Below are 112,256 nucleotides of genomic sequence, written 5' to 3' on the forward strand. Positions count from 1 at the left end.
TCATGGAGGTCGACGACCTCATCGCGCTGACGCCCGACGCCGCCCGCGCGCTCTGGCGCACCATCGGCAGCTTCTCGACGGTCGTCGGCACGGCGCGCGTGTCGACGTCCGGCCTGGATCCCGCCTGGCTGGTGCTGCCCGACCTGACCTCGACGGTCCACGCCGCTCACCCCTACATGCTGCGGATCCTCGACGTGGCCGGGGCAATGGGCGGCGTGCGGACGCCGCTCGAGGGCGCACGGGTCCCGTTCGCGGTCCGCGGCGCCCGGGACCTCGACGGCGCCTGGACGCTCACGGTGTCCGACGGCGCCACGCATCTCGAGCGCGACTCCGTCCCGATCGAGGACGCCCACCACGAGCGGCCCGTGCTCAGCCCGAACGGGCTGGCCCTGCTGTACGCGGGGGCCCAGTCGGCGGCCAACCTGCGGCTCGCCGGTCGGCTGACCGGCACGGCCGACCACGACGCCGTCCTGAGCGCGCTGTTCCCGAACCGCCAGCTGCACGTCCGCGACTACTTCTGACGCCCCACCCACCCGTTCGTCGTGGGCGCGACCGTTCCGGTTACCAGTCCGGTCCAGGGCCACGGCCACGGCCCATACTGGGCGCGTGGATATCCCAGTTGCCTGGTCCGTCGTCCTCCTCGTCACCGCCGCGTGGAACCTGCTCATCTGGCCGCGGTTCTGGCAGCGCATCGCCGCCGACCCCCGGTCGCGCGACGCCGGCGGGCACGCGACGAAGTTCCTCACCGTGCACAGCGTCCTGATCGCGGTCTCGCTCGCCCTGGCCCTCGCGGTCGGTGTCCTCGGCGCGCTCACGCTGTTCTGAGCCCTACGTACCTGCAGCTCAGGCCACTCGACGGTCACTCGACCGGCCTGAGCTCCTGACCGGTCACCGGTTGTCACCATACCTGGAGGTAGGTATGGTGACGGTCATGAGCACGACCACCGCACGCGACCGCCTCGTCGGCGCCGCACAGGATCTCTTCGCCACCCAGGGCGTCGGAGCGACGAGCCCGCGCGCGGTGCTGGCCGCGTCCGGCGTCGGGCAGGGCAGCCTCTACCACCACTTCCCCACCAAGCACGACCTCGCGGTCGCCGCCGTCGGCGCCACCGTGGACGACGCGCTCGCCCAGGCGATGCGCACGCTGGGCACCGACGCCCCCGCGATCGAGCGCCTGGTCGCCTACCTGGAGCGGCCACGCGACGCACTGGCCGGCTGCAAGGTCGGCCGGCACACCTCCGACCAGACGGTGATGGACGACGAGGGCCTGCGCGACGTGCTGGGCGCCTACTTCGTGCGCCTGCTCGGTGTGCTCACCACGATCTTCCGCGAGACCGGCCTGCCCGACGACGTCGCCCGCGACCGCGCGCACGCCGCCCTCGCGATCATCCAGGGCGGGTACGTCCTGGCCCGCGCCACGCAGGACCCGGGAGCGCTGACCGCAGCGGTGCGCGGCTTCGTCGGCCTGCTGACCACCAGCTGACCAACAAGGAGAACACATGACCTTTCGCGAGCGCCTGCGCGCCCTGCCCACGTTCGCCCGGCCCGGGCTCCCGGTCTTCGACCCGGATGCCGCGCCGTCCACCCCGCACGAGCTGTTCGTCGCCTGGATGGACGACGCGATCGAGGCCGGCCTGCTGGCGGCGCACGCCATGACGCTCTCGACGGCCGAGCCGTCAGGGCGGGTGCATGCCCGGACCGTCGCGCTCAAGGACGTGACGGCGGACGGGTGGTGGTTCGCCTCGCAGTCGACGGGGCCCAAGGGCCGTGACCTGGCGGCCAACCCGCACGCGGCACTGACGTTCTTCTGGCCCGAGCTGGGTCGTCAGGTCAAGGTGACGGGGACGGCGGCGTCGGCGGGCGCGGAGGCGAGCCGCGCGGACTTCCTCGCGCGGCCCGACGCGTCCCGCGCCGCCGGCCTCGTCAACCACCAGAGCGAGCCGCTGGCCTCCCGCGAGGAGTACGTGCGGGCCTTCGGCGATGCCCTGCGTGCGGTCACCGCCGACCCGGAGCTGGCCGCCCCGGACTGGACGGCCTATGTCCTCACGCCCACGGAGGTCGAGTTCTGGCAGGCGCCCGACGACGGCCCCCATCTCCGCCTGCTGTACCGGGCGGAGGCCGACGGCTGGTCCACCGGGCTGCTCTGGCCCTGATCCCGAACCCACCCGCCGGCGTGCCGGACGTTCGAGGTCGCCCGACCCGACCGCCACGTCCGACCGCGGACCCGATGACACGACCGCCTCTGGAGGGCCCACCGTGACCAGCAGCACCAGCACCAGCACCACCGACAGCACCGACCTCGTCCCGCACGCCCTGGCCGACTCGGCGGCAGCGCTGGACGCGCTGCTGTCCGCCGTCGGGCAGCTGACCGACGCCGACCTCGCCGAGCCGTCGCCCCTGGACGGCTGGACGCGCGGTCATGTCCTGTCCCACGTCGCGGGGATCGGCGGCGCGATGCTCGGCCAGACGCAGGCCGCCGAACGTGGCGAGGTGGTCCCCGTCTACGCGAGCCAGGAGGCCCGCACCGCCGGGATCGAGGCCGGCTCGGGTCGGACGGTGACCGAGCACCTCGCGGTCCTGGGCACCCTCCGGGACGACCTGGCGCGGGCGTGGCCGGAGCCCGGCTCGCCGCTCTGGGACGCCTCGAGCGGCTACCGCGGCGGGCCCCTGTCGGGCTGCCTGTTCGCCTGGTGGCGCGAGGTGCGGATCCACTCGGTCGACGCCCTCGCCGGCACCTCCCAGGCGGTCGGGTACGAGACCTGGGACGACACCCTGTGCGCTCATCTGCGCGGGTTCCTGGCCGTCCGGCTGCCCGACGGCGTGTCCGTGGACGACCTTGCCGGCGACCCGCGTGACGTCACCGCGTGGCTGGCCGGACGCGCGCCGACGACGTCGCTGGGGGCCGGTCTCCCCGAGCTGGGGCCGTGGCCGTCCGCCGCCCCGGCCCGCTGAAGAGCGTGAGGGAGGTCACGGATCGCATCGCGTGATTCGCACCACAGCGCTCGTTCCGCTTTTCACAAGCCCGCTATCGTTCTTGACGTGACTTCTTACCTCCAGACAGCCCCGCGTCCCTCCGAAGAGGTCGACGTCGCGCTGATCGGCGGAGGGATCATGAGTGCGACGCTCGGCGCGCTGCTCACGATCCTCGAGCCGACCTGGCGTATCGGAATCTACGAGCGCCTTGACGAGGTCGCGCTCGAGTCGTCGAACCCGTGGAACAACGCGGGTACCGGCCACGCCGCACTCTGCGAGCTGAACTACACGCCCGAGCGCAAGGACGGCTCCGTCGACATCTCGAAGGCGGTGACGATCAACGAGCAGTTCCACACCTCCCGCGAGTTCTGGAACCACCTCCTGACCGCCGGCCTGATGGAGGGCACCGACTTCATCAACGTCACGCCCCACATGACGTTCGTGCGTGGCGCGGACAACGTGGACTTCCTGCGCCGCCGCTACGAGGCGCTCAGCGTGCACCCGCTGTTCAGCGACATGGAGTTCAGCTCGGACCCCGCCGTCATCGGCCGGTGGGCACCGCTGATGACCCTGGACCGCGACAGCGACGAGCCGATCGCGGCGACGCGCGCCGCTGCCGGGACCGACGTCGACTTCGGGTCGCTCACCAAGAAGCTCGTCGAGTTCGCGACCGCGCACAACACGGAGCTGCACCTGAACCACGAGGTGCGGGGCCTCAAGAAGCTGCGGGACGGCCGCTGGCGCCTCAACCTGCACGACCGCACCTGGAACGCCGGCACCCGCCGCCGCACCGTCACCGCGAAGTTCGTCTTCGTCGGCGCCGGTGGTGGCGCGCTGCCGCTGCTGCAGGCCTCGGGTATCAAGGAGTCGCGCGGTTACGGCGGCTTCCCGATCTCGGGCGAGTTCCTCCGCACGGACAACCCGGAGATCGTGGCCCAGCACCAGGCCAAGGTGTACGGCAAGGCCGACGTCGGCGCACCGCCGATGTCCGTACCCCACCTGGACACGCGCATCGTGGACGGCAAGAGCTACCTGATGTTCGGCCCGTACGCCGGGTTCAGCCCCAAGTACCTCAAGAAGGGCAAGTACCTCGGCCTGATCACCTCGCTGCGCGCGCACAACGTGTTCTCGATGCTGGGCGCCGGCGTGAAGAACCTCGACCTCACCGCCTACCTGGTGGGGCAGGTCGCGGCCGCTCCGGAGACCAAGTTCCACGAGCTCCAGCGGTTCATGCCGACCGCGCGGCCCGGCGACTGGGAGCGGATCACCGCCGGCCAGCGCGTCCAGGTCATCAAGTGGGTCAAGGGCAAGGGCGGCGTGCTGGAGTTCGGCACCGAGGTCGTCGCGGCCAAGGACGGCACCATCGCCGGCCTGCTCGGCGCCTCCCCGGGTGCCTCGACCGCGGTCTCGGCCATGACCGGCCTGCTGGAGCGCTGCTTCCCCGACCGGTACGCCGGGTGGCGGCCGCAGCTCACCTCGATGATGCCGAGCCTTGGCGGCGGCGCGGACTACACCGCAGCCGACCTCGCGTCCCAGGACCGAATCCCGGCCGACGCCTGACCCCGACGGCCGGCTTGGTCGAACGTAGGAGTGGTCGCCTCATCAGTCCTGATGAGGCGACCACTCCTACGTTCGGCCCATGAGTGCGCGACCGGGCCTACGTGTGGTCGGTCACGCCGCCATGTGGACCGGCGGGTGGCCGTTGGACCGGGGCACCCGGCCGGGGGCCGCTGCCGGACGGCGGCGGATCGTCACCAGAACGCCGGCCGACGCCGCCGCGAACGCGAGCACCCCGAACCCGGTGGACCAGGCATCGAGGTCGACCGTCAGCGTGAAGGCGACGATCGCGGCCACAGGGACGACCATGCCGATGAGCACCGAGAGCCGCACCAGGCGAAGGGCCCGGGCCGTCCGCGCCACACCCCACCCCACGACCGCCCAGGTGAGGAGCGTGAGCGTGGCGCCGCCGAACGACGCGAACGCCTCGCCGGCGTTGTGGACGCCGGCAGGGGGCCCGAAGTAGAAGAGCTCGGTGGTCGCGACAAGCACCAGGAACCCCACGATCGCGACCGTTCCGGTCACGAGAGAGCGTGTCAACACTCGGCCTCCGCACTGAGGGACTGCACCGGACTCTCCTGGCGCGCCCCTTTATACCAAGTCGTTACCGCGCAATGTCAGCGCGTCACTTTCAATTCACCCACACATGACCACCAGTACGCAAAAAGTACCAGCCCGCGAACCGCATCCGCGCCGTCAGAGCGCCTGCACGATCAGTTCCACCTGGTCCTTCGCGTCGCCGAACAACATGGCGGTGTTCTCACGGAAGAACAGCGGGTTCTGCACGCCGGCGTAGCCGGTCGCCATGGACCGCTTGAAGACCACCACCTCGCGAGCCTGCCACACCTCGAGCACCGGCATGCCCGCGATGGGCGACGCCGGGTCGTCCTGCGCGGCCGGGTTGACCGTGTCGTTGGCGCCGATCACCAGCACGACGTCGGTACCGGGGAAGTCGTCGTTGATCTCGTCCATGCCGAGCACCTGGTCGTACGGCACCTTCGCCTCGGCGAGCAGCACGTTCATGTGGCCGGGCAGTCGGCCCGCCACCGGGTGGATGCCGAACCGCACGGTGGTCCCCCGCGCCGTGAGCCGCGCGACCAGGTCGGCCACCGGGTACTGCGCCTTCGCCACCGCCATGCCGTAGCCGGGCACGACGATCACCGAGCGGGCGGCGGTCAGGCGGTCGGCCACCTCGAGCGCCGTCGTCTCGCGGTAGGAGCCCGGTTCGGCGACGCCGCCCTGGGCGACGGTGCCCGTCCCGGCGCCGAACCCGCCGAGGATCACGCTGACGAACGACCGGTTCATCGCCCGGCACATCAGGTAGCTGAGGATCGCACCCGACGAGCCGACGAGCGCGCCGGTGATGATGAGCAGGTCGTTGCCGAGCATGAACCCCGCAGCGGCGGCCGCCCACCCGGAGTAGGAGTTCAGCATCGAGACGACGACGGGCATGTCGCCCCCGCCGATCGCTGCCACGAGGTGCCAGCCCAGCGCCAGGGCCACGGCCGTCATGAGCAGCAGCGGGAGCAGGCCCGCGCTGCCCGCCACGAGGAACCACCAGAGCAGCCCGCCGCACGCGACGACGGCGGCGAGGTTGAGCCAGTTGCGGCCCGGAAGCATCAGCGGCGACGACCTCAGCCGCGCCGACAGCTTCCCGAACGCCACCACGGAGCCGGTGAACGTCACGGCGCCGATCAGCACGCCGAGGAACACCTCGACCAGGTGCACGGTGCTCCCGGCGCCTCCCGTGTGGGGCTCGGTCAGGTAGGACCCGAAGCCCACGAGGACCGCCGCCGCGCCCACGAACGAGTGCAGCAGCGCGATGAGCTCGGGCATCTGCGTCATCTCGACGGTCCGCGCCCGCCAGGTGCCCACTGCCGCGCCCACCAGGAGCACGAGCAGGATCAGGCCGGCGGTCACGCCGACGGGCCGCTCGGACCGGTCCAGGGCGAGCGCCACGGTCGCCGCGAGGGCGAGCCCCATGCCGGTCATGCCGAGCAGGACGCCGCGCCGCGCGGTCTCCTGCTTCGACAGCCCGGCCAGGGACAGCACGAACAGCACCGCCGCCACGAGGTAGACGGCCTGGACCACTGACTCGACGGTCATCGGTTGCTCCCCTCGGCGGTGTCGCCCCTGCGGAACATCCCGAGCATGCGGTGGGTCACGAGGAATCCACCGAAGATGTTGATGCTCGCGACCGCCGAGGCGAGCACGGCCAGCGTGGTCACCACCGGGTCGGACGAGCCGATCTGCAGCATCCCACCGACGAGGATGATCCCGGAGATGGCGTTGGTCTGGGACATGAGCGGGGTGTGCAGGGCGTGGCTGACGTGCGAGATCACGTAGAACCCGACGACGACGGCGAGCGCCAGCACGGTGAAGTGCGCCGCCTGCTCGGCGGGTGAGGCCGCCACGGCGAGCACGGCGAGCAGCGCGCCGAGCATCAGCAGCCCGTTCCGGACCGCCGGCCGCGCCCGAACCGTGGGTCCAGCTTTTCGAGACCCTGTGGTCTCGGCAAGCCCGGCCCGCGATGACGGGTCGGCCACCGAGGCCGGTCCACCCGGCGCCGTCGGTGCGGACACCGCCACCGGCGGTGGCGGCCACAGCACCTCGCCGCCCGCGGCGACGGTCATCCCGCGCACGACGACGTCCTCCTGGTCGAGCGCGAGGCGGCCGTCCCGGCCCGGGGTGCCGAGCTGGACCAGGTTGGCGACCGCCGTGCCGAGCAGCTCGGAGGTGTGCCGGGGCATCCGGTCGGGCAGGTCGGTCCAGCCGAGGATCACCACGCCGTTGTCGCTGACGACCCGGCGTCCCGGCACCGTCAGCTCGCAGTTGCCGCCACCGGGCGCAGCGAGGTCGACGATCACGCTGCCCGGCCGCATGGTCGCGACCATCTCGGCGGTGATCGTGGTGGGCGCGGTACCGCGCACGAGCGCCGTCGTGATCACGATGTCTGCGGCGGCGGTCTCGACGGCGTAGGCGCGCAGCGCCGCTGCCTCCTGGTCGGTGGTGAGCGCCGAGGCGTAGCCGTCGGCGCTGACCTGCTGCGCGGCATCGTCGGCCCGGACCACCGTCGCGCCCATGGACTCGATCTGCTCGGCGGCCTCCGGCCGCACGTCGAAGGCGCGTACCTGCGCGCCGAGGCTGCCGGCCGCGCCGATGGCCGCGAGCCCGGCCACTCCGGCGCCGATCACGAAGACGTTCGCGGGCGGTGTGGTGCCGGCCGCGGTGACCTGGCCGGAGAACATGCCGCCGAACTCGGCCGCGGCCTCGACGACCGCCCGGTACCCCGCGACGTTCGACAGCGCGCTGAGCACGTCGAGCGACTGCGCCCGGGAGATGCGCGGCACGGCGTCCAGGGCGAGGGCCGTGACGCCGCGGTTGGCGAGCGCGCGCACCAGGTCGGGTCGGGCGGCGGGGGCGATCTGGGCGATCAGCACCGCGCCGATCCGCAGCCCGTCCGGGCCGCGCGCGCCCGGCCGCAGCCCCGCGGGGCCGGGTGTGGCGAGCGCGTCCGGCGCGCGGGTGACCGTCACGACGTCGGCGGCCCACGCCTCGGCGTCGGGCACGACGGCGGCACCTGCCGCCTGGTACGCGGCGTCGGGAAAGCCCGCGCCGGCTCCGGCGCCGGCCGCGACCACCACGTCGTAGCCGAGACCGACCAGCCGGGCGGTGGTCGTCGGGGTGGCGGGCACGAGCGGCCCGCCGTCGTCCGGGATACCGATGCGCATGTGGCCCCTCTCGCTCACGTGCGCAACCTACCGCCCGCACGGCCGGTCCGGGCACACGCCGGCGCTATGCCGAGTCCACGGGCGTCGGGAAGGTGACCGGGAGGCTCACCGGCTGACGGATCCACAGCGACTGGTCCCAGGTGACGTCGGTCGCGGGGATCCGCAGGACGACGTCGAGCCGGCGCAGGATGGTCTCGACGGCGATCCGCGCGATCACGCGCGCCGTCCGGGGCGCCGGGCACGCGTGCGGGCCGGTGCCGAACGACACGTGAGCGCGGCTGCCGACGTGGTCCCACGGGTCGCCGGTGTCCATCCGGGGGTCGGTGTTCGCGGCGTGGATCGCGAGGACGAGCGGGTCGCCGGCGGCGATGAGCTTGCCGTCCAGCACGATGTCCTGCCGGGCGAACCGGGGCAGGGTGTGGATGGTCGGCGTGGAGCGCCACAGGACCTCGTCCATGGCGTTGTCCAGGTCGATGCGGCCGCCGTGCAGCCGGCCCGAGAACCGCGTGTCGGTGAGGGTCAGGAGCAGCGTCTGCGCGACCCAGGCGGTCAGCGTCAGGTTGCCCGAGTAGGCCACGAGCAGCAGGGTGTGCACCACCTCGACGTCCGCGCGCATGTTCGGGTGCGCGACCAGCGAGCTGGCGAGGTCGCGCTGCGGTGACCTGCGGCGGGCCGCCACGAGGCCGCCGAGCATCCCGTCGACCTCGGCCACCGCCTGTGCGGCGTCGGCCCCGCCGCCGGCGACCTGGCGCGTCAGGTCGAACAGGCGCTGCCCGTCCTCCGGGTCGAACCCGATCATGTCGGCGACGACGAGGAAGGGGATGACCGACGCGTACTCGAACATCAGGTCCGCGCGACCGCGGTCCTCGAAGCGGTCGATGAGGAGGTTGCACAGCGAACGGGTCTTCGAGGCGGTGATCCCCTCGGAGAGCTGCTGGAACGCGTCGTCGAGAGGTTCGCGCAGGCGCTGGCGCAGCGCGCCGTCGGTGTGGTTCGCGGCGAACCGCTGCTGCGACGTGAGGATCGGGCGCAGGCCCGACGTCGGGGGCAGGCCACCGCGCGCATGCCCGTTCCACGTCCGGGGGTCGGTCGCGAAGACATGCTCGTTGCGCATGATGTCGTAGACGAGCCGCTGCCCCATGACGAGCCAGGCCCGCACGCCAGGCTCCAGCTCGACGGGGGCCACCTCGCCCCACTCGCTCTCGAGCTCGTCGTAGAACACGCGCGGGTCCGGCATACCCGACGCGCGGACCAGCGGCTTCGGCTTCGCGACCCCGCTGAGCCGCACCGGCCTGGTGCCGGGCCACGGGCTGTCCTGCGTGCCGCGCTTGTCATCGAGCAATGTGGCCGGCCCTCTCGGTGCAGGGATCGGACCCGGGACGACGGGCCGAGGACCTGAGGGTACTTGCCGGATTTGGTCCAATTCAGGTAAATTCATGGATTCGCCGTATCTGTGCAGTCGTCGTTGATCGCCCAGGGGTGAACCCGCCCGTGTTCCCACCATGCATCGTGACCTCGGCCACGCCCGTGGCTACGATGTCCGCGAGGGCACAGACACTGTCGCACCCTCGATCGACCCTGTCGAGACCCATCCGGACAGGACCTGCAGTCGAAACGAACGCCGGCACTCCGCCGACGAGCAAGGGGGGCACATGACACTGGACGCCGACCGGGAACGCCCGGACGACCTGGTGCAGAGTGTGGCCCGCGCCTTCCGCGTCCTGGAGGTCGTGACCCGCTCTCCAGGGCTGCCGGTCAAGGCGATCGCGCGCCGCAGCGGGCTCAATCTCTCCACCACGTATCACCTGGTGCGGACGCTCGCGTACAAGGGCTACGTGACCCGTCTCAAGGACGGCACGTACGACGTCGGCGATCAGGTGAGCCAGCGGTTCTACGAACAGCTCGGCTCGCTCGGCCGCGGCCCGGACACGCGCAAGGTGCTGCGCCACCTCGCGCAGAGCACCGGCTACAGCGCGTACCTCGGCCGCATCAGCGCCGGCCGGGTGGTCGTCGTCGACTATGCCGAGGCCCCCGGCTCCCCGTACCTGGAGGATCTGGAGCGCGGGCTCGACGTCTCCGCCCATGCCACCGCGCTCGGCAAGGCTCTGCTGCTCGGCATCTCCCGCCGAGAGCGCTACGATCTGGTGGTCGACGCCGGGATGCGCAAGTTCACCGCGCGTACCGCCGCCGACATCTCCGCGCTCGACGCACAGCTGGCCCGGCTGCAGCCGGACAGGGTCGTCGAGGAGCACGGCGAGTTCCGCGACGACATCACCTGTGCCGCCCACCTGGTCCCCCGCCGCGCCCACGACGACACCGCCTGGGCGGTCGGGCTCAGCATCCCCGGCGAAGTGGTGCCTCAGCAGGCCCGCCGGGAGCTGAGCATGGTGGCCGGAGACCTCGCGCGGGCCTGACCGGCCATACCGCCAGCCGCACCGACCAGCACGTCGACCAGCACGTCGACCAGGAGCAGGCAGGACCACCGCGACGTCCGTCGGCTGCTCCGGCTCGGCGAGCCCGTGGGTTGCTACGGCTCGGAGACCTCGGCGAGCGCGCCGCCGAGCGGAACCTCGCACCGGTCGCTGAAGCCCTGTGCGCTCAGGCCCATCGTCGCGTTGATGCGGCTGCGGAGGTTCTCCACGGCGACGATCGCGACCAGCTCCGTGAAGGCCTCCTCGCCGAGCGCCGTGACCAGGCGCGCGACGAGCTCGTCGTCGGCCGTGGGCGGGGTGGCCGTCTCGGCCTCCGCGAGCGCCAGCACGTCTCGCTCCAGGTCGGTGAATCGCTCGCTAGACCGCCAGGCGGGGACGTCGTGCAGCTTGCCGGGGTCGATGTGCTCGTGCTCAGCCTCCCAGTAGCCGAAGTCCACGCACCATGTGCAACCGATGGCCACCGACGCGGCCATGATCGCGAGCGACTTCAGGCCGGGGTCCAGAGCCTTCCAGCCGCCGACGCCGAGCTCGGTGAGCGCATACGTCCGTGTCACCTTCCCGTGGTGCCCGACGGCGACCAGCGGGTCCAGCACCGCTCCGTACCGCCGGCGGGAGAACGCCGCCATCACGCGATTGGTCAGGGTGTTCGGTATGCCGCCGGTGATCCTGGTGCTGATGCTGCGGGCGGGCTCGTTCGGTGTGCGGGACGGTGTGCGGGACATGCGTCGGTCTCCGTTCGGTGACTGCTGGCGGACACCCTCCAGACCTCGTGGACCGCCGAAACCTGACACCGGCGCGCGGCAGCTCCGTCACACGGGGACGCAGAGGGTCAGCGACTCGCGGTGGGCCTCGACCGTCAGCGGCAGTGGGCCGGCGTGCTCGCCGTCCGCGTAGGCGACGAGGCCGGTCGGGGCCTCCAGCGTGATCGCCGAGGCGCGCAGCGTGGTCACGTCCGGGCGCCGGACGTGCGTGCCCGCCTTGATGAGGGAGTCGAACGCGAGCACCTTGAACCGGCCGACGGCGTGCACGAGGGTGACGTCCAGGAGCCCGTCCGCGGGGTCGGCGTCCGGGCAGATCGGCACGCCGCCGCCGTAGTACCGGGTCAGGCCGACGGCGAGCATGTAGCCGTCCTGCTGCAGCTGCGACGCGCCCGCGGGCCGCAGCCGGTAGCCGAACGTCCGCAGCCGCAGCCACTCGAGGTAGACGGCGACCTGGTAGCGCGCCGGACCCGTCGGCCATGTCATGCGGTTGGTGCGTTCGTTGGTGAGCGAGTCCAGCCCCGCGCACAGCACCGTGACGAAGTGGCGCACGGTGCCGTCGGCGGCGGTGACGGTGCCTGTGTCGACGCGGCGTCGGGCGCCGTCGAGCGCGAGGTCTGCGGCGGCCGCGGCGTCGGCGAGTGGTATGCCGTGCTCGCGGGCGAGGTCGTTGCCCGTGCCGCCGGGAACCACGGCCAGCGGGACGCCGGACTCCAGGAGGGGCGGCAGCACCGAGGAGATCGTCCCGTCGCCGCCGGCGACGACGAGCACCTCGGGGCGCTCGGCGACGGCCCTGCGGCCGAGCGCCGCCGTCTCGTCCCCGCTGCCGCCCTCGTAGACCCGCACGTCGGCGCCCCGGGCTCGCAGCCGCTCGACCGCGACCTGCCCGCTGTCGCCACCGGCACCACGCCCCGAGACGGGGTTCACGAGCACCGCGATGTGCCCGGTCCTACCGCCCCGCTCGGTCATGGCCGAAACCTACCGGACCGTCGCCGGCCGGTCACCAACCGCCCGCACGCACCGCCGGTCAGCACTGCGCGGCCCGCGGGACGAGAGCACCCGGGTTCATGATCCCGGCGGGGTCGAGCTCCGCCTGCGCCGCCCGGAGCATCCGGATCCCCGCCGAGCCGATCTCCTGCTCCAGCCACGGCGCGTGGTCCGACCCGACGCCGTGGTGGTGACTGATGGTTCCGCCTGCCGCCATGATGGCGTCGTTCACCCGCGACTTCACCCGCTCCCACGGTTCGAGCGGCTCGGCACCGAGGCCGGCGATCACCGTGAAGTACAGCGAGGCACCCGTCGGGTACACGTGCGAGATGTGGCACAGGACGCGGTTCTTCGCGCGCTCCTCGGCGAACCCGCCCGCGAGCGCCGCCGTGACCGCCTTCTTCAGCGCGTGCAGGTTCGACCAGGTGGTGGCCGTCTCCAGCGTCTCGCAGAACACCCCGTGGGCCAGCAGCGCGTCGCGGAGGTAGGGCGCCTTGAACCGGCCGTGGTCCCAGGAGGCGGCCAGCTTCGCGTCGGCGGGTTCACCGCCCGCCTCACGCAGCACGCGTCCGGTCGCCTCGCGGCGGGCGGCCGCGAGCTCGGCGGGCCCCTCGTGCAGGACGACGGCGGAGCAGCCCTGGGTGAGCGCCTTGCCGATGTTGCCGACCTGCGCCAGGGACACCGCTGTCTCGTCCTCGTCGGACAGGCGGATCACCGTGGGGCCCGTGCCGAGCTGCGCGACGCCCCGCAGCGCCTCCGCCCCGGCGGCGAAGCTGCCGAAGGTCCAGGCGTCGAACAGACGGGCCTCGGGGGTCGGGTGGATCCGGAGCCGCACCTGGGTGATCACACCGAACGTGCCCTCGGAGCCGAGGAACCAGCGCAGCAGGTCTGGTCCGGCCGCCGAACCGGGCGCCCGACCGAGGTCGAGCGTGCCCGTGGGGGTGACCACGCGCAGCCCGGTGACCATGGCATCGAACCGCCCGTATCCGGCGGAGTTCTGCCCGGAGGACCGCATGGCGGCGAACCCGCCGAGCGTGGCGAACTCGAAGCTCTGCGGAAAGTGCCCGAGCTCGAAGCCGCGCTCTGCCAGGAACGTCTCGGCGGTGGGCGCCGTGGTGCCGGCCAGGAAGGTCGCCTCGTGGGTGAGCTCGTCGAACGACACCAGCCCGGACAGCCTGCGCAGGTCGAGACTGACCACGCCCCGGTGCGGTCCGGCGTCGGGCTCCAGGCCGCCGGTCACCGCCGTGCCGCCGCCGAACGGCACCACGGCGAGGCCGCGCTCGACCGCGACGGCGAGGACCGCCGCCACCTCGTCCTCCGAGGCGGGCAGCACGACGGCGCCCGGCGCCGCCTGCTCAGCCTGCCGGCGCCGCAGCAGGTCCGGCGTGGACTTGCCGCCGGCGTGCAGCAGGCGCACGTCGTGGCCGGTGTCCACGTGGTCCTCGCCCACGGCCTTGGCCAGTGCCGCCAGGTCGTCGTCGGCCAGTGGTGGGCTGCTGATCGTCACCTCGGCGAGGCGCGGCGCGGGCGGCGCCTTGGGTGTGCGCCCGAGCACCGCGGCGAGCAGCAGCTTCACCCCGCCGGGGAGCCCGTGTGCTCGTGCCGGATCACCCCAGCCGTCCCAGCGCATGTAGGTGTGCTCGTGGTCCGGGCGTTCGTTGTCCGGCAGCGTGCTCACGCTTCCTCCGTGCTGGTTCGGCGGGTCGGTTCGACGGGTCCGGCGGGTCCGGCGGGTGTGGCACCCCATCGTGACCCGCGTTACAGTTTGACACAAGATGACAATCCGTAACGCAGCCCCGCAAGCAAGCGCCGCCGGCCCCGACGCCGGCCACGACCGCACGGAGGAACGCCTCCTGGAGGCCGCCACCGAGATCGTCGCCACGCGCGGCACCCGTGGCCTGTCCATCAGCGAGCTCGCCCGGGCCGCCGGCGTCTCCCGGCCCACGGTCTACCGCCGCTGGGAGTCGGCCGACGACGTGCTCCGTGCCCTCATCGCGCACCGCATGCAGCTCGTGATCACCGCGGTGGGCCCGGGCGCCGACGACCGCGCGGCCATCGTCGACCGGGTGGTCCGGTTCGGCGAGCTGTTCCACGCGGACGCCCTGTTCAGCCGCTTGCTGGGCACCGAGCCGGAGGTGTTCACCCGGTACGCCTTCCAGCGGATCGGCCGGTCGCAGCGCGTCATCCTCGAGTGGCTGGCCGCCAACATCACCACCGCCCAGGAGGGCGGGACGGTCCGGCCCGGTTCCGCGACCGACATGGCGGTCATGGTCCTGCTCCTCTCCCAGTCGGCGGTGTTCTCGCACAAGACGGTCACCACGGTGATCTCCGCCGACGCCCTGCGGGCCGAGCTCGCCCACGCCATCGACGGCTATCTCCGCCCCTGACCCGGGCACCCACACCGGAAGCAGGACCGATGCAGAGCACCGCCCTCACCGCCCGACGCCGCGCGCGCGAGCTCGACGAGCTCACCGCCGGGACCGTCGACCTGCTCGTCGTGGGCGGCGGCGTGACGGGCACCGGGGTCGCGCTCGACGCCGCGGCGCGCGGCCTGTCCGTGGCCCTCGTCGAGGCGCGCGACCTCGCCTGGGGCACCTCCCGGTGGAGCTCCAAGCTGGCGCACGGCGGGCTGCGCTACCTGGCGACCGGCGACGTCGGTGTGGCCCGCGAGAGCGCCCGGGAACGACACGTGCTGATGACCCGCACCGCGCCACACCTGGTCCGGGCGTTGCCGCAGGTGCTGCCCCTCTCCGCCGGCACAGGGCGGCGGCGCGGCCTCACCGTGGGCATCGGGTTCGGCCTCGGTGACCTGCTACGGCGCGACGCCGGGACGCCGTCGCGGGTACTGCCCCGTCCACGCCTCGTCCGGCCCGGCGAGGCCGCCCGGCTCGTGCCCGCCGTCGCGCACGAACGCCTGCACGGCGCGTGGATAGCGCACGACGGACAGCTCGTCGACGACGCCCGGCTGGTCGTCGCACTCGCCCGCACCGCGGCGGGACGGGGGGCGAGGATCCTCACGCGGGTCCGGGCCACCACGCTGCGCGCCGACGGCGCAACCCTCGAGGACACGCTCACCGGCGCGACTCTGACCGTGCGAGCGCGCGTCGTGGTGAACGCGACGGGCGTGTGGGCGGGGACCGTCGACCCGTCGGTGCGGCTCCGGCCGAGCCGTGGCACGCACGTCGTCGTCCCCGCGGCACGGCTCGGCAGCCCGACGGGCGCCCTCATGGTGCCCGTGCCGGGTTCCGCCTCCCGGTACGTGTTCGCGCTGCCCGCCCAGCTCGGACGGGTCGTCGTCGGCCTCACCGACGAGGAGGCGCCCGGACCCGTCCCGGACGTGCCGGTGGCCACGCAGCCCGAGATCGACTTCCTGCTGGAGACGGTGTCCACCGTGCTGGCCCGCCCCCTGCTGCCCGACGACGTCGTGGGCACCTTCGCGGGGCTGCGGCCCCTCGTCGACTCCGCCGGGTCGGGCGACGAGGCGTCCGCCGACATCTCGCGCCGGCACCTCGTGGAGGTGTCGCCGTCGACCGGTGCCGTGAACGTGCTGGGCGGCAAGCTGACGACCTATCGCACGATGGCCGAGGACGCCGTCGACCTCGCGGTCAAGCACGCCGGGCTCACCGCGGGGCCGTGCTGGACGACCGCCCTGCCGCTGGTCGGTGCGCCCTCGTTGGTCCGGCCTATCGGGACCCCGGTTCCGACGGGCCGGACCGCCGGATCGCCTGCCGGGCTGCCGGCGGCGCTCGTCTCCCGGTACGGCACCGAGGCTGCCCAGGTACTGGCCGCAGCCACGCTGCCGGGTTCGGCGTCCGCCGTCGGACGGGGCATCGCCGAGGCGCGGCACCTGGACATCACGCGCGCCGAGATCGAGTGGGCGGTCACCCACGAGGGCGCCCTGGACGCGGACGACGTGCTGGACCGGCGCACACGCATCGGGCTGGTCCCGGCGGACCGCGCGGCGGTACGCGACCTCGTCGAAGAGCTGGTCGGGGACGCCCTGACGCGGCTCTGACCTCGCGGCTAGCCGGCCGCGTGGGCGAAGAGGAGCCCGAGCCAGATCCAGCCGACGATGATCGTCGCACGCTGCACGAGGCCGGTGCGCGGGTGGTCCTCCTCCCACGCCTGACCGAACACCATGAAGCCCGCGCCGGCGGCCACCGCCGTCAGGCCGGAGTACCACGCCCAGCCGGCCTCGGGGAGCGTCAGGGCCGCGACGATCGCGGCGACCGGGATCGCCCCGAAGACGACCATGCCCGCCCAGTCGTGCCACGTGTGCCGCTTCGACACCTCGGTCGGCGTCTCGTTGGGCGTCCCAGGCGGGTAGGCCCGCATCGGGTCCATGGGAAAGACTCCGGAGGCGACCAGCGCGATACCGAACACCGCGACCACCAGCGCGAGCAGCACGCTGTCCAGAGCGCTCGCGAGGCCCACGGCACCCGCGGTGATCGCGAGGCCGCACACGATGAAGTTCGCCGTCTGGATCCAGCCGCGGGAACCGAGGGACAGCGCGCTGACCGGATGCCGCACGGGCCGGTAGCCCGGCCGGGTCCACCCGTCCAGCAGGAAAGTCACGATGAACAGCCACGAGCCGAGGGCGCCCGACCACAGGAGGAACGTCACGGCACCGACCCTAGCCCGCGGGCTCCCGTTCTCGTTCCCGGCGTGGTGCGCGGAGCACGGACAGCGCCACCATGCAGGCGATGAACCCGAGCAGCCAGCCGCCGGGGATGTCGCTCAGCCAGTGGTAGTCCAGCCACGACATGAGGGCGCCCGCGACCGCCACGACCACACCGACCACGGGTATCAGCTTGCGCAGCGTGACGACGTTCGGCCGCAGCCCGCCGTGCGCGAACAGCAGGCAGAGGATGAAGAAGCCGGTGAAGAACGTGTTCGCCGCGTGGCCCGACGGGAACGCCTGGCCGCCGGCGTGCAGCACGTCCATGTTGTGGTGCGGGCCGGTGCGGCCCAGGCCGAACTTGGTGCCGTAGCCGATGGACGCGATGGTCGCGAGGCCGGCCAGCACCGCGAGCACGGGGCGCCGGGTGCTGATCTTCCAGAGCGAGCCGGGGCCGCCCTGCTTCCACGCGACGTAGAGCGCGGTGCCGCCCACCATCGGGATGGTGAACATGCGCTCGCCGGTGACGCTCGCGACGATGTCGAGAAAGACCTTCTCCCAGCCCACCGGGTGGTGCGCGTCCACGTAGTAGTGGAACTGCCAGTCCCACGCGATGAACGGGCCGCGCACGACGACCTGCCAGATGAGGAAGGCGAACACCAGCACCCCGAGGCCTGCCGCGACCGCCGAGCTGCGCCAGGTCGGAAGGGTCGACCGGTCGAGCGGAGCCTCGGTTGACGGTGACTCCACGCGCGTACCACCCCTGCCCTCTGATTGCGCCATCGAGCCGATCCTACGGGTTTCAGGGTGAATGTTCGGTACCAGATATGTGTCGTGCGGGCGCGGTGGGTAAGGATTCTGGCACGTTCACGTCTGCCCGGGGACGACCGTATACCGCTCACCCAGGGCGGCGTCCCAGGCCAGACGCATCGGCCCGACGGTGCCGCTCACCTCGGGGGCGCCGTGCTCTGCCGCACCAGAAGCTCCACCGGGATCACCTCGTGCAGGTCCTCGGTGTCGCCGTCGTCCTCGACCTCCCCGGACCGCACCTGCTGCAGCAGCCTGGCCACGAGCCGCCTGCCGATCTCGTCGAAGTCCTGCGCCACCGTCGTCAGGGGCGGCCAGAGGTACCCCGCCAGCAGGATGTCGTCGAACCCGACCACGGAGACGTCGCCGGGCACCGCGCGCCCTGCCTCGTGCAGGGCACGGAGCACACCGGCCGCCATCTCGTCGTTCGCGCAGAAGACCGCCGTGACCTCGGGGTCGGCGGCGAGCCTGCGTCCGGCGTCGTACCCGGAGGCCGACGTCCAGTCCCCCTCCACGACCTCGGGCACAGGGCTGCCGGCCGCGTCGAGGGTCGTCCGCCAGGCCTCGGTCCGCAGCTGGGCCGGTATGGAGTCGGACGGCCCCGCGACGTGGTGCACCGTGCGGTGCCCCAGGTCCAGAAGGTGCTGCGTGGCGCTGCGGGCGCCGTCGGCCTGGTCCGCGCCGACGGCGGGGTGGTGGCCGACGAACCGCGAGTCCGACACCACCACGGGCAGCCGCGGCGGGAGTGCCAGCGTGTCCGGTGAGGCGGTCTCGGCGCGGATGATCACCAGTCCGTCGATGGCCTGGTGCGAGAGCCGGGTCGCCGCGGCGGAGACCACGTCGGACGACGGGCTCTCGACGTCGATCAGCGTCACCGTGTAGCCCTCCTTGCGCGCCGCCTCGACCACTGCCTCGACCGTGCGGGACTCACCGGTCCGGGCGAGCCGGTGGGCGATCACGCCGATCGTGCGGAAGCTCCCGTACCGCAGCGCTCGCGCCGCCGTGTTGGGCGCATAGCCCAGCTCCGCCATCGCCGCGAGCACCCTGTCCCGCGTCGCCGGCCGCACGTTGTCCAGACCCATCGACACGCGCGACACGGTCTGCGTCGAGACTCCGGCGAGCGCGGCCACGTCGGCCATGGACGGACCTCTGCCCTCCACCGCATCCACCTCCTCGTGATGCACAGTCACACCGGTGCGCGCTTGACACCCCGGTAACTCACGAGCACCCTAGTCGGCGTCACCATGTTTACGTCAACACGACGTCATGCTGGCCCCACTCGTGAAGGAGCGACTTCCCTTGACCACGCTCGCATCGCCTTCGGCCGTGCCCAGGACCACGGGACGGATGCGACGTCGCTCCCGCTGGACCGGATGGGGCTTCGTCGGCCCGTTCATGATCGTGTTCGCCCTGGTGTTCCTGGCGCCGATCGTGTATTCGCTGTACCTCAGCCTGTTCCAGACCCAGCTCGTGGGCGGCACGTCGTTCGTCGGCTTCGCCAACTACGCCCGGGCGTTCGGCGACCCGCAGTTCTGGGACGGCGTCGGCCGCGTCACGCTGTTCCTGCTCGTCCAGGTACCCGTGATGCTCGGGATCTCGCTGCTCGTCGCCCTCGCGATCGACAGCGGCCGCCTCTACGGACGCGACTTCTTCCGCCTGACGATCTTCCTGCCGTACGCGGTGCCCGGCGTCGTCGCCGCGCTGATGTGGGGCTTCATGTACGGCGAGCGGTTCGGGCTGGTCGGCAACATCAACGACCTGCTCGGCACCAGCATCCCGGACCCGCTCGCCTCCGCCCTGGTGCTCCCCGCGATCGGCAACATCGTGACCTGGGAGTTCGTCGGCTACAACATGCTGATCTTCTACTCGGCGCTGCGCGTCGTGCCGGCCTCCCTCTACGAGGCGGCGGAGATCGACGGCGCCGGACCGTGGCAGGTGATCTCCGCGATCAAGATCCCCGCGATCCGCGGCGCCCTCGTGGTGGCGACCATCTTCTCGATCATCGGCTCGTTCCAGCTGTTCAACGAACCGAGCATCCTGCAGGCGCTGTCGCCCAACTACATCTCGACGCACTACACCCCCAACCTGTACGCCTACTCGCTGTCCTTCTCCGGCCAGCAGTACAACTACTCGGCCACGGTGGCGATCATCATGGGCGTGCTCACGATGCTCGTGGCCTACGTGGTGCAGCTGCGCGGCATGCGCAAGGAGGCCTGAGCCATGAGCACCAACACCCTGCTGACCCCGCCCACCGTGAAGGCGCACCGGTCCCGCCCGCGCATCAGGAACCGCCGCAGCTCGCACGCCCGGCCCACGCGCAGCGTCCTGCTCACCGTTCTGACCGCCCTGGTCGGCATCTATGCGCTGATCCCGCTGGTGTGGCTGCTGATCAACGCGACAAAGACCCAGCCCGACCTGTTCAGCTCGTTCGGCCTGTGGTTCAGCGGCGACTTCGCCCTGTGGGACAACCTCACCGGGGTCCTGACCTACAACGACGGCGTGTTCGGCCGCTGGTTCCTCAACACCCTGATGTACGTGGTGCTGGGCGCGGGCGGCGCCACCCTGCTGGCCCTGCTCGGCGGCTACGGCCTGGCGAAGTTCAACTTCCCCGGCAAACGCGCCGTGTTCGCCGTCGTCATCGGCGCGGTAGCCGTGCCGGGCACCGCCCTGGCCGTGCCCACGTTCCTGATGTTCGCGAACCTGGGTCTGACGAACACGCCCTGGTCGGTGATCATCCCGTCGCTGATCTCGCCGTTCGGGCTCTACCTCATGTGGACGTTCGCCGCCGACGCGGTGCCGGACGAGATCATGGAGGCCGCCCGGATCGACGGCGCCAGCGAGGCCCGCACCTTCTTCCAGGTCGCCCTGCCCATGCTGGCCCCCGGCATCGTGACGGTGCTGCTGTTCACCGTCGTCGCGACCTGGAACAACTACTTCCTGCCGCTGATCATGCTGCGCGACCCGGACTGGTACCCCCTGACCCTGGGCCTGAACGCGTGGAACCAGCAGGCGACCACCGCCGGCGGCGAGGCGATCTTCAACCTCGTGATCACCGGCGCGCTCCTCACGATCCTGCCGCTCATCGCGGTCTTCCTGCTCCTGCAGCGCTACTGGCAGTCGGGTCTCGCCGCCGGCAGCGTCAAGGAGTGAGCACTTCCGCACGGTTGTCCCGGCTGTACCGAGACCTGATCCGCCTGACGAAGAAGTGAGAGGAACCACCATGACCATCCGCCACCACCGCGCCGTAGGCGCGCTCGCCGCCGCGAGCGCCCTGGCGCTCGCCCTGACCGCGTGCGGGTCCGGGTCCGACGGCGACGAGGCCGCGGCGGAGGCCGTGTCGCCTTCAGACATCGCCGCCGCGCTCGAGGAGGGCGGCGACCTGCTGGTCTGGGCGTGGGAGCCCACGCTGGACCAGGTCGTCGAGGACTTCGAGGCCGAGTACCCGAACGTGAACGTCGAGATGGCGAACGTCGGCACGGGCAACGACCACTACGTGGCGCTGCAGAACGCGATCAGCGCGGGTTCGGGCGTGCCCGACGTCACGCAGATGGAGTACTACGCGCTGCCGCAGTTCTCCATCGGCGAGTCCCTGGCCGATCTCGCGCCCCTCGGCGCGAGCGAGCTGGAGAACACCTACTCCCCCGGCCCGTGGGGCGCGGTGACCGACGGCGACGCCGTGTTCGGCCTGCCGATGGACTCCGGCCCGATGGCCCTGTTTTACAACGCGAAGACGTTCGAGGAGGCCGGCGTCGAGGTGCCCGCCACCTGGGAGGAGTTCGCCGACGCCGCCAAGAAGATCCACGACCACGACCCGAACACGTACATCACGTCCGACAACGGTGACGCCGGGTTCGCGACGTCGATGATCTGGCAGGCCGGTGGCCACCCGTTCCAGGTCGAGGGCACCGACGTCACCGTGGACCTCGCCGACGAGGGCTCGGCCAAGTGGACCGAGATGTGGCAGCAGCTGATCGACGACGGCCTCCTCGCCGACGTCCCCGGCTGGTCCGACGAGTGGTTCCAGGGCCTGGGCAACGGCGAGATCGCCGCACTGGTGACGGGCGCCTGGATGCCCGCGAACCTCGAGTCCGGCGCCGCTCCGGCGTCGGGTGACTGGCGCGTCGCGCCCATGCCGCAGTGGACCGCCGGTGCCGGCGAGACCGCTGAGAACGGCGGCTCCGCGCTGTCGATCTCGGAGGCGAGCGACAAGAAGGCGCTGGCCTACGGCTTCCTGGAGTACGCGAACGCGGGCGACGGCGTCGCCACGCGTCTCGAGGGTGGCAACTTCCCGGCTACGCTCGCCGACCTCACCGACGAGGAGTTCCTCGCCGAAGAGTCCGAGTACTTCGGCGGTCAGAAGATCAACGAGGTGCTCTCGGAGTCGGCCACGAGCGTCGTGTCCGGCTGGCAGTACCTGCCGTACCAGGTCTACGCGAACAGCGTCTTCCCCGACACGGCCGGCCAGGCGTACACCGGCTCGACGTCCCTGTCGGACGGCCTGGCCGCCTGGCAGGAGTCGATCGTCGGCTACGGCAACGAGCAGGGCTTCACCGTCAGCGAGTAAGCAACCCCGCACGCAACCGGGGACGACGGCGGGGGCTTCCTCCCGCCGTCGTCCCCGTGTCTCCCCCAGTCACGACAGCTCCCGAGGAACCCACACATGCCCACGTTCGACATCGGACCCGACGACTTCCTGCTCGACGGCGAGCGGATGCAGGTCGTCAGTGGCGCTCTGCACTACTTCCGCGTGCACCCCGACCAGTGGGCCGACCGCATCCGCAAGGCCCGGCTGATGGGCCTGAACACCATCGAGACGTACGTCCCGTGGAACTTCCACGCGCCCGAGCCCGGGGTGTTCGACCTCGACGGCCGGCGTGACCTGGGCCGGTTCCTCGACCTGGTGGCCGCGGAGGGCCTGCACGCGATCGTGCGGCCCGGACCCTACATCTGCGCGGAGTGGGACGGCGGCGGGCTCCCCGCCTGGCTGCTGGCCGATCGCACCGTCGGCGTGCGCCGCCACGAGCCGCGTTTCCTCGACGCGATCGGCAAGTACTACGCGAGCCTGCTGCCGCTGGTGGCCGAGCGTCAGGTGACGCGTGGCGGGCCCGTCCTGATGGTGCAGGTCGAGAACGAGTACGGCGCCTACGGCGACGACCCGCTCCCGGAGCGGCAGAAGTACCTGCGCGCGCTCGTGGACCTGGTGCGCGGCCAGGACATCGAGGTGCCGCTGTTCACCTGCGACCAGGCGAACGACGAGATGCTGGAGCGCGGCGGCCTGCCGGAGCTGCACAAGACGGCGACGTTCGGGTCGCGCACCACGGAGCGGTTCGAGGTGCTGCGCAGGCACCAGCCCACCGGGCCGCTGATGTGCATGGAGTTCTGGAACGGCTGGTTCGACTCCTGGGGCCTCGAGCACCACCTGGCGCCCGCCGAGGCGAACGCCGCCGACCTGGACGACCTGCTCGCGGCCGGCGGCTCCGTGAACCTGTACATGTTCCACGGCGGCACCAACTTCGGGCTCACCAGCGGCGCCAACGACAAGGGCATCTACCGGCCCATCGCCACGTCGTACGACTACGACGCGCCGCTCGCCGAGGACGGCACGCCGACCGCCAAGTACTGGGCGATGCGCGACGTGATCGCGCGGCACCTGCCCGTGGCGTCGGCCGACGAGCTGAGCGCGGGTGCGGAGAGTGTGGCCGCCGGGTCCGCTCCCGAGCTCGACGTCGAGCTCACCTCGCACGTGCCCCTCGCCGACGTCCTGCCGGATCTGCTCCGCGAGGAGCTCCACACGTATTCGCACGTGCCGACCACCGACGACCTGGAGCTGTGGTCGGGCTTCGCCGTCTACCGCACCGATCTCCGCGCCGACGACGCGGTCCTGAGCGTCGCCGAGGTGCGCGACCGCGCGGTGGTGCTGGTCGACGGCGAGCAGGTGGGCGTGCTCGACCGCGGCTCGCACACGTTCGCCGTCGCGCTCCCGGCCCGGGCGGGGGAGCTCACCCTGCTCGTCGAGGACCAGGGACGGGTCAACTACGGACGCCGCATCGGCGAGCCCAAGGGGATCATCGGGCCGGTGCGCACCGCGGTGCGGACGCTCGACGAGTGGAGCGCCGGCGCGCTGCGCGTCGAGGACGCGCCGGCGCTGCTGCGGGCGGCGCTTGATGCGGCGGAAGCGGCGGCGTCGGCTGCGTCGGCCACCGCGGCGCAGGGCGGCACCCCGTCCGGCGGCGCGGCCGTGGCGGGCGTGCACCGCTCGACGTTCGACTCCGTGGCCGGAGCCGACCACTTCCTGCGCCTCGACGGCTGGACCAAGGGCTTGGCCTGGGTCAACGGAGAGCTGCTCGGCCGCTACTGGAGCCTCGGGCCCACGCACACCCTGTATGTGCCGGGACCTCTGGTGCGCGCCACGGGCAACGAGCTCGTGCTGCTGGAGCTGCACGGGGCGGCGAGCAGGCGCGCATCGTTCGTGAGCGGACCGGACCTGGGCGTCACCGAGCAGTAGGGGTGTGGGGGTCTCGACAGGCTTGAACAACGGGACGGTGGCCGAGCCTGTCGAGGTCCGGGGCACCGGGAAGGTGAGCGTCAGGCGCGGTTCCCGTCCTTCCAGACCTCTGATACCAGAGGCACCCCCGGGCGGTAGGCGAGGTAGGTGTGACTGGGAGCGTCGAGGACCGTCAGGTCGGCGCGGGCACCGACGCGCAGGTGGCCGACGTCGTCCCGCCGGAGGGCCGCCGCCCCGCCCGCAGTCGCCGACCAGAGCGCCTCCGCGGGGCTCATCCGCATCTCACGCACCGCGAGCGCCACGACGAACGACATCGACGAGCTGTAGCCGGAGCCCGGGTTGCAGTCGGTAGCCAGTGCCACGGGAACACCTGCCGCGAGCAGCCGGCGCGCATCCGGGTAGGGCGACCGGGTGGAGAACTCGACGGCGGGCAGCAGGGTCGCGACGGTGCCGGGGCCGGGGCCGCCGCCGCCCGCCGTCGGCCCGGGGCCCGAACCCCAGGAACCGGCCAGTGCGTCGACGTCGGCGTCGGTCAGGTGGGTGCAGTGGTCGACGCTCGCCGCTCCGACCTCTACCGCGAGCCGGACTCCCGGGCCGGCCGAGAGCTGGTTGCCGTGCACCCGGGCGAGCAGGCCGGCTCGCAGTCCGGCTCGCAGCACGGCGCGGGACTCGTCCTCGTCGAACGCGGTGGGCGCGGCGGGCTCGCAGAACACGTCGACCCAGCGGGCGTGGGGCGCGCAGGCGGCGAGCATCGGCCCGGTCACGAGACGGAGGTACCCGGCACGGTCGTCGGCGTACTCGGCGGGGACCGTGTGGGCCCCGAGGTACGTCGTCTCCGGCGTGAGCTCCCGGGCGATCCGCAGCATGCGGGACTCGGTGACGACGTCCTGGCCGTAGCCGCTCTTGATCTCGACGGTGGTGGTGCCCTGCGCGAGCATCTCCCGCACGAGTGCCTGGCCGCGCGCCCGCAGGGTGTCCTCGCTCGCCGCCCGCGTGGCGGCGACGGTGGTGGCGATGCCGCCGCCTGTGTACGGCTCGCCGGTCATGCGTGCGGCGAACTCCGCGGCTCGGTCGCCCGCGAACACCGTGTGGGAGTGCGAGTCCACGAAGCCCGGGATGACGCACCTCCCGCCGAGGTCCACCGCGGCGTCGGTGGACGGCGCCGACACCGCGGGCCCCGTCCAGGCGATCCGGCCGGCCTGCACGACGACCGCGGCGTCCGGCACGATGCCGAGCCCGTCGCCGTGGGCCGGGTCGTTGGTGACCAGCTCGACGATGTTGGTCAGCAGCATGCTCATGTCCTGGTCTCCTTCGTGATGTCCCGGCCGGCGGCGGCCCAGATCTCGGTGATCGCGTCCACGAGCATCCGTGGGACGTCCCCCACGCGGTGCTCACCGTGGCGGACGACGAGCTCGCCGCCCGCCACGACGTCGGACACGTCGGCGGCACCTGCGGCCAGTGCCACCTGCGCGGGGTCGGTGCCCGCCGTGCGCACCGTGTCCAGGCGGATCGCCACGAGCTCGGCGGGTGCCCCGACGGCGATCCGCCCGGCGGCCGGCCGGCCGATCGCGGCGTGCCCGGCCGATGTCGCGAGGTCGACCAGCGTCGCGGGCGGGAACGCGCCCCGCCGCCCGGCGGCGAGGCGTTCGTGCTCCTCGACGCCGCGCGCCTCGGCGAGCACGTCGGCGCCGACGTGCTGGTCCGTGCCGACCGACAGCGGGCTGCCCGCACGCAGCAACCGGAGACCGGGGGCGATGCCGTCGGCGAGGTCGCGCTCCGTCGTCGGGCAGAGGCAGACGCCCGTGCCGGAGCTGCCGAGCAGCGTCACGTCGTCGTCGGTCAGGTGCACGGCGTGCACGGCGGTGGTGCCGGGGCCGAGCGCTCCGGCGTCGTGCAGGAGCCGCGTCGGGGTGACACCGAAGGCCGCGAGCGCCGCCTCGTTCTCCCCGGGCTGCTCGGACAGGTGGACGTGCAGCGGCGCTCCGGCCTGCCGCGCCCAGCGCGCCAGCTCCGCGAGCTCCGGCGGCGCGACGGCGCGCACCGAGTGGGCGGCCGCGCCGACGAGCACGCGGTCGTCGTCGGCCCAGGCGGAGCGCAGCGCGTCCACGCGCCGTGCCCACGCCTCGACGGTCCCGTCACCGAAGCGCGCCTGCTCGGGTGCGAGCGGCTCGTGACCGCCGGGGCCGAGGCCGCCGTGCAGGTAGCAGGTGTCGAGCAGGGTGAGGTGCACCCCTGCGTCGCGCGCGGCGGAGCGCACGGCCTCGGCCATGGCGTTCGGCCCACCGTCGGACGCCGGGTAGGGCGTCCCGTCGGCGCGGTGGTGCACGTAGTGGAACTCTCCGACGGCCGTCGTGCCGCCCAGGGCCAGCTCCGCGAGGACGGCGCGCGCCAGCCGCTCGTACAGCTCCGGGGTCAGGGCCGTGGCCAGCGCGTACATGTCCTCGCGCCAGGTCCAGAAGGAGCCGCCGTCCGCGTGCGTCCGGCCGCGCAGCGCGCGGTGGAACGCGTGCGAGTGCGCGTTGGCGAGGCCTGGTAGCACGAGGCCGCCCAGCCGTACGTCGCCGTCGGACGCCGGGGCGCCGACCTCGACCGCGACGATCCGGCCGCCGTCGGTCTCGACCCGCACCGACCCGGCGACCCCGCCCGGCAGCCCGTCGTCCCCGGGGAGCCAGGCCCGCTCGCACCAGAAGGTCATCGTCTCTCCTCTCGCTCTCGTACTCCCCTTCGAGGCCTACGTTTCTCCGCTTTCGGACGGCTCAAAGCGGAGAAACCTTGGCCTCAAAGAGGTCGTGGACTGGCCGGTCGATCGGCCTCCGTGCCAGGGGCTTCCGTGCCGGGGGCCTCCGGGAGGGGCGGCTCCGTCAGGAGGCTCGCCAGGACGGCCGTCAGGGCGCGGACACCGGCGTCGCAGTCGGCCTCCTCCGCGAGCTCGGCCGGTGAGTGGGAGATGCCCGTAGGGTTGCGGACGAACAGCATCGCCGTGGGCACGCCGACCGCCGAGAGGATCCCGGCGTCGTGCCCCGCGCCCGTACCGATCACAGGTGCGGGCAGGTCGGAACCCGGCCTCCCGACGACGTCCGCGAGCCGCGCCGCGAGCACCGGGTCGAACACCGTGGCAGGCGTCCAGGACTCCTGAACCAGCCCCCATCCCCCGGTTGACCCGGCTGACCTGGCCGGCCCTGCCGAGCGTCGGCGTGGTCGCTCTCCGGTATCCGAACGTAGGCCTGGTCGCTCTCTGAGGCCCGTTCCGGCGACCGGCCCTACGTTCGGCGCGGCTGCCGGTCCCGACAGGGTGGTCAGGACCGCGCGGACCGTGTTCTCAGTTTCCGCGCGGGCGTCGATCCAGGCGCGGACCCGGGACGGGATCGCGTTGACGCCGTTCGGCTCGACCTGGACCTTGGCCAGCGTGGCGAGCGCCCCCGCGTGCTCGGCGGCCGAGCGGACGTCGGTGATGAGCCGGGAGAGGTCAAGCATCGGGTCGTGACGGTGGGCCAGCGGGGTGGTGCCGGCGTGGTTCGCCTCGCCCGCGAGGTCGACGCGCCAGCGGCCGTGCGGCCAGATCGCGGCGCCGACGGCGACGGGGGCCTCCTCACCGGGCGGGAGATCGGCGAGGTACCGGCCCTGTTCCACGTGGAGCTCGACGAAGACGCCGACGCGGGCGAGGGCCTCGTCGTCGCGCCCGTAGTGCTCGAGCCAGCTGGTCGAGACCCCGCCCTCGCCGGTGGCCGAGCCCGTCGAGACCGGTCCCGGCACGCTCGCCCCACGATGCGCCTCGTTCCCGACCCGCCCCAGCACGTCGGCGAGGCTGTGGCCGGCGCCGTCGCGCAGGGCGAGCAGCCGGTCGGCGGGCACCGTGCCCGTGACGGCCCTCGAGCCCAGGCAGGCGAGCCCGAACCGGGCGCCCTCCTCATCGGAGAAGTTCACGATGCCGAGCGGCCGCTCCGGGCGCACGCCCGCGGCACGCAGGGCGTCGAGCGCCGCGAACGCGCTCGCCACGCCGAGCGGACCGTCGAACGCGCCGCCGCCAGGCACCGAGTCGAGGTGGCTGCCGGTCACGACGCCCGGCCCGTCGGCATCCGGGTCGCCCCACCACGCCCACTGGTTGCCGGCACGGTCGGTCACCACGGCCAGGCCCCGCGCTGCGGCCTCGGCGGCGAACCACTCGCGCAGCGCGAGGTCGTGCGTGGTCCACGCGAACCGCTCGTAGCCGCCCGACGGCGCCCGCCCGACGTCGGCGATCGCCCCGAGCAGGCGCCCCACCCCCGTCGCGCCAGCCGTGGTCGCTGTCACGGCGTCTCCCGCATCGGGACGCGCAGCCCGCCGCGCTCGGCGGCGGCCACCGCGTCGTCGTACCCGGCGTCGACGTGCCGCAGCACTCCGGTCGCGGGGTCGTTGGCAAGCACCCGGGCCAGCTTCTCCGCGGCGAGCGGCGTGCCGTCGGCCACCGAGACCTGGCCGGCGTGCAGCGACCGCCCCATGCCGACGCCGCCGCCGTGGTGGATGGAGACCCACGTCGCGCCGGAGGCGGTGTTCATGAGGGCGTTCAGGAGCGGCCAGTCGGCGATGGCGTCGGACCCGTCCGCCATCGCCTCGGTCTCCCGGTACGGGGACGCGACCGAACCGGAGTCGAGGTGGTCGCGCCCGATCGCGAGCGGTGCGGAGATCTCGCCCGACGCGACCAGCTCGTTGAACCGCACCCCCGCGACGTCGCGCTCGCCGTGCCCGAGCCAGCAGATGCGGGCGGGCAGCCCCTGGAAGGCGACGCGGTCCTGGGCGGCGCGGATCCAGCGGCCGAGGTGGTCGTTGTCGGGGAACAGGTCGAGGACCGCCTTGTCCGTCACGGCGATGTCCTTCGGGTCCCCGGACAGCGCGGCCCAGCGGAACGGGCCCTTGCCCTCCGCGAACAGCGGCCGGATGTAGGCGGGCACAAAACCGGGGAAGTCGAACGCCCGGCCGTATCCGCCCTGGCGGGCCTCGTCGCGGATCGAGTTGCCGTAGTCGAACACCTCGGCGCCCGCGTCCTGGAAGCCGACCATGCCCTCGACGTGCCGCGCCATGGACTCCCGCGCGCGGTCGGTGAACCCCGCCGGGTCCTTCTCGGCCTCGGCGGCCCAGTCCTCCAGCGCGACGCCGGACGGCAGGTAGGACAGCGGGTCGTGCGCGGAGGTCTGGTCCGTGACGATGTCGACCTCGACGCCCCGGCGCAGCAGCTCCGGCACGACGTCCGCCGAGTTGCCGACCACGCCCACCGACAACGCGCGACGCTCCTTCTTGGCCGCGAGCGCCAGCTCGACCCCTTCGTCCAGCGACGAGGCGACGACGTCGAGGTAGCGGGTCTCGACGCGGCGGTGCAGGCGGGCCGGGTCGACGTCGACCACCAGGCAGACGCCGCCGTTGAGTGTCACCGCGAGCGGCTGGGCGCCGCCCATGCCGCCGCAGCCGCCGGTCAGGGTGATGGTGCCCGCCAGCGTTCCATCGAATCTCTTCGCCGCCACCGCAGCGAACGTCTCGTACGTGCCCTGCAGGATCCCCTGCGTCCCGATGTAGATCCAGGACCCGGCGGTCATCTGCCCGTACATCGTCAGCCCGAGCTGCTCGAGGCGACGGTGCTCGGGCCACGTCGCCCAGTCCCCCACGAGGTTGGAGTTCGCGATGAGCACGCGCGGCGCCCACTCGTGCGTCCGCAGCACACCCACGGGGCGGCCGGACTGCACCATCAGCGTCTCGTCGTCGCGCAGGTCGGTGAGCGAGCGGACGATCGCGTGGTAGCTGGGCCAGTCCCGCGCGGCGCGGCCGGTGCCGCCGTAGACGACCAGGTCGTCGGGCCGCTCGGCCACCTCGGGATCGAGGTTGTTCATCAGCATGCGCAGCGGGGCCTCGGTCTGCCAGCTGCGGGCGGTCAGGGTCGTGCCGCGCGGCGCCCGGACGGCGACGGGGGTCCCCCGGTCAAGCTTCTCCATGAGTGTCTCTCCTTGGTCGTGGGGGTCAGTGCAGCGGGCCGACGGCGGCCGTGGCGTCCGTCGTGATGCGCCCGTCCGCGACGAGCTGGACCACGTGCTCGATCTCCGGCGCGAGGTACCGGTCCGGTCCGGGACCGGGCACCACGGCGCGGACGACGTCGTGCACCGCGCCCGTGCCCGCCGCGGGGGCCTCCGTGCGGAAGTCGAGGGCGCGCGTGGCCGTCAGCACCTCGATGGCGAGCACCCGGGTGAGCCCGTCGACGGACCGGCGGAGCTTGCGGGCGCCCGACCAGCCCATGGAGACGTGGTCCTCCTGCATCGCGGAGCTCGGGATGGAGTCCACGCTGGCGGGCGCGGCCAGGCGCTTCATCTCCGAGACGATCCCCGCGGCCGTGTACTGGGCGATCATGTGCCCGGAGTCGACACCGGGGTCGTGCGCGAGGAACGCGGGCAGGCCCTCGGAGCGCGAGACGTCGAGGAACCGGTCGGTGCGCCGTTCGCTCATGCTCGCCAGGTCGGCGGCCGCGATGGCGAGGAAGTCCAGGACGTAGGCGACCGGAGCGCCGTGGAAGTTGCCGTTGGACTCCACCCGTCCGTCGGCGGTGACGACCGGGTTGTCGATCGCGGACGCGAGCTCCCGGCCCGCCACGGTGGCCGCGTGCTCCAGGGTGTCGCGGGCGGCGCCGTGCACCTGGGGTGCGCAGCGCAGCGAGTACGCGTCCTGCACGCGGGTGCACGCGGGGTTTCCGGCGTCGTCCAGCTCGCGGTGGCTCGCCATGAGGGGCGAGCCCGCCAGGATCTGCCGCATGTTCGACGCCGACGCCGCCTGGCCGGGGTGCGGACGCATGCCGACCAGGTCCTCGGCGAACGGGGCATCCGAGCCGAGCAGGGCCTCGACGCTGAGCGACGCGGCGACATCGGCGGTGGTGAGGAGACGCCGCAGGTCGTGGATGGCGAGGCAGAGCATGCCCAGCATGCCGTCCGTGCCGTTGATGAGGGCGAGCCCTTCCTTCTCGGCGAGCACGAGCGGGTCGATCCCGGCCGAGGCAAGCGCCTCCGCGGCATCCACGTCGCTGGTCGAACTCCCACCGCTGGTCGAGCCCGTCGAGGCCCCCGAGCCCAGCACCCGCACCCGCCCCTCCCCCATCGCGGCCAGCGCGACGTGGGCGAGCGGCGCGAGGTCCCCGGAGCATCCCAGTGACCCGTACTCGTGCACCACCGGGGTGATCCCGGCGTTGAGCATCGCGGCATAGGTCTGCGCGGTGACGGGGCGGGCGCCGGTGTGTCCGGTGACCAGCGTCGCGAGGCGCAGCAGCTGCAGCGCACGCACCACCTCGGCCTCGACCTCGGGACCGGACCCGGCCGCGTGCGACCGCACGAGGCTCAGCTGGAGCTGGGCCCGCATCAGGGTGGGGATGTGCCGGCGAGCCAGCGCCCCGAAGCCGGTGGAGACGCCGTAGTGCGGAACGGTGTCGTGCGCCAGGTCGTCGATGACGGCGCGGCTGGTCGCCATCCTGGCCAGAGCGTCCTCGTGGATCTCGACGGCGGCTCGGTAACGGGCGACAGCGACGACCTGCTCGACGGTGAGCGGCGTCCCGTCCAGGACGACGTGCTGTGGCAGGTCCCGGTCGGCCGGGCGGGTGGCCGGCGGCGGGGCCTCGTGGTGCAGGGTGCTCATGCGCTCATAGAACCCCGCGGTACCCCTGCTGGCACGCCCGCCCGGACGGATAGGGTCTGGGATACAAGACGGCACTGAAGTGGCGGGGGGTCGGCCACCCCACCACCCACCACCGCCGGACGCAGGAGGGAGCCATGGCAGGCAGCAGCAGCGTTCCCGCCGCCCGCACGACGGCGCGGCTGCTCAGCTTTCTGGCGGCGCAGCCCGGGCCGGTGCCCGCGGGCGCCATCGCGCACGGCATCGGCGTGCCGCGGTCCAGCGTCTACCACCTGCTGTCGGTGCTCGGCGACGAGGGGTTCGTGCGGCACTTCCCCGACGAGCGGCGCTACGGTCTCGGCGTGGCCGCCCTCGGTCTGGGCAGCGCGTACACCCGGCAGGCGCCGCTCACCCGGCTGGCCGCGCCGGTCGTCGCCCGCCTCGTGGAGGCCGCCGGGGAGAACGGGCACCTCGCCGTCCTGAACGGCCGGGAGGTGCTGTACCTGGTGGAGCAGCGGGCGGCGGGCCGCCCGCCCCTGGTGACGGACGTCGACGTCCACCTCCCGAGCCATCTCACCGCCAGCGGGCGGGCCGTGCTCGCGCTGCTGCCCCCGGCGCAGGTCCGGGCGCTGTACCCGACGCCGGGGTCGTTCACGGATCTCACCGGCGCCGGGCCAGGCACCCTGCGGGAGCTACGAACAGTGCTACGGGAGGCGCGGGCCCGGGGGTTCGCGGTGGAGGACGGCGAGGTGTCCGCCGGGTTCGCCTCCGTGGCCGCCGCCGTGGTCGACCACACGGGACGGCCCGTGGCCGGGCTGGCGGTGACCTTCCGCTCGGAGGCCTACGACGACGCCGGGCGAGCCGGGCTGGCGGAGCAGGCGACCCGTGCGGCGCAGGAGGTCAGCCGGCGGCTGGGAGCGCGGTGAGCATCATCGCGAAACCTGGGAACCCGGTGAGCCGGACTTATCCGCGCGTCTCGGCCCAAAGTCACGCCAAGTGCGAGACCGTACGCGCATGAGCTGGGATGCGGGCTGGGTCAGTGTGGTCATCGCGGTCGTCTTCGGGGTCGCCGCGCTCGCGATGACACGGCGGTACGGGGCCAGGCGCGGACGCCTCGCCATCGAATGGGCTGTCAACCCGTTGGTGAGCAGCACGACGGTGGACCTGGACGTCTCGTTCCAGGGCACGGTCGTCAGTGATCCTCATGTGCTGACCGTGGCCATTCGGAACATCGGCGCGATCGACATCTCGTCCAGGGCGTTCGACGCCGAGCAGCCACTCGCACTCGGGATCGACGGGCTCGAAGGCAGCACCGTGCGAATCGTCGCGGTCGGCTCCGACAACGCGCATGCGGCGATGGTTGGAGCCCAACCCACCGTCCTCCTCCCACCTCAGCTGATCAAGCGTGGCAATCGCCTCACCATCACCGTCGTCACCGACGGCATGGTCGCATCCCTCAAGTACGGCGATGTCCTCGAGAATGTCGACGTAGAGGTTGCTGGCGCGGCGAGTCATGGCACAGCAGACCGGCCCCGCCCGGGTTTCCGGACGGCCGTTATGGCTATCGCCCTCGGCGCATTCATCAACTTCCAGCTGACCTTGCTGCTGGACGCTGCGCTGATTGACTGGACCGTTGCCGCCACGGTCAGTGGAGCTACGTTTGTTGGCTTGCTCGCCGTCGCGATCACCTATGTCACCCGCACCACGACACGGCGATTGCGTCGATGAGGGCCGCGAGCATGATCGGCCGGCCCCCGATGTGCGATGCTGCCCGAGCCGTTCGGCAACCGGCACCATCGCCTGGGCATCGCGAGGGCGAGAGAGCTCTCGGCGGTGATCGCGGGCGGCCACGACAGAGGGAGCAGTGCGCTGACATGAAGTTCTTCGACCTGACGGCAGTCGCCTGATGCGGATCGCCCGGATCGCCACGACGGACGGGCCCACCTACGCGCGGGCCGACGGCGACACGTACCTGGCGTGCGAGGACCCCTTTGTCGCCTTCGCGGCCGGTCGCGAGCCGCGTCCGACGGGCGCGACCCCGGTACCGGCCGCACAGGCCGAGGTGCTCGCCCCGTGCGAGCCACGCGTACTCGTGGGTATCGCCCAGAACGGGCCGGACGCCCCGCTGCCCGTGCAGGCGTGGCTCAAGAGTTCCCGCACCGTCGTGCCGAGCGGCACCGGGGTGCGGCTGCGGCGCGAGGTGGGCCGGGTCATCGCCGAGGGCGAGGTGGCGGTGGTCATCGGCCGGCCGACCGAGGGGCTGGACGTGCACAACGCTCACGAGTACGTCCTCGGCGTGACCGCCGTGAACGACGTGACCAACCCCGACCGGAACGCCGTCGACGTGCGGAACTTCGAGGGCAAGGGCGGCGCGGGCTACACCCCGCTCGGGCCGTTCGTCGAGACCGACGTCGATCTCGACCGGGTGGACCTGCACGTCGCCGTCAACAGTGAGGAGCGTGCCGCGACCGGGAGCCACGAGCTGCCGTCGTCGATCGCCGCATGCCTCGCCTACGTCACCTCGTGGGTCGATCTCGGCCCGGGCGACGTCGTCATGACGGGTGCGCCGCACTCCCACTTCACGGTGGCGCCAGGAGACCTCGTGGAGATCACGGTCGCCGGGGCGCGGCTCGTCACGCCCTGTCTGTGAGCGATCAGCCGGCGGCGTTGATGACGCCGCTGATGATGAGGGCGGTGAGCGTGGTCCAGGCGATGATCGCCGCAGCCTGCCAGATCAGGATGCGGACCTTGCCGACGCCGGAGGCAGCGAGCATCGTGGCCGTGAAGTGGGTGGGCAGCAGCAGCGGGCCGAGCAGGCTCACGCCCGGGACGCCGTAACGTTCGTAGGCACGCTGGAACTTCGCCCGGCGCGCGGCGCTCCGGCTGTCCGGCCTCTCACCGGGCGGTACCTCGAGCGTGGACCCGACGTGCACCGGAGCACCGTCCCGGGCCAGGACCTTTTCGCGGTGCCGGGTCACGACGGCGTTGCGCGCACCCGAGCTGAGCAGCACCAGCGCGGCCACGACCAGGAAGTTGCCGGCCATCGCGGCGATCGCGGCGACGACCGGGTTGATCCCACCGATGATCCCGATCGCCACCCCGCCCTCCCCCTCGACGAACGGGATGGCTCCCGCGACGGCGACGATCAGCGGCTGGACGACCTCGGGCACCTGCCCGACAAGGTCCTGCAGGGTTTCGATGAGGCTCATGGTGTGCTCCTGTCAGAGTAGGACGTGGGGTGGTCCCCGGTACTGACTCCAGTCCACCGCTTGAGAGCGCAGTCCAGAAGTGCCTGCCTGTCACCTCCGTCCGGGCCCTTCCCACGCTCCACCCGTGACATCTGTCATGGCCGTAACCTGGGCGGATGAGCCGCCTGCCCGAGCCCGCCGCCACCGTATCCGCGGCGTCGGAAGCCCGTAGCACCACGTTGCGGCTGACCCGGAGCATCAACGTCACCTGGTGGTACATCGCACTGAGCGTGTTGTTCTTCGAGCTGTCGGTCGTCCTCTTCTCGGTGGTCGCTGCCGCCGAGGCCGACGCCGGCACCGTCGCGATCGTCACCGTGGGAATCGGCGCCCTGCTGTGGTGGCTCTCGACGCTGACGCCGCTGCTCGACTACAGGCGCCGGTCGGTCGACGCGCCGCTGCTGATCTGGCGGCGTCATCTCGCGCCCCTCTTGATCGCTGTGGCCTACGGGCTCACGGTCGGGCTCGTGACCGAGTCCTGGGTGGTGAGCCTCGCACCAGTGCTGCAGGTCGCCATGCTGCTGAACTGGCCGCCGGGAGTGCGGTTCCGGCTGGTGCTGGCCGCGACGGCCCTGCTCGTCGCGCTCGTGGTGATCGACTTCCGCGTCAACCTCCCGGACGACAACAGCACCAGCTGGGTCCAGCTGGCGGTCTTCGCCGTCATCCTTCCGGTCGTCACCGTCTCCTCGCTGTGGTGGTGGGACGTGCTCGTCGCGCTCGACCGGGCTCGCGCCTCGGAGGCCAAGCTCGCGGCGACCCAGGAACGGCTCCGCCTGGCGACCGACGTGCACGACCTGCAGGGGCACCATCTCCAGGTCGTCGCCCTCCAGCTGGAGCTCGCCGAGCGCCTCATGCCCCGCGACCCGGAGGCGGGCATGGAACAGCTGCGCGCGGCACGCGCCAGCGTGGACGACGCCCGCCAGGGCACCCGCGACCTGGCCACCCGCTTCCGCTCCGTCCCGCTGCGGGACGAGCTGGCCAACGCGGTGGACCTGCTGCGTGCCGCCGGCACCAAGGCCGAGGCCACGGTCGACCCCGACGCGTCGCTCGCCCCGGCGTCCGCTCTCGGACCGGTCATCCGGGAGACGACGACCAACGTGCTGCGCCACGGCGGTGGCCGGTGGGCCCGCCTGTCCCTCACCCGCACCGACGGTTCGTGGCGTTACGAGATCGCCAACGACGTCGCCGGCGTCCCCGACGTCCCTGACCTGCCAGGCAGCGCGGGCGGTGCGGGCCTGGACGGGATCGCCCGGCGAGCGGCCGAGGTGGACGGCGACCTCGAGGTGCGGCGCGAGGGCGAGACATTCACCGTTGTCGTCACGGTCCCCGCCGAAGACAGACCTGCCCACGAGGCACCTGCGGAAGAAGAGGTTGCTGGATGATCCGTGTGCTGCTCGCCGACGACGAGGGCATGATCCGGTCCGCGCTGGCCGCGCTGCTCCGCCTGGAACCGGACATCGACGTCGTCGCGGAGTGCGCCGACGGCGCGGAGGCGGTCGCCTATGCCGAACGCCTGAAGCCGGACGTCTGCCTGCTCGACCTGGAGATGCCGCACCTCGACGGCGTGCAGGTCACCGAGAAGCTGAACCGCACGACGGCGACCCGGTGCGTGATCGTCACCCGCCACGCCCGGCCCGGCGTCCTGCGGCGCGCGCTGGCCTCCGGGGCTGCCGGGTTCCTGCCGAAGTCCCGCTCCGCCGACGAGGTCGCGGCAGTCATCCGCCGGGTGGCGGCCGGTGGCCGGTACGTCGACCCGGAGATCGCCGCCGACGCCCTGAGCGACGAACGCTCGCCGCTGACCGACCGCGAGCTCGACGTCCTGCGCGCCGGGCGGCGCGGCGAGACCACCGGCCAGATCGCCCGCACCCTGTCGCTCGCACCCGGCACCGTGCGCAACCACATCTCCGCCGTGCTCGGCAAGCTCGCCGTCGACTCCCGCCAGCAGGCGGTGCACCTCGCGGAGGAACGCGGCTGGATCTGACGTCGCTGCCCGAGTGACCTCGCTGCTCTGAGCCGCGCTGCTGAGAGCAGGGCTGCCCACGGCAGATCCAGCCCCGTAGCGCCCCTCACGAGGTGCACGGTGAGGTCATGACTGATGCACCGAAGGCGCCGATGTTCGGCGACAACTCACGACGCGAGCTCTACGAGCGACGCGTCCTCGTCCTGGACGGACCGTTGGACGACGACAACGGGACGCTCCTGATGACACAGCTGATCGCGCTGGCCACCGAGGACTCGTCGTCCGACATCGAGCTGTGGATCCACTCCCCCGGCGGATCGGTGCCGGCGATGCTGGCGATCCGCGACCTCATGCGAACCATCCCCAACGACGTCTCCACGCTCGTGCTGGGCATCGCCTACAGCGCAGGACAGTTCCTCCTCTCGGCGGGCACCCACGGGAAGCGCCGTGCGCTGCCGAACTCGCGCGTCCTGATGCACCAGGGCTCCGCCGGGATCGCGGGCACCGCCGTCGACATCGAGCTGCAGGCGGACGACCTGCGGCACACCCGCGACACGGTCCTGCGGCTGATCTCGGAGGACACGGGCCAGCCGATCGAGCGGATCTTCGACGACTCGCTGCACGACCACTGGTACACGGCCGACGAGGCTCTCGACTTCGGCTTCATCGACACGATCGTGCGGAGCTTCGAGGGCATCCGGCCGCGCGACCGCCAGCCCACCGGATTCAGCGCCGTCGCCGAGAGGAACGCACGATGAGCAGCTACACCATCCCGAACGTCATCGCGTCGCACCCTCGGGGCGAGCGGATCATGGACGTCTACTCCCAGCTGCTCTCCGAGCGGATCATCTACCTCGGCACCGCGATCGACGCGGGCGTCGCCAACGCCCTGATCGCCCAGCTGATCCACCTGGAGTCGAGCAACCCGGACAGCGACATCCAGCTCTACGTCAACTGCGAGGGCGGGGACCCGAGCGCCGGGATGGCCATCTACGACACCATGCGGTACATCCGGCCCCAGGTGGCGACGACCGTTGTCGGGCAGGCCGTGGCGGTCGGCGCCGTGCTGCTCGCCGCTGGGGCCGAGGGCAAGCGTGCGGCGCTCCCCCACGCACGCGTCATCCTGCACCAGCCCGCCGCCCAGGGGCGCGGCGCGATCCCCGACCTGATCCTGCAGGCGGACGAGGTGGTCCGCATCCGTGCGGACATGGAGGTCGCGCTCTCCCAGCACACGGGTCAGAGCGTCGAGACCCTGCGCGCCGACACCGACCGTGACCGCATCTTCACGGCCACGGCCGCACGCGGCTACGGCCTTCTGGACAACGTGATCGAACAGCGATGAGCCCGAGCGTGACTCCTGGGCCCGGCAGGCCTACCGCCCGGCAGGCCCGGGAGTCACGCCGCGAGCGCGAACGCCGCCCGCACGGTCGGCTGCCGCACGGTGTCACGCACGGTCTCGCGCACGGCGGTCAGCCGGTCCGCGACGCCGGCGACCAGGTCGACCAGCGTGACGTCCAGCGCACCGGTGACCGCCGCGATCATCTCGCTCGACGGCTCCTTGACGCCGCGCTCGATCTCCGACAGGTACTGCGGCGAGATCCCGGCGCGACGGGCGGTCTGGTCGATGGTCTCGCCGCGCACGCGACGCAGGTGCCTCAGGCGTTCACCGACCATGTGCCGCCACAGCGGCTCTCGTTTTTCGGTCATACCTGAGCGTAGGACCGACCGTCCGGCCGACGGCGGCGCTTCTGCTGAGAGCAGCAGCGGTGCGGCGTGCCCGGAACAACTGTTAGAACGGTCTTAGCCGGTTCGCGCCGGTTCGCTGCCCGGTTCCACGATGGCCAGGAGGTCTCATGCCCCGTCCGACCAGTGACGTGCAAGCATTCGAAGCCCACGCACCCGAGGCCGACCTCGACGATCTGCGCGCACGGCTGGCCGCGGCGCGCCTGCCGGAGCCCGAGACGGTCCATCCCGCCGAGCCGGGCCCCCGCCGATGGGAACAGGGTGTTCCCCTTTCCGATCTCGTGGAGGTCGTGAGCTACTGGCGCACCGAGTACGACTGGCGGCCCTTCGAGGAGCGTCTCCACCAGATCGGTCAGTTCCGCACGACCATCGACGGTCTTGGCATCCACTTCCTGCATCGCCGGTCGCCGCGCGCCGATGCCACGCCCTTGCTCCTGACGCACGGCTGGCCGGACAGCGTCGTTCGGTTCATCGACGTCGTCGACGAGCTGACCGATCCGAAGGATGCGAACGCGCCGGCGTTCCACATCGTGGTCCCGTCGCTGCCCGGCTTCGGCTACAGCGACCGTCCGGCCACCACCGGTTGGGGAACCGAGAAGATCGCCGCCGCCTGGGTGGAGCTGATGGGCACGCTCGGCTACGGCAGGTTCCTGGCCCACGGCGGTGACTGGGGAGGCAGCATCACCACGGTTCTCGCCGGCCGGTTCCCGGAGCACGTTCTCGGCATCCACACCACGTTCGCGGAGGCACCGCCCGGACTGACCGTCGACGGGCTGACGGCGGTCGAGCGCGCGTGGGTCGAGGAGACCCGCGACTTCTGGGGCAAGCGGGCGGCGTACGCGAAACAGCAGGCGACCCGGCCGCAGACCATCGGCTACTCGCTCGTCGACTCACCGGTCGGGCTGCTCGCCTGGATCCTCGACAAGTTCGCCGAGTGGTCGGACACCGAGGACAGCCCGTTCGAGACGATCTCCAGGGACCGCGTCCTGGACGACGTCACCCTGTACTGGCTGACGCGGACCGGCGCATCGGCGGCCCGGATCTACTACGAGAGCCACAACTCGCTCGATCCCGAGCTCCGCGTCGACGTCCCGGCAGCACTCACCATGTACCCCCGCGACGTCGAGAAGTGCCCGCGCCCGTGGGCACAGGAGCGGTACCGGCAGATCGTGCGCTGGAGAACGCCGGAGGCCGGGGGACATTTCCCGTCCCTGGAGGTGCCTGAGTACTTCGTCCAGGATCTGCGGGAAGGGCTGACGGCGGTCTTGGCTGCGCGTCGGTGATTTGCGGCTGGGTGCCGGCTGACAGGGGACGGGCTGCCGGTGGACAGCCAGGGCAGCCTGACGCCGGATCGCTGCCGTCGGATGGTCTGCAAGGCCGGAGCGGTTCGGGACATACTCCGGGCAGACGCCGCTGACGCGGCCGTGCCCAAGGAGCCGAGATGCGACGAAGCAGGCTGATGCAGAGCGGGGCGGTCGCCCTGGCGGTGCTGGTCGGTGGGTGCGCCCAACCGGGAACTGCTGGTGGCGCGTCGGGCGAGTACCTCTGCCAGGGCACGCCGGTCCCGGCGTCGGTACTGGCCGACGGCGCAACCGCCGACCAGCTCGGCCCGGAAGCGGCCGCGGCGCTGGAGGGAGCGAGCGTTCCCGACGTCGACCCGGAACAGTGGCGTGTGCTGACGGAGACCAGCACGCAGGTCTACCTGATCCGGGAGCTGCCCGAGCCGCGCGACAGCGACGACGGCGAGCGGCGCACGCACGAGCTCCTGGGCATCGAGTGGACCGACCAGACCGAAGAGGGCGGCGAAGGCTGGCAGCTCTGGCGGCACGGTGACTGCGCGCTGCGCTACGACCTGGGCGATCTCGGGGGCGCGATAGTGGCGCTCGACCCCGACAACTCGCCGGACCCCACGTCCGCAACGGTGCATCTGCTCGTGACGGAGGCCGCGTGCGCGAGCGGCAAGCCCGCCGACGGCCGGGTGACGTTGGAGCGGCTGGTCGAGCGCGAGGATCGGGTCGAGGTCGTGGTCGCCGTCGAGCCCCTGCCGGGCGACGGGCAGAACTGCCCGTCCAACCCGCCGACACCGTTCACGGTCGAGCTGGACGAGTCGCTCGGCGAGCGGACCTTGGTGGACGTCGCGGTGTATCCGGAGCGGGAACTGGTGCTGGCCCCCACGGACCGATGAGGGCCGTCTGGGCCCTCGACGACTGCTCGGGCGCTTCGTCCCCGGGCCGAGGAGGACTTGAGCGTCTCCGCAGGGCTGTGCGGACGGCCGTTACTGCTGGAGGTCCCTCTTCATCAGGCTGAGTACGTCGTGGTACAGGTCGAGCGTCCCGTCACACTTCTCGTGGAGAAGCCTGAGCGTCTTTCCTCGATCCTCACCTGTTAAGTCGCCCAGTCCTGCCGAAAGTCTTCGCACCGAGAACTCGACGTCATAGGCCCAGTCAAAACAGTTGCGCGCGAGGTCTGCGATGGGCGGCGGAGCGACAAGTTCGATCATCTGCAAACCGTCTTGTAGATCGGTCAGGGCTGACGGCAGGTCACCGGGTTTGTCGAGAAGTGCGGGGAACTGCGGCGACGACCCGTTCTCGAGGTCTGCGATCCGCGCGTAATTCACGTCGATGACTCGCATAAGCGTCGTCGCGAACGCCGCGTAGGTGACACGTCGCGTCTCCAGCCATCGGGACGCCTTCTGCTCCTCTCGCTGCGCTTCCCGTTCAACCTTCCGTTCGGCGCGGTCCGCGCGAGCGTTCCACGCAGCGAGCGCGGAGGCTCCGAGCGTGCCTGCGACACCCAGAGCAGCGCCAAGAACGGCAGCAAGACCAGCATCCATAGCCGAACTCTAGGGCTGTGCGAATCGGCATGAGATATATGCCCGATCCGGGCTGCCTCAGCGAGACGCCTACACACGCGTTCCCACGACCACAACCGCGAAGTCCACCGCCCCCTGGATCCTCTACAGTTGACCCGCGCCCACCCCCTGCCGTCTTGGGAGATGTCTTCGTGAGTTCACGCCCGCGCGAGTTCCGTCTGCTCGTCACCGGTGGAGGGACCGGCGGTCACACCTATCCGGCGCTGACCACGCTCCGCGCCCTGCAGGCCAGGCTCGCCGCGGAAGGCACGGCCGTCAGCGTCCTCTGGGCCGGCACCGCGGACGGCCTGGAGGCCAAGGTCACGGCGTCCGAGGGCATCCGGTTCGTGACCGTCGCCACGGGCAAGATCCGCCGGTCGAGCAACCCGCTGGGCATGCTGACCGCGGCCAACATGAAAGACATGGCGCGCGTGCCGCTCGGCGTCGCCCAGGCCAGGTCGATCGTGGCCGAGTTCAAGCCCGACGTGATCCTGTCGACCGGCGGCTACGTCGCCGTCCCGATCGGGCTCGCCGCGGGCCGCCGTCCGCTCGTGGTGCACGAGCAGACCGTGCGGCTGGGACTGGCCAACCGCCTCCTCGCGAAGCGCGCGACGCGCGTCGCGGTTTCCTCCCCGTCGACCCTCGATCTGCTGCCGGAGAACGTGCGCGAGCGGGCCGTCGTGACGGGCAACCCGGTCCGCGCCGAGGTCCTGTCCGGCGAGCCGCTCAAGGCCGTCGACGCGCTGGGCCTGGACTCGTTCGACCCGGACCTGCCGGTCCTGTACGTGACGGGTGGGGCGCAGGGGTCGGTCCAGATCAACACTGTCGTCGCCGAGGCGCTGCCCTGGCTGCTCCAGCACGCGAACGTGATCCACCAGTGCGGGCCGAACAACCTCCAGGACATGTTCGACCGCACCGCCACCCTCCCCGCCGAGCTGGCCGCCCGCTACCGCGTCCTGGGGTTCGTCGGCGCCGAGCTGCCGGACGTGCTCGCCCTCGCCGACGTCGTCATCTCCCGCAGCGGCGCCGGGACCATCGCGGAGCTGACCGCGCTGGGCAAGCCGTCGGTCCTGATGCCGCTCGCGTCGGCGGCCGGGGACGAGCAGTCGCACAACGCCCGCCGGCTCCAGGACCTGGGAGCGGCCGTCACCCTGCAGGGCGACATCCACGAGCGAGACCTTCGGGCGGCGCTCAGGCCGCTGCTGTCGGACGCCGGACGGCGCGAGCGGATGGCTCACGCCGCCCGGGAGCACGGGCGTCCTGATGCTGCTGACCGGCTGGTCGACGTGCTGCTGGAGGTGGCGCGGCCTGCCTAGGGCCGCGCAGTGCTCGCAGTCGACCTCACCACGGCACCACCCCGGCCTCGTCGAAGAACCCACCCCGCGGCCCGTCGTCCGGCAGGGTCGCGAGCCGGATCGCGATGGCGGCACCCTGCTCCGGCGTCCGCGACCCGTTGAAGCCGGTGAAGTCGGTCGCCACATAACCGGGGCAGGCCGCGTTCACCAGGACGTTCGTGTCGGCGAGCCGGCGCGCGTACTGCGCCGTCACGCTGTTGAGCATCGACTTCGACGGCGCGTAGGCGGCCATCGCCGGACCCGTCTGCAGGGTCAGCGAGCCCATGTTGCTCGACATGTTGACGATGCGCGGCGAGCTCGCGCGGCCTAGCAGTGGGAGCAGCGCGTTCGTCACCCGGACCACCCCGAGCACGTTCGTCTCGAGGACGGTGCGGACGACGTCGAGGTCGAGCGTCGTCGGGTCCTGCGCGCCGCCGTCGGTCCGGCCGCCGATGCCCGCGTTGTTGACGAGCACGTCGAGCCGACCCGCCGTCCGCTCGATCGCCTCCGCCGCCGCGATGACGCTGTCGTCGGAGGTGACGTCGAGGGCGACCCCGAACGCGTCGATGCCCTCCGCCCGCAGTCGCTCGACCGCCTCCTCGCGCCGGACGTCGTCACGGGCTCCCACCGCGACCCTGAAACCGATCGCCCCGAGACCCTGTGCGATAGCGAAGCCGATTCCCTTGTTCGCGCCGGTGACCAGCGCGGTCTTCGTGTTGTTCACACCAGCCATGCTCGGCGTCCAGCGTGCCCGGCGTCCAAGACCACCTCAGTACGCTGTGATACTCGCCAGGTATCAAAGAGTAGCCTGCGTACGTGCGCGATCTTGAGACCCGTGAGCTTCGGTATTTCGTGGCCGTCGCCGAGGAGCTGCACTTCGGCCGGGCCGCGGACCGGCTCGGGATCGCGCAGCCGCCCCTCTCCCGCGCGATCCGCCAGCTGGAGCAACGGCTCGGCGTCCGCCTCCTCGACCGGAACCGACGGGGCGTGGCCCTGACCGAGGCCGGCAGCGTGCTGCTCCGCGAGGCGCGCGAAGCCCTCGATGCGGTCACGGCCGCAGCGCACCGGACGCAGCGGGCCGCCGATCCGACACAACACCTGGTGCTCGCGACGAAGGCCGGCGCGTCCCACGAGCTGCTGCAACGGTTGCTGGCCAAGGCCGCGAGCGAACCCGGCGTGCCCCCGGTCGAGGTCCTCCTGTGCGAGGTCGGGCAGCAGGCGGGACTGCTCAGGAGCGGTCGCGCCGATGTGGCGCTCATGCATCGCCCGGTCGACGACCTCTCCGGGTTCGACACGGAAGTCCTCTGCACCGAGGGCCAGGTGGCGATCGTTCCCGCGGGACACCCGCTCGCGTCCCGCGAGCAGCTCACCCTGGCCGACGTCGCCGATGTGCCCGGCCTGCCGATCGCTCGCTGGCCCCGGCTCGACGGGACCTACCCGGACGGGCCCGGACCGGAGGTGCACACCCAGTCGCAGCTGGCTCAGCTCGTGGCGCTCGGCAAGACGCTGCTCGTGATCCCCGCCTCCAGCCGGGCCTGGCAGTGGCCCGAGCACGTCGCGGTGCCCGTGGTCGACGCGCCGGAGATCACCACGGTCCTCGCCTGGCCCGCAAGCAGCCGGTCCCAGGCTGTCGCCGCACTCGTCCGTTCGGCGACCGGCCTCTAGGCCTCAGGCCCCGGCGGGCCGGTGACCACGGCGAGGATCGTGGTCCCCGCTGCGAACCGGCCCTGCGCCACGAGGTCGAAGAGGCCGCACATCATCTTGGCCACGTAGACCCAGTCGAGCCGCACACCGTGGCGCCCCTCGAAGTCGTCGACGAACCGGATCAGCTCAGGCGTCAACTTCGCGTACCCGCCGAAGTGGTAGCCGGTCTCGATCTCCCAGTTGCCGGTCGCCTCACCGAGCGCGGCCCGCTGGAGCGCGGCGACGTCGTCGGACAGGAAGCCCCCGCCCTTGAGCGAGGAGAACCCGAGCGCCCGCTGGTGCGGCGCCAGCCCGGCCGCGAGGCCGGCCAGGGTGCCGCCGGTGCCGACGGCGCAGCAGACGATGTCGAAGTTCTCGGTGATCTCCTCGACCAGCTCGGTGCAGCCGCGCACGGCCAGGGCGTTGCTGCCGCCCTCGGGAATCAGGTAGAAGTCCCCGAGCTGCTCGCGGAGCCGGTCGATCACGGCAGGCTCGGTCTTGCGCCGGTAGGTCTGACGGTCGAGGTACGTCAGGCGCATCCCGCGGTCGACGGCGAACTGCAGCGACGGGTTCAGCGGATCATGCGCCTCACCCCTGATGACGCCGACGGTCTCGAACCCGAACAGCGCTCCCGCGGCAGCGACGGCCCGGATGTGGTTGGAGTACGCGCCGCCGAACGTCAGCAACGTCGTGACACCCGCCGTCCTGACGGCTTCGAGGTTGAACCTGAGCTTGCGCCACTTGTTGCCCGGCAGCTCCGGGTGGATCAGGTCGTCCCGCTTGAGCAGGAGCCGCACGCCGGCCGCGTCCAGGCGCACGTCGTCGAGCACCTCGACGGGCGACGGGAGCAGCAGCGCAGGCCCGGGCATGTCGGCAGTCTGGCACGGGGCGGACGCCGCTCGGCGACGTCGGCTGGCTCTCGGCCCGGTTCCCGAGGACGATTCGACCGCACCACCTGATCTCGCGACCGAAGGAACGGACCCCGTATGACCCTCCCCCGCAGCAACAGCGCCTGGATCGATGGAGCCGCCGACGACGGCGTCGTCACGCTCGGCGACCCACGGCTCAAGGCGCCCACCGCTGCCATCGGCACGGCCGACGCCGGAGTTCTGCTCGCGACGCTGGTCACCCGCCTCCGTGAGCTCAACGGCGCAGGCCTGGCCGCACCGCAGATCGGCGTCTCGGTCCGGGCGGCGATCGTGGAGGTGCGCAAGACGGACGTCTTCCCCGACCGTCCCGAGACAGGGCTGATCCAGCTGCTCGACCCCGTAGTCGTCGAGCGCTCCGACGAGACGACGCTCGACTGGGAGGGCTGCTTCAGCGTGCCGGGCTACCTGGGCCTGACGCCGCGGGCGGAACGCATCACCGTCCGGTACACGACGGACGCCGGGGAAACGATCACCAGGGAGTTCACGGGCTACACCGCCCGCGTCGTCCAGCACGAGATCGACCACCTCGACGGTCTCGTGTACCTCGACCGCATGTCCGACCTGACCAGTCTCACGACCGCCCAGAACTACCTCGACCACCACCGGCCGGAGCCGGCCGCCGGCCGCTAGCGATCACCTTGTGGGCGGATCTGCCCGTCACTAGGGTCGACGCCGTGGCCGAACCCCGTACCTGGCAGTCCGAGACCGCGCGGCTCGGCAACGCTGACCCGACCGACCCGACCGGGTGGTTCGAGCAGCTCTGGGCGTCCGCCAAGGACGGTGACGTCACGATGCCGTGGGACCGGGACGACCCGCACCCGGCGCTCGCCTCGTGGGCAGGTGCCCCTGCTCCGGGCGCGGCGGACGGCACCGCTGTGGTCGTCGGCTGCGGCCTCGGGGCCGATGCCGAGCACCTGTCCCGGCTGGGCTACGAGACAACGGCATTCGACATCTCCCCCACAGCGGTCGCCGCCGCCCGCGACCGCAACCGCGGCTCGGCGGTGACCTACGCCGTCGGTGATCTGCTCGACCCACCGGACGCGTGGATCGGCACCTTCGACCTGGTGGTCGAGATCTACACCGTCCAGGCCGTGAACCGCAGCGTGCGTGACGAGCTCACCGCCGGCGTCCGCTCGCTGGTCGCGCAGGGTGGAACACTGCTGGCGGTCCAGGCGATCGCCGCGCAGGCGGACGACGACGGTCCACCCTGGCCGCTGACCCGGCCGGAGATCGAGGCGTTCGGTAAGGATGGGTTGTCGGCCGTGTCGATCGAGGAGCTCGCGGTCCCCGGCGTCCCCGGCCGCCTCGGGCTCTGGCGCGCGGAGTTCCAGCGGCCCTGAGCCACGGACTCACGTCATGCGTGGATGCAGACGTCGATTCCGTCGAGGTGCTCCGGCTGTTCGGGATACCGCTTTGCTTCGCCCGCGGCCACGCGCCGCGCGCTCCAGCAGGCGACGGCGGCGTCGAGAACGTCGTCCGGCCCTGCCACCAGCCCCGCATTACCGAGATCCGCGGGCAGCACGAAGCCTCCGTCCGCAAGGAGGCGGCGCCGGTCCTCCAGGCCCGCCCACGTCGACTTCGCCGCCGGTATGTATCGGCCCGCCAGAACGGTGAACGACAGCTCGGGATGCACCTCCACGATCTGACGGCGCGACGATCGGACGACCTCGTCCACCTCGAGGATCCGAGGCGCCAGAGCCCACGCCTGCCGACTGATCCCCTTGCTCATCACCCGCAGGGCTTCCTCGGAGGCGGCCTGATAGGTCATCGCCGCCAGCACAGCCCGAGGAGGCGTCATGAACACCGAACGCCACCGCGGGCCGACAGCCGCCCGTGCTCGTACATCGGCCTGCCTGGGCTGAGGTCCGTCCGGCAGCCCGATCGGGATGTCGATACCCACCACCTCGACAAGGCCATCAGCATCGGACGCCGCAAGCAGCTCGACGAGCGTCGGAGCCGCGTAAGCGCGCAGGTCGCTCGCGACCGCCACCCAGTTCTTTCCCGCGGCGTCGACTCCCATCACCCGGACCATCAACCCATGGTCCGCCGCCCCGCCCGGCCCGGCACCCGGGCACGCCGGTCCTAGCTCGATGGGGTTCGAGCGTCCCCAAGTTAGACACCGACCTACCGGTGCGGTTATGGGTGATCGGAACTGGCCGTGGAGGCCAGATCGTCATGCGCCCCCACGTTATTTCAGTGTGGCCCTCGCCGCGGTTAGGTCGAGCGCCCCGAGTAGACCCCTACTCTGCGGGGTGTGTTGCTGTGGGTGGACAGTGTCTACCCACAGCAACACACCCCGCAGAGTAGGGGTTTGCACGGGAGCCCGGACCGTTCAGGACCCCGGCCCGGCCACGCTCGCGGCCATCTTGTCCAGGCACGCCTCCAGACCCTGCTGCGACATGTCGCGAGCCTCAGCGGTCGAGTAACCGTGCTCGACCATGTGGAGGCGGCTGCGTCCGCCCCCGAGGTCGGTGAACTCGACCTCGTGCCGACCGTCCGCGGGTACGCCCTCCATCGGCGGAGGCTGCCGGACGCCGTCCGCATCGCTGAAGTTGAACACGTACTCGATGCGGCGCAGGGGCTCGACGAGCGTGAAGTCCCAGGTGGACCACTGGTCCCCGCCGCCGAACTCCGCGGGTGCGCGCATCACCAGGAGCGCGCGACCGCCGACGCGCAGGTCGACCTCCGCGGCCGGGCAGGTGAACGGGCCGGGGCCCCACCAGGACCGCAGCCCGTCGGGCGTGCTCCAGGCCTCCCAGGCCCGTTCGACCGGTCCGTCGAACTCGCGCGTCACGTCGACGTCGTACGTCGTGTCAGTCATGTGCTGCCTCCAGGAAGGCACTCCGGAAGAGGGCGCGGGGTGCGGGCCTCGTCCGTACCGACGCGCGGCAGGGCCAAGACTCATCGGCCGACGCCGGGCTCGCCCACCGACCTGGCCCGGGCGGCCTCGTTCGGTCCGATGTCATCACGCGTACGTGAGATCGGTCGGTTGACCTGAGATCGGTCGGTTGATTGACCGATCTCGCATCAACGGACCGAAGTCGGTGAGATCGGTCAAACGACCGACCGAACTCGCCGCGCTGCGCCCCGCCCCGCCCCGCCCCGCCCCGCCCCGCCGCGCCGCGCCGCGCCGCGACCCAGTTTTCGAACCCGATTGAACCGATCCCGCCGTTCACCCGTAGTGAGAAGCAGAGGCCGGCAACGGGTCGGCCTGCGAACGAGAGGGGCGGACGTGCGCAGAGGGACAAAGGTGGCGGTCGGTGTCGGTGCGGCAATAGTCGTGGTCGGAGGGGCGGCGGCGATCTTCGGGCCGGGCCTGTACGCGGACTGGGCCAACGAGGCCGCGGCGGACGCACCCACCCTGGAGTCGTCGGCGGTCCCCCTGCCCGACGCCGAGGCGGCGGCCGGCACGTGGACGGTCAGCGACGGGTCGTTCGCCGGGTACCGCGTCGACGAGGTGCTGCAGGGTGAGGACGTGACGGTCACCGGACGCACCGAGGACGTCACCGGCGCCGTGACGGTCGCCGACGGCTCCATCTCCGAGGCGAACATCGAGGTCGACATGACGACCGTGGCGACCGACGAGGCCAACCGCGACGGCTACTTCCGGGACACCGCGCTGGAGGTCGGCAAGTTCCCCTCCGCGACGTTCGAGCTCACCGAGCCGGCGCCGATCGAGGAGGGCGCCACCTCCGTCGAGCTCACGGGCGACGTCACGGTCCACGGCGTCACGCAACCCGCGACGTTCGAGGCGGAGGTCGCGGGCGACGCGACCAGCGGCGACCCGGTGCAAGTCATCGGCAGCATCCCGATCACGTTCGCGGACTTCGACGTCGAAGCCCCGTCGCTCGGGTTCGTGACGGTGGAGGATGAGGGCAGCATCGAGTTCTCGCTGCAGCTCCAGCCGGGACAGTAACGACCAGCAACCCACAGCTCCCACGAGAAGCGACCAGGACCCGGAGGCGACGGGACGTGACCACGAGTGACCCGCCGGCGGGTGCCGAGGACCAGCTCCTCGCCGCGGTGCACGACACGCACGCCGGTGCGCTCTACCGGTACGTCGTGCGTCGCACCGGCGACGAGGAGGAGGCACGCGACGTCGTGCAGGAGACCCTGCTGCGTGCGTGGCGGCACCCCGAGGTGCTCGAACGGTCCGAGGAGGCCGTGCGCGCCTGGCTGTTCACCGTCGCGCGCAACCTCACGGTGGACCACCTCCGCAGCGCCCGGCGCACCCGCGAGCGGGCCACCGGTCACGTCCCCGACCGTGAGGAGCGGGACACCACGCAGGCCCTGCTCGACTCGTGGCTCGTCGCCGACGCGCTGGTGTCGCTCTCCCCGGCGCACCGGGCGGTCGTCGTGGGCGCCTACTACGGCGGCCGTTCGGTGGCCGAGCTCGCGACCGAGCTGGGCATCGCGCCCGGCACGGTCAAGTCGCGTCTGCACTACGGCTTGCGCGCGCTGCGCCTGGCCCTGCAGGAGAAAGGAGTTACCCCATGATCCCGGCCGAGGGAGGACACTGCGGCGACCAGTACGCCGAGTGGGATGCGGCGTACGTGCTCGGTGCCCTGAGCCCGAGCGACCGGCGCGCCTACGAACGGCACCTGGCCGAGTGCGCCGCGTGCCGTGCCGCCGTCGCCGAGCTCGCCGGCATGCCGGGGCTCCTGAGCACACTGACGGCAGGACACGCGGAGGCACTCGTCGCGGAGGCACCCGGAACCGGCTTGCCCGACGGCGACAGGTCCGCCCCGCACGACGCCAGTCCCGAACCTGCACCGGCGGTGTCCCTCGCGAGCCTCGCCGGCGCGGCCCGCAGGTCTCGCACCCGACGCCGGTCGCTGCTGGCCGTCGCGGCGTCGGCCCTGGTGGCCGCGGGGGCGATCGGTGGGACGGTGCTCGCCGACAACGGCCTCTTCGGGTCGCCGGACGGCGCGGGCACGACGCCCCCGTCGGCCACCGTGGCCGGCGCCCGCACCGTCGAGCTGCGCCCCGTGGGCGACGCCGACATGCGCGCCGAGCTGGTCGTCACCCCCACCACGTGGGGCACGAGCCTTCGCTGGAGCTGCCACTACCCGCCGGTACCCGGGCAGCGAGAGCCCGACGGAAGCTACACGCCGGCCGAGCCGATCACGTACGAGCTCGTGCTGGTCGGCCAGGACGGAGCGCGCACCGTCGCGGGCACCTGGTCCTGGTCGGGTGGCACGACGACGGGCCTCGACGCATCGTCGGCCGTACCGCTGACCGAGGTGGACCGGATCGAGATCACCCTCGACGGGCAGGAGGAAGCGCTCGCGTCGGCGACGCTATGACGGCCGCTACGACAGACGCTATGACAGACGCCGGGGCTCCGGTCGCGGTTCCAGGACGACCACCGCCGTCTCGGTCGACCGGAGCGCGGCGTAGGCGTCGAGGTTCGCGTCGATCTCCCGCCACCTGGCCCACAGACGTTCACGCTCGACGCCCTGCGCGGCGTGCGCCTGCACGAACCGGGACCCGTCGGCCAGGTCCGCGGTGGCCTCGGGGTGCACCTGCAGGTTGAGCCACCAGGACGGCTCGCCCTCGGCCCAGCCGTTCATGGCCAGGCAGATGAGGTTCGGGCCGTCCTCGAGGTAGGCGAGGATCACGCTGTGCTCGCGCCCTGTGCTGCGTCCGGTGACGGTCAGGCGCAGCATTCCCCAGTTGCGGCCGCGCGGACGGCGGAGGCCCACCCGACCCGCCGAGATCCGGTACACGCCACGGTGCAGGCTCCACATCGTGCGGACGAACCAGCGCGGCGGGACCCGCGGCTCGGACGTGCTCTCGGCTGACTTGCGTTCGTTCGACACGCTGGCCTCCGGCCATCGGAGCGGGTCGCCTGCCCGGTGCCCTGCTCACGCCGGCAAGCCTTCTCTACCCAGGGTAGGGATCCCGTCCCGCCGCGGCTACGGGCAAGATCAGGACGCGCGGCGCAGCCCGCACGATGCCGCGCCTGCACGACGCCATCTGAACCCTGGCTAGCTGTAGCACAAGATGCTACGGTTGCGGGTATGACGGAGCAGATCAGCCAGCGCGAGCTGCGAAACGACAGCGGGCGGATCATGCGCGCGCTCGACGAGGGGCACACCTTCATCGTGAGCCGCAACGGTCATCCGGTTGGCGAGCTGCGCCCCCTGAGGCGCCAGCGCTTCGTCGCCGCCCAGGCGGCCGTGGAGATGTTCCGCCACGCACCGAAGCTCGACTGGAGCTCCGTCCGGGAGGACATCGACGAGTACGTGGACCAGGACATCGAGCCCCGTGGCTGAGCGCCTGGCTCAGGGCCTCCTGGACACATCGGTGGTGATCGACCTGGAGACCATTCCAGCCTCTGATCTCCCGCTCGAGGTCGCAATCTGCGCGATCACGCTGGCCGAGCTGGCGGCAGCACCAGCCGCGACGACCGATGCCGACGAGCGAGCCCGACGTCAGGACCGGCTCCAGCGAACCGAATCAGCATTCGACCCGATCCCGTTCGACCTGGAGGCGGCCCGAAGCTACGCCAGGGTCTACGCCGCGGTCGTCGCCCAGGGGCGCACGCCTCGCCGCCGGCTCGCGGACCTTCTCATCGCATCGGTCGCACTCGCCGAAGGCCTTCCGGTGATCACCCGGAACCCTGACGACTTCGTCGGGCTCGAGAAGCTCATCGACGTCACGACCGTCTGAGATCTGAACCAGAGCAGGCGGCTCCGCTGCGTCGGGATCAGCCCCCGCTCGCATCGCCCACTCCGAGTGGTCGATGCGAGCGGACGTCAGCGGGCCGTCACCGCAGCCGCGCTACTTGATCGCGCCCATCGACAGGCCGCGCACCAGCTGCTTCTGCGCGATCCAGCCCGCGAGGATCACGGGCAGCGAAGCGAGCAGGGCCGCCGCGCAGAGCCGCGCGAGGAACAGGCCCTCGCTCGTCATGGTCGACACGATGAGCACCGGCACGGTCGCCGCCTGGGACGCCGTCAGGTTGAGCGCGAAGAAGAACTCGTTCCACGCGAAGATCACGCAGATGAGCGCCGTCGCCGCGATACCGGGCGCCACCATCGGCAGCAGCACCGACCGCATGGTGCGCATCAGCCCCGCGCCGTCGATGGACGCCGCCTCGAGCACCTCGCCGGGCACCTCGATGAAGAAGGACCGCATCATCCACACCGCGATCGGCAGGTTCATCGCGGTGTACAGGACCACGAGGGTCCAGATGTTGTCGAGCACCTTGAGCTGCCCGGCCACCACGTAGATCGGCACGATGACCGCCACGACCGGCAGCATCTTGGTCGAGATGAAGAAGAACAGCACGTCGCTGACCTTCTTCACGGGCCGGATCGACAGCGCGTACGCTGCCGGGACGCCGAGCAGCAGCACCAGGACCGTGGAGACACCGGTCGCGATGACCGAGTTGCCCACGTAGACCATCGACCCGCCCTCGAGCACTGCCCGGAACTGGTCGAGCGTCGGCGCGAAGAACCACGTCGGCGGGTCGGAGGCAGCCTGGTTCTCCTGCTTGAACGCCGTCATGGCCATCCAGGCGACCGGGAAGAAGAACCCGATAGCGAGCAGCCAGGTCACGGTGGTCAGGAAGCCGCTCGAGAAGCGACGGTTCGTCGCGCGCGGGGTGACCGCGGGGGTAGCGACAGACATGGTCACTCCTTCACCTCGAAGCTACGGAAGATCAGGCGCAGCGCGGCGGAGGCCACGATGATCGTGGCGATCACGACGACGACGCCCATGGCGGCGGCCTGTCCGACGTCGAACCCGAGGAAGGCGCGCTGGTAGATGTAGAACGGCAGGTTGGCGCTGGCCGTACCGGGCCCGCCCGCCGTCATGAGGTAGATCTGGTCGAACGTGTTGACCACGTAGATGATGCCCAGCAGCACGCCCAGCTCGATGTACCGGCGCAGGTGCGGCAGCGTGATCAGCCGGAAGGTGAGCCAGGTGCCCGCGCCGTCGACGGAGGCCGCCTCCAGCACGTCCTTCGGCTGCGCCTGCAGGCCGGCGAGCACGAGCAGCATCATGAACGGCGTCCACTGCCACACCAGGGCCATCAGGATCGCGATCACGGGGTAGGTCGACGTCCAGTCGACCGCCTCGAGACCGAACAGGCCGAGGGTCCAGTTGAACAGGCCGTACGTCGGGTTCAGCAGCGCGACGGACCACAGCACCGACGTCGCCACCGGCATCACCAGGAACGGCGTGATGAGCATCGTGCGTGCCACGCTGCGCCCGAAGAACGGGCGGTCCAGCAGCAGCGCGAGCACGATCCCGAGGACCATCGCCACCAGCACGCAGCCGAGGGTGATGACCACCGAGTTCAGCGCGGTCTGGCGGAACGTCGAGTCGCGCGCGATGTCGAGGTAGTTCGAGAAGCCGACGAACAGGTCGGACTCAGGACGCAGCAGGTTCCGCGAGTGCAGCGAGTACCAGATCGTCAGGACGAACGGCAGCTGCGTGACGATGATCGTGAAGATCAGCGCCGGCAGCAGCGGGCCGCGACGGCGCCAGCCCTCCGCCCGGCTGATCGTCCGATCGGACGCCTCGGTGCGCGCCGCCCGGCGCGAGCCTTCGAGCCGGTCGATGGTCGAGGTGCTCATTGCCCCTCCTCCGCCTGGTAGGTCTCCGCCACGGTCTCGGCGTAGCGCTGAGACTGCGCGATCGCCTCGTCCACCGTGATCTGCCCCGCGATCGCCGCGGACATCTGCTGACCGACGCGCGTACCGAGGTCCTGGAACTCGGGGATCCCGACGAACTGGATGCCGGGGTACGGCACCTCGTGCGTCATCGCGGACTCCTGCATGGCCCCGTTCATCGACTCGAGCGTCGCGTCCGCGTAGGCCTCGGAGACCTCGGCGTACTCCGGCAGCTCGTAGGTCGACAGCCGGCTGCCCGGGGGTACCCGCTCCCAGCCGATCTCCTCGCCGACCAGCTTCATGTACTCCTTGTCCGTCATCCAGGACACGAAGTCCCAGGCAGCATCCTTGTGCTCGCTCGTCGACGGGATCGCGAGCGACCAGCTGTAGAGCCAGCCCGCCGAGTCGGTCTCGGCGACCGGCGCGGGGGCGTAGCCCACCTTGCCCGCCACCGTCGACGACGCCGGGTCCTCGACCGACGAGACCATCGACGTCGCGTCGTACCACATGGCCGACTGGCCCTGGGCGAACCGCGTGAGGCAGTCGCCGAAGCCCGACGTCGCGGCGCCCGGCTGGCCGAAGGACCGCAGGGTGTCGATGTAGGTCTCGATGGCCTCCCGGCTCTCCGGGGAGTCCAGCGTCGCGTTCCACTCCTCGTCGAACCAGCCGCCACCGAACGTGTTGATCGCGGTGCTCATCGGAGCCATCACCTCGCCCCACCCGGCCAGTCCGCGCAGGCAGATGCCGGAGAAGTCCTCCTCCGGCGCGTTCAGCTCGGCGGCCAGCTCGCGCACGTCGTCCCACGTCGGGTTGGCGGGCATCTCGAGTCCCGCCTCCTCGAACAGGTCGGTGCGGTAGGCCAGGAACGACGACTCGCCGTAGAACGGCACGGAGTACATGTCGCCCTCGTGCGAGAGGGCCTCGCGGACGCTGGGCACGAAGTCCTCGGCGTCGTACCCCGCGGTGCGCTCGATGAACGGCTGGAGGTTCTCGATCCAGCCGTTCTCGGCCCACATGGGTGTCTCGTAGTTGGAGATCATGACGACGTCGAACTCGCCGCCGCCCGTGGCGACCGATGCCGTGATCTTGGCTCGGGCCTCGTTCTCCGGCAGCGACACGAACCGCACGTCCACCCCGGGGTGGGCGGCGCGGAACTCGTCCTGCAGCGAGATCGCGTCCTGCATCTGCGGGTTGGACACGATGGCCACGACGATCTGCTCACCGTCACCGCCGCCCACGGCGCCCGCCCCGGCACAGCCGGTCAGGGCCAGTGCGACGGCGGCCGTCGTGGCCGCCAGCGTCGCTCTCACCGAAGTACCCCTCGGAGGTCGGAACATCCTCGTCCTCTCCTCGGCACGACATCCGCGCCGCGCTCATTTGAGAATATGACTTGCTCATCTGCATCCGCAGACTAGTTGGGTATGCTCAGGTGAGCAAGGCCCCCGCTCAATAGTCGCTCAACCGTTCCCGCTGCCACCTGCGGGAGTGAGGACGCAGGTGACCCATCCCGATTCGAACCTCATCCCGAACCTCCTGGTCGAGGTGAGCACCGACTACTACCTCGACGGCAAGTCGAAGGTGGAGATCGCCCGCCACCGCGGCATCTCCCGCTTCCAGGTGGCGCGCCTGCTCGCGCAGGCCCGCGACCAGGGCGTGGTCCGCATCGAGATCACCGCGCCACGGGTCGACGGCGAGCGCGGTGCCCGCCTCGCCGCCCGCCTCGGCCTGCGCGAGATCCTCATCGCCGCCAGCGGCGAGGACATCGCGACCACCCGCGAGAACGTCGCCGTCGAGCTCGCGCACGCCGCACGCGAGCACATCACCGAGGGTGCGACCGTCGGCGTGTCGTGGTCGCGCACCGTCGAGGCAGCGGTGCGGCACATCGGGCGGCTCCCCCAGTGCGACGTCGTCCAGCTGGTCGGGGCGCTGCCCGTCGAGGGCAGCGGCAACTCGCTGGCGCTCATCAACACGTTCGAGCAGATGCCGGGCGTGCGGACCTGGCCGGTCTGGTCGCCGCTCCTCGTGGCCGACGCCGCCACCGCCGCCGGGATGCGCCGGCAGCCGGAGATCGCCGACGCCCTGGCGCGGGCCGACCACCTGGATGTCGCGGTCGTCGCGATCGGCCACTGGTCCGACCGCACCTCCACGGTGTACCCGCAGATCAGCCCCGAGGAACAGCGCGCGGCCACGGAGGCGGGCGCCATCGCCGAGTGCTCGGGCCGTCTGTTCGACGCCGCCGGCCGCCCGGTCCGGACGAGCCTCGACGAGCGTGTGGTGGGCGTGACGCTCGAACAGCTCGTCGCCACGCCCCAGGTCATCGCGATCGGCTACGGCGCGGCTGTCGCGCCGGGCCTGGTGGCCGCGGTGGCCGGCGGCGTCGTCGACACCCTGGTGGTCGACGACGCCGCGGCGACGGCGCTGGAGTCCCTGCTGGAGTAGCCGGACCTAGCTCCTGGCCACCAGCTCCTCCACCGTGGCGCGGGCGCCCTTCTCGTGCAGCGACTCAAGCGCTGCCGTGTAGGCGGCGGTGAACCGCTCGTCGTCGACCAGGTCGCCGAACACCTCGCGGTCGCGAAGGAACGCGAGCGGGTCGGACTTCTGCGCGAGGGCCGCCTGGTGCAGCCGGTCGGCGAGGCGGTCGACGATCTCGATGGGCTCGCCCGCCTCGTCGATCCCCTCGTCGTACCGGGCCCAGGACGCGACGACGAGCGCCGCGTGCTCGATCGGCCCACCGTTGGCGAGGTGGTGGCGGACCACCGGCAGCAGCCACTTCGGGATGCGGTCCGACGACTCGGCGCAGAGCCGGGCCAGGGTGTCAGCAACGTGCGGGTTCGCGAAGCGCTCGATCAGCGTGCGCTTGTACAGGTCCAGGTCGATCCCTGGCACCGGCTCCAGCGTGGGCGTGGCCTCGGCATCCATGTAGCCACGGAGGAAGCGGGCGAACACGTCCTGGCCCGCGACCTCGTGCGCGTACCGGTACCCCGACAGGTAGCCGACGTAGCACAGGGCCTGGTGGCTCGCGTTGAGCAGGCGCAGCTTCATCAGCTCGTACGGCTCGACGTCGGCCACGACCTGCACGCCGGCGTCCTCGAACGGGGGCCGGCCGGTCGGGAAGCTGTCCTCCAGGGCCCACTGCTCGAACGGCTCGGCCACCACGGGCCAGGCGTCGTCGATGCCGAACCGCTCCGCGACCATCGCGCGGTCGGCGTCCGTGGTGACGGGCGTGATCCGGTCGACCATGGAGCTCGGGAACGCGACGTTGTCCTCGATCCAGCCCGCCAGCTCCGCGCCCTTGGCGCGGGCGAACGTCGTGAACGCACGCCGCGCGACCTCGCCGTTGCCCTGGATGTTGTCGCAGCTCATCACGGTGAACGGCGGCACACCCCGGTCCCGCCGACGACGCAGGGCCTCGGTGACCAGCCCGAACGTCGTCGCCGGCACGGCGCCGTCAGCCAGGTCCGCGCTGACCGCCGGGTCGTCCAGGTCGAACTCGCCCGTCACGTGATGGATGTTGTACCCGCCCTCGGTGACCGTCAGCGAGACGATGCGGACCTCGGGCGACGCCATCTTCTCCAGCACCATCTCCGGGTCGTCGGGAGCGAGCAGGTACTCCTTGATCGACCCGATCACGCGCGCCTCCAGGCGCCCGTCCGGGTGCTTGAGCACCATCGTGTAGAGACCGTCCTGCGAGGTCAGCGCGTCGCGCATCCGCGCGTCACCGGGGAGCACGCCGACACCACAGATCGCCCAGTCCAGCGCCTTGCCCTCGGCCATGAGCCGGTCCAGGTACATCGCCTGGTGCGCCCGGTGGAACCCGCCCACCCCGAGATGAACGATGCCCGTCGTCAGCCGGGACCGGTCATAGGTGGGGACCGTCAGCTCCGCGCCGCTCGGTGCGGACGCCACCAGGCTGCCCACGGTCTCTTCGTCGAGTGCCGTCATCGTGCTCCTCCGCCGCCCTTCAGACTCCGTTGAACGTCCGGCCAGGCTAACAGATGAGCGGCACGCTGGTCACAGATGAGCGGGAGCCCTGCTCGCCTGGGTATCGACGCCGTAGGATCTGACGTTGACGTCAGAGGCACAGGGCGAGCACGAGGCGAGGGACATGGAGAACACGACGATGCGGATCGGCGAGCTCGCCGCGCGGGCGGGCGTCAGCGTGCGGGCGCTGCGGTACTACGAGGAGCAGGGCCTGCTCGCCTCAGAGCGCTCACCCGCCGGCCAGCGCTACTACGCGGAGGACGCCGTCGACCGGGTCCGGCTGATCCAGCTGCTGTACAGCGCCGGGCTCAACAGCAAGGCGGTCAGCAACATCATGCCGTGCATGGACTCGGGCATGGCCTCGGCCGACATGCTCGAGCTCCTCGCCGCCGAGCGCGACCGGATCGACGAGCGACTGCACGAGCTCGCCGAGACCCGCGATCGGCTCACGACAGTCATCGAGCTCAGCCGTGCCACCCGCCGACGGCCTCCGCGTAGCGCCGGGACAGCGCGGCCAGGTGGTCCATCAGCCCCTGCGGCTCACGCACGGTGAAGTCCATCCCGAGCATCCCGATCCACACGGCCACCGCCTCCAGGCTGTCCCCGCCGGTGACCAGCACGCTCGTCCGGTCGTCGACCGGCTCGACGGTGCCCACGGCGGGGTTGATGCGGGCGAGCACGTCGGAGGCCGGTGCGTGCACGAGGATCCGGGCGTGCACCGCCCAGCCCGTCCGCGCGACCTCGCGCACCACGAACTCGGTCAGGTCGAACGGCGGGTCGGCCGGCACGAACCGCCGTCCGCCCGGGGTGCGCAGCTCCAGCCAGTCCACGCGGAACGGCCGCCACTGCCCCGAGCCGACGTCCCGCCCGACGAGGTACCACCGGCGCTGCCAGGAGACGAGCCGGGCCGGCTCCACCTCCAGCGGCTCGGACCGGTACCAGCAGCGCAACCCCTGGTGGTCGCGGATCGCGGCGGCCAGGCCGGTCAGCAGCGCGGGGTCGACGGCGGGATCGTCCACGTTGCTGTCCGTGTTCACGGGACCGGCGCTCGTGGCGTCGCGCAGCGCGGCCACCTGACGGCGCAGCCGGTCGGGCAGCACGTGCTCCAGCTTGCCGAGGGCGCGGGCGCTGCTCTCCTCGATGCCGGTGACGGCGGACGCCGCCCGCAGCCCGACCGCGATGGCGACCGCCTCCTCGTCGTCGAGCACCAGCGGGGGCAGCTTGCCACCCACGCCCAGGCGATAGCGCCCGCCCGGCCCGCGAACACTGTCGACCGGGTAGCCCAGGTCACGGAGGCGGGCGACGTCGTTGCGCACGGTCCGGTCGGTGACGTCGAGCCGTTCCGCGAGCTCCGCCCCCGACCACTCGGCCCGGGACTGCAACAGGCCCAGGAGGGCGAGCAGGCGCCCCGCCGTCGTCGCCATGGTGACTCCTCGCGATGCTCCGGAAACTCCTCGAACGGTGCCCAGAATAGAGGAAAGAACCGTTCCTGAACCCTCCGTAGAGTCGGAGACATGGAGACCACGAGGAACACCGCAGCCGCCACCGACGACACGATCCGCCCGATCCGCATCGCGATCCCGCAGGCCGACCTCGACGACCTCGCCGACCGCCTCGCCCGCACCCGGTTCGCCCCGGCCGCACCCGGCGACTCCTGGGAGTACGGCACGCCTGAGTCGTACCTGCGCGCGTCGGTCGACCACTGGCGCACGAGCTTCGACTGGCGTGCGGTCGAGGAGCGGGCCAACTCGTTCCCCCAGTTCCGCACCGAGATCGACGGGCAGACCGTGCACTTCCTCCACGTCCGCTCGGCAGAGCCCGGCGCGCGGGCGCTGGTCCTCACGCACACCTACCCGGGCTCGTTCCTGGACTTCCTCGACATGATCGGCCCGCTCACCGACCCGGTGGCGCACGGCGGGCGCGCCGAGGACGCGTTTCACGTCGTCGTGCCGTCCATCCCCGGCTTCGGTTTCAGCACCCCGCTGAGCGAGCCGGCCGACGGCGGGAGCTGGACGATGGCCCGCGTCGCCCGCACCTGGGACACGCTGATGCGCCGGCTCGGCTACGACTCCTACGGCACGCACGGCAGCGACGCCGGCACGCTGATCGGCCGGGAGCTCGCGGTGCTCGACCCCGAGGGCTTTCTCGGCGCCCACCTGCTGCAGCTCTTCTCGTTCCCGTCGGGTGCGGAGGGCGAGATGGACGGGTTCGGCCCGAAGGAGTTCGCCGCCCTGGCGCACATGCAGTGGTTCCAGAGCGTGGGCGGGTACAACGCGATGAACGGTTCACGGCCCCAGACCATCGCAGCCGGGCTCAGCGACTCGCCGGTGGCGCAGCTCGCCTACAGCGAGCTGTTCGAGAACTTCGGCAACGGGACCAGCCTGGTCTCCCTCGACCAGGTCCTCGCCCAGGTCAGCCTCTACTGGCTCACCAACACCTCGGCCACGGCCGTGCGCTACCACTACACCGAGCAGCGCTCGGGCGCGGAGCCCGTGGTGAGCACGGGCCGGATCGGCGTCGCGGTCTTCGCCGACGACTTCCAGACCATCCGATCCCTGGCCGAGCGCGACAACGCCCGCATCGAGCACTGGGCCGAGTACCCGAAGGGCGGCCACTTCGCGGCCATGGAGGTGCCGGAGCTCGTGGTCCAGGACCTGCGGACGTTCTTCGCGGCGGCCTGAGCCAGGGAGCGCCGACACCCGCTGATCAAGCCGAACCCCCGCTGGACGAGCTTGTCGAGATCCAGGTCTCGACGAGCTCGACCAGCGGGGGTTCAGCTCGACCAGCAGGGTCCGGCGCTTCGACCGGCGCCCGCCTCAGTGGCTGTGCGCCTCGCCGCCCGTGACGCCGCTCAGCTCGTTCGGCGTGACGCCGATCTCGGCCGACTCCCACACCTCGCCCGTCTCGACGTCGACCGCGTGGATGGAGTCGGTCGCCGGGTCGGTGACGTACACGGAGCCGTCGAGGGCCAGGATCGCGGGCCGCGGCTCCTGCCACTCGATGGGCTCCTCCCACTCGTCGATCACCGGGATCGACTTCGTGACCTTCGCCGACTCGGGATCGATCACGTGGACCTGACCGTCCGTGCCGAGCACGAGGGCCTCGCCGTCATCACCCCGCGCGAGCGACCGGAAGGTGTACGACGACGGCAGCTCGACCAGCTCGAGCTCCCCGTTGCGGGTGTCGATCAGCGAGATCCGCGTGGGACGCTCCAGCTCGGCGTCCTTGTCCGTCTTGTAGTCGCCCAGGACGATCGGTGACGCCTCGGTACCGGCCTGGTTCCCGATGCGGCCGTAGGCGTCGGGCGCCTCGACCTTCGTGATCTCGCCGTCCGCGTAGACCACCGCACCGTCCTCGCAGCCGATCACCACGGCCTCGTCGGCGGCGACCGCCTCGCCGTGCACCCCGGGGCACTCGTCGGACGCGGCGATCTCCTTGTCGTCGCCGTCCAGCACCCGGATCCCTGTGCGGGCGTCCTCGTTACCCTCGGAGACCACGAGCGTGTCGTCGGTCAGCTCGACCGCCACACCGTGGTGGGCCGACGGCGTCGTGTACTCACGCGCCGCGGCGTCGGCGTCGGCCACATGCTCCGAGTCGAGCACGCGGACCACGCCGGTGCCGTCGTCGAAGAGCGCGGTGCGGCCCTCGTGGACCACGACGTGGCCGGGCTCGGCGGCGTCGTAGGCGACGTCGGTGAGGCTGGGCTCGGTCGTCCAGTAGTGCGAGTGGTCGCCGTGGGCGTCGGCCCAGGTACCCAGGTCGAGGGCCTGGAACTGGCCGGCGGTCGAGACCATCAGGTGGCGCTCGTCCCCGGCCGGGTTGAGCCGGTTGAAGCCCTCGAGCTCGATGTCACCGACGGGCTCGAGACTCTGGGCGTCCAGCACGAGCACACCGCCGTCGTAGGTGACCGCGACGCGCGGCGTGCGCGCCTGGACCTCGGTGGCGTCGGGCGCCTCGTGCTCGTCGGCCGAGGCGGAACCGGAGGGTGACTCCGAGGCGGAGCCGGAGGCGTCACCCTCGGCCGCACAGGCGCTCAGCAGGAGCAGGGACAGCGCGGCACCCAGGCCTGCGGCTGTGCGAGTGGTGTGGTTTCTCATCATCTGGTCGGGCGGTCCGGTCGGGACCACCCGCTCCTTCCTTCTAGAATGACAATCATTCTCGGTACTGAGGGAGAGTGAACCAGAGATGAGAACGATTCTCAAACAGCGCTCATGAGCGGTGGCCGCCCGAACGTCAGCCGGCGTCGTGCCGCGCCAGGAAATCCACCACCCGGGCCGTGACGAGGTCGGGGATCTGCCCGCGCACGCCGTGTCCGGTCTCGGGGTAGATCTCGACCTCCGCAGCCGGCAGCCGCTCGGCAAGGCGGCGCTGCGCGGCGAGCGGTCGCGAGACCACCGACGCCCCGCCATGGACCGCCAGGAGCGGCGGGACGAACGACTCCAGCTCGGCATCCTTGAGCGGGCGCGCCCAGCCGCCCGCGATCCGGTAGCCCTGGGCGGCCTTCGCGTTCGCCCTCTCGACGTCGGACATGGTGACGCCGGGCGTCAGCCACTCGCTCATCCTGCGCCAGCCCTCGTCGCTCGTGTCACCGCCGAACCGGACCACCTTCAGCAGGGCGCGCCAGGGGATCTTCACGAACACCCCGTTCGGCTCGATGAGGGACACGCTCGCCACGCGGTCCGCCGCGTGCAGGCCCGCCAGGGTCGCATGCCAGGCACCGGACGACTCCCCCAGCACGTGCGCACGGTCCAGCCCGAGCCCGTCCAGCACGGCCGCGAACCAGGCCCCGTAGTCGGCGTCGCGCGCGAGCGGCGCGGTCTGGACGCTGCGCCCGGCCGCCCCGAGGGTGTCCAGCGCGTAGACGGCACGATCCCGCGCGAGCCCCTCCACGATCTGGTGCCAGTGCAGGCTGCTGCCGAGGACGCCCGCCAGCAGGACGAGCGGCACCCCGTCTCCGGAGCCGGACCGCCGCACATGCGTGGACCCGAACGGCGTGGGGACGTCCGCCAGCGTCGCCGGGACCGGCCAGAGCTCCGCCATCGCCGCGTAGGTGCGCAGGTAGGCCTCTCGCGCCGCGTCGCTCTTGAACCTTCCGATCCTGGCCATGAACCCTCCTCATCTTGGTGGTATGAACATATCACTTATGATGGTGTGCACATACCATGAAGACGGCCGGACCGGTCGTCCGCACACGAGGGAGCGGGACCACATGCCGAAGCTGGCCGACCACGATCAGCGGCGGGCGCAGATCACGAGCGCCGCACGCCGGGTCATCGCCCGCGACGGCCTGGGGGCGGCCACCTTCCAGTCGGTCGCCACCGAGGCAGGCATCTCGGTGCGGCTGGTGCAGTACTACTTCGGCACCAAGCGGCAGGTCCTGCTCGCCACCCACCAGGCGGTGGTGGCCGACGCAGGCAGGCGGTTCACCGAACGGCTGAGCACCCTCGGCCCCGCCCCCGCCCCGCGCGAGGTCATTCGCGCGATCCTCACCGAGCTGCTGCCCGCGGACGCCGAACGGAGGCGGGACACGATCGTCCTGAACTCGTTCCACGCCGCCGCGCTGACCAGTCCCGACGTCGCCGCGGAGGACACGCTGGGCGCCCCGCGCTTTCTCGTCGGGGCGATCGCCGAACAGCTGCGCCGGGCCCGCGGGGACGCGGCGGGTCAGCGGACCGCCGAGCTCGACGCCGAGCTGATAGTGGCCGGCACGAGCGGTCTGGCCCAGACGCTCCTGGTCGACGACGGTGCCGAGGAGCGCGTCGGTGAGCTCCTCGACCGGCTCCTCGACCGGATGATCGACCGGATGATCGAGGAGTAGCCGTACCGACCTAGCCGAGGCTGGAGTAGGCGGCATAGAACGCCGCCGCGAGCGCCACCGCACCGCCGGCCGCCAGGGCGACCGGGAGCGCGCCCCGGATCCTGCGGACGACCATGCCGCCCAGGAGAGCCACCCCGGCGACGCCGGTCACGGTCCAGTAGACAGGGCTCGTGGTGTCCCCGATGATCGTCAGCCCGTAGGCGGCCTCGCCGATGCCGATGCCCGCGAGCAGCGCGGTGCCGAGCGCCGCGCGGACGCCCGAGGCACGCAGCCAGGAGGCCGCCACGCCGACGAAGGGGCCGACCACCACGCCTACGACGGAGAAGAGCATCGGGTCGTACACGAGGCCCCGCACCTGGGACGCCACCATGTACCCGAGCACCAGGAGCACGAAGCTGACCGCGCCCAGCACCGCTGCGGGTACGGTGCGTGCGCGGGACCAGTACACGAGCAGCGCCGTGAGCACCGTCCAGCCACTGGCGGAGTTGGCGAAGGAGGCGAAGGCGTCGGGCAGGAACCCCTGCGCGTACGACGTCAGGCCGCCCAGCAGGAAGCTCAGGGCGACGACAGCGCCGAAGCGTGCCACCTGAGCAAGGACCGTGGGACGGGTGGACGCGTCCTGGGCGACGGAGGTCCGGGTGGGCACGTCCCGGGCGACGGAGGTCATGGCTCGAACCTAATGAGCGACCGGTGCCCCGGACATCAACCCGAGGGCGGACCGCGATACGACCCAGGGTGGACTTGTGGGTGGCCGTGGCGCACCCAGGAGAACCGCGCCCTTCCGGGCCGACGCCGTTCCACGGAGAGTTGGGGTCATGAGCAACCCATCCGCCGTCGGGCGACCCAGGACCATCGTGTTCACCGAGGCGACCGTGCGCGTGGCGCCGTCACGCACCGTGGTCGGCGAGCTGTGGACGACCGACGGGACCATCACCCATGTCGGCCCGCCGCGCCTGCCCCACCCCGAGGACGCTCTGGTGATCGACGCCGCCGGGGCGACGCTCGTCCCGCTGGAGGTCGAGAGCGCGCTACGGGCGCAGACCCCTGCCGCTCGGAGCACCTACGACCTCACCGCGGGCAACCCGGCGACGCTCGCCGCGGTGCGCGGCAGGGTCGAGGAGTCGCGCATCACCCAGATGCTGGTCGTGTCGCCGCGCGACCTGGTCGCGGTGCTGGTCGACGGGGCACTCGTCGCGCAGGACGGTGCGCCGACGCGTCCGGCGGGCTCCACCGGGACCGCGCCCGGCGACCCACGCCTCGGCACCTGGGTCGACCGGAGCAAGGCGCTGGAGCAGCACCTGACCGCCGGCGGCCGGTACAGCGAGACCCGGAGCGGACGGCGGAACGCGTACACCGGCCGGTTCTGGCTCGACGGGGACCGCATCACGTACCTCGACGACCAGAACTTCTGGGCCTTCGGGGAGTTCGTGGACGGCGTGCTGCACCACGCGGGGTTCGTGATGCGACGCGGCGAGGCCGCCACACTCCTCGCCGGTGCTGTGGCCGAGCGCTAGCATGTCGCGCGCTCGGCCGGGACCCGGGGATCAGCCGGCCGCCGCCACGGGCTGCCGGAGGATCGTGCGCTGCTTCTCGGGAGCGACCCGGCGGGTGTCGCTGAGGTAGATCTCGTGGTGCTTGCCGACCATGCGGAGCCCGTTGCCGGGGATGAACTCGTCGTGCATCCGCGCGAGCACGTCGGCCTCGTCGTCGAAGGCGCCGACGTGCAGCGTCTGGACGCAGCGCCCTTCGGACAGCGATTCCAGGCGGAGGTCCGCGAGCCGGGACGGGCGCTTCCTCGCCCCGGCCTGCTCGACGGCGGCGGCGACCATGTCCCGGTCGATCCAGTCGGGCTGCATGATCATCAGGGTCCAGTCCCACCGCGACTTGTCCCGTGCCGCGGTGAAGGAGTCCATGTCGTCCGCCCACCACTGGCCCTCCAGCGGCATCACGACGAAGTCGCGCCCGAGGTCGCGCTTGCTGGCGAACTTGAGCGCGTAGGCCACCGGATAGAGCGTCTCGACCGCCGCGGCGAAGACCGGTGAGGTGTTCGGGTTCCCGTGCCCGTCGATCATCAGGTACTGCAGCTCGGGGACGTCGAGCACGCGGAACTGACCCACCCTCGCGCGGTAGGCATCGAGGCTCTTCTTGAGGTCGACCTTGTCAGTCATCCCACACCCGTGGCTCGGCCGGCGAGCCGTTCCCTTCCCTCGTCAGGAGCTCGGCGACACCAGTGAACCATGCGGTACCCGGGAGACCTGGGCGGGTGTCCCGCTCACGTACGCTGAGGCGGTGGACCCGACAACATCGACGGGGACGACCCGGGTGCTCCCGCGCAGTGGTCCGGACCCTTCTCGCACGACCGTGACCACGCGGTCCCTCACCCGGCCCGGCATCGACGGGACAGACGGAGCCCTCGCGGCCCGTGCCGACGGCACGTCGGTACGGGACACGCTCACCCGGTACTACTCCCTCACGAAGCCGGGAGTGCTCTACGGCAACGTGCTGACGGCGGCTGCCGGCTTCCTGCTCGCGAGCCGGGGGCAGGTGGACCTCTGGCTATTCGCCGCGCTGATCCTCGGCACGACGCTGGTGATCGCGTCGGCGTGCGTGCTCAACAACGTGCTCGACCGCGACATCGACAGCGCCATGGACCGCACCAGGAAGCGAGCCACGGTCACCGGCAGCGTCGGGGCGCGACCCGCCGTCGTCTTCTCGGTCGTGCTCGGCGTCGCCGGTATGGCGATGCTGGTCGCCTGGACGAACTGGCTGGTGGTGCTGGTCGGGCTGGGCGGGTTCGTCGTCTACGTGGTGCTCTACGGGATGCTGTCGAAGCGTCTGTCGATCCACGGCACGCTGGTCGGCAGCGTCTCCGGCGCCGCACCGATCCTCGCGGGATACGTCGCGGTCTCCGGTGTCGTCGACGCCGGCGCGGTGCTCGTCTTCCTCGCCGTGTTCCTCTGGCAGATGCCGGAGTTCTACTCGATAGCGGTCTACCGGCACGAGGAGTACGCCCGGGCCGGCGTCCCGGTGATCTCGGTCGTCCGGAGCATGCGGAACACGAAGATCCAGATCCTGGCGTACACCGTCGCCTTCGTGGTGGCCACCCTGCTGCTGCCGGTCTTCGGCTATGTCGGGATCGTCTACACGGCGGTGATGGGCGCCGTCGGCGCCTACTGGACCTGGCTCGGCATCATCGGCCTCCGGGCCGACGACGACGACCGCTGGGCACGGCGGATGTTCCGCTTCTCGCTCGTGGCCGTCCTGGCGCTCTGCCTGATGGTCTCGATCGGCCCCGTGCTGCCCTGACACATGAGAATGCCCCGCCGCGAGGCGGGGCATTCTCGTCTTTTCCTGGGTGGAGCTGGGGAGACTCGAACTCCCGACCCCCTGCATGCCATGCAGGTGCGCTACCAGCTGCGCCACAGCCCCGAAAGGGTGTTCACCCAGATGGGCGAGCGCCGTCAGTCTAGACCGATTCGGCCGCTGGGACCAAAGCGGGCGATCACTGCCCGACGCCGCCCATCCGGGCGACCCCTTCGTGGTCACGCCGCGGTGATGAGGCTCCCGGTGGCGGCACGCGCCCGGTCGAGCCTGCCCGCGACATCGGACCAGTTCGCCAGGTTCCAGAACGCCTTGACGTACTCGGCCTTGACGTTGAGGTAGTCCAGGTAGAACGCGTGCTCCCACATGTCGAGCATCAGCAGCGGGGTGACGCCCAGCGGCACGTTGGCCTGCTGGTCGAACAGCTGGAACACCAGCAGGCGTCCGCCGATGCTGTCCCAGCCGAGCACCGCCCAGCCGGACCCCTGGATGCCGGTGGCCACCGCCGCGAAGTGCGCCTTGAACGCCGCGAAGCTGCCGAACTGGTCGGCGATCGCGGCCGCGAGCTCCCCGTCCGGCTCGCCGCCACCCTCGGGTGAGAGGTTGTGCCAGAACACCGTGTGGTTGGTGTGCCCGCCCAGGTTGAACGCGAGGTTCTTCTCGTGCAGGTTCACCGCGGCGAGGTCGCCGCTCTCCCGCGCCGCGGCCAGCGCGTCGAGCGCGGCGTTGGCGCCCGCCACGTACGCGGCGTGGTGCTTGTCATGGTGCAGCTCCATGATCCGCCCGCTGATGTGCGGCTCGAGAGCCGCGTAGTCGTAGGGCAGGTCAGGCAGGGTGTAGACGGGCATCGATCGTCCTCTCATCGCATGATGTCGATACGTCCGACGCTAGAACCTCAACCTCGGTTGAGGTCAACGACGCCGGCGCCGGCAAGCCGGTGACCATCGACACACTCGTGGACGCCGAGCCCGGACTCCCCCGGCAGCACGTCGGGCCGCAGCCGGCGGTCTCGCCCGTAGTCGCCGTCGGACAGCGCACGGTACGGGATCGGGCGTTCGGCCCGCAGGCCGGCGATCCGCTCGCGCAGCCGGTCCGCCTCCTGGTCGAACCCGTCCCAGCCCGGCCGGTCGACACCGGAGACCAGGTGCGGGCGCAAGGGTGCCATGCCCGTGTACCAGGCGGTCCCGTGCAGGAGCGGGAAGAGCAGGTGCTCGAGGTCGCCGTTCTGGCCGCGCGGCTCGAACGACGAGCCCCGGTCCCCCGCGGTGACGACGGTGAGCATACGTCGGCCGACGAGGCCACCGTCGCCGTACTTGCGGGGCAGGCCCGCGTCGTCCTGGAGACCGAACGCGAACCCGTTGACGAACACCCGGTCGAACCAGCCCTTGAGGATGGCCGGCATGCCGTGCCACCACATCGGGAAGAGCAGCACCAGCAGGTCGGCCCGGCGCACCTTGTCCTGCTCGGTGACGATCTCGGGCGCGAGCGCACCGACGTCGTAGGCACGCCTCGACCGAAGCGTGACCGTCTCGCCGCCGTCCACGACGTCGCCGAAATCCTCCAGGCGCACCGCCGGGTCCCAGCCCATGGCGTAGAGGTCGGACTCCTCGACCGACCAGCCGGAGCCGTCCAGCGCGGCGCCCGCCACCCGGGCCAACTCCGCCGTCAGCGAGCGAGGGCTGGGATGTGCTGTGACGACCAGCGCGTACATGTGCTTCTCCTTCGACGACGAGCAGTACGTCCTCCACGCTAGGAACGTCGGTACGTTCTGCACAAGTACGCACATCGATGACGCATACTGACAGTTTGGATACTGTGGGTTCATGACCACCGCACCCGAGCCGATGCGCCTTCCCGTCCAGCGAGCCATCGAGGTGTGTCCCGTCGAGGTGTCGATGGCGGTGCTCGGCGGAGCGTGGAAGCTGAGCACCGTCAAGTACCTGCTCGAACGCACGCACCGGTTCGGCGAGCTGCAGCGGCGCCTCGGGACGGTCACCGCCCGCACCCTGACGCGGGTGCTCCGCGACCTCGAGGCCGACGGCATAGTCGTCCGCACCGTCTACGCGGAGGTGCCGCCCCGCGTCGAGTACTCCCTCACCGACCTCGGCCGGTCGTTGGACCAGGTGGTGGGGTGGTTGAACACCTGGGGCGCCGCGTACCCGCGGCCGGCTGACCCCGCCGGTGCTGAGCCCTCGGCGGAGTGACCGGCGTCACGTCCGCGTGCTGTTGACCGTGTCCCTACGGCACGGTCTGGAGTGGGTCTCGCACGGGTCGAGGACGAACGACGAGACGAGGGTGCGAGATGGATCGACGACGGATGATCAGGGCGGGTCTGGCAGCGGCGGTCGCGGCGGGGCTGGCCGGGACGCTGCTGGCCGCACCGGCCACCGGCGCCGCGGGACCGGCGAGCGGGCCTGACTGGGGAACCTGCCCGGAGGACATGCCGGCAGCGGCCCGCGCGCAGCTGGAGTGCGCGACCGTGCCGGTACCGCTGGACCACGACCAGCCGGACGGGACACGGATCGAGGTCATGATCTCCCGGCTGGCCAGCACCAAGCCGGCCGAGCGGCAGGGCGTGCTGCTCCTCAACCCGGGTGGCCCGGGTGGTTCAGGGCTGTCCCAGCCGGCCGACCTGACCGGGCTGGGGCTCCCGTCGACGGTCCTGGACGCGTACGACCTGATCGGCATGGATCCTCGAGGGGTCGGCCACTCTTCGCCGGTGAGCTGCGGCTTCACCGTCGAGCAGAACTACCCGGGCAACGTCCCGCCGTACGCCGAGGACGCGGCGGCCGTCACCGAACAGGCCAGGGCTGCACGGAAGATCGCCGACCAGTGCGCGGCCAACGACCCCGAGGGCCGCATGCAGCACATGACGACCGCCAACACGGCGCGCGACATGGACCTGATCCGGGAGGCGCTCGACGAGGAGCGGCTCAGCTTCTTCGGCGCGTCGTACGGCAGCGCCCTGGGCTCCGCCTACGCCTCGCTGTTCCCCGAGCGGGGCGACCGGGTAGTGGTGGACAGCAACCTCGGTGCGACCTCGCTCGACCGTGACAGCCTGCGCCGGTTCGCGCTCGGCATGGAGGACCGTTTCCCCGACTTCGCGAGGTGGGCGGCCGAGCGGCACGACAGCTACGGGACCGGCCGGACTCCCGGCCAGGTACGGGAGAACTTCCTCGCCCAGGCCGACCGGCTCGATCGCCGCCCGGTCGGCGGCATCGACGGTGCCACCTTCCGGTTCTACACGTTCGCAGGGCTCTACGCCGACAGCAGCTTCGGGGTGACGGCGCAGCTCTGGCAGGCGCTGGCCGACGGCGACGCCGCGTCGGCCGCCCGGCACGCCGAGGAGCTGGAGCCCGTGGTGGGCGGGGGCCCGACGGCAGGCTCCGCCCGGCAGACGGAGGGCGCGACTCCCTCCCCGTACGACAACACCTGGTCCGCGTTCCTGGCCGTCACGTGCAACGACACCGACTGGCCCGAGAGCGTCGCGACCTACCGGCGCGACGTCGCCGCCGACCGACAGCGCTACCCGCTGTTCGGGGCGGCCGCCGCGAACATCACGCCGTGCGCCTACTGGCACAACGACCCGGTCGACCCACCGGTGGAGTTCGACGCGGAAGGGCCCGAGAACGTCCTGGTGCTGCAGAACCTGCGTGACCCGGCGACCCCCCACCTCGGCGGGCAGCTGGCCCGCTCGGCGTTCGGTGACCGGGCCCGGCTGGTCAGCGTCGACGACGGCGGGCACGGCGTCTACGTGTACGGCGACAACCCCTGCGCGCTGAACACCACCACGCGCTTCCTCCTCGGCGGTGACCTGCCGGAGACCGACGTCTTCTGCGGTGCGTCGACCACCAGGAAGTCCTGAGGGGAAGCGAGACCCGGAGAAGAGACGAAGAAGCCGCCCGATCACGTGATCGGGCGGCTTCCCTTCGGTGGAGCTGGGGGGACTCGAACCCCCGACCCCCTGCATGCCATGCAGGTGCGCTACCAGCTGCGCCACAGCCCCGAAATGGTCTCCCCCAGCCATCCGGCCGGGCGAGCGTCGTTAGTCTATGCAGACCGACGCCAGGGACCAAATCAAAACCCGCGTGCGTTCCGTCACCCCGCCCGGCGCCGCACCGGACGGGTGCCCGTCACTGCCGCGCCTCGGGTCCGGACTGCCACGTGTCGAGCGGGTATCCGGCTCCCACGTTGTGCGCGACGAGCCGCCAGGCCGGCACCACGCCCGGTGGGGACGCGCGCAGGTGCGACCAGTGCACGTTGTGCAGGCCGTGCACTCCGCGCCACGTCGCCGGGTCGAGACCGAGGAGCCGGGTGATCGCCTGCGTGATAGCTGAGCCGTGAGACACCACGACGAGGGTCTCCCCCGCACCCAGCGCCTCGGCGTGCCGCAGCACGGCTTCTTCCATCCGGCGGGCGACGGCGTCCTTGGACTCCACGCCGTCGACCGGGGGTTCGCCGCCGCTGCGCCAGACCGCGTGCTCGTCCGGCCAGCGCTCGGCGATCTCGCCGTCGGTCATGCCCTCCCAGATGCCGAACGAGCGCTCACGCAGCCCGGCGTCGGTCACGACCTCCAGGCCGACGTGCCGCGCGTAGGCGGCGGCCGTGTCCCTTGCCCGCTCGAGGTCGCTGGCGACCACGAAGGACGCCTTGTGCGACGCCGCCAGCGCCGTGGCGCCCTGCTCCGCCTGCCACCGCCCGACCTCGTCGAGGGGGATGTCGATCTGGCCCTGCAGCCGCAGTCCCGCGTTGTATGCCGTGCGCGCGTGCCGGAGCAGCACGATCGTCCCAGCCGTCACCGGCGCGGATCTCCGGCCAGGTGGATCGCGCCGTCGTCGGGGTCGCTGTACTCGCCGGTGTCGCCGCCACCCTGCGCGTCCTCGGGGAGCGGGATCGCCGGGCAGTCCTTCCACAGCCGCTCGAGCGCGTAGTAGGTCCGGTCCTCGGCGTGCTGGACGTGCACGACGACGTCGCCGAAGTCGATCAGCACCCACCGCGCCTCGGACTTGCCCTCCCGGCGGATCGGCTTGACGCCCTCCTTGAAGAGCTGCTCCTCGACGGCGTCGACGATCGCCGAGACCTGCCGCTCGCTGGCACCGGACGCGATGAGGAACACGTCGGTCAGCACCAGCTGCTCGCTCACGTCGAGCGCGATGATCTCCTGCGCCTTGACACTGCTCGCGGCTCGCGCCGCGAGGATCGCGAGACTTGTAGCACGTTCTGTAGCGGTCATGCCGCACCACCTCCTATGAAGCCGGGCAACGTGCCCGGCAGTGTGCCGAGCAGGGCGGCCGCCTGGTCCTGCGGGATGGAGCTGTCACCCTCGAGGACAAGCTTCCAGATCAGAAGGCCCAGCACGAACGCCACGACCACCAGGATGATGTAGTGCAGCCAGGTGTACTGCGGGCCCTCGTCCTCTTCCTCGTCCCATTCCTCCTCCACCTCGCGGCGGGAGGACCGGGACGGCGCGACGGGGCCGGGACCGAACTGGCCACCGGGAGCGCCGGGGTGCTGCTGCTGCGCCGGGCCACCTGGTTGGCCGGAACCCGGACCGCTGGGGCCACCCGCGCCGGGACGGCCGGGGAACGGTGAACCGGGAGCCGCAGGCGCGCCGCCCGGCGGCAGCGACTGCGGGGCCGCCTGAGCGGGGGACTCCCACGGGAGCGCGGGAGCGGGTGCCGCGCCGGCCATCGGGCCGCTGGGCGCGCCGCCGCCGGGCTGACCCGGGCCACCGGGACGCTGCTGGGCGAGGCCGCTCGGCGCACCGGGACGGGTCCCGAACGGCGACGGCGGGCTCGACGGCGGCTGGGTCGGGGCGGACGGCGGAGCGCTCCACTGCGCCGTCTGCCCGGAGTCGCCGGACCGGCCGGGGCCACCGGGCAGGCCGGGGCCCTGGCCCGGGCCCTGCGGAGCGTTCTGTCCACCGAACCTCCCGGACCGGCCCTGCTGCGGAGCAGGCGGGACGGGGGCGGCGGACGGACGGGATCCGAACGGGTTGGGCGGTCCGGCCTGCGGGCCGGGGCCGCTCTGCGGGCCCGGGCCGCCGGGGCCCTGCTGGCCGGGGCCACCGGGACCGGAGGGCTGCTGGCCGCGACCAGGAGCACCACGGCCGGGGCCCGACGGCGGTGCGCCGTGGCCGGCCGGACCGGACGGCGCGGCGCCCGGGCGGCTCTGCCCGGGCGCTCCGGCGCCGTACGACGGCGGGTTGCCGCCAGGCTGCTGCACGGGCGTCAGGCGACCGGTCGCGTCCACACCGCGCGTGCCACCCGTCGCCTGCGGGGGCCGGGCGACCGGCGGGTTCTGCGGCGACCAGCCGCCCTCTGGCGCGGGCGCACCGCGGTGCGGAGGCTGCTGCGGCCCGCCCTGGGGCGGGTAGGCACCGCTGCCGGAAGGACCGGCAGCGGCAGCCGCGGCGGCAGCCTCACGCTCGCGGATCTCGCGGCGCGTCATGGGACGACCCTTGTTGTCACTCATCGTGAAGACCTCGATACAGTCCGTGCTTGGCGATGTACTGGACCACGCCGTCAGGCACCAGATACCAGACCGGCAACCCCTCCTCGGCCCGACGACGACAGTCGGTCGAGGAGATAGCTAGCGCAGGAACCTCGAGCGTCGTCACACCGTCCCGAGGAAGCCCGTCCACGGAGAGCATGTGCCCTGGCCGTGTGACAGCGACGAAGTGTGCCATGTCCCACAGCTTCTCGGCATCCTTCCACCGAAGAATCTGCTGGATGGCGTCCGCACCCGAGATGAAGAAGAGGTCCGCCTCCGGTCGCTGCTCGCGCAGGTCGCGGAGGGTGTCCACCGTGTAGGTGAGGCCCGCTCGGTCGATGTCGACGCGACTCACCGTGAAGCGTGGGTTCGACGCCGTCGCGATCACCGTCATGAGATAACGGTGCTCCGCCGGGGTGACCCGTTGCTCCTGCTTGAATCCTGGTCGGCCCGTGGGGACGAAGACGACTTCGTCCAGCCCCAGGTGGGCGACCGCCTCGCTGGCGGCCACGAGGTGGCCGTGGTGGATGGGATCGAACGTGCCGCCCATCACCCCGATGCGCGGCCTGGTCCCAGTGGGGGCACTCATACCGTGGGTGCACTCATCTGGTCGTCAGGCTCCCGTCTGGCGGATCAGTGCCGGTTACCGACGTTGCGGAACGCGAACGTGACAACCAGTGCGGCCACGAGCGAGCCGAAGGCGATCAGGCCGAGGACGATCGGTGCGACCGGCTCGCTGGCGTGCTCCGAGGCAGCCTCAGCGGCAAGGACGGCGTTGTGCAGCACGGGGGTTCCTCCCAGTCGGACGTGCTCAGGTGGCCTTTAGTCTCTCACGGACGAATTGCGCCGAGTGCATCGCGGCACGGGGTCGCAAGGAGATCCTGCGGAGGTCTCCGGGATGCCGGTGAACCGTCAAGGCTTGATATGACCGTCACCCGTGACCACCCATTTGGTGGTGGTGAGCTCCGCCAGTCCCATGGGACCACGCGCATGCAGCTTTTGCGTGGAGATGCCGATCTCCGCACCCAGGCCGAGCTCGCCCCCGTCGGTGAACCGGGTCGACGCGTTCACCATCACGGCCGCGGAGTCGACCTCCGCGACGAACCGGTCCGCCGCGGCGATGTCGCGCGTCACGATGGCCTCGGTGTGGCCGGACGACCAGGTACGGATGTGCTCGATGGCCGCGTCCAGCGACTCCACCACGCGCACCCCCAGCTCCAGGGCCAGGTACTCCGTCGCCCAGTCCTCGTCCGTGGCGGGAACCATGTCGGCTCCGTCCGGGGCGAAGGACATGGCGGCGGGGTCACCGTGCAGCACCACGCCGGCGTCGGACAGCGCGGCGAGCGCCGCCGGGAGGAAGGCCGCGGCGGCGTCCTCGTGCACGAGCAGCGTCTCCGCCGCGTTGCACACACCGACCCGCTGGGTCTTCGCGTTCATCACGATCGCCACGGCCATGGCGACGTCGGCCGTCGCGTCCACGTAGACGTGCACATTGCCGACACCCGTCTCGATCACGGGCACCAGCGACTCCCGCACGACGGTCTGGATGAGGTCGGCGCCGCCCCGTGGGATCAGCACGTCCACCAGGCCGCGGGCCCGCATCAGCGCCACCCCGCCGGCCCTGCCGTACGGGTCGATCGTCTGAACAAGGTCCGCGGGGAGGCCCTGTGCCGCGAGGGCGTCCCGGACCACCGCGACGATCACCGCGTTCGACGCCGCCGCGGCGCTCCCCCCGCGCAGGATCACCGCGTTGCCGGACTTCAGGGCGAGGCCGGCGGCGTCGACGGTGACGTTCGGGCGGGCCTCGTAGATCATGCCGACCACACCCATCGGCACCCGGACCTGGCGCAGGCGCAGGCCGTTGGGCAGGGTCTGCCCACGCACCACCTCGCCGACCGGGTCGGGCAGCACGGCGACGTCGCGCAGCGCGTCGGCGATCTGCCCGATGCGCTCCGGGGTGAGCGCGAGCCGGTCCAGGAGCCCGTCGGACATCCCGTTCGCGCGCCCCCGCTCCAGGTCCTCGGCGTTCGCGGTCACGATCCGCTCCGCGGCGCTGACGAGGGCATCCGCGATGGCGCCGAGCGCGGCGTCCTTCGTCATGCGGTTCGCCGTGGCGAGGGTGCGCGACGCGACCTTGGCCCGGTGCGCGACGTCGCGCACCGCGGCGGTGACGTCCGCGGTGCCCGACGGCGGCGGTGTGGCTGCTCCGGGGGTCTCGCCTCCGGTACGGGTCGCCTCGTCCTGACTCACTGTCGTCATGCGTCGAGAGTACGTCGGACGCGGGGCAAAACCGAGGACGAATCCGCGGTGCGGACGATCGGCCCGACGAGCGGTGCGGCGAGACGTCCGGCGGCACACAGCGCAGCCGCACACAGTGCAGCCGCACACAGTGCAAGGGACCGAACTCGGCGAGATCGGTCCCTTGCACTGAGATCGGTCGTTTGATTGACCGATCTCAGTGCAAGCGACCGAAGTCGACGACAGACCTGTGCAACGGACCGAACTCGAGCCAGCCCGATCAGGCCGTCGACCAGATCAGCCCCACCAGCCGGATCGAGCGCGTCAGCCGGATCGAGCGCGTCAGCCGGATCGAGCGCGTCAGCCGGAGCAGGCCCACCCGCCAGATCAGCCCGCCAGATCAGCCTGTCAACCAGACCGGCCCGACCACGGATCAGGCCGCCGACCGGATCGCCCCCTCGAACAGATCGCCCCTCGAACAGATCGGCCCCTCGAACAGATCAGCTCGTCGGTCGGTCGAGCACCAGGTCGTCCCGGTGCACGACCACGCGGTCGTACCCCTCCCCCAGCTCCTCGCGGAGCGCGTACGTGGAGCGTCCCAGGAGCGCGGGAAGGTCGCTCGCGTCGAACGCGACGAGGCCCCGCGCGACCACCGTGCCGTCGGGAGCGACGAGCTCCACCGGATCACCGGCGTCGAACTGGCCCTCGGCCTTCGTGATGCCGGCGGGAAGCAACGAGGCGCGGCCGCCGAGAACGGCGCGCGCGGCGCCGTCGTCCAGGTGGAGACGGCCCTCCGTGCGGGCGGCGTGGGCGATCCACAGCCGGCGTGCCGAGGTGCGGCGTCCCGCTGCGGCGAAGAACGTACCGACGTCGTCGCCAGCGAGCGCGGCGGCCGCGTTGCCCGCGAGCGTCAGGACCGTGGGGACACCCGCGCCGGTGGCGATCCGCACCGACTCCAGCTTGGTGACCATGCCACCGGTGCCGACGGCGCTGCCGCGTGCGGTCACCTCCACACCGGCGATCTCGGCGAGGTCGTCGACCAGCGGGATGCGCCGGGCGCCGGGGCGCGACGGCGGGGCGTCGTGCAGGCCGTCGACGTCGGTCAGGAGCAGCAGGGCGTCGGCCAGCACGAGGTGCGAGACGAGCGCCGCGAGGCGGTCGTTGTCACCGAACTTCAGCTCGTCGGTGGTGACGGCGTCGTTCTCGTTGATGACCGGGACGACGCCCAGCGCGAGGAGCCGCTCCAGCGCCCGCTGCGCGTTGCGGTAGCGGGCGCGGCGGACGGTGTCCTCGGCCGTGAGCAGGATCTGTCCGATCTGGATCCCGAACGCCGCGAACTCCTCCTGGTACCGGCCGGCGAGCTGCCCCTGACCCACCGACGCCGCCGCCTGCATGGTGGCGAGGTCGCGTGGCCGCGTCCCGAGCCCGAGCGGGCCGATGCCCGCCGAGATGGCGCCCGAGGTGACCAGCACGATCTGGGTGCCCGCGGCATGCCGCGCCGCGAGGACCTCGACGACGCCACGCAGCGCTCCGACGTCGAGGTGACCGTCCGGACCCGTCAAGGACGACGAGCCGATCTTCACCACCACGCGCCGGGCACCGGCGATCACGGACCGAGCGCTCGGCACGCCCTGGGCGTCCTGTGCGCTCTCGACGCGCTGCGCGTCCTGGGGACCGTCCGAAGAGTCGAGGGAGTTCACGTCCTCATCTTCCCCGCACGGCGGCCCCGGGCGCGCGGTCATTTCACGGGCCGGGCAACCAGCACGTGCCAGAAGGGCAGGTCACCGGGATGACCTGCCCTTCTGGCGCTGCACCCGTCCGGGTCAGTCGGCGTCGGGGTCGGTCCAGTGGCCGGCCTCGCGCTCGGTCCACAGCTCGCGCCGCGCCTCGGTCTTGGCGTCCATGCGCTCGTTGAACTCCCGGCGCTTGTCGCCACGCGTCGGCCGCTCGTTCTGGTCGAGCCGCAGGTCGGTGCCGCGGCCGCCGAGCAGCTCCGGGCCGGTCTGCAGCGTGGGCTCCCAGTCGAAGACGACGGCGTTCTTCGGGTCCCCGATGCGCACCTCGTCGCCGGCGACGGCGCCCGCCTTGAACAGCCCGTCCTCGATGCCGATCTTCGCGAGCCGGTCGGCGAGGAAGCCGACCGCCTCGTCGTTGTTGAAGTCGGTCTGCTTCACCCAGCGCTCCGGCTTGGCGCCGCGCACCTCGAACCAGTAGCCGGTCTCGTCGCCACCGAGGCGGCGCACGGTGAACCTGGCCTCGTCGACGGCGCGCGGACGCAGCACGACCGGAGCGGGCGCGGGCGGAGGCGCCGCGGCACGCGCCTTCTCCACGGTCTCGGCCAGGGCGAACTTCAGCTCGCGCAGGCCCTCGTGGCTGGCGGTCGAGATCTCGAAGACGCGCAGCCCGCGCTCCTCGAGGTCCGACTTCACGAACTCCGCGAGCTCACGGGCCTCGGGCACGTCGATCTTGTTGAGCACGACGAGACGCGGGCGCTCGGTGAGCGGCACGCGGCCGCCCTCGATACCGATGTCACCCGCGTACTTGGCGAGCTCCTCCTCGATCACGTCGAGATCGCTGATCGGGTCGCGCCCCGGCTCCAGCGTGGCGCAGTCGAGGACGTGCACGATCATGGCCGTGCGCTCGATGTGCCGCAGGAACTCCAGGCCGAGGCCCTTGCCCTCGCTCGCGCCCGGGATCAGGCCCGGGACGTCCGCGACGGTGAACCGCGACTGGTCGGCCTGCACCACGCCCAGGTTCGGCACCAGGGTGGTGAACGGGTAGTCGGCGATCTTGGGCCGGGCGGCAGAGATCGCGGCGATCAGGGACGACTTGCCGGCGCTCGGGAAGCCCACGAGCGCGACGTCGGCGATCGTCTTGACCTCGAGCTCGATGTCGGCGGTGTCGCCCTCCTCGCCGAGCAGCGCGAAGCCGGGGGCCTTGCGCGTCTGCGACGACAGCGCCCGGTTGCCCAGGCCGCCCTTGCCGCCCGCGGCGACGACGTACTCGGCGCCCTCACCCACGAGGTCTGCCAGGACGTTGCCGTCCATGTCCTTCACGACCGTGCCGTCCGGCACCTTCAGGATCAGGTCGCCGCCCTTGGTGCCGTCCTTGTCGCCGCCCATCCCCTGGGTGCCGGACGTCGCCCGCCGGTGCGGCGAGTGGTGGTACTCGAGCAGCGTGGTGGTGCTCGCGTCGACGACGAGCTTCACCGTGCCGCCGTCACCGCCGTTGCCCCCGTCGGGCCCCGCGAGGGGCTTGAACTTCTCGCGGCGGATCGAGGCGCAGCCGTTCCCGCCGTTTCCCCCGGCGGCATGGAGCACCACCCGGTCTACGAAGCTGGCCATGTCTCGATCCTCTCAAAAACTGCTCAGGCAGAGCGGCCCTGCACGAGCCGCTCAAGAAAAAAGCGAAGGGGACGCACCGTCACCGGTGCGCCCCCTTACGCGGAAGCCGAGGCTCAGACCTCGGCGGCGACGATGTCGATGACCTTGCGGCCACGACGCGCACCGAACTGCACGGCGCCGGGGGTCAGGGCGAACAGCGTGTCGTCCTTGCCACGGCCGACGTTGATGCCGGGGTGGAAGTGGGTGCCGCGCTGGCGGACGATGATCTCGCCGGCCTTGACGACCTGGCCGCCGAAGCGCTTCACGCCGAGGCGCTGGGCGTTGGAGTCGCGACCGTTGCGCGAGGAGCTCGCGCCCTTCTTGTGTGCCATCTCAGGACCTGTCTTTCGGGACGAAGGAGAAGAAGAAGTATCGGGATCACGCGCGGGCCGTCAGGCCCGCAGCGGAAGTCACTTGATGTTGGTGACCTTGAGCCGGGTCAGCGACTGACGGTGACCCTGACGCTTGCGGTAGCCGGTCTTGTTCTTGTACTTGAGGATCGTGATCTTGGGACCCTTCTCGTCCCGCACGACCTCAGCGGTGACCTTGACCTTCGCCAGCTTCTTCGCGTCGGTGGTCACCTTCTCCCCGTCCACGAGCAGGAGGGCCGGGAGCTCGAGGGTCTCACCGGGCTTCGCCTGGACACGGTCCATGACGACGATGCTCCCGACGGACACCTTCTCCTGACGGCCACCAGCCTTGACGATCGCGTACACCACGTTCAACTCATCTCTCTAGTCTTGGCGTGCGCGCACGACGGAATCCATCGGCTTTGCTGTGACTCGCTCCGCCGCGGCGGTCGAGTGCGATGCGCCATGGGCACGCAGGACGGGTGCGCAGACAGCACACCGAAGCACTAGGTTACGCGACGCCCTCGACGGGTTCAAACCGGAGGGCACGTGGCCTTGGCCACCTTCGAGGCGCGGCTTCGAGCACGGCCGTAGACGCCGCCTGCCGCCCCACCGTACCCGGAACCGCGTCTGATGCCCGGGAACGCGCCGGTTCTCGACCGCCCGTCCTTCTCGAAGTCACGACTTGATATGCGCGAAACAAAGCCAAAACACGCCGTCTGCTAACGTTCATGACTGTTTTTTGACCGAGCATTCTTCGCCGCACCGAGAGGAACCTCCGATGGCGAGCCGCAGGAACAACGGCAAACCCACCGAACATCCCGCTCTGCTGCCCGGTCTGGGCGTCGAGCGGACCTCCAGCAACTTCGGCACCAGCTGGGGGGTGTTCGCGTTCGCCGCCGTGCTGGTGGCAGTCGTCATCATCTGGGGGGCCACCGCGCCCAGGAGCCTCGCGACGGCGTCGAGCACCGGCCTGGCCTGGGTCTCCGGCTCGTTCGGCTGGCTGTTCGGCCTGCTCACCTGCACGGTGTTCGCCTTCATGATGTGGCTCGGGTTCGGCCGGTACCGCAACATCCGGCTGGGCCAGGACGACGAGCAGCCCGAGTTCTCCACCGGTTCGTGGCTCGCGATGCTGTTCTCCGCCGGTATCGGCATCGGCCTGCTCTTCTACGGCCCGTACGAGCCCATGACGTACTTCCTCGACCTACCGCCGGCGTACGAGAACCTCGATCCGGGCACCAACCCGGCGATGCACTCGGCACTCGTGCAGACCCTGTTCCACTGGGGCCCCATGGCGTGGGCCTACTACGCGCTGGTGGGCGGAGCGGTCGCCTACGCCGCCTACCGCAAGGGACGCACCCCGCTGATCTCCTCGCTCCTCGAGCCGATCTTCGGCGACCGCACCAAGGGTCCGCTCGGCGCCGTCGTCGACTCCTTCGCGATCATCGTCACCCTGTTCGGCGTCGCCGTGTCGCTCGGCATCGGCGCGCTCCAGATCGGGCGCGGCGTCGAGATCGTCGCCGGTACCGGCCCACTCGGCAACGGGGCGATCATCGGCATCATCACCGTACTCACGGTCGCGTTCATCATCTCGGCGGTCTCGGGCGTGAAGCGCGGCATCCGCGCCCTCTCGAACATCAACATGGTGGTCGCGGGACTCCTCGGGGTCTTCGTGTTCGTGGTCGGTCCGACGGCGTTCCTGCTGAACCTGTTCCAGGGAACGCTCATGCAGTTCGTCGGCGACTCGTTCCGCCTCATGGCGCAGACCGCCGCCACCTCTCCCGACGCGCAGGCGTTCATGGACAGCTGGACCACCTACTACTGGGCGTGGTGGGTGTCGTGGACGCCGTTCGTGGGCCTGTTCATCGCCCGGATCAGCCGCGGCCGCACCCTGCGCGAGTTCGTCACCACAGTCATCGTGACGCCGAGCGTCGTGTGCCTCGTGTGGTTCACCATCCTGGGTGGCACGTCGATGTGGATGGAGCAGGCCAACGGCGCGCTGAGCTCCGCCGAGTCGCCGCAGGACATGCTGTTCGCCCTGCTGCACCAGCTGCCGGCCGGCACGTTCACGTCGATCGTCGCGATGGTCTCCATCGTCATCTTCTTCGTGACGAGCGCCGACTCCGGCTCCGTCGTCATGGCGAGCCTGTCCCAGCGCGGCAACCCGAACCCGAGCTCGTGGGTCACCATCGTCTGGGGCATCGCGCTGGCGGCCATCGCCGCCGTCCTGCTCGTGGGTGGCGGTTCCGTCGCGCTGAACGGGCTGCAGAGCCTCGTCATCATCACCGCGCTGCCGTTCGCACTGGTGGTGATCCTCGTGATGATCGCGTGGGGCAAGGACCTCGCCCGCGACCCGCAGACGCTGCGGCGGCGCTACGCCCGGGAGGCGATCGTCCAGGGTGTCCGCACCGGCATCGAGAAGCACGGCGACGACTTCGTGGTCGGAGTCGTGCGCACCGAGGGCGTCGACAACGGCGCGGGCGCCTGGCTCGACTCCGAGGACCCGGCACTCACCGAGTGGTATCGGCCGGAGGAGACCGAGCTGCCCACCAACGGGTCCGGGTCCGTGGACCCGACGGCGGACGCCGGCGAACCCGAGCCCGTCGGCTCACGCTGAGGTCGTTGCGGGCGCACACCGCACTGCCCTGCGAGGGCTGAGAACACATCGCCCGGGGTGGGCACCTGGCGACCTCGATCCGCCTGTGCCTACCCTGGGACGGGTGATCCCGATGGTCTCTGAACCAGCATTCGAGCACGACGACATCGAACGCGCCATGCGCGCGGTCCCTCGCCGCGAGTTCCTGCCGCGGGCACAGCGGCCGCTCGCACACCAGGACCGGCCGCTGCCGATCGGGCGCGGACAGACCTCGTCCCAGCCCGCCACGGTCGCCGCCATGCTCCGCCTGCTGCGGGTGCCGCTCGGCGCGCGTGTGCTCGACGTCGGCGCGGGCTCCGGCTGGACCACGGCGCTGCTCGCCTATCTGGTCGGTCCCCAGGGCTCGGTGCTCGGCGTCGAGCGCGACAGCAGGCTCGTCGCATGGGGCGGCGCCAACGTCGCACGCACCGGGATGGGCTGGGCGAGCATCGAGCAGGCCACGCCCGGCACCCTCGGCCATCCCCGGGAGAACGGCTGGGACCGGATCCTCGTGTCGGCGGCGGCCCCCGCGCTGCCGCGCGCCCTGGTCGAACAGGTCGGCTACGGCGGCCGCATGGTCATCCCCGTCCGGACGACGCTGCTCCTCATCGAACGGCTACCGGACGGCCGCACCCGCGCGACCGACCACGGTGGATACCGATTCGTACCGCTGATCGAGGATCCCGAGACCTGAGCCCAAACCGGCACAGACGCGACTTTACGGGCTGATTCGAAATGAAATCCACAAGCAGAGGTCAATACATCGTCTAAAAGCCTTCGCGAGGCATCCACATCTGCCCCTCGCGACCGTAACCTACGGTCCCGTAGGCTCTGGGCATCTGCACTATGGGCGAGCACGTCCGACTCCACGGCTGAGAAGTCGACACCGAGCATGTGAGGACCACATGGCCCAAGCTGCCCCCCTCGTCCGCGACGGCTTCCGCCCGACGAAACCCCGCGACCCCAACGCGCAGCCGGTGACCAGCACGTACACGTCGCTGGCACGCACCGTGCGCGACGCCGGACTGCTCAACCGGGCACACCACTACTACGCCTGGACCCTCGCCGCGCTCACCGTTGCGCTCGGCGGGATCATCACCGGATTCGTCCTGCTGGGCGACTCCTGGTTCCAGCTGCTGATGGCCGGAGCACTCGGCCTCGTGCTGACCCAGTTCGCCTTCGTGGCGCACGAGGCGTCGCACCGCCAGGTCCTCGAGTCCGGACGTCGCAACGACCAGCTGGGCCGCTTCCTGGCCAACGCGGTGGTCGGCATCAGCTACTCGTGGTGGATGAACAAGCACACCCGGCACCACGCGAACCCGAACCGGGTCGGCAAGGACCCGGACATCGCGAACGACACGATCGCCTTCACCGAAGAAGGTGTCCGCCAGCACCGCGGGCTCAAGCGGTGGATCAACCGCTACCAGGGCTGGCTGTTCTTCCCCCTCCTCACCCTCGAGGGCCTGAACCTGCACGTCACCTCGATCCAGTCGCTGTTCCGGGGAACGCCGGAGACGCTCCGGTCCCGCGTGGGCGAGCTCGTGGCCATCGCGGTACGCCTCAGCGTGTACGTCGCGATCCTGATGCTGGTGCTGCCGGTCGGCATGGCCTTCGCGTTCCTCGGCGTCCAGATGGCCGTGTTCGGCGTGTACATGGGCGCGTCGTTCGCCCCGAACCACAAGGGCATGGCGATCATCCCCGCCGACAGCAAGCTCGACTTCCTCTCGAAGCAGGTGCTGACGTCGCGCAACATCCGCGGTGGACGGTTCATGAACATCCTCATGGGCGGGCTCAACTTCCAGACCGAGCACCACCTGTTCCCGAGCATGCCCCGGCCGCACCTCATCAAGACGGCCGAGATCGTCCGTGAGCACTGCGCGAACCTCGGCATCACCTACACGGAGACGAGCCTGGGTCAGTCGTACCTGATCGTCGTCGAGTACCTCAACCGGGTGGGCCTCGCGGCACGCGACCCGTTCGACTGCCCGGAGTACCACTCGCTCCGCAAGGTCTGACCTCCGGGGCAGCGGCAGACCTTGCCGCGCCGAACGGCGCGAGCGATCGGTAGAAAGTCAGGTGGTCGGCAGCTCAAGCTGCCGACCACCTGACTTTCTGCCGACCACCTGACGTTCTGCCGGTCACCCGCCCAGGTCGGCGTGCCGCCGGCAGCGCGCCTCGTACGACTCCGCGCCGCCGACGTGGGCGGCTACCGGCACGAGCGCGTCTCCCGGGTCCACCGTGCCGGCGTCGGACACGGACGGCGCCCCCGTGACCCGCACGTGGAACGCGGCGTCCGCGCCGCACACGGAGCACACGGCGGTGAGCTTCTCGACCGACTCGGCGAGCGCCATCAGCTCCGGCAAGGGAGAGAAGGGCTGCCCGTCGAACGTGACCGACAGCCCCGCCACGACCACGACCAGCCCCCGGCGCGCGAGGTCCGCCGCCACGGGCACGAGGCCGGCGCCGAAGAACTGCGCCTCGTCGACGGCGACGAGCTCGACCTCCGCCGCGTCCTCCCGGTCGACGTCTCCGGGCCTCGCGCCGGATCCGGTGCGGGCCTCGACCAGGGCGATGATGTCCGCGGCGTCCGGAACCGTGTGCGACGGCACCCCCATCCCCGAGTGCGAGCTCACCCTGCCGGGGCCGCTGCGGGCGTCCAGCGCATGGCTCACCACCAGCACGCCGCGCCGGGCGATCCGGGCGCGCCGCACGCGGCGCAGCAGCTCCTCGGACTTGCCCGCGAACATCGGGCCGGCGATCACTTCGAGGCGCCCAGCGCCCAGGCCGTCTTTCATGGATGCCATCCAAGCACTCAGCTACGTTGCCGACATGACTGCCGACGTCAGAACCGTACTGTTCCTCCCCGGGCTGGGTGCCGGGGTAGACCCGTGGGACGCCCAGCTGCGCGCGCTGCCCTCCGGGTTCACGGGCCTGGCCCCGGACATCCCGGGGCTCGACCAGGCGGCGACGCCCGGCGAGTTCACGCTCGCGGGTGCGGCTCTGGCGCTGCGTGACCTGCTCGACGAGCGGGGTATCGAGCGAGCGCACGTCTGTGGACTGTCCCTCGGTGCGATGACGGCTACCCAGCTCGCGCTCGACTTCCCCGAGCGGGTCGCCTCCCTCGTGCTCTCGGGCAGCCAGGTCCGACCGCACCCCACGCTGATGCTGATCCAGCGCACGATCATCCGGATGCTGCCGGAGCGCACCGCCGAGGGCATGGCCATGACCAAGGCGCAGTGGCTCGGCGGCGTCCGGGTGGTCGCGGACATTAACTTCCGGGGGAAGCTCGCGACCATCGAGGCGCCGACCCTGGTGCTGTGCGGCAGCCGCGACGTCGCCAACATCCCGGCCGCCCGCGAGATCGCCGCCACCGTGCCGAACGCCGAGCTGCGCATCATCCCGCGCGCCGGCCATCCGTGGAACCAGCAGTTCCCGGAGCTGTTCTCCCGGACCATCGCCGATTTCTACGAGCGGCTGTCGGCAGCCGGCTGACGTTCCCAGCGGTCCCGCCACTCGTCGCGGAGCACGCCCATGACCACAGAGTCGTGGCGCACGCAGTCGACCACCCTGGCTTGACGAAACCGCGCCTCCTCCACGAAGCCCAGCGCCTTCCCGACCTCGAGCATCGCCTCGTTGCCCGACCACGTCGCGAAGTCCAGGCGCACCCACCGCGTGCTCGCGAACAGGAAGGTCGTCCACAGCGCGAGCGCGGTGCGCCCGATCCCCCGGCCCCGCACGGCCGGGTCGTACACGGTGACGCCCATGCGCGCCCATTCCGTCTCGCGCGACTCCCAGTACCACGCCACGGTCCCGACGAGCTCACCGCCGACGTCGACCACCAGCCGGCCCGGCGGCAGCGCTCCTGCGCCCGACGGCGGCGCGGACGACGGCGGATCCGCCGGCTCAGGCTGCGGAGCTCCGGACCCCGGCCAGGCCAGGCCGTGGCTCTGAGCCAGAGCCGTGACGAGGGCGTCGGCCTGTCCCGCGCTAGGCACCGGGTAGTACGGGCCGTCCCAGCGATGCCAGTCGTGCTCCGGCCGCAGCCAGCCGCGGAAGGCGTCCAGGTCGGGAACGGTCCAGCCGCGAAGGGTCACGACCGTTCCGGAGTCCGTCACGCCGCGGGCGAGGCTCTTGACTGTCACGGCTCATCCTCCCCCGGTTCGGGTGCGCGAACGGAAGTCCTTTTTGCGGCAAGGAGTTGGGCATGCACCGGGAGCCCGGAGCATGCCCAACCGTCTCTGGAAAAAACCTCGTTCCCGCGGACCCGCCTACAGGACCCGGGAGACGCCTGGGATGCGCCGCAGCAGGTGGGCGAAGCCCCAGCACAGCGGGATCGAGAGGGCCAGCAGGATCAGGAACTTCACGCCGGCCGGGGCGACCAGCGGAGCGAACAGCACCGCCACGCCGACCAGCACCAGCGGGTGGATGACGTACACCGCGAACGAGTTCTGGGCCGCCCACCGGGCCCACGCCGGTGTGGCGGAGAACCGCTGCCGGAACAGGACCAGCAGCGCCACGACCATGCTCACCGCGAAGACGTTCTCGGCGAGGGAGGAACCCAGCTGGGCGAGCAGCCCGGCACCGGGTGCCGTCGCGAGGGCGGCGGTACCGAGCGCCGGCCCGAGGCTGACGAGCGCCACGACCGCCGCCACGCGCCCCTGCCGCACGGTGAGCGTGGTGAGCCAACCACGGCGCGATGCCAGCAGACCGACCACGAAGAGGATCACGTACTGCGGCAGGTACGCCGGGGAGGGCATGCCGGAGAACTCCCAGTAGGTCCCGGACGGCACCACGAGCCGCCAGAGGAACGTCACGACGGTCAGCAGCGTCACGAGACCCGCGATCCCCCGGAACCGGACCGGCTGGTGCTGGGACTCGGCCACCGTCGAGCCGGCGGCGTCGGGCAGACCGGACCGCACGGCCGAACGGGCGCGCAACGCGCGGAAGGCGGCGTACGCGAGGGACATCACCAGGAGCACCTCGACGAACCAGAGCGGTCCGACGTCACCCGCGGTGAACCAGAACCGCAGGAACGACTCCCCCTCGGCGCTGCGCGCCGGCCACTCCTGCAGGGACAGGACGGGCCGGGCCACCAGCCAGTACGCCGCCAGCGGGACGCCCAGCCGGAGCAGGCGGTCCCTGGCGAAGGTGCCGGCCCCCTTGCGATCCACCGACCCCGGGACGAACAGGCCCGAGAGCAGGAAGAAGAAGCCCATGAAATAGAGCTGGTTCACGACCACGAACAGCATCAGTGCGACGCCCGACGGGCTCGTGCTCGGCTCGGTCCAGTACCAGAGCGGGAGCGCGCCGTAGGTCAGGGCGCTGTGGTGCGCCAGGACCAGCACGGTCAGCAGCACCCGCAGGTTGTCGACGTACCCCAGCCGGGTGGTCGTCGGCCGTACGGCGGTCGTTGTCATCGTGGTCTCCGAGTCATAGGTTCGTTGCTCCGTTGGTTCATTACTCTACTAATGAACCACGGAACACCGCTCGACCGCAAGCCATCCGGCGAGACGGGACGCCCGGGCGCCGTCGTGGGCACAAAAAACGAGGGCCGCCACCTTGCGGTGGCGACCCTCGTGCGGATCAGGTCAGAGGCCGAACAGCCTCGCCCAGAATCCCTTCTTCGGCTCAGGCGACCTCGTCGCCAGCTCCTTTGGGCGGTTCCGGCTGCCCAGTGCCGGAGCCCCCCTCCGGCGCGTCGCTCGTCGGCCGCGCGGCGTCCGCCGGCGAGTCCGCTGAGTCGGGTGAACCAGGAGAGCTCGGCGAGTCCGCCGAGCCGGAGAGCGCGGGCCTCGACGACGCGGTGGCGACGGAGCCCGCCGTCGGCAGCTGGATCTCGTCGAGGGTGGCGGGGCCGTCCTCGGACGAGTCCTTCGTCTCGTGCGCATGCTGCGCGGCAGCGGCGATCGTGGCGAGCGTGGCCTTGACGGCCTCGCGAGCCTCGGACCGCTCCTCGGGCAGGCTGGCGATCGGCGCGGTGGGCTCCAGCACGGGAGCCACCTTGTCCTTGCCCTCCTTGCCGCGCTTGCGGCGCGACCGCGCGGAGCGCAGTGCCTCGTCCGACGCCGCCGGAGCGCCGCCGGAGCTCGTGCCGTTGCCCGACTTCTCGATCGGCTCCTCGTGCACGATGAACCCGCGGCCCTTGCAGTGCTCGCAGGTCTCCGAGAAGGCCTCGACCAGACCCTGGCCCACGCGCTTACGCGTCATCTGGACCAGGCCGAGCGAGGTCACCTCGGCCACCTGGTGCTTGGTGCGGTCCCGGCCGAGGCATTCGACCAGACGGCGCAGCACGAGGTCACGGTTGGACTCGAGCACCATGTCGATGAAGTCGATGACGATGATGCCGCCGATGTCCCGCAGGCGAAGCTGCCGCACGATCTCCTCGGCCGCCTCGAGGTTGTTCCGCGTGACGGTCTCCTCGAGCGTGCCACCCGCACCGGTGAACTTGCCGGTGTTGACGTCCACGACTGTCATGGCCTCGGTGCGGTCGATGACCAGCGAGCCACCCGAGGGCAGCCAGACCTTGCGGTCCATGCCCTTGGCGAGCTGCTCGTCCACGCGGTGCACGGAGAACACGTCGGTGTTCTCGACCCACTTGGACACGCGCTCGCGCAGGTCAGGAGCAAGTTCCTCGACGTAGTGCGCGATCTCGTCCCACGCACCCTCGCCCTGGACGATCAGCGACGAGAAGTCGTCGTTGAAGATGTCCCGGACCACGCGGATCGCCATGTCCGGCTCGCCCTGCAGCAGGGCGGGGGCGTTCGCCTTCTTGGACTTGGCCTGGATCGCGTCCCACTGGCCCTGCAGCCGCTCGACGTCGGCGCGCAACTCGTCCTCGCTCGCCCCCTCGGCGGCCGTGCGCACGATGACGCCGGCGCCCTCGGGGACCACCTCGCGGAGGATCTTCTTGAGGCGCGACCGCTCGGTGTCCGGCAGCTTGCGGCTGATCCCGGTCATGCCGCCACCCGGCACGAACACCAGGTACCGGCCCGCGAGCGTGACCTGGCTGGTGAGCCGGGCGCCCTTGTGGCCGATCGGGTCCTTGGTGACCTGCACCAGGACCGAGTCGCCCGACTTCAGCGCCTGCTCGATCCGGCGCGGCTGGCCCTCGAGTCCCGCGGCGTCCCAGTTGACCTCGCCCGCGTACAGCACGGCGTTGCGGCCCTTGCCGACGTCGACGAACGCGGCCTCCATGGAGGGCAGCACGTTCTGGACCCGGCCCAGGTAGACGTTGCCGGCCATCGACGCCTGCGACTGCTGCGAGACGTAGTGCTCCACGAGCACGCCGTCCTCCAGCACCGCGATCTGCGTGCGGCCGTCCTTCTCACGCACGATCATCGACCGCTGCACCGACTCACGGCGGGCCAGGAACTCGGCCTCGGTGATGATCTGGCGACGACGGCCGTGGTCCCGGCCCTCACGGCGACGCTGACGCTTCGCCTCGAGACGCGTGGACCCCTTGAGCGCGGTGACCTCGTCGGACCGCCCGGAGCGGACTGCGGCGGCCTCGGCGCGCTCGCCCCGCGTACCCCGGCGGCGGCGACGGCGACGGCGACTGCCGGCCTCACCCTCACCCTCACCCTCGCCCTCGGTGTCGCCGGCGTCCTGAGCCGAGTCCTGCTCGTCCTCGTCCTCGGCGGACGCCTGCGCGTCCTCCTCGGAGTCGTCGTCCTGGTCCTCGTCCGCCGAGTCGTCCCCGTCGTCCGTGCGGTTCGCGCGGCCGCCGCGGCGGCCCCGTCCACCCCGGCGCCGACGGCGGCGCGACGGGCGCACGTCCTCGTCGTCGTACTCCTCGAAGTCCGCCGGGGCGAGCTCCTCGAGCTCGACGCCCTCGGCGGCCAGCTCCTCCTCGATCGCGCCGACCTCGTCGACGGCGGCGGCGTCGTCCTCGCTCAGCTCAGCCGCGACGAACTGCGGCGTCGCCGGAGCGATCGCCTCGCGTGCGGGCGCCTCCGCGGGTGCTTCGACGGCGGCCTCGGCCGGCGCGGCGTCCTGACCCTCGGCCTGGACGACCGGCTCGGTGCTGGGTCCCGTACGACGCACTGCCCGGCGGGAACCGGACCGGCGCGCCCTGGGCTCGGCCGGAGCCTCGGTCGCTGCCTGGGGCTCCGTCCTGGCCTCGGTCGCCTGCTCGGCCTGGGCCTCCGCGGGCCGCTCCACAGCGGGCTCCGCCGCCCGCACGGGTGCTTCGGGAGCCGCCTCGACAGGACGCGCGACCGGGCGGGCGAACTGCGGCGTCAGGTCCTGCGGACGCGGCGGCCCGGCGGGAGCCTGGGCACGCCGCGAACGACGGGCGGCCGACTCGTCGGGCGCCTGGAAGAGCAGCGCGGTCGTGGCGAGGCGCGGAACGCGCGTGCCCGACGTCGTCGCGGCGGGTGACACAACAGATGACACAGCAGGTGACACAGCAGGCTGCGCGGGCGTCTCGGTGGCGGGCGCCTCGGCGGCAGGCTGCTGGGCGACGGGCTGCTCGGCGGCAGGCTGCTCGGCGGCAGGCTGCTCGGCGGCGCGAGCCTCGGTCGGCTCCCCTGCCGGACGACGGCTGCTGCGGCGACCGCGGGTCCTCGGGGCCGGCTCGGCCGGGGCGTCGGTGACCGGGGTCGTGGTGACCGGGGTCTCCACCGGCTCCTCGACCGCCTGGGTCCCGGCGGCCGGAGCCGTGTCGGCGGAGACTGCGGCGGCCTCCTCGACCGGCGCGGCCTCGGCGACGGTCTCGACGGCCGGCTCGGCGGTGACGGGCTTGCGACGCGACCGGGCACGCTTCGGGGCGGCCTCGACGGCCGGCTCGACCGGGGTCTCCACCACCGGCTCCGCCTTCTTGCGGGTGCGGCGCTTCGGGGCGGTCTTCTCGGGCTCCGCCGTCGGGCCGCCGGGCAGGATGATGTCGTCGAGGCTCGCGACCTCGCGGGCCGGGGCGTCGACGGACGCCGCCGCGGGTTCGGGCAGCTCGAGGTCGACCGGTGCCGTCTCCTCGGCGGGCGCCGCGGCAGGCTCCTCGACGGAAGCCTCGGGCGCGTCGGCCGGCTCGGCCTCGACAGTGAGATCTGTCTCAGTCGGGACCGTCTCGTTCACGGCGACAGGCTCCGCAGCGACAGGCTCTGCGGCAACAGGCTCGGCCGCCGTCGGCTCGGCGGCGGGCGCGGCCGTCGTCTGCTCGGCAGCGGCGGGCGCGGGTGCCGAGGGGGACGAGATGCCCCGCGTGGCGCGGCGGCGTGGACGCTTGGTGGCCGGTTCGCCGGTCGCGGCGGTCGCCACGACGGCGGTGCCGGCGGTGGTCACCGGCTGCGACTCGGCAGAGGTCTCGGCAGGCCCGGACGGCCCGACGACGATGGGCTCGACGTTCGCCGTCGAGACGACGGACCGGGTGACCCGGCGACGCGGGCGCTTGGCCGGCGTCGTGTCCGCCGGAGCCTCCCCACCAGTGGTGACCTGGGCTGTCGCCTCAGGTGCGTCGTGATCATCCTGTGACCCGATGGTCGAACCGGTGGTGCTGGAAGGCGTCACGTGAGGTGCTCCTGTAGCCGGCGCCCGCCCCACACCACGCGGACCGCCAGGCGGTCGGTCGTCCGGCTATGCATCGCGGCGAAGCGACACATCCGGGCGGAAGTCTCGGCTGCGGCCCTGTTCCTGCGATCTTCGCGGACGCCTGCGGCCACGTTCTGTCGTGACAGCGGCACCGCGTGCGGATCGCGGGCAGTGTTGGACTCTGCAGGCCGCGCAGGGATGTGGGCCTACGCGGGTTCGTCAAGTATCGCACAGGAGACCGGTCCCGCCCTGCCCGAGCCCAAGGCGTGACGCAGGTCGCGTGGCCGGACGAGCAGAACACGGCCCAACTGCATGTAATGTGCCTTGTGAAGACATTCACAAGCACCGGATCCGCCCCGAGCAGCGCCCCGACCTGGCACATCAGGCCTCGCCTCCGAGGGACAGAGCCGTGCGGAGACCTCACAGGAGCCCGGAGTGGAAGCACTCGACCTGGCACGCTGGCAGTTCGGCATCACCACCGTCTATCACTTCATCTTCGTACCGCTCACGATCGGCCTCGCCCCGCTCGTGGCCATCATGCAGACCGCCTGGGTCCGCACGGGGAACGAGCGCTGGCTCAAGCTGACGAAGTTCTTCGGCAAGCTCTTCCTGATCAACTTCGCGCTCGGCGTCGTCACCGGCATCGTTCAGGAGTTCCAGTTCGGGATGAACTGGAGCGAGTACTCCCGGTTCGTCGGCGACGTGTTCGGCGCCCCGCTCGCCATGGAGGCCCTCGCGGCGTTCTTCGTCGAGTCGGTGTTCCTGGGCCTGTGGATCTTCGGCTGGGACCGGCTGAACAAGCGCGTGCACCTGGCCTGCATCTGGGCCGTGGCGATCGCCGTGAACCTGTCGGCCCTGTTCATCCTCGCGGCCAACTCGTGGATGCAGCACCCGGTGGGCGCCCGGTACAACCCGGAGACCGGGCGCGCCGAGATGGAGTCGATCTGGGCGATCCTCGGCAACAACACGCTGTGGGCCGCCTACCCGCACGCGGTGGCGGCGGCGTTCCTCACGGCCGGCACGTTCGTGGCCGGCATCGCCGCCTGGTGGATGGTGCGCCTGGCACGGACCCGGCAGGAGGACGCCGTCGAGCTGGCCCGGACCGTCTACCGGCCCGCCGTGGTGCTCGGCACCGTGGTCATGCTGATCTCGGGCGCCGGTGTCGCGCTGACGGGCGACGCCCAGGGAAAGCTGATGTTCGAGCAGCAGCCGGGCAAGATGGCGTCGGCCGAGGCATTGTGCGAGGGCGAGGAGAGCGCGAACTTCTCGATCCTCACGATCGGCGACCTGTCGAACTCGTGCGAGGGCGTGCGGCACATCCTCGAGGTGCCCGGCCTGGCCAGCTACCTCGGCACCGGCACGTTCTCCGGCGAGGACAGCTACCTGCCCGGTGTCTACGACGTCCAGGAGGAGTACGCCGAGCGCTACGGCGAGACCGACGAGGCGGGCAACCCCATCTCGTACACGCCGAACCTCGCCGTCACCTACTGGAGCTTCCGGCTCATGATCGGGTTCGCCGCCGGGTCCGCGCTGCTGGCCGCGGCCGCCCTCTGGTTCACGCGGCGCGGGCGGATCAGCGACAACCCGTGGCTCGCCCGGATCGGGATCGCCGCGATCCCCACGCCGTTCATCGCCTCGTCGTTCGGGTGGATCTTCACCGAGATGGGCCGCCAGCCCTGGGTGGTCGCCCCCAACCCCACGGGGATCGACCAGATCCGGCTGCTCACGGAGCGCGGCGTCTCGACCGTCGTCAGCCCGGGCATGGTCCTCACCTCGATGATCGTGTTCACCCTGCTCTACGGCGTGCTCGCCGTGGTCTGGTACCGGCTCATGCACCGGTACGCGGTCGAGGGCGTGCCCTCGACGGTGCGCGACGAGTCGCCCGAGGCCGCCGAGGACGAGACCGACCGGCCGCTCTCGTTCGCCTACTGACCACCCGCACCCGAGACTGACAAAGGACGTGACCGTGGACCTCGCACTCGTGTGGTTCTTCCTCATCGCGGCTCTGTGGACCGCGTACCTCGTGCTCGAGGGCTTCGACTTCGGCGTCGGGATGCTCATGTCCCTGCTCCCCCGCGGCGACGCCGCGCACCGCGAGAAGGAGCGGCGGGTGCTGGTCAACAGCATCGGGCCGGTCTGGGACGGCAACGAGGTGTGGCTCATCACCGCGGGCGCCGCCACCTTCGCGGTGTTCCCCGAGTGGTACGCCACTCTGTTCTCCGGCTTCTACCTCCCGCTGCTCGCCATCCTGGTCGCGCTCATCGTGCGTGGCGTCGCCTTCGAGTACCGCGGCAAGATCGCCGACGCCGCCTGGGCCCGCCGCTGCGACATCGCCATCCAGTTCGGTTCCTGGGTGCCTGCGATCCTGTGGGGCGTGATGTTCGCGAACCTGGTGCGCGGCGTCCAGCTCGACGAGAGCTATCAGTACGTGGGTGGCTTCTGGGCCCTGTTCAACCCGTTCGCGCTGCTCGGCGGTCTGACGACGCTCGTGCTCTTCCTGCTGCACGGCGCGGTGTTCGTCGCACTCAAGACCGACGGCGAGATCCGCGCGCGCGCCCGTCGGTTCGCCGGGGTGCTGTCGGTCGAGGCTCTCGTCGTGGCCGGCGGGTGGGCGGTCTGGGCGCAGGTCGCGTACTCCCCGGCCTGGACCTGGGTGGTCGTGGCGGTCGCCGCACTGGCCCTGGTCGGCGTCTTCCTGACGAACCGCGCCGGACGTGAGGGCTACGCCTTCACGCTGTCCGCGCTGACGATCGTCGCCTCGGTGGTGCTGATCTTCGGGTCCATGTTCCCCGACGTCATGCCGGGTCTGGACGGGGGCACATCGCTCAGCATCGCGGCGGCGGCGTCGACCCCGTACACCCTGACCGTCGTGACCTGGGTCGCCGTGGTGCTCACGCCGTTGGTGATCCTGTACCAGGCCTGGACGTACTGGGTCTTCCGGCGTCGGCTGACGGTGGGCCACATCCCGGCACCCGGCGGGCTCACCTGGAAGAAGATCAAGGAGTCGGCGTTCTGAGCGGGTATCTGAGCGGGTTTCTGAGCGGGTCCGGAGGCGTGAGCGCATGAAGCCCCTCGACCCCCGGCTGCTGCAGCAGGTCAGCGCGGCCCGCTGGTACGTGGCGCTGACGGTCGGGCTGGGTGTGGTCGCGGCCGGGCTGATCGTCGCGCAGGCGCTGCTCATCGCGGCGCTGCTCGCGCCGGTGGTGCTCGGAGCGGGCCTGGCCGAGGCGGCGTCGTGGTACTTCGCCGGGCTGGCGCTCGTCGTCGCCGGGCGGGCCGGCGTCGCGTGGGCGCAGGAGCGGTACGCCCTGCGTGCCGCCGCCCGGACCATCGCCGAGCTCCGCCACGCCGTGGTCGAGGCCTGGGCGTCGCGCGGCCCCCGGGTGGGCGTGCCCGCCGCGGTCGGCGGCACGACGGCGGACGGCGGGCTCGGCGCTCCGGCGTCCGGCACCGGACATGGCGCAAGCCCGGAGGCCGAGGTGGCGACCCTCGCGACGCGCGGCCTCGACGCGCTGGAGCCGTACCTCGTGCGGTACGTACCGCAGCTGGTGCTGACGGCGCTGCTCACGCCCGCCCTGGTCGTCGTGGTGCTCGGCCTGGACTGGGTCACGGCGGTGATCCTGTTCGTCACGCTGCCGCTCGTGCCCATGTTCATGGTGCTCGTCGGGCGGCTGACGGCCGGGGCGTCGGAGCGGCGGCTCGCCACCGTCGAGCGGCTCGGCACCCAGGTGCTCGACCTCGTCGCCGGGCTGCCGACCCTCCGCGCCTTCGGGCGGTCGTTCGGGCCCGGGGAACGCGTGCGTGCGCTCGGCGACGCCTCCCGCAGGGCGACCATGGGGACGCTGCGGATCGCGTTCCTCTCGTCGATGGTGCTCGAGCTGCTCACGACGCTGTCGGTGGCGATCGTCGCCGTCGGCGTGGGGCTGCGGCTCGTCGAGGGCGCCATGGAGCTGCAGCCGGCGATCGCGGTGCTCGTGCTGGCTCCCGAGGTGTACCTGCCGCTGCGGCGGGTCGGGGCGGAGTTCCACGCTTCCGTCGACGGTGTCGCGGCCGCGTCCCGGGCCCTCGCGCTCATCCGACCGGCTGGTTCCGTCCGGCCGGAAGGTGCTGCCGCGGCCGCGTCTGATCTGGGGGTGGCCGGTCCGGGGGCGGCCGGGCTGGGGGCGGCCGGCGGTGAGCTCGTGCTGGACGGGATCTCCGTGCGGGCCGCCGGGCGAGGCGTCGTCGCACCCGCCGGGCTGTCGGCCCGGATCCCCCTCGGGTCCGGCGCGGCCGGCGCCGGCCGGATCGTCGCGCTACGCGGGCCGAGCGGGTCGGGCAAGTCGACGGCCGTGCTCGTGGTCCTCGGCCTGCTGGCACCGGACGCCGGACGTGTGGGGCTGCTCGCACCCGGCGGCGCGCTCCGCGACCTCGCCGGTCTGTCGGCCGACGAGCTGGAGGCGTGGTGGGCGGGCCTGACGTGGGTTCCGCAGCGCCCCTCGCTCGCACCGGGGCGGCTGCGCGACGTCGTCCTGGACGGCGCGTCGCACGTGACCGACCCCGCGCTCGCCGAGGCGGCGCGTCTGACCGGGCTCGACGCCGTCGTCGGCGCACTGCCGAACGGCTGGGACACGCGCGTCGGGCTCGGCGGCGTGGGGCTGTCCGTGGGGCAACGCCAGCGCGTGGCGCTCACGTCCGCCCTCCTCGACGACGCCGCCGCCCGGCCGCTGGTGATCCTCGACGAGCCGACGGCTCACCTCGACGCGCGCGGCGAGCAAGCGGTGCTCAACACGGTACGTGCGTGGCGCGATGCCGGGCGGACCGTGCTCGTGGTGGCCCACCGCGCGTCGCTGCTCGGCCTCGCGGACCAGGTGATCGACGTCCGCTCCGCGGCAGACCCGGAGGCATCATGACCACCCCGACACAGCGCCGGTCCGGGACCGCCCGCCCCGACCCCCTGCGCCGCGTGCTGCCGCTGCTGGAGGTCCGGCCGGTCAAGGTGGCGGCGGCGATCGGGCTCGGCGTCCTGGCACTCGCGTGCGCGATCGGGCTCGCGGCGGTCGCCGCCTGGCTGGTCGCCCGGGCCGCGCAGATGCCCCCGGTGCTGACCCTCTCCGTGGCGGTGGTCGCGGTACGGGCCTTCGGGATCGGGCGCGGCGTGCTGCGCTACTGCGAGCGCCTCGCCTCGCACGACGTCGCCCTCCGTGGCATGGCGGCCCTCCGCGCCAACCTGTACGACCGGCTCGCCGCCGACGACCGTCCGGTCACGGTGCGGCGTGGTGAGCTGCTGGCCCGGATCGGACAGGACGTGGACGACGTCGGTGACGTCGTGGTCCGCTCGATCGTGCCGGCGGGTGTCGCCGTCGTGACCTCGCTCGGCTCGGTGATCCTGGTGGGTGTGCTGCTGCCGGCGGCGGGAGCGGCCCTGGCGCTGTGCCTGGTGCTCGCCGGTGTGGTGACGCCGTGGCTCGCGGCCAGGGCCGCTGCCCGGACCGAGGCGCGGGGCGCCGCCGTCCGTGGGGAGGTGACGGCGTTGTCCCTGGAGATCCTGGAGGAGTCGGCGCCGCTGCGCGTGTCCGGGCGGTTCGGCGCGCGGCTGGCCGACCTGGACGCCGCCGACGCGCGCCTGTCCGCCGTCGCCGACGACGGTGCTCGCACGTCCGGGCTGGCCGCTGCCCTGGGGGCGCTGGCCCAGGGTCTCGCGGTGCTCGCCTCGATCGCGCTGGGTATCCCGGCGACGCTGTCGGGCTCGCTGTCCGTGGAGGCGTTGTCCGTGATCGTGCTGACGCCGCTCGCCGTGTTCGAGGCGACGGCCGGGCTCCCCGCCGCCGCCGTCCAGCTGCACAGGTCGAGAGAGGCCGCGCGCCGCCTGCTGGAGCTGCTCCCCGACGCGGCTCCGGTGGCGGACGTCGGGGGCGTCCGCGTGGCTCCGGTGCCGGGCGGCGCCGTGGAGGACGCGGTGGAAGGGGCGGTGGAAGGCGCGGCGGAGGGCGCAGCGCTGCTCGTGCTCGACGACGTCGCGGCCGGCTGGTCCGAGGGTGAGGGCGCGCCGCGGACCGTCGTCGAGGGCGTGTCCCTCACGCTGCGCCCGGGGTCGGTCGTCGCGCTGGCGGGCCCCTCCGGCGTCGGCAAGACGACCCTCCTGATGACAGCGGCCGGCCTCCTCCCGCCCCGTGAGGGACACGTAGGTGGACGGTCGGCAGAACGTCAGGAGGTCGGCATTCCGAGCGACCGACCATCTGACGTTCTACCGACCACCCAAACGGCGCCACGGGCGCGGCTGTTCGTGGCCGAGGACGGGCACGTGTTCGACACCTCCGTGCTCGAGAACCTGCGGGTCGCGCGCGGCGACGTCACGGCGGCCGAGGCTCGCGGCGCGCTCGACGCCGTGGGGCTGGGCGACTGGCTGGCGGCGCTTCCCGACGGGCTGGACACCGTGGTGGGCACGGATGCGGCGGCGGTCTCGGGCGGCGAGCGCCGTCGGCTCCTGGTCGCGCGTGCGCTGCTGGCACCGGCCGCGGTACTGCTCGTGGACGAGCCCGCCGAGCACCTGGACGGCGCGACCGCGGACGCGCTGGTGCGTGCCCTTGCCGACCACGCACGCGAGACCCGCCGGGCGGTGCTGCTGGCGACGCACCGCCTCACCCCGCTGGCGGCCGCCGACGAGGTCCTGCTCCTGGGCCACGACGCCCTCGCCGCGCCCGACGCCCCGGCCGCTGTCACCGCCCGCGGCACCCACGAGACCCTCCGGGCGCACCACCGGGAGTACAGCTGGTCGGCGGCCCAGGAGGAGACGTGAGCCGTTGACGACAGCAGTTCCTGCCGTACGGCACCCCGTCGTGGCAGGAACTGCTGTGGTCAGCCGCTCAGGACCGCCATGGCCGCCGCTCGGCCCGGGATGCCGCTGACGCCGCCGCCTCGGCGGGCGCCGGCGCCCGCGAGCAGCACCCGGGGGTGGTCGGTCGCCACGCCCCAGCGAGCGGCCTCGGCGCCCGGCGTAGCAGGGGCGGTCTCCTCGTCACGAGGCTCGGCGAAGGGCCAGCTCAGGTCCCGGTGGAAGATGTGCCCGCCCGGCAGCCCGACGTCGCCCTCCAGGTCGACCGGCGTGCGCACCTCCAGGCACGGGGCACCGTCGGCGTCGAGGGCGAGCACGTCCTCGATCGGCTCGGCGAGCACGGAGTCCAACGACGTGAGCGTGGCCCGGAGCGCGTGGTCGCGGGCGCCGTCGGGATCCGCGCGGAAGAGGCGCGCAGGCATGTGCAGCCCGAACAGCGTGATGGTCTGCGCGTCGGTCCCGGCGAGCGCCGGCCCGAGGATGGTCCGGTCGGTCAGCGTGTGGCAGTAGATCTCGCTCGGCGGCAGCTCGGGGATCTGCCCGGCGGAGGCCTGGGCGTGCGCCGCCTGGAGCTGGGTCAGCGACTCGTTGACGTGCAGGGTGCCGCTGAACGCGGCGACGGGGTCGACGTCGTCACGCAGCCGCGGGAGGCGTGTCAGGAGCATGTTCACCTTGAGCTGGGCACCCTCCGGGGAGTCGGCCGACGCCGGCGGGTCGCCACCCAGCAGCCGGTCCAGCTCCGCCGGGGCGCACCCGGCGAGCACGTGCCCGCCGGTAACGCCCCGGGTGCGCCCGTCGGCGTCGGTCCACGCGACCTCCACGCCGGAAGCTCCGGGGTCGACGGCGGTGACGGTCGCGGAGGTGACGATGGTCGCGCCGGCGGCGACGGCGGCGTCGCGCAGCGCGCCGGAGACGGCGCCCATGCCGCCCACGGGCACGTCCCAGTCGCCGGTCCCGTTACCGATGACGTGGTAGAGGAAGCAGCGGTTCTGCCGCAGGGACGGCTCGTCGAGGTCGGCGAACGTGCCGATCAGCCCGTCGGTGGCCGCGATGCCGCGCACGACGTCGTCGGCGAAGGTGCGGCGCAGCACCTCACCCAGGGGCTCCTCGAAGAGCGCGCGCCAGGCTTCCTCGCCCACGCCGTCGACCACGAGGTCCCGGACCGCCGACCGCGGGAGCAGCGGTTCGGTGAGCGTCGGCGCGAGGCGGCGGGCCACCTCCGCGGTCATGGCGTAGAAGCGGCCCCACGCCTCGAAGTCGGCGTCGGAACCGGTGAGACGGCGGAAGGAGGCGCGCGTGGCGGCGGCGTCCTGGCTGTCGACGAGGAGGCCGCCGTCTCCCACCGGTGTGTACGAGGACCAGCGGCGGCGCTTCAGGGTGATGGGGAGCCCGAGCTCCTCGATCACCTGTCGCGGCAGGAGCGAGACGAGGTAGGAGTAGCGCGACAGCCGCGCGTCCGTCCCGGCGAACGGGCGGGCGGAGACGGCAGCACCGCCCACGTGGTCGGCACGTTCGAGGACGAGGACGGAGCGTCCGCCACGGGCCACGTAGGCCGCCGCGGTGAGGCCGTTGTGACCGCCACCCACGACGACGACGTCGTACCGCGAACGCATGGAATCGGTCATGGACGCCATAGTGGCATGGGGCACAGATTGCCAGGGCGGTTCCATCACAAGTCGGTATGTGACCTAATCGTGACATTTACGCGACAGGCGGGTACGGTCGATCTCGCCTCTCCAGCAACGGGGAGGTCCAGGTCCGGACGCCGAACCCTGTCACCGGATCTGAGCAGCTAGAACGTGACAGGGACGGGGGAACCAAGTAAGCGGGCACGCAAGTGCCCTAGGGGTGAAGCCTCCTCGCGAGGCCGGGTGATCGCTCTCCCCATCCGAACCCGACAGCTCACTTCGTAGGCGTCTGAGGAGAACACTGGTGACCGTACTCACCGACCGCACCCACGACTGGGCGGACGACCAGGCAAACCGCCCCAGCAACCGGGGCAGGCACCGCGCCGACGGCCCCGCGCTCACCCCCTTCACCGCACTGACCCAGATCGCCGCCGAGAATGCTGCCCGGACCGGCGCCATCGCGGTCGTCACGTCCGGCATGCTGGCGTCGGTCTTCGCCCAGACCGCGCACACCGCACCCGCCGAGACGCACACGCAGGCCACGCTCGCGGGCGCGACGCCGGTCAGCAACACCGTCGACACCACGACCCGCGCCAGCGTCTCCGAGAACCTGGTGACCAAGGTCAAGGTCACGCAGGACGCCGACTTCTACGCCGAGCGCGGACGGGTGTCCGTGACTCCGTACGCCGAGACCGAGGCAGGCATCGCCGAGGCCAAGGCGAAGGCCGAGGCGGAGGCTCGCGCCAAGGCAGAGGCCGAGGCGAAGGCGCAGGCCGAGGCCGAGGCAGCCGCCGCTGCCGAAGCCGCTGCCGAAGCTGCGGCCACCGCGGAGGCCGAGACGGTCGCCGTCGTCGAGAACGTCGCCGACGCCTCCGGTCTGGGCCAGCAGGCCGTCAACCTCGCCCTCGAGTACGTCGGCGTGCCCTACGTGTGGGGCGGAGCCTCCCCCAGCGGCTTCGACTGCTCCGGGCTCATCCAGTACGTCTACGGCCAGCTCGGTGTCTCGGTTCCCCACAGCTCGAGCGCGATCTCGACGATCGGGCGTCAGGTCTCCGCCGCCGAGGCCCAGCCGGGCGACATCGTGTGGACGCCCGGGCACGTGGCCCTCTACGCCGGGAACGGCATGGTCGTCGAGGCCCAGCAGCAGGGCAAGCCGGTGCAGTACGGCAAGATGTGGCAGAACAACCCGGTGTACATCCGGGTGACGGGCTGACCCTCCCGTCCCCACGCCGGACCACGAGGTGTGTCGCGCCAGGCTCCCTGGTCGCGACACACCTCGTGCTCGTCCGGGAGCACGTCAGGTAACGTCCCGGACGTGAAGATCCTCGTACCGGACGTGCCCTTCGACCTCGACTTCCCGTCCCTGCTTCCCGACGGCGGAGCCTCCTTCGCACCCGGCGGTACCGACACCGTCGTCGCCTACGCGATGAACGAGCCGGTCCCCGAGGAGCACACCGACGCCGAGATGCTGGTCACCTGGTCCAGCCCGCCCAAGGTCCTCGCCGACGCCGCCCGCCGGATGCCCCGGCTGCGCTGGGTGCAGACGCTCTCGGCCGGCCCGGACGTCGCCCTGCGGGCCGGGTTCGGCCCCGACGTCGTGATCTCCTCCGGCCAGACCCTGCACGACGACACCGTCACCGAGCACGCGCTGGCGCTGATCCTGGCGACCGTTCGCCGCATCGACGTCTCCCTCGCCGCGCAGCGGGAGCACCACTGGGCCAAGGAGATCGCGTTCGCCCAGGCGGACCCGGGCACCGAGCGCGAGTACACGCTCGACGGCGCGCGTGTGACGGTCTGGGGGTTCGGGTCCATCGCCCTGCGGCTGTCCCCGCTGCTGACGGCGCTGGGTGCGCAGGTCACCGGCGTCGCCTCGGGCGCGGGTGAACGGTCCGGCTACCCCGTGGTGGGCCCCGACGGCCTGGACGCCCTGCTGGCGGAGACCGACCTGCTCGTCTCCCTGCTGCCCGCGGTGCCCGCCACCCGGCACATCCTCGACGCCCGCCTGCTGAGCCTGCTGCCGCCGTCGGCGCGATTCGTGAACGTGGGGCGGGGTGCGACGGTGGACGAGGCCGCACTCATCGACGCGTTGCGTTCCGGGCGGCTCGCCGGCGCTGCGCTCGACGTCATGGAGACGGAACCTCTGCCGGAGGGCTCTCCGCTCTGGGACGTCCCGAACCTGATTCTCACGCCCCACGTGGCGGGCGGGCGTCCGCGCGGCGCGGCCCGGTTCCTCGCCGACCAGCTCACGGCCTGGCGAACGGACACCGAGAGCATCCGGAACCGAGCCCCCCGCTGACCAGCCGTTGAGTGCTGGCTATTTGTGGTCTGGCGTGCTCCCGGCCCACAAATAGCCAGCACTCAACGGGAGTGGTTATGGGGTGCGGGGCGCGGGGCCGGCTGGCAGACCGGGCAGCTGAACGAGGACCGGTTCATGAACGCGTCCCGGCGCACCAGCGCGCCACAGCGACGGCACGCCTCGTTCTCCTGCCCGTACACCGCGAGCGAGCGGTCGAAGTAGCCCGACTCGCCGTTCACGTTGACGTACAGCTCGTCGAAGCTGGTGCCGCCCTGGACCAGCGCCTCGCGCATCACCTCGGCCGCCGAGTCCAGCACACGGCGCACGTCCGCGACCCGGAGCTTGTCGGTGGGCCGCGCCCAGTGCACCTTCGCCCGCCACAGCGCCTCGTCGGCGTAGATGTTGCCCACGCCGGACACGACGGTCTGGTCCAGCAGCGCCCGCTTCATCTGGGTCCGACGGCGGCGCACGCGGCCCACCAGGCCGTCCAGGTCCAGGTTCGGGTCGAGCAGGTCACGGGCGATGTGCGCGACCGGCTGCGGGAGCAGGGGCAGGTCCGAGCCGTGCCCGGCCGGGATGCTCGACGCCGGTGCGGCGTCGGCGGGTACCAGGTCCTGCACGCTCAGGTGCCCGAACGTGCGCTGGTCCACGAAGTCGAGGTAGCGCGCGCCGGAGGGGGCGCCCGTCAGGTGCAGGCGGACCCGCAGGTGGGGGTGCTGCCAGTCGTCAGGGTTCGGGTCCTGGTCCGGGTCCTGGTCCGGGCCCGACGGCAGGACGGCGGTCGCCGCCGGATCCTGCACACCGCTCACCGTGGCGCCGCGCACGAGCAGCTGACCCGACATACCGAGGTGCGCCAGGAGCGCAGCCGCGGGGGTCTCGACAAGCTCGACCAGCGGGTTCGATGCGGGCGGTGTGGGATCGTCCAGCGGCAGCCAGAGGAACTTGCCGCGGCGGACGGCGGCGCTCAGCCGGCGTCCGACGAGCTGGTCGCGGAACGAAGCCGGACCGCCGTCGTGCCGGCGGACGCTGTACTCGCGAAACACCTCGACGTCGCGCACGGTCGCGCCGACAACAAGCCTGTCGAGGCCGTCCCGGACGGTCTCGACCTCGGGGAGCTCAGGCACCGGTGGCCGGCGCCTTGCTCCCGGAGGTGTCCGCGGCGACACTCTCTCCGTCGTCCCCCGGCTTGGACAGCGGGAACTTCTCCAGGAGCGCCCGGTAGGTCTCCTCGGCCGCGCCCTGCTCGGCGTGCTTCTTCGCGCTGCCTGAACCGGACCCGTAGGTGACGCCGTCGATCACGACGGTCGAGTGGAAGACCCGGGCATGCTCGGGACCCTCGAACGTGGCGATGTAGTCGGGCGCGCCCAGTCCGCGTTCGGCGGAGGCCTCCTGCAGCGACGTCTTCCAGTCCAGGCCTGCACCCAGGCCCGCGGCGACGTCGAGCGTCGAGTCGACGAGGCGGTGCACCAGCGCACGCGATGTCTCCAGGCCGTGCGACAGGTAGGTGGCGCCGATCAGGGCCTCCACCGTGTCGGAGAGGATCGAGTCCTTCTCGAAGCCGCGCGTGCGGATCTCACCCTTGCCGAGCAGCACGTACTTGCCGAGGCCGAGCGTCCGCGCCACCGCGGCCAGCGCGCGCTGCGACACGGTCGCCGCGCGCATGCGCGCCAGGTCACCCTCGGACAGGTCGGGGTGACGCCGGTACAGCGCCTCCGTGACCACGAGCCCCAGCACGGCGTCGCCCAGAAACTCCAGGCGCTCGTTCGTGGGGATGCCACCGGCCTCGTGGGCGAACGACCGGTGAGTCAGTGCCAGCACAAGAAGCTCGGGGTCCAGATGGACCCCGAGCTTCTCGAGCAGCGCGGTAGGTTCCGGCCTCGCCGGCGACGTCCCGCCCTTGGCCACGTCAGCCCGCGTGAACGGTCTTCAGGGCGTCGCGGTACGTGCGGCCCTTGTAGGTGCCACACGTCGGGCACGCCGTGTGCGGCAGCTTGTTGCCCTGGCACTGCGGGCAGGTCGTGAGGGTCGCTGCGGTGGTCTTCCACTGCGAGCGACGCGCACGGGTGTTGCTGCGCGACATCTTGCGCTTCGGAACAGCCACGGCTAGCTCTCTTTCGTCTCGTCCGACACGCTCGTAGATTCGAGCATGCTCTGAAGCGCCGACCAACGAGGGTCGACTACGTCATGTTGATGACCGGGGTCGTCAGCCAGGCGTGCTCCACACTCGGAGCACAGGCCCGGGCAGTCCTCCCGGCACAGCGGTTGAAATGGTAGTGCAGTCACTACCGAATCCCGAAGCACAGGCTCCAGGTCGGCATTGTCGTCGTCGTCCAGGACTGACTCTTCGTCCTCTACGTCGACGTCCCCCGCCTTGACCGACGCCGCGACCTTCTCGGGGTACGCGAACAACTCGGTGACATCGACCGTGAGCTCACGAGTGATGTCGTCGAGGCAGCGGCTGCACTCACCCTTTGCCGTGCCGCGGACCGTGCCGGAGACCAGCACGCCTTCCATCACGGACTCGAGTCGAAGATCCAGCTCGAGGTCGGAGCCTTCCGGGATACCGATCACGGCGGTACCGAGGTCCGACGGCGCCTGCACGGTCGCGCTGTGCGTACGCATCGATCCGGCACGCCGAGACAGCTCGTGCGTGTCGAGCACGAGCGGTGAGTTCGGTTCGCGGGAAATAACAGACTCCATGAAAGGCAGTGTCCGAGAGGACGGTGAAGGGGGGTGGACCCGGCGCAAGCCATCACGCCACGGGCCAAAAACCAATCCTACGACATGGAACGGGGCTCACGCGCGCCCGTACGGGGTGACAGCCCTCACGGGCTAGCCCGCCGGCTGTCCCAGCGCGGACCGCAACGCCGCGACGACACCCGCCGGCACCAGGTCGTCGACCGGTCCGCCGTGCCGCACGATGTCCTTCACCAGCGATGACGCGACGTGCGCGTAGCGCTGGTCGCCCGGCAGGAAGATCGTCTCGACGCCCGACAGGTGCCGGTTCATGAGCGCCATCGGCTGCTCCGCGTCGAAGTCGCCGCCCCCGCGCAGGCCCTTCACGACGGCGACCGCTTCGACCTCACGGCAGAAGTCCACCAGCAGCCCCGGCACGACGGCGACCCGCACCCGCGACATCGCCGGTTCGGTCTGGGCGACGGTGAACACGGCCGCCCGCACGAGCTCCGCGCGCGTCTCCAGGTCGAGCAGGCCGGACTTCCCGGGGTTCTTGGCGATGCCGACCACCACGTCGTCGAACATCGAGGCGGCGCGGCGCACGATGTCGAGGTGGCCGAGGGTGATGGGGTCGAACGACCCGGGGCAGACGACTGTGGTCACGCGTCCACGCTATCCGACGGCCCTGGGTCCGACGGTTCTGGGTCCGACGGCTCCGAGTCCGACGGTTCCGGGTCCGACGGCTCCGCGTAGTAGACCGCCGTCTCCCCGTAGTCCTTGCGTGCGAACGGGGCGAGGCCTTCGGGCCAGGCGGGTTCGGGCGTGCGGATGGACCGCTCGACGACCACCACCGCGCCGTCGGCGAGGACGCCCGGCGTCGCGAGGTGCGTCAGCACGACAGCGAGCGACTCCTCGTCGAGGTCGTAGGGCGGGTCGAGGAAGACGAGGTCCAGGGCCGCCGTGGTGCCGGCGGTCGCGCGGGCGGCCGCACCGGTCTCGGGACGCACGCCCCTGGCCGCCAGCGAGGCCGCGAACCGCTCGGCCGTCTCGGTGGCGACCCGCACCCCGGTCAGCCCCAGCCCTGCGACGTTCCTGCGCGCGACGTCCGCTGCGGGCCGCGCGCTGTCCACGAGGGTCACGGCGACGGCGCCCCGGCTGGCGGCCTCCAGCCCGAGCGCCCCCGAGCCGGCGTAGAGGTCGAGCACGCGGGCACCGTCGAGCACACCGAGGTGCTCCAGGCGGGAGAAGATCGCCTCGCGGACGCGGTCGCTCGTGGGGCGGGTGCCCTTGGCCGGCACCGCGATGGTGCGTCCGCCCACTGAGCCCGCGACGATCCTGGTCACGCCGCGAGCCTAACCCGCCGGCCGAGCCGCACGGCGTGCGCGGCTCGGGCCACGGCTAGGACCACGGGGTGTCGACGCGCGCGACGACCGGCAGGTGGTCGCTGCCCGTGCTGCCCAGGGCGCGCACCTCCGTCACGGTGGCACCCCGCGCGAGGACGTGATCGATCTGGGCGACCGGGAAGGTCTCGGGGTAGGTGAACTCGAAGCCGGCCGTCGGGGCGGTGACGAGGTTGGTCAGCGGCGCGATCGCACCGTCCTCCAGCACCGCGTTCAGGTCGCCCGCGACGATCACCGTGTCGTTCTTCTCGGCGTTGATTGCGTCCGCCAGCACGAGCGCGCTCGCGTTGCGCAACTCCGTCTCGAAGCCGCCGCTCCCGAACCGGACCGACGGCAGATGCGCAGCGAACAGCACGACCGCGGCCCCCTCCCGCTGGATCACCACACGCACGCACCGGTCCCAGGAGGCGTCCACGCCCTCGGGCCGGATGTCCACGGCGGTGGCGCCCTTGAGCGGGAACCTGGACCAGACGCCGACCGTGCCCTGCGTCTCGTGGTGCGGCAGGGCCTCGCCCAACGCCTGCGTGTACTCCTCGGCGGTCGCCTCCGAGACCTCGGTGAGCGTCACGACGTCCGGCTCGGCGGCGAGGAGCACCTCCGCGGTGCCCGCGACGTCGGTGTTGGTGTCACTGACGTTGTGCTGCACCACCGTCAGGTCGCTGGGCGCCGGCTCCGTCGGCCGCACCTGCGGCAGGAAGACCCAGATCCAGGCCGCGAGCGGCAGCAGGACCGCGAGGATCGCGAGCGCCGATCGCCGCAGCAGCGCCGCCAGGATGCCGAGCGGCACCGCCAGGCCGAGCCACGGCAGGAACGTCTCGATGAGACTGCCGAGGTTTCCCCAACGATTCGGCACGAACTCGTGCCCCACGAGCAGGACGGCAATCAGCACGGAGCCGAGCGTCAGCAGCCTCCCGCGCTGCCACGCAGTCTTTGCCGGCCCGCCGGTATGGATCGCGTGCTTCGCGTCGACCGTCATCGGCGGGGACTCTATCGGTTGTACGTTTCGCGCGTAAGGAGCAGGTCATCCCTTTCACCCGCGTTTGATTTCACCCTGCCGAACGGCCTGGGTGCCACCGGCAGCAGTTGGGGAAGCAGCTCCTAAGCAGCTCCGAAGCAGCTCAGGCCCGCTCCAGGAACTCCTCCTGGTCCTCGTCGAGCTGCGCGCGGATCGCCTTCGCGAGCTCCGGGAACTCCGTCAGGTCGGGGGAAGCCTGCACGACGTCGACCGCCGCGGTGCGCGCCTCCTCGATGAGGCCGGCGTCCTTGACCACCCGCAGGAGCCGCAGCGAGCTGGTCCGGCCGGACTGCGCGGCGCCGAGCACGTCGCCCTCGCTGCGCAGCTCCAGGTCCAGGTTGGCGAGCTTGAAGCCGTCGGTGGTCTGGGTCATCGCCTCCAGGCGGGCGAAGGCGGGCGTGCCGGGCTCGGCGTCGGACACCAGGAGGCAGAGGCCCGGGTCGGTGCCTCGTCCCACCCGTCCGCGCAGCTGGTGCAGCTGGGAGATGCCGAACCGGTCGGCGTCGAAGATGACCATCGCCGTGGCCTCAGGGACGTCGACGCCCACCTCGATCACGGTGGTGGCGACCAGGACCGGAGCCTCGCCGGAGGCGAACCGCGCCATCTCGGCCTCCTTCTGGTCGGCCGGCAGCTGCCCGTGCAGCATCCCGATCTCGACGCCCGCCAGCTCGGGTCGCGAGCGCAGCTCCTCCACCACCTCGAGCACGGCACGCAGGGGCGGTCGGTCTGCGGCGCCCTCGGCACCCGGGCCGGACGGGTCCAGGAACTCCGGCACGTCGTCGAAGTCCTTGGCGGGCGCCTTGGTCTCCTCGTCCGGGTGGATCCGCGCGCAGACGACGTAGGCGCGGCGGCCGGCATCGACCTCCTCGCGGACGCGGGCCCAGGTGCGGTCGGTCCAGCGGGTGTTCCGGGCGGGGACGGCGACCGTGGTGATGCCCGCGCGCCCCGCGGGCACCTCGGTGAGGGACGACGTCTCCAGGTCACCGAAGACGGTCATCGCCACGGTGCGCGGGATCGGTGTGGCTGTCATGACCAGCAGGTGCGGGGACACGCGGCCCTTGGCGCGCAGCGCGTCCCGCTGCTCGACGCCGAAGCGGTGCTGCTCGTCCACCACGACGAGGCCGAGGTCGGCGAACTGCACCTGCTCCGAGAGGAGCGCGTGGGTGCCCACGACGATGCCTGCCTCGCCGCTCGCTGCCTGCAGCAGGGCCTCCTTGCGCGCCTTCGCGCCGAGCGAGCCGGTGAGCAGCGCCACCCGGGTGCTCGCGCCGGTGCGCTCCGCCCCGAAGAGGGTGCCGCCCTCGGCCAGGGGGCCGAGCAGGGCCCGCAGGGTGCGGGCGTGCTGCGCGGCGAGCACCTCGGTGGGCGCGAGCAGCGCGGCCTGACCGCCGGCGTCGACCACCTGGAGCATGGCGCGCAGCGCGACCACCGTCTTGCCGCTGCCGACCTCACCCTGCAGCAGCCGGTGCATCGGGCGCGGACTGGCGAGCTCGGCGGCGATCTCGTCGCCCACCGCACGCTGCCCGTCGGTGAGCACGAAGGGCAGGGACGCATCGAAGTCCGCGAGCAGGCTGGGCTCAGCGGTGGGCAGCGGCGGCCGGGCAGTGGCGTCCTCGGTGGCGGTGCGTGCCCGGCGCTGGGCCAGCGCCACCTGCAGCACGAACGCCTCGTCGAACCGCATCCGGTGCCGGGCCCGGTGGGCCTCGTCGAGCGTCGACGGCCGGTGCAGGCTGCGCAGGGCGGCCGCCCGACCGGGCAGGCCCAGGCGCTCCCGCACCTCGTCCGGCACAGGGTCCGGCACGTCGTCGTCGGTCAGCGTGTCGAGCACGACACGCAGCGCGCCCTGGATCTTCCAGCTGGGGATGCCCGCGGCCGCGGGGTAGATCGGGATGGGCTTGGTCGCGTGCTCCAGGAGTGCCTCGTCGCTGTCGAGGTCGGACTCCTCCCCCATGAGCGTGAAGTCCGGGTGGGTGAGCTGCCGCGTCCCCCGGTACAGGCCGACCGTTCCCGTGAACAGCCCTTGTGCACCCGGCACCAGTCGCTTCTCGTGGTTGTAGAGCGAGCCGCGGTGCTTGCCGAAGAAGGTGAGGGACAGGCGGCTGTTCCCGTCCGTCACCACCACCTCCATGAGCGCGCCCTTGCGGTTGCGCATGGCGCGGACCGTCGCCTGCTCCACGCGGGCCAGGATCGTCACGTGCTCGCCCACCTCGAGGGCCGCGATGTCCGAGAGCGCACCCGGGTCGGCATACCGGCGCGGGTAGTGGTTCAGCAGATCGCCCACGGTCACCAGCCCGAGCTTGCCCAGGGCGGTCGCCGTCCGCTTGTCGAAGGCGCGCTCGAGGCGCTCGTCCACCCGCTCGGTCATGCGTGCTCCTCCTCCGTGCCCAGGCACACCCCGTCGCCCGGGCGGCCCGTCGCCAGGACGACGAGCTCCGCCTCCGGAGCGCACTCCGCGAGCGCGGCGGCGAGCCGGTCGGGCAGGTCGTCCGGCGCGTCGGCGTCGAGCAGCACGGTCGCCACGGTGGTCGCGGGCCCGGCCGCGGCACGCAGGGCGTCAACGGCGCCGGTGCCGCGCACGGTCGTCACGGTCAGACCCGCGAGCGCCTCGTCCACGATCGTGCGGGCGTCGGTGGCGGGCGTGTCGCCCGGCTCGTCCGGCAGGCCGACCGGCAGCAACGTGCCGAGCGCGGCCAGGGCGACGACGGCGTGGACGTCGGTGGGAGTCGGCACGGTGACCACCTCGTCGACGTCGACGTGCGCGGAGGTGGCGTTCGCCGGCCCGTCCGGCACGCCGAGGAGCAGGACCCGCCGGGCACCGGTCGACGCGACGACGCGGCCCACGTCGTCGACCGTCAGCTCCTCGACCGTGCTGCCGAGTCCACCCGTGAGCAGGACGACGGCGCCCGCGTGCGCGAGCTCCGCGGTGAGCGCGGGGGCCGACGTCGCGGCGACGACGCCCCACTGGTGCTGCGCCACGGCTTCGAGGTGACGCACGTGCACCTGGGAGAGCGCGCCGGCACCCGCCGCGTCCGCCGCGATCGCGAGCGCCTGGTCGAGATGGTCGGTGTGGACATGGGCCTGCCAGACGCCGGTTCCGGTGCCGGCGTCCCCGCCGACCACGACCACCGAGTCGCCCACCTCGCCGAGCGCGGCGCGCAGCCCGGCCGCCACGTTGTCCGACGCCGTGTCCGACGCCGTGTCCGACGCCGTGTCCGACGCTGCCTCGACCGGTCTCGTGAGCACGAACATGAGCTCCAGGGCGCCCGCACCGGCCTCGGCACCGTGCAGCCCGGCACCAGCGGCCTCGCCGGCCGGCGCACCGGCCCCCGGCACGCCGGACGCAGCCGCGGCGCTCACGAGCGGCACCGAGGCGGGGTCGAGCAGCTGGTCCAGGTTCACGGACTCCATGCTGCCGTCCGCCTCTGACACTCCGGCCGCCGCGACGACGAGCGCGTCCAGCACGAGGACCAGACCCAGGGCCCCGGCGTCGAGCACGCCCGCCGTGCGCAGGTCGTCGAGCTCGTCCCGGCTGGCCCGGGCGGCGGTGCGTGCGGCGTCCGCGGCGGCGGTCACCACGGGCAGCAGCCCGCCGTCGTGCGCCTGGCCGACGCCCAGGTCCGGCGCCGACCCGCTCTCGACGGCACGCGCCGCGGCCGCCGCGGCGTCGGCCGCCGTGAGGATCGTGCCCTCGGCGGGCTGTGCCACCGCCGACCGGGCCGACGTCGCCGCCCGGCCGAGCAGGTCCGCCGGTCCGCCGCCGTGCCGTGCGGCGACCGCCAGGCCGCGCAGCCACTCGCTCAGGATCACGCCGGAGTTCCCGTACGCGCCCAGCAGCGCCGCGCGGGCGAGCGTCGCCAGCAGCTGCGGGCCGGTCGCGTCAGCGGGCGCGCCGGCGACCGCCCGGTCCCCCTCGCGGAGGGTCAGGTAGAGGTTGGTGCCGGTGTCGGCGTCGGCCACGGGGAACACGTTGACCCGGTCGATCGCCTCGCGCTCCCGCCGCAGAGCCGCCGTGGCACCGCGGGTCCATGCGCGCACCAGCCCCGGGTCCTCGAGACGGACGCCGGCCGGGAACGGCTCCGGACCAGAATCAGCCGTCCGGCTGCCGCTGTCGACGTCGGTCACGCTCTGCCCTCCTGCACGTGGCTGAACAACAGACCGGGCGATGCCCGGACGGATCCCACCGTACCCAGCGGCCGGGCCGCTCGCGTGCGGCCGTCCACAGGCACACCGCACACCGCACGCTCACGGCCCCGGCCGTGATGTGACGCAGCACCCGGTGGCTACGGTTTGAGGGCCCGGCCCGCGATCGGGTACTCTGTCGAAGTTGCCTGGT

The 112,256-nt window shown here is 71.9% G+C and carries 107 protein-coding genes, 2 tRNA genes and 1 riboswitch (1 of these 110 only partly in view); of the genes, 49 read left to right on the plus strand and 60 right to left on the minus strand.

The annotated features are described in order from the left end of the window. The 6 genes from LUU90_RS08400 to mqo all read left to right on the plus strand — a co-directional run. Positions 1 to 521, plus strand: partial view of a GNAT family N-acetyltransferase gene (locus LUU90_RS08400; protein ID WP_275002927.1) — the end only. Its footprint begins 697 nt before the window's first position; 521 of the gene's 1,218 nt are visible here — the last part of the coding sequence; its start codon lies beyond the left edge, outside the window; it ends in the stop codon at positions 519 to 521. Between the two features lie 85 nt (positions 522 to 606). After that, entirely contained in the window at positions 607 to 825 is a 219-nt protein-coding gene (locus LUU90_RS08405; RefSeq protein WP_275002929.1) for an SCO4848 family membrane protein, read from the plus strand. Between the two features lie 106 nt (positions 826 to 931). After that, positions 932 to 1,483: a TetR/AcrR family transcriptional regulator gene (locus tag LUU90_RS08410; RefSeq protein ID WP_275002931.1), complete on the plus strand. Its 552-nt coding sequence runs from the start codon at positions 932 to 934 to the stop codon at positions 1,481 to 1,483. A 16-nt stretch (positions 1,484 to 1,499) separates the two neighbouring features. Then, positions 1,500 to 2,153, plus strand: a complete 654-nt coding sequence (locus LUU90_RS08415; protein ID WP_275002932.1) for a pyridoxine/pyridoxamine 5'-phosphate oxidase — start codon at positions 1,500 to 1,502, stop codon at positions 2,151 to 2,153. Positions 2,154 to 2,256: 103 nt separating this feature from the next. Then, the gene (locus tag LUU90_RS08420) at positions 2,257 to 2,952 is read left to right on the plus strand and encodes a maleylpyruvate isomerase family mycothiol-dependent enzyme (RefSeq protein ID WP_275002933.1); all 696 of its coding nucleotides are present in this window, start codon (positions 2,257 to 2,259) and stop codon (positions 2,950 to 2,952) included. 87 nt (positions 2,953 to 3,039) lie between these two features. Next, positions 3,040 to 4,533 carry a malate dehydrogenase (quinone) gene (gene mqo / locus LUU90_RS08425; protein WP_275002934.1) on the plus strand — a complete coding sequence of 498 codons (1,494 nt, stop codon included), beginning with the start codon at positions 3,040 to 3,042 and terminating at the stop codon, positions 4,531 to 4,533. A gap of 111 nt (positions 4,534 to 4,644) precedes the next feature. On the opposite strand, the gene LUU90_RS08430 is transcribed toward mqo, so the two are convergent. The 4 genes from LUU90_RS08430 to LUU90_RS08445 all read right to left on the minus strand — a co-directional run bounded on the left by LUU90_RS08430 (position 4,645) and on the right by LUU90_RS08445 (position 9,603). Further along, complete coding sequence (locus LUU90_RS08430; RefSeq protein ID WP_275002935.1) at positions 4,645 to 5,055, minus strand: hypothetical protein; 411 nt, start codon at positions 5,053 to 5,055, stop codon at positions 4,645 to 4,647. 171 nt (positions 5,056 to 5,226) lie between these two features. Continuing rightward, positions 5,227 to 6,636 (minus strand): Re/Si-specific NAD(P)(+) transhydrogenase subunit beta, encoded by a 1,410-nt coding sequence (gene pntB / locus LUU90_RS08435; RefSeq protein ID WP_275002936.1) that lies wholly within the window; start codon positions 6,634 to 6,636, stop codon positions 5,227 to 5,229. Continuing rightward, entirely contained in the window at positions 6,633 to 8,261 is a 1,629-nt protein-coding gene (locus tag LUU90_RS08440; protein WP_275003219.1) for a Re/Si-specific NAD(P)(+) transhydrogenase subunit alpha, read from the minus strand. The genes pntB and LUU90_RS08440 overlap by 4 nt, the downstream gene beginning before the upstream one ends. Before the next feature lie 64 nt (positions 8,262 to 8,325). Further along, a complete protein-coding gene (locus LUU90_RS08445; protein ID WP_275002937.1) occupies positions 8,326 to 9,603 on the minus strand; it encodes a cytochrome P450 in 1,278 nt (425 codons plus the stop codon). A gap of 310 nt (positions 9,604 to 9,913) precedes the next feature. On the opposite strand from LUU90_RS08445, the gene LUU90_RS08450 reads away from it, so the two are divergent. Continuing rightward, positions 9,914 to 10,675, plus strand: a complete 762-nt coding sequence (locus LUU90_RS08450; RefSeq protein WP_275002938.1) for an IclR family transcriptional regulator — start codon at positions 9,914 to 9,916, stop codon at positions 10,673 to 10,675. Positions 10,676 to 10,788: 113 nt separating this feature from the next. Here the strand turns inward: LUU90_RS08450 and LUU90_RS08455 are convergent, their stop codons facing one another. From LUU90_RS08455 to LUU90_RS08465, 3 genes are all read right to left on the minus strand, one after another. Further along, the gene (locus LUU90_RS08455; protein WP_275002939.1) at positions 10,789 to 11,415 is read right to left on the minus strand and encodes a carboxymuconolactone decarboxylase family protein; all 627 of its coding nucleotides are present in this window, start codon (positions 11,413 to 11,415) and stop codon (positions 10,789 to 10,791) included. 87 nt (positions 11,416 to 11,502) lie between these two features. Beyond that, entirely contained in the window at positions 11,503 to 12,420 is a 918-nt protein-coding gene (locus LUU90_RS08460) for a diacylglycerol kinase family protein (protein WP_275002940.1), read from the minus strand. A gap of 58 nt (positions 12,421 to 12,478) precedes the next feature. Continuing rightward, positions 12,479 to 14,116, minus strand: a complete 1,638-nt coding sequence (locus LUU90_RS08465; protein WP_275002941.1) for an FAD-binding oxidoreductase — start codon at positions 14,114 to 14,116, stop codon at positions 12,479 to 12,481. A gap of 97 nt (positions 14,117 to 14,213) precedes the next feature. Between LUU90_RS08465 and LUU90_RS08470 the strand changes: the two genes are divergently transcribed. Then, positions 14,214 to 14,825 (plus strand): TetR/AcrR family transcriptional regulator, encoded by a 612-nt coding sequence (locus LUU90_RS08470; RefSeq protein WP_275002942.1) that lies wholly within the window; start codon positions 14,214 to 14,216, stop codon positions 14,823 to 14,825. Between the two features lie 29 nt (positions 14,826 to 14,854). Then, positions 14,855 to 16,453, plus strand: coding sequence for a glycerol-3-phosphate dehydrogenase/oxidase (locus LUU90_RS08475; RefSeq protein ID WP_275002943.1), 1,599 nt, complete (start codon positions 14,855 to 14,857; stop codon positions 16,451 to 16,453). Positions 16,454 to 16,461: 8 nt separating this feature from the next. On the opposite strand, the gene LUU90_RS08480 is transcribed toward LUU90_RS08475, so the two are convergent. From LUU90_RS08480 to LUU90_RS08490, 3 genes are all read right to left on the minus strand, one after another. Then, a complete protein-coding gene (locus LUU90_RS08480) occupies positions 16,462 to 17,061 on the minus strand; it encodes a DUF998 domain-containing protein (RefSeq protein ID WP_275002944.1) in 600 nt (199 codons plus the stop codon). 10 nt (positions 17,062 to 17,071) lie between these two features. Then, positions 17,072 to 17,806: a phosphatase PAP2 family protein gene (locus tag LUU90_RS08485; protein WP_275002945.1), complete on the minus strand. Its 735-nt coding sequence runs from the start codon at positions 17,804 to 17,806 to the stop codon at positions 17,072 to 17,074. A 197-nt stretch (positions 17,807 to 18,003) separates the two neighbouring features. Further along, the gene (locus tag LUU90_RS08490) at positions 18,004 to 19,002 is read right to left on the minus strand and encodes a LacI family DNA-binding transcriptional regulator (protein ID WP_275002946.1); all 999 of its coding nucleotides are present in this window, start codon (positions 19,000 to 19,002) and stop codon (positions 18,004 to 18,006) included. Between the two features lie 160 nt (positions 19,003 to 19,162). On the opposite strand from LUU90_RS08490, the gene LUU90_RS08495 reads away from it, so the two are divergent. The 4 genes from LUU90_RS08495 to LUU90_RS08510 all read left to right on the plus strand — a co-directional run bounded on the left by LUU90_RS08495 (position 19,163) and on the right by LUU90_RS08510 (position 24,368). After that, positions 19,163 to 20,080 carry a carbohydrate ABC transporter permease gene (locus LUU90_RS08495; protein ID WP_425596214.1) on the plus strand — a complete coding sequence of 306 codons (918 nt, stop codon included), beginning with the start codon at positions 19,163 to 19,165 and terminating at the stop codon, positions 20,078 to 20,080. A 3-nt stretch (positions 20,081 to 20,083) separates the two neighbouring features. Beyond that, positions 20,084 to 21,013: a carbohydrate ABC transporter permease gene (locus tag LUU90_RS08500; RefSeq protein WP_275002947.1), complete on the plus strand. Its 930-nt coding sequence runs from the start codon at positions 20,084 to 20,086 to the stop codon at positions 21,011 to 21,013. A gap of 70 nt (positions 21,014 to 21,083) precedes the next feature. Beyond that, on the plus strand, positions 21,084 to 22,427 hold the full coding sequence (locus LUU90_RS08505; protein WP_275002948.1) for an ABC transporter substrate-binding protein: 1,344 nt from the start codon (positions 21,084 to 21,086) through the stop codon (positions 22,425 to 22,427). Positions 22,428 to 22,523: 96 nt separating this feature from the next. Continuing rightward, positions 22,524 to 24,368, plus strand: coding sequence for a glycoside hydrolase family 35 protein (locus tag LUU90_RS08510; protein ID WP_275002949.1), 1,845 nt, complete (start codon positions 22,524 to 22,526; stop codon positions 24,366 to 24,368). An 80-nt stretch (positions 24,369 to 24,448) separates the two neighbouring features. On the opposite strand, the gene hutI is transcribed toward LUU90_RS08510, so the two are convergent. The 5 genes from hutI to hutH all read right to left on the minus strand — a co-directional run bounded on the left by hutI (position 24,449) and on the right by hutH (position 32,006). Continuing rightward, a complete protein-coding gene (hutI, locus tag LUU90_RS08515; RefSeq protein WP_275002950.1) occupies positions 24,449 to 25,666 on the minus strand; it encodes an imidazolonepropionase in 1,218 nt (405 codons plus the stop codon). Beyond that, complete coding sequence (locus LUU90_RS08520; protein ID WP_275002951.1) at positions 25,663 to 27,063, minus strand: formimidoylglutamate deiminase; 1,401 nt, start codon at positions 27,061 to 27,063, stop codon at positions 25,663 to 25,665. Before LUU90_RS08520 ends, hutI begins: the two co-directional genes overlap by 4 nt. 83 nt (positions 27,064 to 27,146) lie before the next feature. Beyond that, on the minus strand, positions 27,147 to 28,658 hold the full coding sequence (locus LUU90_RS08525; RefSeq protein WP_275002952.1) for a Zn-dependent hydrolase: 1,512 nt from the start codon (positions 28,656 to 28,658) through the stop codon (positions 27,147 to 27,149). Next, on the minus strand, positions 28,655 to 30,328 hold the full coding sequence (gene hutU / locus LUU90_RS08530; protein WP_275002953.1) for a urocanate hydratase: 1,674 nt from the start codon (positions 30,326 to 30,328) through the stop codon (positions 28,655 to 28,657). Before hutU ends, LUU90_RS08525 begins: the two co-directional genes overlap by 4 nt. Positions 30,329 to 30,353: 25 nt before the next feature. Beyond that, positions 30,354 to 32,006 carry a histidine ammonia-lyase gene (gene hutH, locus LUU90_RS08535; RefSeq protein ID WP_275002954.1) on the minus strand — a complete coding sequence of 551 codons (1,653 nt, stop codon included), beginning with the start codon at positions 32,004 to 32,006 and terminating at the stop codon, positions 30,354 to 30,356. 134 nt (positions 32,007 to 32,140) lie between these two features. Here hutH and LUU90_RS08540 point away from each other — a divergent pair, with 134 nt between their 5' ends. The 3 genes from LUU90_RS08540 to LUU90_RS08550 all read left to right on the plus strand — a co-directional run bounded on the left by LUU90_RS08540 (position 32,141) and on the right by LUU90_RS08550 (position 34,632). Then, positions 32,141 to 32,908 carry an IclR family transcriptional regulator gene (locus LUU90_RS08540; RefSeq protein WP_275002955.1) on the plus strand — a complete coding sequence of 256 codons (768 nt, stop codon included), beginning with the start codon at positions 32,141 to 32,143 and terminating at the stop codon, positions 32,906 to 32,908. Positions 32,909 to 32,996: 88 nt separating this feature from the next. Beyond that, positions 32,997 to 33,710: a hypothetical protein gene (locus tag LUU90_RS08545; RefSeq protein ID WP_275002956.1), complete on the plus strand. Its 714-nt coding sequence runs from the start codon at positions 32,997 to 32,999 to the stop codon at positions 33,708 to 33,710. A gap of 178 nt (positions 33,711 to 33,888) precedes the next feature. After that, positions 33,889 to 34,632, plus strand: a complete 744-nt coding sequence (locus tag LUU90_RS08550; RefSeq protein ID WP_275002957.1) for a fumarylacetoacetate hydrolase family protein — start codon at positions 33,889 to 33,891, stop codon at positions 34,630 to 34,632. 4 nt (positions 34,633 to 34,636) lie between these two features. Here LUU90_RS08550 and LUU90_RS08555 read toward each other — a convergent pair whose 3' ends face one another. Beyond that, positions 34,637 to 35,191 (minus strand): small multidrug efflux protein, encoded by a 555-nt coding sequence (locus LUU90_RS08555; RefSeq protein ID WP_275002958.1) that lies wholly within the window; start codon positions 35,189 to 35,191, stop codon positions 34,637 to 34,639. A 155-nt stretch (positions 35,192 to 35,346) separates the two neighbouring features. On the opposite strand from LUU90_RS08555, the gene LUU90_RS08560 reads away from it, so the two are divergent. The 4 genes from LUU90_RS08560 to LUU90_RS08575 all read left to right on the plus strand — a co-directional run bounded on the left by LUU90_RS08560 (position 35,347) and on the right by LUU90_RS08575 (position 38,529). Then, positions 35,347 to 36,609, plus strand: coding sequence for a sensor histidine kinase (locus LUU90_RS08560; protein ID WP_275002959.1), 1,263 nt, complete (start codon positions 35,347 to 35,349; stop codon positions 36,607 to 36,609). Beyond that, positions 36,606 to 37,208, plus strand: coding sequence for a response regulator transcription factor (locus tag LUU90_RS08565; protein WP_275002960.1), 603 nt, complete (start codon positions 36,606 to 36,608; stop codon positions 37,206 to 37,208). The genes LUU90_RS08560 and LUU90_RS08565 overlap by 4 nt, the downstream gene beginning before the upstream one ends. A gap of 107 nt (positions 37,209 to 37,315) precedes the next feature. Continuing rightward, on the plus strand, positions 37,316 to 37,945 hold the full coding sequence (locus LUU90_RS08570) for a ClpP family protease (RefSeq protein ID WP_275002961.1): 630 nt from the start codon (positions 37,316 to 37,318) through the stop codon (positions 37,943 to 37,945). Then, positions 37,942 to 38,529 (plus strand): ClpP family protease, encoded by a 588-nt coding sequence (locus LUU90_RS08575; protein WP_275002962.1) that lies wholly within the window; start codon positions 37,942 to 37,944, stop codon positions 38,527 to 38,529. Before LUU90_RS08570 ends, LUU90_RS08575 begins: the two co-directional genes overlap by 4 nt. A gap of 53 nt (positions 38,530 to 38,582) precedes the next feature. Here the strand turns inward: LUU90_RS08575 and LUU90_RS08580 are convergent, their stop codons facing one another. After that, on the minus strand, positions 38,583 to 38,894 hold the full coding sequence (locus tag LUU90_RS08580) for a helix-turn-helix domain-containing protein (protein WP_275002963.1): 312 nt from the start codon (positions 38,892 to 38,894) through the stop codon (positions 38,583 to 38,585). Positions 38,895 to 39,040: 146 nt separating this feature from the next. Between LUU90_RS08580 and LUU90_RS08585 the strand changes: the two genes are divergently transcribed. Then, entirely contained in the window at positions 39,041 to 40,213 is a 1,173-nt protein-coding gene (locus LUU90_RS08585; protein ID WP_275002964.1) for an epoxide hydrolase family protein, read from the plus strand. Between the two features lie 158 nt (positions 40,214 to 40,371). Further along, positions 40,372 to 41,115 (plus strand): hypothetical protein, encoded by a 744-nt coding sequence (locus tag LUU90_RS08590; RefSeq protein ID WP_275002965.1) that lies wholly within the window; start codon positions 40,372 to 40,374, stop codon positions 41,113 to 41,115. Positions 41,116 to 41,205: 90 nt separating this feature from the next. Here the strand turns inward: LUU90_RS08590 and LUU90_RS08595 are convergent, their stop codons facing one another. Continuing rightward, complete coding sequence (locus tag LUU90_RS08595; RefSeq protein WP_275002966.1) at positions 41,206 to 41,763, minus strand: hypothetical protein; 558 nt, start codon at positions 41,761 to 41,763, stop codon at positions 41,206 to 41,208. Positions 41,764 to 41,933: 170 nt separating this feature from the next. Here LUU90_RS08595 and LUU90_RS08600 point away from each other — a divergent pair, with 170 nt between their 5' ends. Then, positions 41,934 to 43,097 carry a UDP-N-acetylglucosamine--N-acetylmuramyl-(pentapeptide) pyrophosphoryl-undecaprenol N-acetylglucosamine transferase gene (locus LUU90_RS08600; RefSeq protein WP_275002967.1) on the plus strand — a complete coding sequence of 388 codons (1,164 nt, stop codon included), beginning with the start codon at positions 41,934 to 41,936 and terminating at the stop codon, positions 43,095 to 43,097. 25 nt (positions 43,098 to 43,122) lie between these two features. On the opposite strand, the gene LUU90_RS08605 is transcribed toward LUU90_RS08600, so the two are convergent. Continuing rightward, a complete protein-coding gene (locus LUU90_RS08605) occupies positions 43,123 to 43,839 on the minus strand; it encodes an SDR family oxidoreductase (RefSeq protein ID WP_275002968.1) in 717 nt (238 codons plus the stop codon). Between the two features lie 92 nt (positions 43,840 to 43,931). On the opposite strand from LUU90_RS08605, the gene LUU90_RS08610 reads away from it, so the two are divergent. After that, positions 43,932 to 44,780 (plus strand): LysR family transcriptional regulator, encoded by an 849-nt coding sequence (locus tag LUU90_RS08610; RefSeq protein ID WP_275002969.1) that lies wholly within the window; start codon positions 43,932 to 43,934, stop codon positions 44,778 to 44,780. Here the strand turns inward: LUU90_RS08610 and LUU90_RS08615 are convergent. Beyond that, positions 44,777 to 45,667 (minus strand): 1-aminocyclopropane-1-carboxylate deaminase/D-cysteine desulfhydrase, encoded by an 891-nt coding sequence (locus LUU90_RS08615; protein ID WP_275002970.1) that lies wholly within the window; start codon positions 45,665 to 45,667, stop codon positions 44,777 to 44,779. The genes LUU90_RS08610 and LUU90_RS08615 overlap by 4 nt on opposite strands. A gap of 117 nt (positions 45,668 to 45,784) precedes the next feature. On the opposite strand from LUU90_RS08615, the gene def reads away from it, so the two are divergent. Together def and LUU90_RS08625 are read left to right on the plus strand one after the other, a co-directional pair. Continuing rightward, positions 45,785 to 46,357, plus strand: a complete 573-nt coding sequence (def, locus tag LUU90_RS08620) for a peptide deformylase (protein WP_275002971.1) — start codon at positions 45,785 to 45,787, stop codon at positions 46,355 to 46,357. 44 nt (positions 46,358 to 46,401) lie between these two features. Beyond that, positions 46,402 to 47,067: a class I SAM-dependent methyltransferase gene (locus LUU90_RS08625; protein WP_275002972.1), complete on the plus strand. Its 666-nt coding sequence runs from the start codon at positions 46,402 to 46,404 to the stop codon at positions 47,065 to 47,067. 14 nt (positions 47,068 to 47,081) lie between these two features. Here LUU90_RS08625 and LUU90_RS08630 read toward each other — a convergent pair whose 3' ends face one another. Together LUU90_RS08630 and LUU90_RS08635 are read right to left on the minus strand one after the other, a co-directional pair. Further along, complete coding sequence (locus LUU90_RS08630; protein ID WP_275002973.1) at positions 47,082 to 47,747, minus strand: DUF429 domain-containing protein; 666 nt, start codon at positions 47,745 to 47,747, stop codon at positions 47,082 to 47,084. A 312-nt stretch (positions 47,748 to 48,059) separates the two neighbouring features. After that, complete coding sequence (locus LUU90_RS08635; protein ID WP_275002974.1) at positions 48,060 to 48,548, minus strand: SRPBCC family protein; 489 nt, start codon at positions 48,546 to 48,548, stop codon at positions 48,060 to 48,062. A 411-nt stretch (positions 48,549 to 48,959) separates the two neighbouring features. On the opposite strand from LUU90_RS08635, the gene LUU90_RS08640 reads away from it, so the two are divergent. The 3 genes from LUU90_RS08640 to LUU90_RS08650 are packed head-to-tail and all read left to right on the plus strand — an operon-like array spanning position 48,960 to position 51,033. Then, positions 48,960 to 49,643, plus strand: coding sequence for a YceI family protein (locus LUU90_RS08640; RefSeq protein WP_275002975.1), 684 nt, complete (start codon positions 48,960 to 48,962; stop codon positions 49,641 to 49,643). A 56-nt stretch (positions 49,644 to 49,699) separates the two neighbouring features. After that, the gene (locus LUU90_RS08645; RefSeq protein ID WP_275002976.1) at positions 49,700 to 50,224 is read left to right on the plus strand and encodes a sigma-70 family RNA polymerase sigma factor; all 525 of its coding nucleotides are present in this window, start codon (positions 49,700 to 49,702) and stop codon (positions 50,222 to 50,224) included. Continuing rightward, entirely contained in the window at positions 50,221 to 51,033 is an 813-nt protein-coding gene (locus LUU90_RS08650; protein WP_275002977.1) for an anti-sigma factor, read from the plus strand. The genes LUU90_RS08645 and LUU90_RS08650 overlap by 4 nt, the downstream gene beginning before the upstream one ends. Before the next feature lie 18 nt (positions 51,034 to 51,051). Here LUU90_RS08650 and LUU90_RS08655 read toward each other — a convergent pair whose 3' ends face one another. Further along, positions 51,052 to 51,549 carry a nitroreductase/quinone reductase family protein gene (locus tag LUU90_RS08655; RefSeq protein ID WP_275002978.1) on the minus strand — a complete coding sequence of 166 codons (498 nt, stop codon included), beginning with the start codon at positions 51,547 to 51,549 and terminating at the stop codon, positions 51,052 to 51,054. Positions 51,550 to 51,750: 201 nt separating this feature from the next. Here LUU90_RS08655 and LUU90_RS08660 point away from each other — a divergent pair, with 201 nt between their 5' ends. Next, positions 51,751 to 52,005: a type II toxin-antitoxin system Phd/YefM family antitoxin gene (locus LUU90_RS08660; protein WP_275002979.1), complete on the plus strand. Its 255-nt coding sequence runs from the start codon at positions 51,751 to 51,753 to the stop codon at positions 52,003 to 52,005. After that, on the plus strand, positions 51,998 to 52,402 hold the full coding sequence (locus LUU90_RS08665) for a type II toxin-antitoxin system VapC family toxin (RefSeq protein ID WP_275002980.1): 405 nt from the start codon (positions 51,998 to 52,000) through the stop codon (positions 52,400 to 52,402). The genes LUU90_RS08660 and LUU90_RS08665 overlap by 8 nt, the downstream gene beginning before the upstream one ends. 111 nt (positions 52,403 to 52,513) lie before the next feature. Here the strand turns inward: LUU90_RS08665 and LUU90_RS08670 are convergent, their stop codons facing one another. From LUU90_RS08670 to LUU90_RS08680, 3 genes are read right to left on the minus strand one after another with little or no spacing between them, the layout of a single operon-like run. Next, positions 52,514 to 53,365: a carbohydrate ABC transporter permease gene (locus tag LUU90_RS08670; protein ID WP_275002981.1), complete on the minus strand. Its 852-nt coding sequence runs from the start codon at positions 53,363 to 53,365 to the stop codon at positions 52,514 to 52,516. Between the two features lie 2 nt (positions 53,366 to 53,367). Then, positions 53,368 to 54,315: a carbohydrate ABC transporter permease gene (locus LUU90_RS08675; protein WP_275002982.1), complete on the minus strand. Its 948-nt coding sequence runs from the start codon at positions 54,313 to 54,315 to the stop codon at positions 53,368 to 53,370. Then, positions 54,312 to 55,661 carry an ABC transporter substrate-binding protein gene (locus tag LUU90_RS08680; protein WP_275002983.1) on the minus strand — a complete coding sequence of 450 codons (1,350 nt, stop codon included), beginning with the start codon at positions 55,659 to 55,661 and terminating at the stop codon, positions 54,312 to 54,314. The genes LUU90_RS08675 and LUU90_RS08680 overlap by 4 nt, the downstream gene beginning before the upstream one ends. Before the next feature lie 187 nt (positions 55,662 to 55,848). On the opposite strand from LUU90_RS08680, the gene LUU90_RS08685 reads away from it, so the two are divergent. Then, complete coding sequence (locus LUU90_RS08685; RefSeq protein WP_275002984.1) at positions 55,849 to 56,790, plus strand: sugar-binding transcriptional regulator; 942 nt, start codon at positions 55,849 to 55,851, stop codon at positions 56,788 to 56,790. A 6-nt stretch (positions 56,791 to 56,796) separates the two neighbouring features. Here LUU90_RS08685 and LUU90_RS08690 read toward each other — a convergent pair whose 3' ends face one another. Beyond that, positions 56,797 to 58,293: a mannitol dehydrogenase family protein gene (locus LUU90_RS08690; protein ID WP_275002985.1), complete on the minus strand. Its 1,497-nt coding sequence runs from the start codon at positions 58,291 to 58,293 to the stop codon at positions 56,797 to 56,799. A 124-nt stretch (positions 58,294 to 58,417) separates the two neighbouring features. Between LUU90_RS08690 and LUU90_RS08695 the strand changes: the two genes are divergently transcribed. Then, positions 58,418 to 58,885: a MerR family transcriptional regulator gene (locus tag LUU90_RS08695; RefSeq protein WP_275002986.1), complete on the plus strand. Its 468-nt coding sequence runs from the start codon at positions 58,418 to 58,420 to the stop codon at positions 58,883 to 58,885. Here LUU90_RS08695 and LUU90_RS08700 read toward each other — a convergent pair. After that, positions 58,797 to 59,756 carry a helix-turn-helix transcriptional regulator gene (locus LUU90_RS08700; RefSeq protein ID WP_275002987.1) on the minus strand — a complete coding sequence of 320 codons (960 nt, stop codon included), beginning with the start codon at positions 59,754 to 59,756 and terminating at the stop codon, positions 58,797 to 58,799. The two genes, LUU90_RS08695 and LUU90_RS08700, sit on opposite strands and share 89 nt — an antisense overlap. A gap of 90 nt (positions 59,757 to 59,846) precedes the next feature. On the opposite strand from LUU90_RS08700, the gene LUU90_RS08705 reads away from it, so the two are divergent. Beyond that, positions 59,847 to 61,013 (plus strand): epoxide hydrolase family protein, encoded by a 1,167-nt coding sequence (locus LUU90_RS08705; RefSeq protein WP_275002988.1) that lies wholly within the window; start codon positions 59,847 to 59,849, stop codon positions 61,011 to 61,013. A 135-nt stretch (positions 61,014 to 61,148) separates the two neighbouring features. On the opposite strand, the gene aztD is transcribed toward LUU90_RS08705, so the two are convergent. Both aztD and LUU90_RS08715 read right to left on the minus strand, forming a co-directional pair. After that, complete coding sequence (aztD, locus tag LUU90_RS08710) at positions 61,149 to 62,429, minus strand: zinc metallochaperone AztD (protein ID WP_275003222.1); 1,281 nt, start codon at positions 62,427 to 62,429, stop codon at positions 61,149 to 61,151. Positions 62,430 to 62,565: 136 nt separating this feature from the next. Then, on the minus strand, positions 62,566 to 63,438 hold the full coding sequence (locus LUU90_RS08715) for an alpha/beta fold hydrolase (protein ID WP_275002989.1): 873 nt from the start codon (positions 63,436 to 63,438) through the stop codon (positions 62,566 to 62,568). Between the two features lie 103 nt (positions 63,439 to 63,541). Between LUU90_RS08715 and LUU90_RS08720 the strand changes: the two genes are divergently transcribed. Continuing rightward, on the plus strand, positions 63,542 to 64,150 hold the full coding sequence (locus LUU90_RS08720) for a TetR/AcrR family transcriptional regulator (RefSeq protein ID WP_275002990.1): 609 nt from the start codon (positions 63,542 to 63,544) through the stop codon (positions 64,148 to 64,150). A gap of 10 nt (positions 64,151 to 64,160) precedes the next feature. Here LUU90_RS08720 and LUU90_RS08725 read toward each other — a convergent pair whose 3' ends face one another. Continuing rightward, the gene (locus tag LUU90_RS08725; RefSeq protein WP_275002991.1) at positions 64,161 to 64,817 is read right to left on the minus strand and encodes a DUF6518 family protein; all 657 of its coding nucleotides are present in this window, start codon (positions 64,815 to 64,817) and stop codon (positions 64,161 to 64,163) included. Positions 64,818 to 64,965: 148 nt separating this feature from the next. Between LUU90_RS08725 and LUU90_RS08730 the strand changes: the two genes are divergently transcribed. Further along, a complete protein-coding gene (locus LUU90_RS08730) occupies positions 64,966 to 65,664 on the plus strand; it encodes an Atu4866 domain-containing protein (RefSeq protein WP_275002992.1) in 699 nt (232 codons plus the stop codon). A gap of 30 nt (positions 65,665 to 65,694) precedes the next feature. Here the strand turns inward: LUU90_RS08730 and LUU90_RS08735 are convergent, their stop codons facing one another. Then, complete coding sequence (locus tag LUU90_RS08735) at positions 65,695 to 66,318, minus strand: GyrI-like domain-containing protein (RefSeq protein WP_275002993.1); 624 nt, start codon at positions 66,316 to 66,318, stop codon at positions 65,695 to 65,697. A gap of 121 nt (positions 66,319 to 66,439) precedes the next feature. On the opposite strand from LUU90_RS08735, the gene cyoE reads away from it, so the two are divergent. Next, positions 66,440 to 67,456, plus strand: coding sequence for a heme o synthase (gene cyoE, locus LUU90_RS08740; protein ID WP_275002994.1), 1,017 nt, complete (start codon positions 66,440 to 66,442; stop codon positions 67,454 to 67,456). Between the two features lie 50 nt (positions 67,457 to 67,506). Here cyoE and LUU90_RS08745 read toward each other — a convergent pair. The 3 genes from LUU90_RS08745 to LUU90_RS08755 all read right to left on the minus strand — a co-directional run bounded on the left by LUU90_RS08745 (position 67,507) and on the right by LUU90_RS08755 (position 69,182). Continuing rightward, positions 67,507 to 67,579 (minus strand) — tRNA-Ala (locus LUU90_RS08745). A 113-nt stretch (positions 67,580 to 67,692) separates the two neighbouring features. Further along, entirely contained in the window at positions 67,693 to 68,319 is a 627-nt protein-coding gene (locus LUU90_RS08750) for a superoxide dismutase (protein ID WP_274992871.1), read from the minus strand. A gap of 47 nt (positions 68,320 to 68,366) precedes the next feature. After that, positions 68,367 to 69,182, minus strand: coding sequence for an NAD(P)H-dependent oxidoreductase (locus LUU90_RS08755; RefSeq protein ID WP_275002995.1), 816 nt, complete (start codon positions 69,180 to 69,182; stop codon positions 68,367 to 68,369). Positions 69,183 to 69,294: 112 nt separating this feature from the next. Here LUU90_RS08755 and LUU90_RS08760 point away from each other — a divergent pair, with 112 nt between their 5' ends. Further along, on the plus strand, positions 69,295 to 69,675 hold the full coding sequence (locus tag LUU90_RS08760; RefSeq protein ID WP_342469815.1) for a helix-turn-helix domain-containing protein: 381 nt from the start codon (positions 69,295 to 69,297) through the stop codon (positions 69,673 to 69,675). A gap of 98 nt (positions 69,676 to 69,773) precedes the next feature. Continuing rightward, positions 69,774 to 71,336, plus strand: a complete 1,563-nt coding sequence (locus tag LUU90_RS08765; protein ID WP_275002996.1) for an alpha/beta hydrolase — start codon at positions 69,774 to 69,776, stop codon at positions 71,334 to 71,336. A 68-nt stretch (positions 71,337 to 71,404) separates the two neighbouring features. Here the strand turns inward: LUU90_RS08765 and LUU90_RS08770 are convergent. From LUU90_RS08770 to rplU, 11 genes are all read right to left on the minus strand, one after another. Beyond that, positions 71,405 to 71,477 (minus strand) — tRNA-Ala (locus LUU90_RS08770). Positions 71,478 to 71,604: 127 nt separating this feature from the next. Continuing rightward, positions 71,605 to 72,270: a histidine phosphatase family protein gene (locus tag LUU90_RS08775; protein ID WP_275002997.1), complete on the minus strand. Its 666-nt coding sequence runs from the start codon at positions 72,268 to 72,270 to the stop codon at positions 71,605 to 71,607. Beyond that, the gene (gene rsfS / locus LUU90_RS08780; protein WP_275002998.1) at positions 72,267 to 72,704 is read right to left on the minus strand and encodes a ribosome silencing factor; all 438 of its coding nucleotides are present in this window, start codon (positions 72,702 to 72,704) and stop codon (positions 72,267 to 72,269) included. Before rsfS ends, LUU90_RS08775 begins: the two co-directional genes overlap by 4 nt. Next, positions 72,701 to 73,945: a hypothetical protein gene (locus tag LUU90_RS08785; protein WP_275002999.1), complete on the minus strand. Its 1,245-nt coding sequence runs from the start codon at positions 73,943 to 73,945 to the stop codon at positions 72,701 to 72,703. Before LUU90_RS08785 ends, rsfS begins: the two co-directional genes overlap by 4 nt. Next, the gene (gene nadD / locus LUU90_RS08790; RefSeq protein WP_275003000.1) at positions 73,938 to 74,552 is read right to left on the minus strand and encodes a nicotinate-nucleotide adenylyltransferase; all 615 of its coding nucleotides are present in this window, start codon (positions 74,550 to 74,552) and stop codon (positions 73,938 to 73,940) included. The genes LUU90_RS08785 and nadD overlap by 8 nt, the downstream gene beginning before the upstream one ends. A 44-nt stretch (positions 74,553 to 74,596) precedes the next feature. After that, positions 74,597 to 74,749, minus strand: a complete 153-nt coding sequence (locus tag LUU90_RS08795) for a hypothetical protein (protein WP_275003001.1) — start codon at positions 74,747 to 74,749, stop codon at positions 74,597 to 74,599. A gap of 126 nt (positions 74,750 to 74,875) precedes the next feature. Further along, on the minus strand, positions 74,876 to 76,222 hold the full coding sequence (locus tag LUU90_RS08800) for a glutamate-5-semialdehyde dehydrogenase (RefSeq protein WP_275003002.1): 1,347 nt from the start codon (positions 76,220 to 76,222) through the stop codon (positions 74,876 to 74,878). Between the two features lie 479 nt (positions 76,223 to 76,701). Further along, positions 76,702 to 77,901 carry a glutamate 5-kinase gene (gene proB / locus LUU90_RS08805; protein WP_425596215.1) on the minus strand — a complete coding sequence of 400 codons (1,200 nt, stop codon included), beginning with the start codon at positions 77,899 to 77,901 and terminating at the stop codon, positions 76,702 to 76,704. 123 nt (positions 77,902 to 78,024) lie between these two features. Continuing rightward, positions 78,025 to 79,545, minus strand: coding sequence for a GTPase ObgE (gene obgE, locus LUU90_RS08810; RefSeq protein ID WP_275003003.1), 1,521 nt, complete (start codon positions 79,543 to 79,545; stop codon positions 78,025 to 78,027). Positions 79,546 to 79,658: 113 nt separating this feature from the next. After that, on the minus strand, positions 79,659 to 79,916 hold the full coding sequence (rpmA, locus tag LUU90_RS08815) for a 50S ribosomal protein L27 (RefSeq protein WP_275003004.1): 258 nt from the start codon (positions 79,914 to 79,916) through the stop codon (positions 79,659 to 79,661). Between the two features lie 78 nt (positions 79,917 to 79,994). Then, on the minus strand, positions 79,995 to 80,303 hold the full coding sequence (rplU, locus tag LUU90_RS08820) for a 50S ribosomal protein L21 (protein WP_275003005.1): 309 nt from the start codon (positions 80,301 to 80,303) through the stop codon (positions 79,995 to 79,997). A gap of 412 nt (positions 80,304 to 80,715) precedes the next feature. Between rplU and LUU90_RS08825 the strand changes: the two genes are divergently transcribed. From LUU90_RS08825 to LUU90_RS08835, 3 genes are all read left to right on the plus strand, one after another. Then, entirely contained in the window at positions 80,716 to 82,551 is a 1,836-nt protein-coding gene (locus LUU90_RS08825) for a BCCT family transporter (protein ID WP_275003006.1), read from the plus strand. A gap of 112 nt (positions 82,552 to 82,663) precedes the next feature. Next, complete coding sequence (locus LUU90_RS08830) at positions 82,664 to 83,263, plus strand: protein-L-isoaspartate O-methyltransferase family protein (RefSeq protein ID WP_275003227.1); 600 nt, start codon at positions 82,664 to 82,666, stop codon at positions 83,261 to 83,263. Between the two features lie 211 nt (positions 83,264 to 83,474). Further along, the gene (locus tag LUU90_RS08835) at positions 83,475 to 84,584 is read left to right on the plus strand and encodes a fatty acid desaturase family protein (protein WP_275003007.1); all 1,110 of its coding nucleotides are present in this window, start codon (positions 83,475 to 83,477) and stop codon (positions 84,582 to 84,584) included. Positions 84,585 to 84,707: 123 nt separating this feature from the next. On the opposite strand, the gene LUU90_RS08840 is transcribed toward LUU90_RS08835, so the two are convergent. Beyond that, positions 84,708 to 85,364 carry a thymidine kinase gene (locus tag LUU90_RS08840; RefSeq protein WP_275003228.1) on the minus strand — a complete coding sequence of 219 codons (657 nt, stop codon included), beginning with the start codon at positions 85,362 to 85,364 and terminating at the stop codon, positions 84,708 to 84,710. Positions 85,365 to 85,398: 34 nt separating this feature from the next. Between LUU90_RS08840 and LUU90_RS08845 the strand changes: the two genes are divergently transcribed. Next, positions 85,399 to 86,061: an alpha/beta fold hydrolase gene (locus LUU90_RS08845; RefSeq protein WP_275003009.1), complete on the plus strand. Its 663-nt coding sequence runs from the start codon at positions 85,399 to 85,401 to the stop codon at positions 86,059 to 86,061. Here LUU90_RS08845 and LUU90_RS08850 read toward each other — a convergent pair. The 3 genes from LUU90_RS08850 to LUU90_RS08860 form a co-directional block, all read right to left on the minus strand. Further along, positions 86,034 to 86,711, minus strand: a complete 678-nt coding sequence (locus LUU90_RS08850) for a GNAT family N-acetyltransferase (RefSeq protein WP_275003010.1) — start codon at positions 86,709 to 86,711, stop codon at positions 86,034 to 86,036. The genes LUU90_RS08845 and LUU90_RS08850 overlap by 28 nt on opposite strands. A gap of 126 nt (positions 86,712 to 86,837) precedes the next feature. Continuing rightward, positions 86,838 to 87,986, minus strand: a complete 1,149-nt coding sequence (locus LUU90_RS08855; protein WP_275003011.1) for an acyltransferase family protein — start codon at positions 87,984 to 87,986, stop codon at positions 86,838 to 86,840. A gap of 211 nt (positions 87,987 to 88,197) precedes the next feature. Further along, the gene (locus LUU90_RS08860) at positions 88,198 to 92,073 is read right to left on the minus strand and encodes an Rne/Rng family ribonuclease (protein WP_275003012.1); all 3,876 of its coding nucleotides are present in this window, start codon (positions 92,071 to 92,073) and stop codon (positions 88,198 to 88,200) included. 456 nt (positions 92,074 to 92,529) lie between these two features. Between LUU90_RS08860 and LUU90_RS08865 the strand changes: the two genes are divergently transcribed. Genes LUU90_RS08865 through cydC form a run of 4 tightly spaced genes read left to right on the plus strand, consistent with a single transcriptional unit; the run spans position 92,530 to position 98,872 of the window. Then, positions 92,530 to 94,026, plus strand: a complete 1,497-nt coding sequence (locus tag LUU90_RS08865; RefSeq protein ID WP_275003013.1) for a cytochrome ubiquinol oxidase subunit I — start codon at positions 92,530 to 92,532, stop codon at positions 94,024 to 94,026. A gap of 34 nt (positions 94,027 to 94,060) precedes the next feature. Continuing rightward, complete coding sequence (cydB, locus tag LUU90_RS08870) at positions 94,061 to 95,110, plus strand: cytochrome d ubiquinol oxidase subunit II (RefSeq protein ID WP_275003014.1); 1,050 nt, start codon at positions 94,061 to 94,063, stop codon at positions 95,108 to 95,110. Positions 95,111 to 95,156: 46 nt separating this feature from the next. Continuing rightward, positions 95,157 to 96,986, plus strand: a complete 1,830-nt coding sequence (gene cydD / locus LUU90_RS08875; protein WP_275003015.1) for a thiol reductant ABC exporter subunit CydD — start codon at positions 95,157 to 95,159, stop codon at positions 96,984 to 96,986. Further along, entirely contained in the window at positions 96,983 to 98,872 is a 1,890-nt protein-coding gene (cydC, locus tag LUU90_RS08880; protein WP_275003016.1) for a thiol reductant ABC exporter subunit CydC, read from the plus strand. The genes cydD and cydC overlap by 4 nt, the downstream gene beginning before the upstream one ends. A 59-nt stretch (positions 98,873 to 98,931) precedes the next feature. Here cydC and LUU90_RS08885 read toward each other — a convergent pair whose 3' ends face one another. Beyond that, complete coding sequence (locus tag LUU90_RS08885) at positions 98,932 to 100,533, minus strand: phytoene desaturase family protein (RefSeq protein ID WP_275003017.1); 1,602 nt, start codon at positions 100,531 to 100,533, stop codon at positions 98,932 to 98,934. 155 nt (positions 100,534 to 100,688) lie between these two features. Beyond that, positions 100,689 to 100,840: riboswitch (cyclic di-AMP (ydaO/yuaA leader) on the plus strand. On the opposite strand from LUU90_RS08885, the gene LUU90_RS08890 reads away from it, so the two are divergent. Further along, positions 100,841 to 101,749, plus strand: a complete 909-nt coding sequence (locus tag LUU90_RS08890; protein ID WP_275003018.1) for a C40 family peptidase — start codon at positions 100,841 to 100,843, stop codon at positions 101,747 to 101,749. A gap of 102 nt (positions 101,750 to 101,851) precedes the next feature. Further along, positions 101,852 to 102,832, plus strand: coding sequence for an NAD(P)-dependent oxidoreductase (locus LUU90_RS08895; RefSeq protein WP_275003019.1), 981 nt, complete (start codon positions 101,852 to 101,854; stop codon positions 102,830 to 102,832). 62 nt (positions 102,833 to 102,894) lie between these two features. On the opposite strand, the gene mutM is transcribed toward LUU90_RS08895, so the two are convergent. The 9 genes from mutM to LUU90_RS08940 form a co-directional block, all read right to left on the minus strand. Further along, positions 102,895 to 103,956, minus strand: coding sequence for a bifunctional DNA-formamidopyrimidine glycosylase/DNA-(apurinic or apyrimidinic site) lyase (gene mutM / locus LUU90_RS08900; protein WP_275003020.1), 1,062 nt, complete (start codon positions 103,954 to 103,956; stop codon positions 102,895 to 102,897). Next, on the minus strand, positions 103,949 to 104,737 hold the full coding sequence (rnc, locus tag LUU90_RS08905) for a ribonuclease III (RefSeq protein ID WP_275003021.1): 789 nt from the start codon (positions 104,735 to 104,737) through the stop codon (positions 103,949 to 103,951). The genes mutM and rnc overlap by 8 nt, the downstream gene beginning before the upstream one ends. Position 104,738: 1 nt before the next feature. Beyond that, a complete protein-coding gene (gene rpmF, locus LUU90_RS08910; protein WP_108495103.1) occupies positions 104,739 to 104,933 on the minus strand; it encodes a 50S ribosomal protein L32 in 195 nt (64 codons plus the stop codon). A 2-nt stretch (positions 104,934 to 104,935) separates the two neighbouring features. Next, positions 104,936 to 105,532, minus strand: coding sequence for a YceD family protein (locus LUU90_RS08915; RefSeq protein ID WP_275003022.1), 597 nt, complete (start codon positions 105,530 to 105,532; stop codon positions 104,936 to 104,938). Between the two features lie 132 nt (positions 105,533 to 105,664). After that, positions 105,665 to 106,171, minus strand: coding sequence for a pantetheine-phosphate adenylyltransferase (coaD, locus tag LUU90_RS08920; RefSeq protein ID WP_275003023.1), 507 nt, complete (start codon positions 106,169 to 106,171; stop codon positions 105,665 to 105,667). After that, complete coding sequence (rsmD, locus tag LUU90_RS08925; RefSeq protein ID WP_275003024.1) at positions 106,168 to 106,851, minus strand: 16S rRNA (guanine(966)-N(2))-methyltransferase RsmD; 684 nt, start codon at positions 106,849 to 106,851, stop codon at positions 106,168 to 106,170. The genes coaD and rsmD overlap by 4 nt, the downstream gene beginning before the upstream one ends. A 55-nt stretch (positions 106,852 to 106,906) precedes the next feature. Then, on the minus strand, positions 106,907 to 107,884 hold the full coding sequence (locus tag LUU90_RS08930; RefSeq protein ID WP_275003026.1) for an endonuclease/exonuclease/phosphatase family protein: 978 nt from the start codon (positions 107,882 to 107,884) through the stop codon (positions 106,907 to 106,909). Positions 107,885 to 108,026: 142 nt separating this feature from the next. Further along, positions 108,027 to 110,288, minus strand: coding sequence for an ATP-dependent DNA helicase RecG (locus LUU90_RS08935; protein WP_275003027.1), 2,262 nt, complete (start codon positions 110,286 to 110,288; stop codon positions 108,027 to 108,029). After that, positions 110,285 to 112,045 carry a DAK2 domain-containing protein gene (locus tag LUU90_RS08940; protein ID WP_275003029.1) on the minus strand — a complete coding sequence of 587 codons (1,761 nt, stop codon included), beginning with the start codon at positions 112,043 to 112,045 and terminating at the stop codon, positions 110,285 to 110,287. The genes LUU90_RS08935 and LUU90_RS08940 overlap by 4 nt, the downstream gene beginning before the upstream one ends. Between the last annotated feature and the right edge of the window lie 211 nt (positions 112,046 to 112,256).

The sequence above is a fragment of the Promicromonospora iranensis genome, from assembly GCF_028994775.1.
Classification (GTDB): Bacteria; Actinomycetota; Actinomycetes; order Actinomycetales; family Cellulomonadaceae; genus Promicromonospora; species Promicromonospora iranensis_A.

Excerpts from the sequence above, each read along its gene's own strand:
- LUU90_RS08450 (WP_275002938.1), top strand. The coding sequence starts at position 9,914 with ATGACACTGGACGCCGACCGGGAACGCCCGGACGACCTGGTGCAGAGT.
- LUU90_RS08630 (WP_275002973.1), bottom strand. The coding sequence starts at position 47,747 with ATGGGAGTCGACGCCGCGGGAAAGAACTGGGTGGCGGTCGCGAGCGAC.
- LUU90_RS08825 (WP_275003006.1), top strand. The coding sequence starts at position 80,716 with ATGGCGAGCCGCAGGAACAACGGCAAACCCACCGAACATCCCGCTCTG.
- LUU90_RS08930 (WP_275003026.1), bottom strand. The coding sequence starts at position 107,884 with ATGACGGTCGACGCGAAGCACGCGATCCATACCGGCGGGCCGGCAAAG.
- LUU90_RS08755 (WP_275002995.1), bottom strand. The coding sequence starts at position 69,182 with ATGTACGCGCTGGTCGTCACAGCACATCCCAGCCCTCGCTCGCTGACG.
- LUU90_RS08715 (WP_275002989.1), bottom strand. The coding sequence starts at position 63,438 with ATGGCCAGGATCGGAAGGTTCAAGAGCGACGCGGCGCGAGAGGCCTAC.
- LUU90_RS08735 (WP_275002993.1), bottom strand. The coding sequence starts at position 66,318 with ATGACTGACAAGGTCGACCTCAAGAAGAGCCTCGATGCCTACCGCGCG.
- LUU90_RS08585 (WP_275002964.1), top strand. The coding sequence starts at position 39,041 with ATGCCCCGTCCGACCAGTGACGTGCAAGCATTCGAAGCCCACGCACCC.
- LUU90_RS08580 (WP_275002963.1), bottom strand. The coding sequence starts at position 38,894 with ATGACCGAAAAACGAGAGCCGCTGTGGCGGCACATGGTCGGTGAACGC.
- LUU90_RS08595 (WP_275002966.1), bottom strand. The coding sequence starts at position 41,763 with ATGGATGCTGGTCTTGCTGCCGTTCTTGGCGCTGCTCTGGGTGTCGCA.
- LUU90_RS08915 (WP_275003022.1), bottom strand. The coding sequence starts at position 105,532 with ATGGAGTCTGTTATTTCCCGCGAACCGAACTCACCGCTCGTGCTCGAC.
- hutI (WP_275002950.1), bottom strand. The coding sequence starts at position 25,666 with ATGAGCATGCTGCTGACCAACATCGTCGAGCTGGTCACCAACGACCCG.
- LUU90_RS08705 (WP_275002988.1), top strand. The coding sequence starts at position 59,847 with ATGGAGACCACGAGGAACACCGCAGCCGCCACCGACGACACGATCCGC.
- LUU90_RS08490 (WP_275002946.1), bottom strand. The coding sequence starts at position 19,002 with ATGGCCGACGTGGCCGCGCTCGCCGGAGTCTCGACGCAGACCGTGTCG.
- LUU90_RS08440 (WP_275003219.1), bottom strand. The coding sequence starts at position 8,261 with ATGCGCATCGGTATCCCGGACGACGGCGGGCCGCTCGTGCCCGCCACC.
- LUU90_RS08885 (WP_275003017.1), bottom strand. The coding sequence starts at position 100,533 with ATGACCGATTCCATGCGTTCGCGGTACGACGTCGTCGTCGTGGGTGGC.
- LUU90_RS08650 (WP_275002977.1), top strand. The coding sequence starts at position 50,221 with ATGATCCCGGCCGAGGGAGGACACTGCGGCGACCAGTACGCCGAGTGG.
- LUU90_RS08520 (WP_275002951.1), bottom strand. The coding sequence starts at position 27,063 with ATGACCTTCTGGTGCGAGCGGGCCTGGCTCCCCGGGGACGACGGGCTG.
- LUU90_RS08555 (WP_275002958.1), bottom strand. The coding sequence starts at position 35,191 with ATGAGCCTCATCGAAACCCTGCAGGACCTTGTCGGGCAGGTGCCCGAG.
- LUU90_RS08545 (WP_275002956.1), top strand. The coding sequence starts at position 32,997 with ATGAGCTGGGATGCGGGCTGGGTCAGTGTGGTCATCGCGGTCGTCTTC.
- aztD (WP_275003222.1), bottom strand. The coding sequence starts at position 62,429 with ATGAGAAACCACACCACTCGCACAGCCGCAGGCCTGGGTGCCGCGCTG.
- cydD (WP_275003015.1), top strand. The coding sequence starts at position 95,157 with ATGAAGCCCCTCGACCCCCGGCTGCTGCAGCAGGTCAGCGCGGCCCGC.
- LUU90_RS08670 (WP_275002981.1), bottom strand. The coding sequence starts at position 53,365 with ATGTCTGTCGCTACCCCCGCGGTCACCCCGCGCGCGACGAACCGTCGC.
- LUU90_RS08830 (WP_275003227.1), top strand. The coding sequence starts at position 82,664 with ATGGTCTCTGAACCAGCATTCGAGCACGACGACATCGAACGCGCCATG.
- LUU90_RS08720 (WP_275002990.1), top strand. The coding sequence starts at position 63,542 with ATGCCGAAGCTGGCCGACCACGATCAGCGGCGGGCGCAGATCACGAGC.
- LUU90_RS08760 (WP_342469815.1), top strand. The coding sequence starts at position 69,295 with ATGACCACCGCACCCGAGCCGATGCGCCTTCCCGTCCAGCGAGCCATC.
- LUU90_RS08935 (WP_275003027.1), bottom strand. The coding sequence starts at position 110,288 with ATGACCGAGCGGGTGGACGAGCGCCTCGAGCGCGCCTTCGACAAGCGG.
- LUU90_RS08460 (WP_275002940.1), bottom strand. The coding sequence starts at position 12,420 with ATGACCGAGCGGGGCGGTAGGACCGGGCACATCGCGGTGCTCGTGAAC.
- obgE (WP_275003003.1), bottom strand. The coding sequence starts at position 79,545 with ATGGCCAGCTTCGTAGACCGGGTGGTGCTCCATGCCGCCGGGGGAAAC.
- LUU90_RS08765 (WP_275002996.1), top strand. The coding sequence starts at position 69,774 with ATGGATCGACGACGGATGATCAGGGCGGGTCTGGCAGCGGCGGTCGCG.
- rpmA (WP_275003004.1), bottom strand. The coding sequence starts at position 79,916 with ATGGCACACAAGAAGGGCGCGAGCTCCTCGCGCAACGGTCGCGACTCC.
- LUU90_RS08725 (WP_275002991.1), bottom strand. The coding sequence starts at position 64,817 with ATGACCTCCGTCGCCCGGGACGTGCCCACCCGGACCTCCGTCGCCCAG.
- LUU90_RS08415 (WP_275002932.1), top strand. The coding sequence starts at position 1,500 with ATGACCTTTCGCGAGCGCCTGCGCGCCCTGCCCACGTTCGCCCGGCCC.
- LUU90_RS08560 (WP_275002959.1), top strand. The coding sequence starts at position 35,347 with ATGAGCCGCCTGCCCGAGCCCGCCGCCACCGTATCCGCGGCGTCGGAA.
- LUU90_RS08540 (WP_275002955.1), top strand. The coding sequence starts at position 32,141 with ATGGCAGGCAGCAGCAGCGTTCCCGCCGCCCGCACGACGGCGCGGCTG.
- LUU90_RS08455 (WP_275002939.1), bottom strand. The coding sequence starts at position 11,415 with ATGTCCCGCACACCGTCCCGCACACCGAACGAGCCCGCCCGCAGCATC.
- LUU90_RS08590 (WP_275002965.1), top strand. The coding sequence starts at position 40,372 with ATGCGACGAAGCAGGCTGATGCAGAGCGGGGCGGTCGCCCTGGCGGTG.
- LUU90_RS08675 (WP_275002982.1), bottom strand. The coding sequence starts at position 54,315 with ATGAGCACCTCGACCATCGACCGGCTCGAAGGCTCGCGCCGGGCGGCG.
- hutH (WP_275002954.1), bottom strand. The coding sequence starts at position 32,006 with ATGAGCACCCTGCACCACGAGGCCCCGCCGCCGGCCACCCGCCCGGCC.
- LUU90_RS08660 (WP_275002979.1), top strand. The coding sequence starts at position 51,751 with ATGACGGAGCAGATCAGCCAGCGCGAGCTGCGAAACGACAGCGGGCGG.
- LUU90_RS08635 (WP_275002974.1), bottom strand. The coding sequence starts at position 48,548 with ATGACTGACACGACGTACGACGTCGACGTGACGCGCGAGTTCGACGGA.
- LUU90_RS08690 (WP_275002985.1), bottom strand. The coding sequence starts at position 58,293 with ATGACGGCACTCGACGAAGAGACCGTGGGCAGCCTGGTGGCGTCCGCA.
- LUU90_RS08835 (WP_275003007.1), top strand. The coding sequence starts at position 83,475 with ATGGCCCAAGCTGCCCCCCTCGTCCGCGACGGCTTCCGCCCGACGAAA.
- hutU (WP_275002953.1), bottom strand. The coding sequence starts at position 30,328 with ATGGAGAAGCTTGACCGGGGGACCCCCGTCGCCGTCCGGGCGCCGCGC.
- LUU90_RS08845 (WP_275003009.1), top strand. The coding sequence starts at position 85,399 with ATGACTGCCGACGTCAGAACCGTACTGTTCCTCCCCGGGCTGGGTGCC.
- LUU90_RS08785 (WP_275002999.1), bottom strand. The coding sequence starts at position 73,945 with ATGAGTGACAACAAGGGTCGTCCCATGACGCGCCGCGAGATCCGCGAG.
- LUU90_RS08510 (WP_275002949.1), top strand. The coding sequence starts at position 22,524 with ATGCCCACGTTCGACATCGGACCCGACGACTTCCTGCTCGACGGCGAG.
- LUU90_RS08575 (WP_275002962.1), top strand. The coding sequence starts at position 37,942 with ATGAGCAGCTACACCATCCCGAACGTCATCGCGTCGCACCCTCGGGGC.
- LUU90_RS08570 (WP_275002961.1), top strand. The coding sequence starts at position 37,316 with ATGACTGATGCACCGAAGGCGCCGATGTTCGGCGACAACTCACGACGC.
- def (WP_275002971.1), top strand. The coding sequence starts at position 45,785 with ATGACCCTCCCCCGCAGCAACAGCGCCTGGATCGATGGAGCCGCCGAC.
- rsfS (WP_275002998.1), bottom strand. The coding sequence starts at position 72,704 with ATGACCGCTACAGAACGTGCTACAAGTCTCGCGATCCTCGCGGCGCGA.
- LUU90_RS08700 (WP_275002987.1), bottom strand. The coding sequence starts at position 59,756 with ATGGCGACGACGGCGGGGCGCCTGCTCGCCCTCCTGGGCCTGTTGCAG.
- cydC (WP_275003016.1), top strand. The coding sequence starts at position 96,983 with ATGACCACCCCGACACAGCGCCGGTCCGGGACCGCCCGCCCCGACCCC.
- LUU90_RS08615 (WP_275002970.1), bottom strand. The coding sequence starts at position 45,667 with ATGCCCGGGCCTGCGCTGCTGCTCCCGTCGCCCGTCGAGGTGCTCGAC.
- LUU90_RS08470 (WP_275002942.1), top strand. The coding sequence starts at position 14,214 with ATGACAATCCGTAACGCAGCCCCGCAAGCAAGCGCCGCCGGCCCCGAC.
- LUU90_RS08565 (WP_275002960.1), top strand. The coding sequence starts at position 36,606 with ATGATCCGTGTGCTGCTCGCCGACGACGAGGGCATGATCCGGTCCGCG.
- LUU90_RS08505 (WP_275002948.1), top strand. The coding sequence starts at position 21,084 with ATGACCATCCGCCACCACCGCGCCGTAGGCGCGCTCGCCGCCGCGAGC.
- LUU90_RS08855 (WP_275003011.1), bottom strand. The coding sequence starts at position 87,986 with ATGACAACGACCGCCGTACGGCCGACGACCACCCGGCTGGGGTACGTC.
- LUU90_RS08800 (WP_275003002.1), bottom strand. The coding sequence starts at position 76,222 with ATGACGACAGTGAGTCAGGACGAGGCGACCCGTACCGGAGGCGAGACC.
- nadD (WP_275003000.1), bottom strand. The coding sequence starts at position 74,552 with ATGAGTGCCCCCACTGGGACCAGGCCGCGCATCGGGGTGATGGGCGGC.
- LUU90_RS08500 (WP_275002947.1), top strand. The coding sequence starts at position 20,084 with ATGAGCACCAACACCCTGCTGACCCCGCCCACCGTGAAGGCGCACCGG.
- LUU90_RS08550 (WP_275002957.1), top strand. The coding sequence starts at position 33,889 with ATGCGGATCGCCCGGATCGCCACGACGGACGGGCCCACCTACGCGCGG.
- LUU90_RS08410 (WP_275002931.1), top strand. The coding sequence starts at position 932 with ATGAGCACGACCACCGCACGCGACCGCCTCGTCGGCGCCGCACAGGAT.
- pntB (WP_275002936.1), bottom strand. The coding sequence starts at position 6,636 with ATGACCGTCGAGTCAGTGGTCCAGGCCGTCTACCTCGTGGCGGCGGTG.
- LUU90_RS08750 (WP_274992871.1), bottom strand. The coding sequence starts at position 68,319 with ATGCCCGTCTACACCCTGCCTGACCTGCCCTACGACTACGCGGCTCTC.
- LUU90_RS08475 (WP_275002943.1), top strand. The coding sequence starts at position 14,855 with ATGCAGAGCACCGCCCTCACCGCCCGACGCCGCGCGCGCGAGCTCGAC.
- LUU90_RS08840 (WP_275003228.1), bottom strand. The coding sequence starts at position 85,364 with ATGAAAGACGGCCTGGGCGCTGGGCGCCTCGAAGTGATCGCCGGCCCG.
- LUU90_RS08730 (WP_275002992.1), top strand. The coding sequence starts at position 64,966 with ATGAGCAACCCATCCGCCGTCGGGCGACCCAGGACCATCGTGTTCACC.